This is a genomic window from Halomonas sp. KX33721 (genome assembly GCF_001596805.1).
GTDB classification, from domain to species: domain Bacteria; phylum Pseudomonadota; class Gammaproteobacteria; order Pseudomonadales; family Halomonadaceae; genus Vreelandella; species Vreelandella aquamarina.
Genome location: NZ_LVIA01000015.1, coordinates 1 through 114,132, shown reverse-complemented (window position 1 = coordinate 114,132; position 114,132 = coordinate 1). Strand labels below are relative to the sequence as shown.

The window sequence follows — 114,132 nt, the reverse complement described above, 5'->3', positions numbered from 1 at the left end:
GGACCTGCAGGCAGCAATGCTGCCAGATGCTGTGTCCCCCGTGCTTGCGAATCCGATTTCGTCGGACCTCTCGGTAATGCGCGCCAGCCTTTTCCCGGGTTTAGTGCGTGCCCTAGAGTATAATCTCAATCGCCAGCAAACCCGTGTGCGCATTTTCGAGACAGGGCTGGTATTTAACGGCCACCTCGATAACTTAACCCAAGAGCCGATGATGGGCGCCTTAGTGTGCGGTGGCCGTGAAGGGGAGGGGTGGAACAGCACTAAGGCTCAGGTAGATTTTTATGACCTGAAAGGAGATCTAGAGAGTCTTTTGGCAATGGGTGGGGCCCGGGAGGCTTGGCGCTTTGAGCCGGGCGAGCACCCCTCTCTGCATCCTGGGCAAACCGCCCAGCTCTTTTACAATGGCGAACCCGCCGGCTGGATTGGCACACTGCACCCGCAAGTGCGTGCCAAGCTGGGGCTTAAGGTTGATGCGGTGCTGTTTGAAGTTCGCCTAGATGTATTGAGTCAGGGGGAAATTCCCGCCTTTGAGCCGCTTTCACGCTACCCAGAAGTGCGACGCGATTTGGCGTTTATGCTCAAAGAAGCAACGCCTGTGCAAGCGCTACTTGATTGTGCAAAAGCTCAGGCAGGCGATTACTTGAAAGACATTAAGCTATTTGATGTCTATGCTGGTAAAGGCGTAGCCGAGGGCTATAAGAGTATTGCATTGGGCTTGACCTGGCAGCACGCTTCGCGCACGCTAAATGATGAAGAAATCAACCAGTTGGTCGACTCGATCATCACTAACGTGCGAGCCGAATTAGATGCCGAACTTCGCGGCTAACTAAGCTATGCCATGACACGACGCTTATCACGTTCTTGGCAATGCGTATGCTACATGGAGGAGCCCTATGGGTGCGTTGACCAAAGCAGAGCTAGCTGAGCATTTGCATACTGAGCTGGCGCTGTCAAAGCGAGAAGCAAAAGCGATGGTGGAGGCGTTCTTTGAAGAAATCCGCGCCTGTTTGCGTGAAAACGAGCAGGTGAAACTGTCGGGGTTTGGTAACTTTGATCTGCGTGATAAGCGCGAGCGGCCTGGTCGAAACCCTAAAACTGGCGAAGAAATCCCTATCTCTGCCCGGCGTGTGGTGACTTTTCGCCCCGGGCAAAAGCTAAAGCAGCAGGTAGAACGCTACTCAAGTGGTCAGTAGCGAGTACATCAAGCTGCCCAACGAAAAGGAGTGCCTAATGGCACTCCTTTTTTATAGGCTACAAATAGGGCGCTATCTGGCTAAATACCTCCGCCCTCAATCAGCCAAGTGATCACCACTTTAATGACGTAGCCCAACATTCCGGCACCTAGTACCACAAACAACATAATCGTGCCAAATTTGCCGGCGTTCGATTTTTTTGCGAGATCCCAAATAATAAAACACATAAAAATGATCAGGCCGCCAATCATAATGGGCGTGATCCATGTCTCAAAGGTCTGCTGCATAAGCGCTCCTGTTGGACGATTGTCGGTAGCCCATGGTGGGGCGTGCGTCATTTTTGCCAGTCGTGTTAATATTTGAGCAAATTCATCAGGTATTTGTCGACTGAACTTTGCGGACTTAACAAAGCGCAGTACGACAACTTTGCCGAGGAGTAGGTCAATGCCTAAGTTAACCATTCTGGTCGGCACCATGTATGGCGGTGCGTTAGACGTTGCAGAGCAGGTAAAGCCGCTGTTTGAGCAGGCGGGCTATGACGTTGATATTTCAGAGCAGCCCTCTGTAGACGATGTTTCCCAAGCCAGTGATCTAACGCTTTTCTGTGTGTCTACCACGGGGAGCGGTGATTTTCCCGGTAACTTTGTGCCCTTTATTCGCAGTCTAAAAGATCAAAGCCCCTCGCTGGCGGGACTGCGTTATGGGTTGATCGCGCTTGGCGATAGTTCCTACGGTGATACGTTCTGTGGCGCGGGGAGAGCCTTAGATGAGTTGCTGCAGGATCATGGTGCCCACCGTTTAGGTGAGCGCCTTGAAATCGACGCGATGGAAACCTTCATGGCGGATGATGCAGCGGTGCCGTGGGTAGAGGAGTGGATTGATGCTCAGAAGCTAAAGGTAGCATAGCCATGCAGCAAACGGTTTACTCTCCCAAGCGAGTGAGCGTAGCGGTTGGCTTATGCATCGTGATGCTCGCTGCGCTCCCGCGCTATATGGTGGGAGGGCATGAGACGCGCCAAACCCTTCTGCTGATGGCCTTGGTGCTAGTGGCTGGCGCAGCCGCGTTCCAGTGGAGGATGCTGTCTCAAGAGGCTCGTCAGGCGCTACCAGCACTAATAAAGCGTCTAGCGATCATGCTAGTGCTCGGGGCGCTGGTGATGGGGGCTTGGCACGCCATGTTTACTGATTGGATTAGCTGGCAGGTCTTTATCTCTCACGCGGCGACGTGTGGTCTGCTGCTGCATGCGGTTTCCCTGTGGTGGTCTGCGCGGGAGTAACGATTTTTGTACCTTTAAACCCTTGTAATTGGTGCTTGCGCCCCCATCTTGCGAGCATGGCGCTTGCCACCATGCGTCAGGGTTCTTAAAATTGCCCCCTTGAACATATTTTACGCAATCAACACAACGCCCAGCCGCTAGAGGACAATTCATGCAAGTTTCCGTCGAGACGACCTCCCAGATCGAACGCCGTATCACGATTCAAGTGCCGGCAGCAGAAATCGACGAGGCCGTCAGCGCTCGCTTGAAAGACACCGCGAAAAACGTTCGCCTGAACGGTTTCCGCCAAGGCCGGGTGCCAATGGCCGTCGTGCGTCAGCGCTATGGCGACAGCGTGCGCAGTGAAGTGGTAGGCGAAGTGATGCGTGAACGCTACGTTCGCGCGATCACAGAAAAAGAACTCAACCCTGCCGGTTTCCCGCAGATTGAGCCAAAAGTTAATGAAGAGGGTAAAGACCTTGAGTTCGTTGCGGTAATGGAAGTTTACCCGCAGGTTGAGCTGACCTCTATCGAAGGTACAGACGTTGAGCGCCCAGTTGTGTCTGTCAGCGAAGCAGATGTCGATGAAATGATCGATACCTTGCGTAAGCAAAACGCCGCATGGGAAGAAGTTGACGCTGCCGCTGCTGACGGTGACCAAGTCACCATCGATTTCCAAGGCTTCCTGAGCGACGAGCCGTTTGAAGGTGGCAGTGCAGAAGGCCACGCGTTGGTCATCGGTTCTAACAGCTTCATTCCAGGTTTTGAAGAGCAACTGATCGGTGTTAAAGCAGGCGAAGAAAAAACCATCTCCGTCACTTTTCCAGCGGATTACCAAGCCGAGCATCTGGCCGGTCAAGACGCCACCTTCAAGGTGACCGTTCACAAAGTAAGCAGCCAGAAACTGCCGGAAGTTGATGCTGAGTTCATCGAGCGTTTCGGTGTAGAAGACGGCGATGAAGCCAAATTCCGTGCTGAAATTAAAAAGAACATGACCCGCGAAGCGGCTCAGGCTGTTGACAACCGTGTTAAGCAGCAGGTGCTGGATGCGCTGAAAAAAGCGAACGACATTCCCGTGCCCACCGCGCTGGTTCAGCAAGAAACGGACGGCATGAAGCGTCAAGCCGCTCAGCAGTTTGGCCTGGGTGAAGATTTTGACGTTAGCCAGCTGCCGAATGAGCTGTTTGAAGAGCAGGCGAAGAGCCGTGTTCAGGTTGGTCTATTGCTAGCTGAAGTGATCAAAGCCAATGAACTGGACGCAGACGACGCGGCCATCAAAGCCAAAGTAGAAGAGCTGGCTGAGCAGTATCAAGATCCATCCGAAGTGGTTGAGTACTACATGGGTAATGAGCAGCTGAAAACCCAGGTAAAATCTGCCATTCTCGAAGAGAAAGCCGTTGAGAAGCTGCTTGAGCAAGCGAACGTCAAAGACGTCGAAATGTCTTACCAGCAAGCGTTGGCTGCTGCTCAGCAGCAGGCTGAGCAAGATGAGAAGGCCGAAGAGGGCGAACAGGCAGGCGCCTGATCTCATCGCGTGGCGCACCCTATCTGGGTGCGCTTTTCCCTTACCGGACGCAAGGAATCACCCGAATGAGTGAGTTTGATATTCAAAACGCCGGCGGTTTAGTGCCCATGGTGGTTGAGCAGAGCGCCAAAGGGGAAAGAGCCTACGACATCTACTCGCGCCTTTTAAAAGAGCGTGTGATTTTCCTGGTAGGGCCGGTAGAAGATTACATGGCTAACCTTGTCGTGGCGCAGCTGTTGTTTCTTGAGTCTGAAAACCCCGATAAGGATATCCATCTTTACATCAATTCACCCGGTGGTTCGGTAACGGCGGGTATGTCAATTTATGACACCATGCAGTTTATCAAGCCGGATGTTTCCACCGTATGTATTGGTCAGGCTGCCAGCATGGGCGCGCTCCTGCTAACAGCAGGCGCTGCGGGCAAGCGTTACTGCTTACCTAACTCCCGCGTGATGATTCACCAGCCGCTAGGTGGCTACCAAGGTCAAGCGTCGGATATTGAGATTCACACCCGTGAAATTCTCGGTATTCGTGAGAAACTGAATCAAATTCTGGCTCACCACACTGGCCAGGATGTTGAGAAAGTGGCTCAGGATACTGACCGCGACAATTTTATGAGCGCCAATAAAGCAAAAGAGTATGGCTTGATTGACGCAGTGCTGGATAAGCGACCTACATCCTGATAGCGTGATAGGATTCTGCTTTTCTAACGAGCTTTTCAGGCGGCGTCAGCCGCCGCAGTGACAGAGGTACGCGAATGGCCGACGGCAAAGGCAAGGACGAAGGTGGCAAACTGCTTTACTGCTCGTTTTGTGGTAAAAACCAAAACGAAGTTCGTAAGCTGATTGCCGGCCCGTCCGTGTATATCTGCGATGAGTGTGTCGACTTATGTAATGACATCATTCGCGAAGAAGTTCTCGAAGCCGATGCCGAGAGCGATGAGGAGCGTTTACCTACGCCCCGCGAAATACGTCATACATTGGACGACTACGTCATCGGACAAGACCGCGCCAAGATGGTGCTGTCTGTAGCGGTTTATAACCACTACAAGCGTCTGAAGTCAGAAGTACGTGAAGGCGATGTGGAGCTAGGTAAGTCCAACATCCTGCTAATTGGCCCGACGGGTAGCGGTAAAACGCTCCTCGCCGAGACCATGGCGCGGCTATTGAATGTACCTTTTACTATTGCTGATGCAACGACGCTGACCGAAGCAGGCTATGTGGGTGAAGATGTTGAAAATATCATCCAAAAGCTGCTGCAAAAGTGCGACTACGACGTTGAGAAAGCCGAGCGCGGCATCGTCTATATCGATGAAATCGACAAAATCTCGCGTAAATCGGATAACCCGTCGATTACCCGTGATGTTTCTGGCGAAGGCGTACAGCAGGCGCTGCTGAAGCTAATTGAAGGCACAACGGCGTCCGTTCCTCCCCAAGGTGGCCGTAAGCATCCCCAGCAGGAGTTTGTTCAGGTCAATACGGCCAATATCCTGTTTATTGTGGGTGGTGCTTTTGCTGGCTTGGATAAAGTCATTCGCGACCGTGCTGAGAAAGGCGGTATTGGTTTCAATGCCAGCGTGAAAAGCAAAGAGTCTTCGCGAGGCGTTGGCGAGCTACTCGCGGATGTCGAGCCAGAGGATCTGGTCAAGTTTGGCTTGATTCCTGAGTTTGTGGGTCGCCTGCCAGTGATTGCAACGCTGACTGAGCTGACAGAAGACGCACTGGTTCAGATTTTGACTGAGCCGAAAAACTCGCTGATCAAGCAGTATGCCAAGCTCTTCGAGATGGAAGGCGTCACGCTTGAGTTTAGAGACGACGCCTTACGGGCTGTGGCTGTGAAAGCCATGGAACGTAAAACCGGTGCTCGTGGGCTGCGTTCTATCCTAGAGTCTGTGCTGCTGGATACCATGTATGAAATTCCTTCCTTGGAAGGGGTGAGCAAGGTCGTCATCGATGGTTCCGTCATTGCTGGCGAAAGCGAGCCACTGTTGATCTACTCGCAGCAGGAAGAAGCGCGGGTCGACGGTACTGACGGTTAACCCTTCGGTACGTACCACGGCCTAGCTTTCACCGCTTGTGCCAAACCAAGGGGTCGCCTAGGCGGCCCCTTGTTGTTCTACGTTATTGTTGAAACGGCTGGCCAGCACACGGTGATGTGTCGTGCCATGCCCTTTCATACTGTGAGGTACTTGGCTAAGTACCCTTCAAGTACTCATCCGAATTTGAGGAACGTCTGCGATGCAGCAGAACGCCGATCAGACACAATGTCTACCCCTGTTGCCTTTGCGGGATGTGGTTGTGTATCCGCAAATGGTTATTCCGCTTTTTGTTGGCCGTGAGAAGTCCATTCAAGCCTTAGAGGCAGCGATGGAAGCCGACAAGCGTGTACTGCTGGTGGCTCAGCGCGAGGCCTCACAGGATGATCCTGATAATGCGGACCTCTACGCGATGGGGACCGTCGCTGACATCATGCAGCTGCTTAAGCTGCCTGATGGCACTGTAAAGGTGTTGATTGAAGGCAGCTTCCGCGCTGATGTTATCGATATCGAAGAAAATGAAGTGGGCTACACTCAGGCGCACTTAATCCCACGTGAAAGCGAGCCGCTTACCAGTCGTGAGCAAGAAGCGCTAGTGCGTGTCCTGCTCAATCAGTTCGAGCAGTACGTCAAGCTGTCTAAGAAAGTGCCCAACGAAGTGCTTAACTCGCTGTCGGGCATCGAAGACCCTAGCCGTTTGGTCGACACCATCTGCGCCCACCTGTCGCTGAAAATTGGTGACAAGCAAGAGCTGCTCGAAATGGATCGCGTACGCGACCGTATTGAACACCTGATGGCGCTGATTGAGTCTGAGATTGATCTGCTCCAGGTCGAGAAGCGCATCCGCTCGCGTGTTAAAGAGCAGATGGAAAAAACGCAGCGTGAGTACTATCTCAATGAGCAGATGAAGGCCATCCAGAAAGAGATGGGTGAGCTGGATAATGTACCCAACGAAGCCGAAAAGTACGAACAGGCGATCAAAGAGTCTGGGATGCCCAAAGAGGCGTCTGATAAAGCGACTCAAGAGCTTAATAAGCTCAAAATGATGGCTGCCAATTCTGCTGAGGCGACCGTAGTGCGCTCATATCTGGACTGGCTAATTGCCGTTCCATGGAAAAAGCGCACGCGCGTTAAGCACGATCTGGTAAAAGCCCAGCAGGTGCTGGATGAAGATCATTACGGCCTGGAAGAAGTGAAGGCGCGCATTCTTGAGTACCTAGCCGTACAAAAGCGCGTAAGGAAAATGAAAGGGCCGGTGCTCTGCTTGGTAGGACCGCCTGGGGTAGGTAAAACGTCCCTTGGTCAATCCATCGCCCGAGCGACAAATCGTAAGTACGTCCGCCTGGCGCTGGGTGGTGTGCGCGATGAGTCGGAAATCCGTGGCCATCGCCGCACCTATATTGGTTCGCTGCCAGGCAAGCTGATACAGCGTATGAGCCGTGCCGGGGTGAAAAATCCGCTTTTCCTGTTGGATGAGGTGGATAAACTAGGCATGGACCACCGTGGTGATCCGGCGTCAGCGCTTCTAGAGGTATTGGACCCCGAGCAGAACGACAGCTTTAGTGATCACTACCTTGAGCTGGATTACGACCTCTCTGAAACGCTGTTTATTTGTACCGCGAACTCAATGAATATCCCAGGCCCGCTGCTGGACCGTATGGAGATTATTCGTCTACCGGGCTACACCGAAGACGAGAAGCTCGCCATCGCTAGGCGCTACCTGCTACCCAAGCAGCTAGAAGCTAATGGGCTTAAGGAAGAAGAGCTAGCGCTGAATGACGACGCGTTGCTTGAGTTGGTGCGCTACTACACTCGTGAAGCGGGTGTGCGCGAGCTTGAGCGTCAGATCGCTAAAGTGTGCCGTAAAGTGCTGCGTGAGCGCTTAGAAGCTGAGCGCACCTCGAAAGATAAGGCAGGCAACAAGCTGCAGGCGCAGCAAGTGCTCTCCGCTGATCAGATTGAGACTTATGCCGGTGTACGCCGCTATAGCTATGGCTTGGCGGAGCAGGAGGACCAAGTCGGTCGTGTAACCGGCTTGGCTTGGACGTCCGTAGGTGGGGAGCTGCTCAACATTGAGTCGGTAGTGACGCCAGGTAAAGGTCGTATTAACAAGACCGGTTCGCTTGGTGATGTCATGAAAGAGTCGGTAAGTGCAGCACAAACCGTCGTGAAGGCGCGTGCTCAGGCCTATGGAATTGACCCCCAGCGCTTCGAAAACGAAGACCTGCACATCCATGTGCCCGAAGGTGCCACACCTAAAGACGGGCCCAGTGCTGGTATTGCCATGGTAACGGCGATTGTCTCCGCCTATACTCAGCGGCCAGTAAGGTGCGATGTGGCCATGACAGGGGAGGTAAACCTGCGTGGTGAAGTATTACCGATTGGGGGTCTAAAGGAGAAATTGCTGGCGGCTAGGCGGGGTGGTATAAAGACCGTCTTAATCCCTGAGGAAAATCGTCGAGATCTCAAGGAAGTACCGGAGAATATCAAAGGAGCGCTTGATATTCGCCCCGTACGCTGGATAGATGACGTGCTGTCCGTGGCGCTGGCAGAGAATGTTGCCGAAGGCGCTTCATTAAAGGGCGCAGATAAGTCTTTCAATGCAAATGCTGTTGCAAGTACCCATTAAGCGTTAAAGCAGTTTTGCTTTAATTTTACTTAATAAGTTTGCCCAATGCCTTGAGCAGCGGGCATTTCACGGTCCGGTCGCTTGACAGGTGTTTCAAGGCATTGCTATAAAACGCAGCTATGCTTTGAGGTTGATGCACTTGGTGGCCGTGCCGTTCAGAGCCATTTTTTGAAACAGTTAAGGGGTGAAGTGTGAATAAGTCCGAGCTGATTGAAGCTATTGCCGCATCTGCAGATATTCCTAAAGCAGCGGCAAGCCGCGCATTGGATGCCATGGTGGAGTCTGTCACCGATAGCCTCAAAAAAGGCGAGAGTGTTTCTCTGGTAGGTTTTGGTACCTTCGCTATTAAAGAGCGTGCTGCGCGTACTGGTCGCAACCCCCAAACGGGTCAGCCAATCGAAATCAGCGCAGCAAAAGTGCCCAGCTTTAAAGCCGGTAAAGCGCTGAAAGACGCCGTCAACTAATTGGCTCGCGTTTGCTGTAACCTAATGGGCGCATCGCATCCGCGATGCGCCCATGTTCTTTTCTGGCCCGATGGTTTGGGCAATAGATGGCTTTGATGATCTGAGGCTAGCATGCTGCAAAGTATACGAGATGGCTCCAGAAGCTGGGGTGCCAAGATAATCATTGGTGTCATGGTCGCGGCCATGGCGCTTTTTGGTGTGGAGTCGCTGTTCAGTGTCTTTGGTAGCGACCCCAATGAAGTGGCGAGCGTTAATGGCGAACCCCATTATGCGTCAGCAAGTTGAGCTAGAAGTGCAGCGCGCGCTGCGTTCTGGGCAAGTGCCTCCTGAGCAGGAGCGGGCACTGCGCAACGATATGCTCGACCAGCTCATCACTCAGTCTTTACTGCGTCAGTATGCTGAGGACGGCGGTTTTTACGTCTCCGACGCTCAGCTTGACCAGATGATCGTGACACTGCCTGAGTTTCATGATCAGGATGGGCGCTTTTCTGCAGAAATTTTCCGGAATCGTCTGGCAGGAGCGGGTTACACGCCGCTCTCGTTCCGTGAAGAGCTGCGGATGGATATCAAGCGTCAGCAACTGCAGCAGGGCTTGGCATTCAGTGACTTCAGCTTGGCCAATGAAGAGCAGCGTCTGGCAGACCTGCAAGGCCAGCAGCGAGATTTCCGCTACGTGATGCTGGATGCCAATGATGCTGCTTATGAAGTAGAGGTCACCGAGGAGCAGATGCAGGCCTACTATGACGCCAACCAGGAACGCTTCGAGCGCCCGGAACAGGTGCGCGTCGAGTACGTGGTGATCGACCGCCAGGCCATGGCTGAAGATATTGCTGTGGACGAGAGCGAACTCCGCGCTGCCTGGCGTGAGCAGAATCGCGATGCCAACCGTCGTGTTTCCCATATCATGGTGACCTTTGGTTCCGAGCGTGGCCGTGAAGAGGCCCAGCAGCTAGCCAATGAAGCGCTGGCTGACCTGAGCCGTGGTGAGAGTTTCGCCGATACCGCCGTGCGTTTTTCGGATGACACCGCTAGTGCCGAGCAGGGTGGTGATCTGGGCGTGATCAGTCGCGGCTTCTTTGGTGATGCCTTCGATGACGCAGCGTTTGCCCTTGGGGTCGGTGAGACGTCCCAGGTCGTCGAAATGGACGGTGCTTTCCATATTCTGCAGGTTACCGAGCTGGATGCGCCTTCTTTCGAAGAGCAGCGTGACCGTTTGGCTCAGGAAGTGGCGCTGCGTGAGGTCAATGATGACTTCAATCGTCAGGTGCAGCGTCTGATCGATGAGAGCTTCGCGGCAGACGATCTGCAGTCCGTTGCGGATGACCTCGGCCTGACGCTCAACGAGAGCGACTGGTTGGCGCGTGGGGAAGGTGAAGGAGCGCTTTCCGAGCCGGGCGTGCTGGATGAGGCGTTCAGCGCTGACGTGCTGGAAGAGGGCTACAACAGCGAAGTGATTGAGCTCGACAACGACCGCCGCTTAGTGCTTCGTGTCGCCGAGCATCGTGATGCAACTGTTCTGCCCCTAGATGAAGTGCGCGATGAAGTAGAGCAGGCTGTTGCTGCTCAGCAGCGCCAAGAAGCACTTCAGGAGCAGGCAGCAGAATTGATCGCCTTGCTCCGTGCGGGCGATGCCGTTGAGCTGGAGTGGCTGGAAGCCAATAACGTCTCTCGCCAGTCTGACAGTACGCTGCCTCAGGTGCTGATCCGTGAAGTGTTCCGCATGCCACACCCTGAAGAGGGCGACAGCGTTTACCGTGCCGTGACCTTGCCTCAGGGCGTTGCTGTCGTTGCATTGGACAGTGTCAACGAAGGGCAGGCCGACGAGCAGATGAATGCTTTCGTGTCACAAATGGCAGAACAACTGCGGGCTCAGGCGATCATTCAAGGATTGATCGATGACCTGCGCAGTGATGCCAGGATAGAGCGCTAAAACTAAAAAGCCGATCCATGTGATCGGCTTTTTCATGACGGGGCCTGTGCTCAATGGCTCAATGCGATTCGCTGTCGCTACCAGGCGGCTGGATCAGCGAGAACTGGCGCAGTACGGGCTCTGGGTGGCGCTCGCTCGAGTGCTCCACGACAATATCCCAGCCGTGTTCGCTATCCCAATCGCCTAACACAAAGCGTTTGGCAGGCACGTCTTCGACGGTGAGGTCATGGACCTTGGGGCGATGGGTGTGGCCATGGATCATGATGTTCACCCCATGGCGCTGCATCGTGGTCACGACTTCTGCGTGGGTCACATCCATGATGGCTTCGGCCTTGTTGGCGTTGGCATCCCCAGACTGCATACGCAGGCTCTTGGCCAACTCTAGCCGCTGCTCCAGCGGCATGGCCAGGATCTGCGCCTGCCACTCAGGGTGGCGAGACTGGGCGCGAAACGCCATGTAGGCCTCATCTTTGGTGCACAGGCTGTCACCGTGCAGAATGACGGCGGCTACGCCCTGCAATTCCACTTGCTCACTGTCGGGCAGCAGGGTGGCCTGACAGGCGTTGATGAAGCGTTCGCCGATCAGAAAGTCCCGGTTGCCGTGAATGAAAAAGATGGACGTGCCCGCATCGCTCAGTGCCCGCAGGCGCTTGATCACCTCATGGGCCACCCCGCTGAGGGGGTGAGGCGTATCCAGCAAGTCGTCTCCGATCCAGGCGTCGAACAGGTCGCCCAGAATGTAAAGATCCTCGGCCCCTTTGGCGGTATGCTCCAGGTAACGATAAAACCCCTGATTGAGCTCAGGGGTGTCGTTACTCAAATGCATGTCAGCGATCAGCAGCGTACGCATAAGACTCCCGACGGTTATTCCGCATCCTTCAGGTAGGCGCGCTCGATGACCACGTCTTCGGCGGGCACGTCTGCGTGCATGCCACGGCGCGTGGTGCTCACGGCCTTGATGGCGTTGACCACGTCCATGCCGTCCACTACTTCACCAAATACCGCGTAACCCCAGCCTTGCAGGCTTTTGCCGCTGTGGTTCAGGAAGCTGTTGTTACCGACGTTGATGAAAAACTGGGCGGTGGCAGAGTGGGGATCCTGGGTACGGGCCATGGCCAGCGTGCCGATGGTGTTCTGCAGACCGTTGTCGGCTTCGTTTTCGATGGGGTCGCGTGTCGGCTTCTGGTTGAACTCCTGGTCGAAGCCGCCCCCTTGAATCATGAAACCATCGATGACCCGGTGGAACAGCGTGCCGTCGTAAAAACCGTCGCGCACGTACTGCTCGAAATTGGCTGCCGTAACCGGGGCTTTTTCATGATTGAGCGCGATGGTGATGTCACCGTAGTTCGTCTGTAATACGATCATGGATAAATTCCTGTTCAATAAAAGCGTTCGCCTTGGCGCTGTGCATCAGCGTCACGTTATAATAGCGGTTTTGCTCGGCACCGCGAAGCGCTAACCCTGATTGCCTTTGCATCGTTTGCCCAGCACGCCATCTACCATGAGGTTATCAACACCACCATGACCAACGAGACCACCCCAGCGCCGAACTTCATTCGCAACCAAGTACGCGACGAGATAGCGGGCGGCCAGGTCACCAAAATTGTGACGCGCTTTCCTCCGGAGCCCAACGGCTTTTTGCACATCGGCCACGCCAAGTCGATTTGTCTGAACTTCGGGTTGGCAGAGCAGTTTGGTGGTGAGTGTCATCTGCGCTTTGACGACACCAACCCAGCAAAAGAAGAGCAGGCGTACATTGACGCCATCAAAGAAGACGTTAGCTGGTTGGGCTTTGAGTGGGCAGGCCCGGTACGTTTTGCCTCCGACTACTTCGACCAGCTCTACGCCTGGGCGCAGCATCTGATTCGTGAAGGCAAAGCCTATGTGGATGACCTGTCACCGGATGAGATTCGCGAGTATCGGGGTACGCTGACCGAGCCCGGCAAGCCTAGCCCCTACCGCGAGCGCAGCGCCGAAGAGAGCTTGGACCTTCTAGAACGGATGCGTAACGGTGAGTTTGGTGAAGGGGAAAAAGTGCTGCGCGCCAAAATCGATATGGCGTCGCCCAACATCAATTTGCGCGATCCGATCTTGTACCGCATTCGTCATGCGCATCACCACCAAACAGGTGACAAGTGGAAAATCTACCCCTCGTACGATTTTACCCACGGTCAGTCGGATGCCATCGAGGGTATTACTCACTCCATCTGTACGCTGGAGTTCGAAGACCACCGCCCGCTATACGAGTGGTTCTTGAACAATCTGCCGGTGCCCGCCAAGCCGCGCCAGATTGAATTTGCCAGACTGAACCTCGACTACACGCTGACCTCCAAACGTAAGCTGAAGCTGTTGGTGGATGAGCAGATCGTCGATGGTTGGGATGACCCGCGAATGCCGACCATTTCCGGTATGCGTCGCCGGGGCTATACGCCCGCTTCGATTCGTAAATTCTGTGAAATGATCGGCGTGACCCGTTCCGACGGTGGTTTGGTGGATATCGCCATGCTGACCCACGCCATTCGTTCGGACCTGGAAGATAACGCACCCCGGGCGATGTGCGTGCTCAAGCCGCTAAAAGTGGTGCTGACCAACATGCCGGAAGATCACGAGGAAGTGTACCAGGTGCCAGGCCACCCGGCGCGTGAAGACATGCCGATGCGTAAAGTTCCTTTTGGTCGTGAGCTCTACATCGATCAAGACGACTTTATGGAAGACGCGCCGAAGAAATTCTTCCGCCTAGCACCGGGCAAAGAAGTGCGCCTGCGCAACAGCTACGTAATTCGCTGTGATGACGTGATTAAAGACGATGCAGGTGAGATTATTGAGCTGCACTGCTCCGTCGATTTCGACACCCTGGGTAAAAACCCGGAAGGCCGCAAGGTGAAAGGCGTGATTCACTGGGTCAGCGCGGCCCACGGCGTGCCGATGGAAGTGCGCCTCTACGACAACCTGTTCATGGTCGAGCAGCCCGATCGTGATAAGGACGTCGACTTCCTCGAGCATTTGAATCCCGAGTCGCTGGTGGTGTGCCATGCCATTGGCGAGCCAAGCCTGGCCAGTGCCGCGCCGGAAGATCGTTTCCAATTCGAGCGAGTCGGTTACTTCTGCGCCGATCGTCACGCCTCCACTGCCGACCACCTGGTGTTCAACCGCACCGTGGGCTTGAAAGATAGCTGGGCGAAAATCAAACAGAAGGGATAAGGAAACGTCATATGCATATTTACAATACGCTGACACGCCGCAAAGAGCCTTTTAAGCCCCTTGTCGATGGCAAGGTCAGCATGTACGTTTGCGGTATGACGGTGTATGACTACTGTCACCTTGGCCACGCCCGGGTGATGGTGGCCTTTGATGTGATTACCCGCTACCTGCGCCATCGCGGCTATGACGTGACCTACGTGCGCAACATCACCGATATCGACGATAAAATCCTCAAGCGGGCCGAGGAGAACGGCGAGCCCATCGACGCGCTCACCGAGCGCATGATTGCCGCGATGCATGAGGACGAAGCTCGCCTCAACGTGCTGCCACCCAGTCAGGAGCCCCGTGCCACGGAACATATTGGCGACATCATCCGCATGATCGAAACGCTGGTAGAAAAAGGCTTTGCCTACGCCGCGGACAACGGCGACGTCTACTATCGGGTGCGCAAGTTTGCCGATTACGGCAAGCTCAACAATCGCCAGCTGGATGACATGCGCTCTGGCGCGCGCGTGGAAGTGGACGTGCACAAGGAAGACCCGCTGGACTTCGTGCTCTGGAAAGCGGCCAAACCGGGAGAGGCCCATTGGCACTCCCCCTGGGGAGACGGCCGCCCAGGCTGGCATATCGAATGTTCGGCCATGTCCACCTGCTGCCTGGGGGACACCTTCGATATTCATGGCGGTGGGCCGGATCTGACCTTCCCCCATCACGAAAACGAGATTGCTCAATCGGAAGCGGCGACAGGTAAAACCTACGTCAACACCTGGATGCATGCTGGAGCCGTTCGCGTCAACCAAGAGAAGATGTCCAAGTCGCTGGGCAACTTCTTCACCATCCGCGACGTGCTAGCCGAGCACGATCCAGAAGTGGTGCGCTACCTGTTGGTGGCAAGCCACTATCGTAGCGCTATTAACTACTCAGTGGATTCGCTGGTCGAGGCGCGCAAATCGCTAACTCGGCTGTATACGGCGTTAGACGGAGTGAACGCCGACGAACAGGCAGCCGCCAGCGATGCTGCGGAGCGCTTTACCGCGGCAATGGACGACGACTTCAATACGCCCATCGCTTTGGCCGCGCTTTTCGATTTGGCCCGCGATCTCAACCGAGCGAAAAGTGATCAGCCAGCAGAGGCACCACGCTTGGCTGGTGAATTAAAGCGTTTGGCCGGTGTGCTGGGACTACTGCAGCAAACGCCACAAACGTTTCTAAAAGGCGCCCAGCAGCAGGTAGCGCTGAGCGAAGAAGAGATCGAAGCAAAAATCGCCGAGCGACAAGCGGCGAAAGGAAGTAAGGATTTTGCCCGCGCTGATGCTATTCGTGATGAGCTGGCAGCGCTTGGCATTATTCTCAAAGATTCTCGGGAAGGAACCACCTGGGTGATCGAAGCGCCTTAATCGTTGTAAACAGTCAGGCGTCGTTACTGCGGCGTCTGACTTCAACGCAGCAGGCTCTTATACTGAAACGATACGCCCCAGAAGTTCATTGAAAAGGACGACTCCATGCGCTCATTGTTCACACCTGCCATGGCTGCCTGTTTATCAACGGTGCTCTCCACGGCCAGTGCCAACGACCCCATCGTGGTCTCTTCTAAAATCGATACCGAAGGCTCGGTACTAGGCGAGTTAATTATTCAGACGCTGGAGCGCAACGGTATTCCAACGGAAGATCGGCTTCAGCTTGGGGGTAGCTGCGTGGTACGCAGCGCGTTGCAGGCGGGTGAGGTTGATCTGTATCCCGAATACACCGGCAACGGTGCTTTCTTCTTTGACATGACCGATAGCCCGGTATGGAACAGTGCTGAAAATGTCGTTAATCGACGCCTTGCCCTCGCCATCGTTTAAACGACGCCCATGGCACCCGAATGTTGTGCTGTTGTGCCTAAGCGGTGCCATGCTGGCTGCCGCTTGGTTGTTAAGCTTTGTCAGTGTTGCTCCTAATCGCATTGTTTCCGGCACGGCTTTTGGCATTGTAGACGCCATTAGCTGGCCGGGCGCGGCACTGGTATCACTGCTCTTTATCGCCATGGCGGCGTTGTCGTCTGTGCCTACCTCAAGGCACTACCGGGCGATGCTGGGCATCATCATACTCACCTTGCTGTTGATGCCGTTTGGCTTAATGGTGGCAGGCCACTGGTTGGTCGACCCCTCGTTACCCCAGGCACGACTCGGCATTGGCGCAGCCTACTGGACCGTGCTGTTCGTGCTGTTGCTGTGTTTGGTGGAGCTACGCCTACGCTTAGGGTTATCCCGTTGGTGGCCCACGCTGCTGCTGGCAGGCGTGGGCATTGCTTGGTGGGGATGTGCCGCGCTGTGGCTAGATCGTCTTGCCCTCGTGCAAGAGTTCCAGGCCCGAGAAGGGCAGTTTTATCAGGCCGTTGGTCAACATATTGCCTTGGTGGGCACAGCGCTGGGCGTTAGCGTGGTGCTGGGAATGCTGTTAGCGATGCTGATGCGCCGCTATCAGCGCCTTCAAAAAATCGCGTTTACACTGCTGAATTTTTTACAAACCATCCCAAGTTTGGCGCTGTTTGGACTACTGCTAGCGCCGCTCGCTTGGCTGGCGGCTAACGTACCCCCGCTGGCAGCGTTGGGTGTCAGCGGTATCGGCAATGCTCCAGCGCTGATTGCGTTAATTGCTTATAGCCTGCTGCCCATGGTGCGTAATACCTACATTGCTCTGGAAGAGGTCAGCGCTGAGACGCTCCAGGCCGCTAAAGCCATGGGTATGCGTACCGGGCAGCGTTTTTGGCAGGTGCGTTTTCCATTGGCGCTTCCCGTACTGTTAGAAGGCGTACGCATTACGGCTGTACAGGCGATTGGGCTAACGGTAGTGGCGGCACTGATAGGTGCTGGCGGTCTAGGGACGTTTATTTTTCAAGGGCTGGGGCAAGCCGCCATGGATATGGTGCTACTGGGCGCACTGCCCATTCTGATCTTGGCACTGATAGTGGACGCAGGATTAGGAGCGTTGGCAGACGCGCTGCGTCCCGGAGGACAGGAATGATAGAGCTTTCCCACGTTTCAAAACAGTTTGGTGACGATACCGCGGTGGAAGACATCACGCTGCGGGTCGCTAAAGGAAAGTTCTGTGCGTTGGTAGGGACCTCTGGATGCGGTAAATCCACCACCCTACGCATGATCAATCGGCTGATTGAGCATAGCAGCGGCGATATTATCCTGGATGGCCAGGCGATTGAGCAGTACGACCCAGTAAAACTACGTCGGCGAATCGGCTATGTGATCCAGAGTACCGGGCTGTTTCCCCACTGGAACGTCGCGCGCAATATTGGCTTAGTGCCTCGGTTGCTGAAATGGCCCGCTACAGAAATTACCGCTCGTGTAGAGGAACTGATGGGCGTACTGGGCCTGCCGGTGGGCGAGTTTGCGCATAAATATCCGCATCAGCTCTCAGGTGGTCAAGCGCAGCGGGTCGGGGTGGCCCGTGCCTTAGCCGCAGACCCCGATATACTACTGATGGATGAGCCGTTTGGTGCTCTGGACCCCATTACCCGGGAAAAGCTTCAGGATGAGCTGGCCAAGCTACAGGCACGGTTACACAAAACCATTGTGTTCGTGACCCACGATATGGATGAAGCGCTGAAGTTAGCCGACCATTTGGTCGTCATGCGTGATGGCCGTATTGTCCAGCAGGGCACGCCGCTGGCACTGCTTCAACGGCCCGCTGATCCGTTTGTGGAATCCCTGCTCGGTGGGCTTGAGCGGGGGTTGAAGCAGGCAGCGTTAACGCGCGTAAAAGATCATATGACATCGCTTGGGCCTACTTTGCCGGCACAATCTCGAATTCCCGCCGATTTCTCGCTGCGCCAAGCGCTTTCCATGATGCTGCGCGGGACCACTGCGACCGCTTAACCGTGGTGGATCAAGGCGATGTGCCAGTAGGGGAGCTTTCGCTGCGCCGCATCGTTAAAGAGGCGCAGTTGGATAAGGTGAGCCAACGTGACGCGTAATTCTGCCACCGTCAGCCTGCCGAACGCACCGAGCATTCAATGGTTTCTGCCGCTTATTTGGGTCGCGCTACTGGCGATGTGCATCGTCGGTATGCCGCTCCTAGAGGGCCTGTTTCGCTGGGTAGAGCCTGACGCCCGGCAAGTCGTCTATGATCGCGCGGCGTTTTACGAGCTGCTGGGCCGCCATGTGTTAGTCGTTGGCGTGGCGGCAGTGGTCACCATTGCGGTTGGTGTGGCGGCAGGTATTGCCGTTACCCGCGAGCGAGGGCGGGATTTCTTGCCTCTGGTGGGCCAGTTGGCCTCTTTAGGGCAAACGTTCCCCCCGGTGGCGGTGCTGGCGCTAGCGGTACCCGTTCTGGGGTTTGGTACGCTGCCTATTATCGTTGCGCTAATGCTTTACGGGCTGCTGCCAATCGTACGCAATACGCTGGCGGGCATTAACGATGTTGACGCGACCATCAAAGAGGCGGCGCAGGCCATGGGCATGACCCCTTGGCAGGTGCTGCGTCACGTGGAGTTGCCCCAGGCCGCCCCGGTAATTCTGGCAGGGGTGCGTACTTCGGTGACTATTAATATTGCCACTGCGGCACTCGGTGCCACTGTCGGGGCCAGTAATCTGGGAGACCCCATTATCGCGGGTATCGTTAATGGCAATATGGCCTACGTGCTGCAAGGCGCGCTGCTGATTGCACTGCTGGCGCTGAGCGCGGATAGCGCCTTTAACGTCTACCAGCAGCGGCTGCGCCAACGCCTCTCTGCTTCTTAAATGCTCTCTACTTCTTAAATGCTCTCTGCGTCTTAAGTTGAATCCCTAAACGGCTTGCACTGAGTTACTGTCCCAGTGTTGCGTTGACATGTGTCAGATAAATCCACTGGCACAAACGGTCATCACCAACAACACTGCCCTCAAAAGGGGTAAAAACAAGGACAATAATGATGACTCAGTTCGTACATCAGCCGACCTTCATGACCGGCGACGAATTCTCCATAGACACCTTCAGGGTGCTCAGCCCCGAGGGCGAGCTCCATGAAGGTGCCGACGAGCCCGCCTTGAGCCGCGACCACGCCCGCAGGCTCTACCAAGCCATGCTGGCCACGCGTATTCTCGATGAGCGCATGATGGCCGCGCAGCGCCAGGGCAGGCTCAGCTTCTACATGCAGTGTACCGGTGAAGAGGCCGCGGTGGTGGGAGCCACCGCAGCCCTGGACGATGCCGACATGATCATGGCGCAGTACCGCGAACAGGGCGCACTTATGTATCGCGGATTCTCCATCGACGAGTTTATGAATCAGCTATTTGGCAACGAGCTTGATTACGGCAAAGGCCGCCAAATGCCGATTCACTACGGCTCCCGTAAACTGCACTACATGACCATCTCATCGCCGCTGGCGACGCAGATTCCTCAAGCCACCGGGTATGCCTATGGCCAAAAGCTGGCCGGTGAAGGCCACTGTACGCTGACCTTTTTTGGCGAAGGCGCAGCCTCAGAAGGGGACTTTCACGCCGCGCTTAATATGGCCGCGGTGCATCAGGTGCCGGTGATCTTTTTCTGCCGCAACAACGGCTACGCTATTTCTACTCCCTCCACAGAACAGTTTGCCGCTGACGGCATTGCTCCCCGTGCCTTTGGCTACCACATGCACGTGATTCGCGTGGATGGTAACGACGCCCTAGCGGTATATGAAGCGACCCGCCAAGCGCGAAAAATCGCCGTTGAGCAGAACCAGCCGGTGCTGATTGAAGCCATGTCCTACCGGTTGGCTGCCCACTCCTCTTCGGATGACCCCTCGGGCTATCGCGCTAAGAGCGAAGAGGAAGCGTGGCGCGCCAAAGATCCCTTGCTACGCATGCAGCGCTGGCTGGCGAAGAAAGGGTGGTGGAGCGATGAAGAGGAAGCTGCCCAGCAGGAGAGCCTGCGCCGTGAAGTGCTGGAAACCATGAAGCGCGCCGAAAAACGCCCGCCGCCGCCGCTGGAGTCGTTAATCAGCGATGTTTACGCCGATGTGACACCTGCGCTACAGCACCAGCTGGATCAGTTGAAGCGCCATATTCGCCGCTACCCAGATGCCTACCCGCGCGGCGCAAAATCGCTAGATCTGACGCTTTCGTCAGCCACTGATACTCAGGGAGAGGCGTAATATGGCGACGATGAACATGCTCCAGGCGATTAATAACGCGCTGGATATCGCCATGGCGGAAGATGAGAAAGTCATCTGCTTTGGTGAAGACGTGGGTATTTTTGGCGGTGTTTTCCGAGCCACCAGCCATTTACAAGAGAAGTACGGCAAAGCGCGCTGCTTTAATACGCCGCTGGTGGAGCAAGGCATTATTGGCTTTGCTAACGGACTGGCCGCACAAGGCTCTGTTCCCGTCGCTGAAATTCAGTTTGCAGATTACATCTTCCCCGCATTTGATCAAATCGTTAACGAGACCGCCAAATTCCGCTACCGCTCTGGGGATCTCTTCAACGTAGGCGGGCTCACCATTCGCACACCCTATGGCGGCGGCATTTCCGGGGGCTTATACCACTCGCAATCACCTGAGGCGTACTTTACCCACACGCCGGGCTTAAAAGTGGTGGTGCCGCGCAACCCCTATCAAGCCAAAGGGCTGCTGCTAGCGGCGATTCGTGACCCCGACCCCGTGCTGTTTTTAGAGCCAAAACGGCTCTACCGCGCCGCAGTAGGTGAAGTGCCTGATGAGGATTACCAACTGCCAATTGGTGAAGCAGAAGTGATCAAAGAGGGTACCGACATTACCCTGGTGGGCTGGGGCGCGCAGATGGAAGTGATTAGCAAAGCCGCCGAGCTTGCTGAAGAGCAGGGTATCTCTTGCGAGGTCATCGACCTGCGCTCGCTGTTGCCCTGGGATGTGGATACCGTGGCAGAGTCGGTATTCAAAACCGGCCGTATGATTGTTAGCCATGAAGCGCCGCTCACCGGCGGCTTTGCCGGTGAAATTGCTGCAACGATACAAGAGCGCTGTTTTCTCTATCTGGAATCGCCGATTACTCGGGTTACCGGGCTGGATACGCCTTTCCCACTTGTGCTGGAGAAAGAGTACTTGCCCGACCACCTGAAAATTTTTGAAGCGATTCGCGAAAGCGTGAACTTTTAGCGCCAGGGAGAACAGCCATGAGTGATTTTTTACTGCCAGATATCGGTGAAGGCATTGTTGAGTGTGAAGTGGTGGAGTGGCGCGTGGCCGAAGGCGACACCATCGAAGAGGATCAGCCGATAGTCGAAGTGATGACCGACAAGGCGCTGGTGGAAATCACCGCGCCAGAAGCCGGGACGGTCACCAAGCTGTATGTGGCCCAGGGGAAGATTGCCAAGGTTCACGCGCCGCTTTATGCATACCAAGCCGCCGGTCAGATGAACAGCGATACTGCTGCTACCGAGCAGGCACCTTCAGCGCCGCCCAGTAGCCACGGGGTGGCCGCTGATGAAAATAGCCCGCCGCCTAAAAGCCAAGCCGTTACCCCGGCGGCTGCAGGCAAAGTGCCCGCTAGCCCTGCGGTGCGCCGCTTAGTACGCGAGCACAGCCTAGCCCTGTCGGAGATCTCAGGCAGTGGTAAAGATGGCCGAGTGTTGAAAGAAGACGTGCTAGCGCACCTCAACGCGCCAGCGGTATCTCACCAAACGGCCAGTGTTTCGATGCCTTCAAGCACAGGCTTAGCACCCTCAAAAGTAGAGCCGCTGCGCGGCGTGCGCGCGGTGATGGCCAAGCGTATGGTAGAGGCCGCTAGCTCCATTCCTCATTTTCACTACGGTGAAGAGATTGATGTCACTGAGCTGTTGGCGCTGCGCGAGCGGCTCAAGCCGCAGGTAGAGGCGCAGGGCGAACGGCTCACGCTGATGCCGTTCTTTATGAAAGCGATGGCGCTGGCCGTGGCGGAGACGCCGATCATCAATGCACAGTTAGACAGCGAAGCCAACGAGCTAAGCTACTACGACCAGTGCAATATCGGCATGGCGGTGGATAGCAAAGCGGGGCTTTTGGTACCTAACGTGAAAGGTGTCGAGGGCTTAACGCTGTTTGAGATTGCCAAAGAGGTCGGCAGGCTAACCAATGCCGCTCGGGAAGGGCGCGTGGAGCAGGCGGATCTAAAGGGCGGCACCATTAGTATCTCCAACATTGGTGCTCTTGGGGGAACCTACGCGGCGCCGATTATTAATGCGCCGGAAGCCGCCATTGTGGCCATTGGCAAAACCCAGTGGCTGCCGCGCTTTGATGAGCACGGGGCTGTGCAGCGCCGGGCTATCTTGACGGTCACCTGGGCAGGCGATCATCGCTTTATTGATGGCGGTACCATTGCTCGCTTCTGCAACGCCTGGAAAGGCTTTCTCGAGGCGCCGGAAAGCATGCTGCTTCATCTGGCCTAACCGTGTAGGCACCTTGCTATGAGCCAGGCACCGCTGCAGCAGTTTTACATACCCGAAGAGCAGTCGGTCTACCTGCTAAGCCATCACGATGCGCGAAAGCTAAAAGACTGGGTAGCGCTGTGCCAGGCACAGCTTGCCCAGTTGGGCTATTCAAATATCGAGCTGATTGGTAAGGGGGCTTACGGGTTTGTGTTTGCGGGTAGCGCTTGGCAGCAAGGCGTCAAGGCGCACTACGTGTTCAAGTTTTCACGCATTACGCTGCCCACTCATTTACAAGAACGCCTCGAAGAGGAGGCGTTCATGCTCGATCAGGTATCGCACCCTCGAATTCCCAAGCTCATTACCTACCAGCGCGCACGCGGCCAGTCGATTTTGGTCATGGAGCGTGCCCCTGGCTGGAATCTGGAGCAAGTGTCGCTCAAGCAGGGAAGGCTCTCACCTCGGTTAATTATGCGCATCGCTGCACAGTTAACAGACATCTTACAAGCACTGCGTCGTGAAACAGGCCCGAACGCGCGGCCGGTGGTGCATGGCGACATTAAACCCTCTAATCTGGTCTTTGACGCCACCTGCGAGGCCATCGCGCTGATCGACTGGGGCTCATCGGTGTTCGCACAGTTGGATGAATCGCTTCAGTTCGTGGGCGCCAACGTAATGGAGTTGATGTCGGACAATCTGCAGCAAACCAATGCACGGCTGGGGGATGTCTATTTTATCGGTGAAGAGCAGTTGAACGGAGCGCTCTCGTCGCCACGGTTCGATGAGCAGGGGGCGGCAGGTACGCTCTATGCGCTGGCCTCGGCGCAGTCCTGCCGTTTTGGCCATCGAGCAATTCCGGCCAGCTCATTGGGGTTGCCCATTGAGTTTGCACGCACGCTGGATGGCATGCTCGACCCCGACCCACAGGTGCGGCGTAAAGCGGGGGATTACTTTATTCGTGAAATGCCGCGCATGGCGAAGCTGGTTATGGTTGACCTGCCAATCGCCCCCCAAACGCCGCTAGTGCCCGTATGGGGAAAAGGCCTGCGTCGCCCGGCTAGCCAAGAGATCGATACCGTGGTGTACAGCTCACGAAAGGCGTTTTTACGCGAGGCAAGCGCTGAAGAGACGTTAAACGACGTTAACGATGTGCAACTAGATCGCTACTACAAACAGTTTATGCAGGGGATGGGAGAAACCGAAAAAGCCTTTTTGGCTTCGGTGAGCCGGTTGGGCAAATACCCAGTCGTCGGTGGTTTAGCGGTGCGCTGGGAGCGGGAGGGGGTCTATATCGATTCGTCGCTCAACCTGCATGACCCAGCGCTAAAGCCCGCGTTTATCGAAGCGGTGAATAACATGGTGCACTTAGCACGGGCCATTCATCGCCAGGGAGTATTTAAAAGCTGCCTGTTCAATGCCCGCCAAACGCTGCACTTAGAGCGTGCTAGCCCTGAGGAGGCGTTTCACTGCCAGCCAGAGATGGCGATTAATTACGAAGTGAGCGCGGTGCCGGAAATGGAGGATCGCACCCGGCAGCACAGCTACTTTGAAGATGGCCCTGACCCAGAAGAGCTATTGGTGCTGCCGGATACCATTATGCAACTGCTTCAGCGGCTCAATGAGATTCACCATACCGGTATGATCATCTTTGAAGCGCTGCCCAAACATCTCAAAATCCATAGCTACTACCGGCTGCTCGACCCTCAACGTGAGCAGGAGTTTCGCAGCCTACTGAGCCGAATGCTGGCCGCTGTCAGTCAAATCGAGGGGCTGGGCGTGTCAGGGTTTATGAAGATGCCCTACAAAGACACGCGCTTTTTTACCCACTTAGAACGACAGCCAGAGCACTTCTACCCCAAAGATCCAAAAGAGTATGTGAGAAAAAGCGCCTTGCCCGCGCCGCCGCGTTAGGCGGCACTGTTAATTCGGCGCGTTTGTGATTAGCCAGCTCGCCAACTGTTCGGTTAAACGGTCGGTGGCGCTACCAAAGGCGTTCACCACATCGGGTATCCCAGTGCTTGTGGCGCGCTCCCGGATCGCAAAGCTGGTGGAGGCCACGGGCTGTTGGTCCGCGCCGAGTAATTGAACGTCCAACTGCAGGTTAACGCTTGGCGGAGAAGTGTCATACTCGCTCTGAAAGTGGCGCAGCTCGCTTAATAGCAGCAAGTCGTGAGGGAGCCGATCGCTGCTCACGTTGGCGAACAGCTCTTGCTGCTGAAGGCCTGCAATGAGCTGGGCCTGCAGCATGTCCGGTGCATCTTCATGCCAGCGAGCACCCTCATACACATTGACCACATTGCCTTCGGGAAACACCACGATACGATTGCTGCTGAGCAGGTGGCCGGCTTCTGGTGTAGCGATAGCCAGCCGCTCTGGCTGCGTGATGGTGGCAGGGTCGCTCTGCATCGTGGTCGCAGGCAAGCGATACAGCGTCGATGGCGCTTTCTCCGGTAAAATAGAGCAGCCCGAAAGGGTGAATAGGGCGCTTAAAAGAAAGCCGTTACGTAAAGCGTGCATGTTCATGGGCGGAACTCCTCTACTTGATCGCGGCCTAGGAAAAAGTCCGTCGGGCTCTCTTCAAGTTCTCGCGTAATGCGGTCAAGGGTAGCGAGTGTCGAGCGTAACGCCGCTAGGGCCGGGGCAATGTCGCGGGTGCTTTGTAGAGTGCCTTCGACAGCACCCGCGTTATCGTTCACCAACTGTTCTATCCGCTGGGCAGCGCTGGCAACATCGCGGCTGGCGCTCTCTGCGCTGCGCATCACCTGCTGACCCTCCTGGCTCAGCAAGCGGTTCGCCTCTAGGCTAAGCGATTCGATGCTTTCAAGCGTGGTGGAGGCTTGGCGTGACACATCGCCAAAGAGCGCCATGTTTTCATCCAGGGCAGACTGCTGAGAGGCAATCATCTCGGTGATCTGGGCAATATTGGTCAGGATATTGCCTGCTTGCTCACGATTATTGTCATCGAAGAGCTCGTTCACACTCTGCAAAATCGCGTTGAGGTTTTCGACCATCTCTTCGCCTTCGTCAAACAGCGTAGCAATAGGCGACGGGTCGGCTTGAATGAAAGGCGTATCGTCGCTGCTTTGCGCTAGCAAGCGTTGGCTTTCTGGGGTGCCGCCATAGAGCTGCACGGACATACTGCCGGTAATGCTGGCAAAGGCTAGCTTTGCGCGGGTATCCACTTTGATCGGAGTGTCTTCATACACGCGAATAAGTGTGATCACTTGGCGTGGGTCGTCAGGATTGAGGGAGAGCTCGGTAACATCGCCCACTTCAATGCCGTTGTACTGCACTTTGCTGCCCACCGAGAGGCCGCTGACGCTGCGCTCGAACAAAATGCGGTAGGGTTGATAGTCGCGTTGGTCAGCCGCATAGCTCATCCAGAGCGCAAACAGCAGGGCGGCAGCGGCCGTCAGCACGGTAAACAGGCCAATCAAAATATGGTGCGCGCGGGTTTCCATGTGCGTCACTCCTGAGAAGAGGTTGGGCCAGCAGAGCGCTGTGCAGCGCGTCCACGTGGTCCATTAAAGTAATCCTGTACCCACTCGTCGTCCGTTTTCGCGACGTTTTCCAGAGTATCCACCACCAGAACGCGTTTTTGCGACAGCACAGCGACCCGGTCGCAGGCTGCATAGAGGGTATCGAGGTCGTGGGTGACCAAAAAAAACGCTAAAGCCCATTGCATCGCGCAGCGTGACCAGCAGTTGGTCAAACGCGGCGGCGCCAATGGGGTCGAGTCCTGCGGTAGGCTCATCGAGAAACAAAATATCCGGGTCCAGGGCGAGTGCCCTGGCAAGCGCGGCACGTTTCACCATGCCCCCAGAGAGCGATTCTGGAAATTGTCGGGCGGCATGAGGGGGCAGGCCTACCAGCGAGAGCTTGATACGCGCCAGATACTCGGCCTCTTCCCTAGAGAGTTTGGCGTGCTCGATAAGCGGCAGCGCAACGTTTTCTTGCAGGTTGAGCGAACTAAACAGCGCCCCACGTTGAAAGAGCACCCCAAAGCGCCGCTCGACCTGGCTGCGTTGGGACTCACTTAACTCATTTAACCGCTGGTTCAGCACTTCTACTGTGCCGTCATTTGGCCGCTTTAAGCCCACAATACTGCGCAGTAGAACTGATTTACCGGTACCTGAGCCGCCGACAACGCCGAGAATTTCGCCTCGGTAGAGGGTCAAGTCTAGCCCTTCGTGAACGACGTTGTCGCCAAATCGATTCACCAGCCCCTGCACGCGGATAACCGCTTCATCGCGCTCGGGCTGTTGCGGCATCTCTGAATATCGCTCGGTCACCAGCCCATCTCCATGAAAAATAGCGCCGCTAACGCATCTATCAGAATCACCATAAAGATGGACTGCACCACGCTTGAGGTGGTGTGGGCGCCTACCGATTGGGCACTGCCGCTAACTTTAAACCCTTCTAGGCAGCCAATGACGGCAATCACAAAGGCAAATACCGGCGCTTTGCTCAAGCCGACCAGAAAATGAGTGACCGACACGTCTTTTTGCAGTGTGGTGATGAACTGACTCACAGAAATATCCAGCGATAGGGTGGCCACCACCGCGCCGCCGACGAGGCCGCTCAGCATGCCCACAAACGCCAGCAGCGGTAGGCTGATCAACATCGCCATCACCCGGGGAAGCACTAGCAGCTCAATCGGGTCGAGTCCCAATGTTTTAAGGGCATCAATCTCTTCGTTGGATTTCATCGCGCCAAGCTGGGCGGTAAAGGCGCTGGCAGTGCGGCCTGCCAAAAGTATCGCGGCCAAGAGCACGCCAAATTCCCGTAAAAATGAAAATGCTACGAGATCAATGGTGTAAACCGTTGCACCGAAGTCTTGGAGCACCGTGGCCCCCAAAAACGCCACCACTGCGCCCACCATAAAGGTTAAGAGCGCAACGATAGGCACCGCATTCAAGCCACTTTGCTGAATATGCGCGACGGTGGCGGTAATACGCCAGTGGCGGGGTCGAAACAGAAGTGAGGTAAATGTGGCCAGCACCAAGCCAATGAAAGCCAGTAGCTGGCGCTGCTGAGACCCCAGCGCCACCATTTGCTGGCCCACTGTCGCTAAGGCTTCGCTAATCCGGTTGGGGCGGGGTGTGGGGCTCTCAAGCGGAGCGTCCATAGCCTCGGCAATGCGTATTAGCAAGGCCTGCTGCACCTGGGGAAGATCGCTTGCCCACTCGCCAATTTGTTTGGTTTTTTCAACACCAATTAGCTCAACGATCAGCGCCGCGCCGGCGGTATCCAGCCCCTCAAAGCCGGGTAGCGACAGCGCTGCCGAGCTTAGCCGACCCTGCTGCTGTAGGGCGCGCTTCAGCTCAGCGTAGTGGCGTAGTGTCCATTCGCCGTGCAGCGAGACATGCTCGCCCTGTTGAGTGATCCACTCGTTTGGCATCCCTGCTCCTCAGTGCCTTCACATGCAGTGAAGGCCTATGATGCAATAAAACGAGCGTTAGTGAAAGGTAAGCCGTCGTTTCTTAACGTGACGCACGATACTTGGGGGCCAGCTCCTGCATAATTTTTGCTGCTACTTCCTTGAGTCTGGGGCCAAGGTTGTTGACCAATCGATCATGATCTAAACGCAGGCTAGAGCCACCGCAGTTAATCGCCATCACTTCGGCACCATCTTCTAAAATGAGCGGCATGGCCACGGCGCTGATATCCCGCTGCCAATCCTGTTCGGATAGGCAAAAGCCATACTCGGCATAGTCGCGCAGGCTCTGTTCAATACCGGCATGAAGGCGCGGCCAATCGCTGCCGTGAAACGCGGCTAGCTCTTGCATCACCTGTTGGCGGCGCTCGTCAGATAATCCGCACAGCCAGGCACGACCAATCGCCGAGGTGGCAATCGGTAGACGAGAGCCAACATCTAAGCGAATAATCAGCGGGCCGTGGCCGTGGCAGGTTTCCAGATACACCATGTCGCTGCGGTCGGCACCGCCCAGGCTCACGTTGCAGTCGGTGGCGTCGGCAAAGTGCTGTAAATGGGGGCGAGCAATTTCGCGAATGCCCATATTGGCCAGAAAGCGGTAACCCAGCGCCAGCACACCTGGCCCGAGGCGGTACTTCTCCAGGTGACGGTTGTGTTGCAGGTAGCCTAACTGGGTCAGCGTATAGGTTAACCGGGACACCGTGGGGCGCGGGATGTGGGTGCGATTAGAGAGCTCTGCATTGCCCAGGTACTCTTCCCCTGTTCCAAAAGCGCGGAGCAGTTCTAACCCCCGCGCAAGCGCGGTGACAAAGTTGCGATCTTTTTCGGGTGATTGCGGCTCATCAGCAGCGGCGTCGGTTGGTTCCATCAAGCGTCTCGGCTAATCAATCATTGAATGGCAAGTATCGCATACCTGCGCTGGGGCGTTGCAAAGCGCGATAAGAGAGCTTAGTCAACGCTTGGCCTGCGGCGCCTGCCTTAGATACTGTGCTAGCGCCGCAGGAGGGCGGTTAGCTGTCCAGGCGTTCAATGATGGTCGCGATGCCCTGGCCAACGCCAATACACATGGTGACCAGCGCATAGCGCCCGCCGGTGGCTTCTAGCTGGCGCAGCGCAGTGAGTGCCAAACGTGCGCCCGAGGCACCCAGCGGGTGGCCAATGGCAATGGCGCCACCGTTGGCGTTAAGGCGCGGGTCGTCGGCGGAAAGACCCAACTGCTGAACGCAGCCCAACACCTGCACCGCAAAAGCTTCGTTGATTTCAATCACGTCCATCTGCTCAAGCGAGAGGCCAGCCCGGGCCAGCGCTTTTTGCGAGGCGGGTACCGGCCCCAAGCCCATGACGCGGGGAGCAACGCCCGCCACGGCGCTGGCAACGATACGCGCTCGCGGAGCAAGCCCAGCTCGCTCGCCTGCTGCACGCGTGCCGACAATCAGCGCGGCAGCCCCGTCATTTAATCCAGACGCGTTGCCTGCGGTCACGACACCACCTTCAAACAGCGCGCCGAGTTTGGCTAGTTTTTCCTCGGTGCTTTCAGCGCGGGGGTGCTCGTCTTTATCTACCAACAGCGGCGGCTGTTTGCGTCCTTGAGGCACGTCTACCCCAAACATTTCGCCTTCATAAAAGCCGTTTGCCAGCGCCTTGGCATAGCGCGCTTGGGAGCGGGCGGCAAAGGCGTCGCTGGCCTCGCGGCCAATGTTCAGGTCGTGGGCAATGTTATCGGCAGTTTCCGGCATGCTGTGGCTGCCGTACTCTTTGGCAATCCACGGGTTGGGAAAGCGCGAGCCAATCACGGTATCAAACATCGGCTGATTGCGAGCGTAGGGGGAGTCGGCTTTGCCCAGCACGTAAGGCGCGCGGGACATGGACTCCACGCCGCCAGCCAAAAATAGCTCACCTTCGCCTAAGCGAGCGGCACGGGCGGCATCCATCATCGCGGCTAGGCCACTACCGCACAGGCGGTTGACGGTTTGGCCTGCCACCTCAATCGGCAGGCCCGCTAGCAGCGCACCGTGACGGGCCACGTTGCGAGAATCTTCCCCCGCTTGGTTAGTGCAACCCGCCAACACCTCTTCGTAGCTTTCTGGGGCAAACGGATTACGCGCCACCAGTGCTTTGAGCGTTAAGCCCAGCAGCTCATCCGGACGAATGGCCGCTAGGCTGCCGCCATGGCGGCCGAAAGGGGTGCGTAATCCGTCGTAAATATAGGCGTCTTGCATGGTTATTTTCCTTGTTTGTGTAAGCCTTACTTAAGCCGTAATTGAAACTGAGGGGGTTCAGCCCGTTGGCCCGTCAGTGAGGGGCATGCCCAGCGCGGCGCGGCGGCGCAGCCACGGGCTAGGGCGATAGCGGGGGTCACCGGTGGCGTCTAATAGGTTGTTCAAAATGGTCAGGATGCGCGAAGCGCCGTAATGGTCGCCCATGCGCAGCGGGCCAAATGGGTAGCCCAGGCCAAGTTCCACCGCACGATCAATAGTGGCGGGTGCAGCGACGCCTTGCTGTGCGATATCTGCCCCAACGTTGACGATGCAGGCCACCACGCGCTGCAGCACAAAGCCGGTGCTGTCTTGTAGGGTGCTGACCGGCGTGCCGTCAGCATTCAACAGGCTGGCGGCGGCATTGACTAGTTCGGGTCGGGTAATGGGGGAGGCCATCAGGCTGCGGCGCTTATCCAGCCCCGCCAGCATATCCACCGCGACGCACTGCTCGGCATTCAAGCCTTGGCGCAGAGCGCACTGTGTGGTGTCTTCGCCCAGCGGTGTCAGCAGGCACAGCGCCTCTGAGGAGGGCTGATCCGCACTTTCTAGTGGCCAGCCCGCCGTGGCGACCAGTTCGGCAAGCTGGGCGGCGCTGCCAGGGTCGTCTTGGCTGATCCACACGGGGCAAGGCGAGGCTGTCGCAATGGCGGGCTCTTCCGGCATCTGCTGCTGGCCATCCACGTAGCGATAAAAGCCTTCACCGGTTTTGCGCCCCAGCAAGCCTGCTGAGAGCCGCTGGCGGGTGAGCGGTGAAGGGCGAAAGCGCGGCTCTTCATAATACTGGTGGTACACCGACTCCATCACCGCATGGGAAACGTCCAGGCCCGTCAGGTCCAGCAGCGTGAAGGGTCCCATTCGAAAACCGCCTTGATCCACCATGATGCGGTCAATGGTGGCAGGGTCTGTCACGCTCTCACTCAGAACGCGCAGTGCTTCGGTGCCAAAAGCGCGCCCGGCGTGATTGACCAGAAAGCCAGGGGTATCGGTGGCCTGGGCGGTAAAGTGGCCCATGGCGGTGCCCAGGGCATCAACCCGCTGGGTGACGGTGTCAGCGGTACGTAGCCCTGGAATCACTTCCACAATTTTCATCAGCGGAACGGGGTTGAAAAAGTGAAAGCCAATCACGCGCTCTGGGTGTTGGCAGGCGGCAGCAATCTCGGTAACAGACAGTGAAGAGGTGTTGGTAGCGAGCACGGCATCCTGGCGAACAATGCCCTCTAAATCGCTAAACAGCCCCTGTTTGGCTTCCAGCTTCTCGATAATCGCTTCAACGACAATATCGCAAGGGACGAGAGCGGCGAGGTCGCGGGCCTCAATCAATCGCTCGCCGTACTGCTCGGCTTGGGCTTGGGTAATCCGCTGCTTGTCGGCGCTGCGCTGCCATAATCCATTAATAAAGGCAGTCGCTTCCGCCACCGCGCCTTCTTTAACATCAAATAGCATGACGTTCAGGCCTGCCTGCGCGGCGAGCTGAGCAATCCCTCTACCCATGGCCCCGGTGCCGACAATGCCAAGAGTGTTGAACGAATGGGCGACTGCGTCGTTGGACATAGGTCAAAATCCTCGCTGCAAGTGTTTGTTGTTCTGCATTGCAAAATAGCATTTCGTTTATTGACTGCCATCCTAGGCTATGCAAAAGTGCCTGACAAGAGAGTGAACGCTAGTTTCGCCATGCAGAATTATTGCAGGCCTCACTGCCCGCGCGAACGCCAACCATAAAAATATCGTTGCTACCAGGAGCCGTTATGATCCGTGATCCCGAACTGCTGAATCAGTTGGTTGATACCATTGCCCGCTTTGTACGGGAGCGTTTGATTCCCAATGAGGCACGGCTTGCCGAAGAGGATGCAGTGCCCGCCGAGATCCTGGCGGAAATGAAGGAGATGGGGCTGTTCGGGCTATCCATTCCTGAAGAGTACGGCGGCTTAGGGCTCACCATGGAAGAAGAAGCTCTGGTAGCCATGGAAATCGGCAAAACGTCTCCCGCGTTCCGCTCGGTATTCGGTACGAATAATGGCATCGGTGCCCAGGGCATTCTGATTGACGGCACTGAAGAGCAGAAAGCCAAATACGTGCCGCGCTTGGCCACCGGGGAAATTCTCAGCTCTTTCTGCCTGACCGAACCGGATTCCGGCTCCGATGCCGCCAGCCTGCGCACCACCGCCGTGCGCGATGGCGACCACTACGTGTTAAACGGCACCAAGCGCTATATCACCAACGGCCCGGAGGCGGACCTGTTCACCGTGATGGCGCGTACCGACCCAGACAACAAAGGCGCTGGCGGTATCTCCGCCTTTATTGTTGAAGGCAATACGCCCGGTCTGATTCGCGGCCCGGCGGATAATAAGATGGGCCAGAAGGGCGCGCATACCTGCGATATCATTTTTGATAACTGCCGTGTACCGGCTGAAAACATCATTGGCGGTAAAGAGGGACAAGGCTTTAAAACCGCCATGAAAGTGCTCGACCGTGGGCGGCTGCATATTTCCGCCGTGTGTGTGGGCGTGGCCGAGCGCTTAGTAGACGAGTCGCTGCGCTACACCATGGAGCGTAAGCAGTTTGGTGCTCCGCTGGCGGAGCACCAACTGGTGCAGGCCATGCTGGCAGATAGCAAAACCGAGGCCTACGCAGGCAAAACCATGGTCATGGACGCCGCACGCCGCAAGGATGATGGCGAAAACGTCTCAACCCTAGCCTCCTGCTGCAAGCTGTTCTGTGCCGAGATGGTGGGGCGCGTCGCGGATCGCGCCGTGCAGGTGCACGGCGGTGCGGGCTATATGTCGGAATACGCCGTTGAGCGTTTCTACCGCGATGTGCGCTTGTTCCGCATTTACGAAGGGACGACGCAAATTCAGCAGCTGGTGATTGCCCGGAACATGGTGCGGGAGGCGTCCTAATGGCTCTGTCGATCCCTTACCAAGCGCCAGATGAGAAAATCTTTGGCCGTCTGGCAAGCGAGCTGTTAGCAGAACTTCCCGAGCGCTTGAGCACCCGCGTGCTGGAAAATGCGAAACGCCTAGCGGATCACCCCGCGCTTGTGGATGGCAACGTCCGCTGGAGCTACGCCGAGCTGGGGCAAGAGATTTATGCCGCCTGCGAGTGGTTAGCTAATTTAGGCATACGGCCCGGCGACCGTATTATGACGGTCAGTGAAAACTGCCGTGCCCTGGTAGTACTGCTGTTGGCCGCCAGTGAAATGGATGTTTGGGTCGCGATTGTCAATTCGCGCCTCTCCGCTCAGGAAGTGGATTTAATTCAGGGCAACTGCCTGCCTCGCCGAGTGTTTTACACTTGCGAAGCCTCCCAAGAGGCGAGCCAGCACGCCGAGCGCCACGCGGCTGACCGCTATCAGCATCCGCAGCTCGGCGGCCTAGCGATTTCACCGCTATTTGATAGCGAGCCAGAGCCTGTTCACGCCAGCGGTGCCGAGCAGGTAGCCGCGATGATCTACACCTCAGGCACCACCGGCACGCCGAAAGGCGTCATGCTGACCCATCGCGGTATTCTGTATATCGCCTCTATTTCCGGCGGCATGCGTCATCTGAGTGAAGGGCAGCGGGTGTACGGCGTGCTGCCGATGTCTCATGTGTTTGGCCTCTCATCAGTGTGTATGGGCTCGCTGTATAACGGCGCGTGCCTTTATACCGTGCCCCGGTTTGACGCGGTACAGCTGCTGGCAACGCTCAAAGAGGAGCGCATTACCGTGCTTCAGGGCGTGCCTGCTATGTACGCTCGCGCCCTGGAGTACTTGAAGCGTGAGCAGCGCGCGTTAGAAGCACCTGCGCTTATCTATATCTCCGCAGGCGGCTCGCCGCTGGATAGCGATACCAAAAAAACGCGTGGAAGCTGCGTTTGGCCTAACGCTGCACAATGGCTACGGTCTCACCGAAGCCAGCCCCACGATTAGTCAAACCCGCATTGAAGACCGCCACCAGAGCAGCACCGTGGGCCGCGTGCTGCCGCTGTTGGAGTATCGGTTAGAGCCCTTAGGCAGCAGCGGCACGTCAGAAAAGGCAGGCGATGAGATCGGCGAGCTGTGGGTGCGTGGCCCTAATATCATGAAGGGCTACTTCCGCCAGCCGGACGCCACCCGCGCCACTTTAACGGAAGATGGTTGGCTCAATACCGGTGATATCGCCAAGCTGGATCACGATGATCAGCTCTATATCGTGGGCCGCAGTAAAGAGCTGATTATTCGCTCGGGCTTCAACATCTACCCGCCAGATGTGGAAGCGGTCATCAATGAGCATCCTGCGGTGACCTTAACCGCAGTGGTTGGGCGGCAGGTGGCAGGCAATGAAGAGGTCGTGGCATTTGTGCAGTGTGAGCCGGGTATTGAGGTTGATATGGCAGAACTCAAAGCCTTTATTGCCGAACGGCTTGCGCCTTATAAGCGTCCGACCCAAATTGTGCTGATGGATGCGCTGCCTTCCACTGCCAGCGGTAAGATTTTAAAAGGACGGCTACGCGACTTGGCCCAGCAGGAGAGCGCTTTATGAGCGAAACAGACGGCGCTGACGCCTCCATCACACCGCAGGCGCTGATGGGTTATCACGAACTGCTGGGCATGCACGTGGTGGAGTGGGAAGAGGGGCGCGCGGTAGTGGAACTCACCATTGAACCCAAGCACCTTAACCGCAGCGGCAATGTGCATGGCGGTGTACTGGCTTCCATGCTGGACAGTGCCTTAAGCCTAGCGGGCCTGCACTGCGATGTGCCGGGGAATATTCGTCGTGGGATGACGCTGTCACTCACTACCACCTTTGTGGGGCCTGCTCGGCAAGGCGTGTTAAGGGCCACGGGCACGCTGCGTGGCGGCGGGCAAAAAACCTTCATGACCAGCGGTGAGATCGTGGATGAGCAGGGCAATCTTGTCGCTATGGGCGAAGGCGCGTTTCGTCGCCGCAGCGGCAGCGAATCGTCACAAGGCGTTCCCGACCCGCAGTTGAGGGAGCCTAGCGAGTGAGCCCAGCCCGCCTGCGGGTTTCCTGTTTGCTACTGGTGACGCTTGCCACGCTGATTCATTTGGTGGGTGGCAGCGTGGCGTGGCAAGCCGCAGGCATTGTTGCGCTGCTGCTCTATTTGATGACCCTGAAAGGTCAACTCACCCGCATGGCCAAGGGGCTGCTGTGTGCCGCTGGCGTACTCACACTGCTCGCGCTGTGGCGCTCGCCTACGCCTGGGCAACTGCTGTTTGAGGCGAGTGGGCGTTTCGCGTTTTTTGCTACCTTTGTGGTGGCGCTGAGTATGCTGCGCCTACCTGCCTATCGCTCTCGTTTAGTGCGCCGCTGCGGGCAAAGCATGCTGCTTCAGCCGCCTAGCCGTCGCTACCCGATCTTATCCCTGGGTTCGGCGCTGTTTGGCATCATTTTGAACATTGGCGTGCTGAATCTGTTCGCCGCGATGATCGAGAAGAGCAATACCCTCAGTGCCGCCCAAGGGCGCGCCTGGGTGCGTGAGGCCCGCCAGCGGCGCATGATGCTAGCGCTGCTGCGCGGGTTTTCGCTGGCCCCGCTGATTTCGCCCATGGGTATCGGGGTGGCCGTGGTCCTCTCAAGCCTTCCCCAGGTCACCTGGCCACAGCTGGCACCCTATATTCTCGGGGCCGCCGCGCTGATTTTTATGGCGGGCTGGGCGGTGGACTACTTCACCGGCCCGCACCCACCCGCCAATAAAACCTATGTCACCCCGTCGCTGCGCCCGTTGGCGCAGTTTAGCGTTTTGCTAATCGGCATTGTGGCGCTGGTGTTTTCCATTGCGTGGCTGCTGGAGTTACGACTACCCATTGCCGCGCTGCTGGGCGCGCCTACCGGGGCGCTTTTATGGCTGGCTTGGCAGCGTCGCAGGCTGGGCTTTGGCGGGTTGCCTGCCGCCATAACGGCGGTGCATCGTCAGCTACCTTGGTTGCTGTCTCCCAGCGCTAATGAAATCGTGGTGCTGGGGGCGGCAGGCTATTTGGGGCATGTATGCGTGGGCTTGGTGGATACTCAGCAGCTAGCACCGCTATTGGCGGTGCTAGACCCGCTGGGCACTTTGAATGCGGTGTTGGCCATGCTGATGGTGGTGGGGCTAGCGCAAATAGGCGTCAACCCGATTGTTACGGTGACGCTGTTGGTGGGCTTGCTCCCCACGCTGGGCATTGAAGGGTTAACGCCTGAGCTGATTGGGGCATCGTTAATGGTAGGCTGGGCGCTGGCGCTGATGTCATCACCAATGACCGCTTCCATGCTGATTCTCTCGCGCTTTACCGGCGTACCCGCCACCCGCATCGGTTACCGCTGGAACGGACGCTTTCTGGTCGCTGCCATCCCGCTGCTGGCGTTATGGTTTGGTTGGTCGCCTTTCTGAGGTGGGCTGTTCAAGGAAACGCTTGACCTTTGGCAGGCGTTTTTTTTATTGTTATTTTTATAAAGTGAAATATTATTTTGCTATGCGGAATAAAAAGCCGATGGTTCAATCGCTGGAGCATGCCTTATGAAAATCCTCGTCGCGGTGAAACGCGTCATCGACTACAACGTCAAAATCCGCGTCAAAGCGGACCACTCTGATGTGGACCTTACCAACGTCAAAATGGCCATGAACCCCTTCTGCGAAATTGCCGTGGAAGAGGCAGTGCGCCTGAAAGAGAAGGGCGTAGCCACCGAAGTCGTGGCCGTGACCGTGGGCCCCAAGGCCGCCCAAGAGCAGCTGCGCACCGCGCTGGCGCTGGGGGCCGACCGCGCCATTCATATTGAAACCGACGAGCGCGCCGAATCGCTGGCGGTGGCCAAACTGCTGGCTAAAGTGGTGGACGAAGAGCAGCCGGGCTTGGTGATCCTCGGCAAACAGGCCATCGACACCGACAACAACCAGACCGGCCAGATGCTCGCCGCGCTGACCAATCTGCCGCAAGGTACCTTCGCCTCAGAAGTCGCGGTAGATGGCGACAAAGTTAATGTCACGCGTGAAATCGACGGCGGTCTGCAAACCGTTGCCCTCACACTCCCGGCGATCGTCACCACCGACCTGCGCCTTAACGAGCCGCGCTACGCCAAGCTGCCGGACATCATGAAGGCCAAGAAGAAGCCGTTGGATGTCAAAACCCCTACTGACTACGGCGTGAAAGTGGCCTCCAAGGTTACGCTGCTCAAAGTGCAATCCCCCGCCGAGCGCAAAGGCGGTATCAAAGTCGCCTCGGTGGATGAGCTGATCGACAAACTGAAAAACGAAGCCAAAGTGCTTTAAAAGGAGCTGATCTCATGAGCATTCTGGTACTTGCCGACCTGCATGAAGGTCAGTTAGCGGGCGCGACCGCTCACGTCGTCGCAGCGGCCCAGGCCATCGGTGGCGATATTGATGTGCTGGTCGCCGGTGAAGGCGTCCAGGCCGCCGCTGACGCGGCAGCCAAACTCGATGGCGTGCGTAAAGTACGCGTGGCAGATAACGCCGTCTACGCCCATCAGCTGGCCGAGCCCATGGGTGCGCTGCTGGTAGAGCTGGCAGGTGATTACACCCACGTACTGGCCAGCGCCTCCACCACCGGTAAAAACGTCCTGCCACGCTTGGCGGCCCTGAAAGATGTCAGCCAGCTGTCGGATGTGATTGGCGTCGAAAGCGCCGATACTTTCCTGCGCCCGATCTATGCCGGTAACGCCATCGCCACGGTCAAAAGCGACGATACGCTAAAAGTCATCACCATTCGTACCACCGGTTTTGATACGGTCGGCACCAGCGGTAGCGCCACAACGGAAGCGGTGGATTTCGTCGCCGACAACGCCCAGTCCAGCTTCGTCAAACAAGAGCTGGCGCAAAGCGACCGCCCGGAACTCGGTGGCGCCAAGGTCGTCATCTCCGGTGGCCGTGGCATGGGCAACGGCGAGAACTTCAAACTGCTGGACGGCATTGCCGACAAGCTGGGCGCGGCCATTGGCGCTTCGCGTGCGGCGGTCGATGCGGGCTTTGTTCCTAACGACATGCAGGTGGGCCAGACCGGTAAGATCGTCGCGCCTGAGCTTTATATTGCGGTGGGTATTTCAGGTGCGATTCAGCACTTGGCGGGCATGAAAGACTCCAAGGTGATCGTCGCCATCAACAAAGACGACGAAGCGCCGATCTTCCAGGTGGCCGACTACGGCCTGGTAGGGGATCTGTTTGAGATTCTTCCTGAGCTGGAAAGCAAGCTGTAAGTTTAGGAGGCTGTCCGGAATAGCCCTAGGCGGGGGCGCTGTAAACCCGTCCATGGGCGCTACTTTCGCCATCCCTGGCGAAAGACCCCCGCTACGGGCTGTTCCGGCCATGCCAGCTATTTTGGCCATGCTTTAAAATCCCTTTTTTTGGGGTTTTACGCTGATGGGCTTACAAACAATGATAATGAGCCACGTATGCTAACCCAACTGACTGCCTCCATGACGCTGCCGGTTATCGGCTCTCCCATGTTTATCGTTTCTGGCCCTGAGCTGGTGATTGCCCAGTGTAAGGCGGGGATTATTGGCGCGTTTCCGGCGCTGAACGCCAGGCCTGCGGAAGTGCTTCGGGAGTGGCTGCAGCAGATTACCGATACCTTAGATGACTATAACGCTCAGAATCCGCAGCAGCCCGCCGCGCCGTTTGCGGTGAATCAGATCGTGCACCCCACCAATGACCGTCTGGATCACGATGTGGCGCTATGCGCTGAGTTCAAGGTGCCGCTGATCATTACCAGCCTGCATGCGCCCAATCGGGTGGTCGAGCAAGTGCACGCTTATGGCGGCATGGTATTTCATGACGTGACCACGTTGAGGCACGCTAAAAAAGCCATCGATGCCGGGGTGGATGGGCTGATTTTGGTCTGCCATGGGGCAGGCGGCCATGCGGGGCGGCTTAACCCCTTCGCCTTTGTGGCGGAGGTCAGGCAGTTTTACGATGGCCCGCTGGTGCTGGCAGGGGCGATTACCAAAGGCGAGCAGATCGCCGCCGCTCAGGCGCTGGGCGTGGACATGGTGTATATGGGGACGCGCTTTATTGCCACCCAGGAGGCCAATGCTCAGCCCGCGTACAAGCAGATGGTACTGGAAGCCGCCGCGGGAGATATCGTCTATACCAATCTATTTACTGGTGTGCACGGTAACTACCTGCGCCAAAGTATTGAACTGGCAGGGCTAGACCCAGAGGCATTGCCAGAGGGCGACAAAAATGCCATGCGCTATGGGTCAGGCGGCAGCAGTAAGGCAAAAGCGTGGCGGGATATTTGGGGTGCCGGGCAAGGGGTAGGGGGTATTACCACACTGAGCAGCGTGGCCGATGAAGTAGCCACGCTGCGTGCTGATTATCAGCAAGCACTGGATCAGTTACGACGGCGTTGACGAAAAGCAGCCACGCGGGCGTGAAAATCCTCGGTGGCTTTACACTCATCCTGCAGTGCGCCTTCAAGCGTTAGGGTGTCGTCAAGGGACAGGTTCGCCGCCTGCCGCATGGCCCGTTTCGTAGCTCCCAGCGCTTGAGGTGATTGAGCCACCAGGGCCTGTGCCAGCGCTCGTGCTTCCGCTAACACCTGATCATCTTCCACCGCCCGGTTGGCCAGACCCAGCGCCACGCAGCGCTCTGCATCCATTGGGGTAGCCAGCGCTGCCATCTCAAAAGCCTGGGCGTGGCCAAGCTTGCGTACCAAATGCCAGCAAGCGCCGCCGTCGGGAATCAAGCCAATATTGATAGAGGCCAGTTTTAGGTAAGCCGAGCGGCCCATCACCACCATATCGCTGGCCAGCACGTAGGACACACCAATGCCCGCAGCAGCGCCGCTCACCGCGGCGATTACGGGCTTTTCCATCGTCATCATGCTGCGCAGCGCAGGCAGAAAAAGCGTTGCCAGACGTTGGCTTGCGGGCTGGGTGGAGGCCTTTTCGAATTCTGCTAAATCGGCACCGGCGCAGAAGGCGCTACCTTCACCGCTGAGAATCACGCAGCGCACCTGCGGGTCGGTCGCCACGGTCGCTAATGCGTCATTGAGCGCCAGGGCCGTGGGCTCGTTGAGGGCATTGCGCACCGCAGGGCGCGCAATAGTCACTTCGGCGATACCGCCCTCGGTAGTCACAAGGCGTACTAACGGATTTTCTTCACTGGGCATGAGCTGCTCCTTAGGCGGCGTCGAGCTGTTCGCTCACCGTCTCAAGGTGATAGTCGCTGTCGCCCAGGTAGTGGTCAAACATCACTAGATGTTTGGCGTAGTGGGCCACGTAGCACTCTTCGGTCATACCCATGCCGCCATGAAGCTGAATGGCTTGTTCCGCAATAAAGCGCGCAGACTCGCCGCAGTAGGCCTTGGCAGCGGCGATTTTATAGTCCCGCTCGTCAGCAGGCAGCGAGAGGCTGGTGGCGGCGAGAATTGCCATGGAGCGCGACTGCTCCAGGTGAAGATGCATATCCACCATGCGGTGCTGCAGTGACTGGAACGTGGCCAGCGGCAGGCCAAACTGCTTGCGCTCTTTTAAATAGGCGAGGGTTTGGTCGCAGGCGGTTTCCATTGCGCCGATGGCTTCGGCGCAAAGTGCGGCGCGACCCAGGGCCAGCACCTCTGCCAATGCGTCACCTGCGTCTTCGCTTAGGCAGTTCTCTAGCGGCAGAGTCACGCTGTTCAACGTTAGGTCACCGGCGGGCTGGTCATCCATCGTGCGATAGGTCTGTAAGGTGACGCCTTGAGTATTGGCAGGGACGATAAACACGCCTAGCTTGCCGGTAGGCAGTTGGGCGGTCACCAGCGTGGCGGCGGCATTGCTGAGGTTCATCACGACATCTTTGCGGCCGTTAAGCTGCCACTGGCCATTGTGTTGGCTCGCTTGAGTCGAAATATCGAAAGCGTCATAGCGGGCGGTGTGTTCTTGCCAAGCCAAGGCGAGCTGGTGTTCACCTTCCAACAATGGTGCCAGCCAGCGCTCCTGCTGTGCTGAGTTGGCGCATAGCGCCAGCAGCTGCCCGGGCATGATTAACCCAAACAGGTACGCTTCCGGCACCAAGCCGCGCCCCAACGCTTGCATAATAATCATTACATCGGTGCCGTCGCCGCCTAGCCCGCCTACGTCTTCGCTAAACGGCATATGCAGCAGGCCCAGCTCGGCAAACGTGCGCCATAGCGGGCTGGCCCCTTGGGCTGGCGCTTCCAGCATAGCGCGGCGCTGCTCGGGCGTTACCTGATCGGCCACCAAGCGTGTCAGTGTCTCTTCGAGCATGCGCTGCTCGTCGGTGAGTGCAAAATCCATGGTGACTCCCTTACATACCTAAAATGGTTTTAGCGACGATGCTTTTTTGAATCTCGTTGGCACCGCCATAAATCGACAGCTTGCGACGATTAAAATACTGGGCGCTGGCGGCAGCGCCTTGGGCGTATTCGTCATCTAGCGACGCATCACCATGGAGAAACTCGGGGAAGAATGGCAGGGCAGCAGGGCCAAGCGCACGGCGGGTGAGCTCGCTGATCTCTTGGCGCAGCTCAGAGCCACGCACTTTTAGCAGCGAGCTTTCTGCACCCGGCACGCCGCCATCCCGCGCTGCGGCAATCACGCGCAGGTTGGTCACTTCCAGCGCCATCAGCTCAAGCTCTGCTTTGACCACTCGTTGGCGAAAGCTGGGGAGCGATAAAAGCGGCTTGCCGCGATGCTGCATACGGGAGGCGAGGGACTTCAAATGGCGCAGTGCCTGCTTAGCGTGGCCAAGCCCGGCAATGCCGGTGCGCTCGTGGGTAAGCAAGAATTTGGCGCAGGTCCAGCCTTGGCCCTCTTCACCCACGCGGTTTTCTACTGGCACGCGCACATTATCGAGAAACACTTCGTTGACTTCATGAGCACCGTCGAGGGTAATAATCGGCCGTACGGTAATGCCGGGGGTCTGCATATCGATCAGCAAGAAGCTGATACCCGCCTGTTTTTTCGCGTGGGGGTCGGTGCGCACCAAACAGAACATCATATTGGCGTGCTGGCCCAGGGTCGTCCAGGTTTTCTGCCCGTTGACGATGTAGTGGTCGCCATCGAGCACGGCGCGGGTGGATAAGCCCGCCAAATCCGAGCCAGCGCCCGGCTCAGAATAACCTTGGCACCACCAGTCCTGGTTATTAAGAATCCGCGGCAGGTAGTGTTGTTGCTGTTCCACACTGCCGAATTTCATAATCACTGGCGCGACCATATTGACGCCAAAGGGCACCACCGTAGGGGCGTGGGCGGCGGCGCACTCTTCATCGAAGATATGTCGCTGCACCGGGCCCCAGCCTGGACCGCCGTGTTCAACAGGCCAGTTGGCGGCAAGCCACCCTTGATCGCTGAGAATATTCTGCCAGCGGATGTGGTCATCGGCGGGTAGATGGCGGCCTAGGCGCACGCGCTCACGGATGTCGCTCGGCAGTGCATCGGCTAAAAATCGGCGGACTTCCTCGCGGAATGCCTGCTCTTCGGGGCTAAACGTCAGGTTCATGAGTGTGCATCCTCGGAAGGCGTCTTTTTGTGAGTCGATAAATGGGATGGCAGAGAGGCATGGCGGTGCGGCCCGCCTAAATGGCGGGGGTAGCCCAACGCTTCCACTGCCAGCAGATCAATATCGCTCTCGCGGTAGCAGGCACCTTGCTGCGCTAGCGTCAGGCTCGCCTGCTCCATGGCTGACTGAGCGTCGTTGTCGGGCGCTTGCTTTGCGGCGTTATACAGCGTGCTCAATACGCTAGGCGACTTGCTAACCACCACGTTGGCCCGCAGCGCTTTGAGCGTTAAGGCAGCCCGCTGCTGGTCGGTCGCGCTGGCGTGGTGATTCACCAATTCATGGAACGGGCCGCGCTCGGCAAGTACTAGGCTTAGGAGTGTGGCTGAGGCACTGTCGGTGAGTGGCTGCAGCGCTACGGTGACGGCTTGAGAAGGGCAGGTGCTGACATCTTCGCCAGGGGCGAGCAGGCACAGCTCGGTGCTATCGTTTGGGGTATCGGTAAGCGTTATGTTGGCGCGCTGGGCGGCGGTATGAAACGTCTCAAACAGCGTGTGCTCACCGATGAGGGCGATCTGCGCAAAGGGCTCAGCATTGTCTACGCCAGGGACGACATGGGGATTTCTAGCGGCAAAAAAGAGGTGAATCAGCCCTGCGCGCTGCGGGGAGTCCATACAGGCAAGAAATAGCTCACGCTCGCGGCGCAAACCCTCTTCCAGAGATGTGGCTTTGGTGCAGGCGTCAACGGCGTCCACAATGCGAAACGGAGAGAACAGAGCTGGTACGCTGGTTTCAAGCTGCTCTCGCATGGCAGCAATGGCCAGGGGGTTGGCCTCTGGAGCGGGTAACTGACCGGTGATGCGCGCCTGCTGTTGTCCCGCTAATACCTCTTTTGCCGCTGCCAAACCCGCTTCCAGCGGTGTTTGGGCATCGCTGATGGCATCGATAATGCCGATATCCTGCGCTTCAGCGGCGTCTACAAAGCGCCCGCTGGTGATGATTTCTAGGGATCTTTCAACACCTACCAAACGGGGCAGCCGCTGGGTACCGCCTGCGCCGGGCAGTAAGCCAAGCTTCACTTCCGGTAAACCAACGCGGGTGCCTGCCAGCGCAACACGATAGTGGCAACCCAGCGCAACTTCCAAGCCGCCGCCTAGCGCAGTGCCGTGTAGCGATGCGATGAGCGGTTTCGAGCAGGCTTCTAGCTGGGTAATGACATCCGGTAGCAGAGGTGCTTGGGGCGGCTTACCAAATTCACGTATATCGGCCCCGGCGATAAAGGTGCGCCCCTCTGCCATCACCACCAGTGCTTGGGCCTGCTGGTCGGCCAATCCCTCTTCAAGGGCGCTGAGCAAACCGCTACGCACCGCTTGGCTCAATGCGTTGACGGGCGGGTTAGCGATACTAATGACGCCGACCTCGCCATGTCGCTGGTAGTGAACACTCATAGTGGCTCCCGTATTTCGCTATATGAAATTTAAAGTTGTTATTCGGAATGAGGTGATCATGGCGAAAGATGCCGTTAGAGTCAATAATGCAAAACAACGTTCTGCATTGCGGAACGTTGTTGGCTAAACAAAAGGCCGCGCAGAGGCGGCCTTAGGTAATGATTTCCGTCGTGATTGAAGCAACATCAAAAAACGGGGTTTAACCCAGCTTCTTGTAAGGCAGCCCGCCGGGTTTCCATCCAGCCGTCGATAAACGCCGCTTCGTCTTCGGGCGCATCGGCTTGATAGGCTTCCCAGGTGTCCATTAGCAGCTGTTGCCGCTCCACCAAAGCGTTCTGGTGGGCGTCCATTTCATCGGTCCATACACCGCTTTCTTGGTAGTACGCCACCACGGCATCGTGGAAAGGCACCACCCAGGTCATGTTTTGATTCTCAAGGGCATAGCCGCTAGCCCCTGGGGCGTTATCTTTATAGTCGTCGAAGGACTCCACTAGCGTGGTGATCAAGCCGGTGACGGTTTCTGGCGCTAAATCGGCGTTGCTCACCATGATCGGATAGGGGTAGCTGGCGCTGGCAAGCGGGTGGTCAGCGTTAATACCTGCGCCTGAAGTGACGTCGTGGGGTTGGAAGTAGGGGGCCACCTCCAGCATCTGTGCCCAACCTGCGGCGTCTTCAGTGGGTAGCTCCGGCCACTGCAATCCACGCGGGCTCGCCGCTAAGCGTTGGGCGGCAGGGGTAACCGTCGTGGTAATAGCGGCATCGGCGCGGCCGCTGATAATGCCGTCGAAGGCGGCGTTGTAGCCGGGGAAGTCAACGCGCTCGACGTCATCCCAGGTCAAACCCGCGAAAGCTAGGTAGGCTTCAGCGGCTTTGTTCAGCGCGTCGTCGCCGCGCAGGTAGGCTAGACGTTTACCTTCCAGATCGGCGATGGAATCCATCTCTACGTCGCCTGCCACGGCCATACCTAACCCAAAGCTGGCCATGGAGGTAGAAATCACCCGAATGGGCTGCGGGCCCCAGTCCGGCCCGGCGAACATCATCACGCCTTCAGAGCCGTAGTAGCTGGCAATGCCGCAGGCGCAGAGATCCACGCGGCCAGTTTTCAGCGGTGTCATGCGCATGGTGTCGTTTTCACCCGGGATGACGCGGGACTGAGTGCCGTGCTCCTCCTGTAGCAGCTGGCTGATGGCCATAATCTGCGCATGGCCACTGGTGCCGGTGCCATACGCGGTCCAGTTCAGCGTGCTAGGCATGGCGCTGGCGCTGCCAGCCGCCAGCAGGCCTGCCGTTAAACTACCGAGTACGAGGGTGAGATTTGTTTTTGTGCTCATAAGAATCCTCGAGGGTGGCATTAAGCGTTGGCAGTGAGCGAACGCTGGTGATGGCGCTGGCTAAGGCGGGCAAGCACCACGGCGGGTAGCAGCGCCACAGCGGCTAAACCAATCAACTCCCACTGGCTTAGCGGTACCATGCCGCCGCCCGGTAGGGCGAGCAGTAGCCCCGCGATCAGTACCAGCGCACGAATCACGATTTCCTGCAGCGCGCCGTAACCCAAACGACCCACGCCCATCAGGTAGCCTTGCATCGCGGAGGCAAACAGGATGATGCCGATGACCGCTTGGATAAACACGGCAATGACCATCCATGGTTCGCCCTGCATGATCAGCGCGGGATTCAGTACGAACAGGAAGGGTATAAAGTAAATCACGCTGCCTAGACGCATGGCCTGCAGGCCGGTTTCCATAGGACGGGCACCGGCCACGGTAGCGGCGGCAAAAGCACCGAGTGCCACGGGTGGCGTGATAAAGCTGAGCATGCCCCAGTAGAGAATGAACATGTGCACCGCCATGGGGTCCAGACCGCCGCCTTGAATCAGCGCAGGGGCGAGCGCCACCGCCAGGAAGATATAGGCCGCGGTAACGGTCATGCCAATGCCCAACACAAAGCTGGTGACCGCGCCCATAATTAGCAGCAATGGCACGCTGCCGCCGGCGATATTGATAAAGTCGTTGGCAATGGTGCCCGACAGGCCGGTCATGGAGAGCGCGCCTACCAACATACCCACGCCCGCCAGAATGGCGATAAGCTCAGCAAACAGCTTGGCCGCCGACGAGAGCGTCTCGGTGACATCCTTCCAACCCCAGCGATTCTGCTTAGAGAGCTGGTTGAGCACTAACAGCAGGGCGGTCGCATAGAATGGGGCAACCGCTTCGCGTTGCATGATCAGCAGCATCCACACCAGCAGGCCGAAGACGAAGATAAAGTACCAGCCCTCTTTCAGCGTTTGCTTAATCGACGGCAGCTCGATGGCGGGCAGGCCTTTGATGTCATTGCGCGCGGCATAGGCATCAATTTGAATGAACAGACCAAGGAAATAGAGAATCGAGGGGATGACCGCTGCCAGCGCCACTGCTGAGTAGGGAATATCCAGGAACATGGCCATCACGAAGGCGGTGGCGCCCATCACTGGGGGCATCAATACGCCACCGGTTGAGGCGCAGGCTTCCACACCGCCCGCAAACGAGCGGCTCATGCCAATGCGGCGCATGGCCGGAATCGAGAGTACCCCGGTGGTCAGCACGTTACTGATCACGCTGCCGCTCATGGAACCCATCAGGCCGCTGGAAAAAATCGACACCTTAGCCGGGCCGCCGCGTACATGGCCTAAAAGCGCAAAGGCTAAATTAATGAAGAATTTGCCGCCGCCGCTTTTTTGCAGCACCACGCCAAACACCAGAAAGCCAATCACCAGGCCCGCAAAAGCCTGTAGCGGAACCCCCATGATGCTTTCGGTGCTCATGGTGTGGTACATCGCCGTTTCAGGCAGGCTAGAAGGGAATGCCTGGATGGGGCCAGGAACGATATCGGCTACTAAGGGGTAAAGCGAGAACACCCCGGCAATGATGGCAATCGGCAAACCGCCGGCTCGGCGGGCGGCTTCGATAATCAATAACCAGTAGGCATAGCTGAAATAAATGGCGATATCCGGAGCTGCAAACGCCCAGCCGCGCTCCAGAATGGGAACAGCGTTATACACAAAGTAGCCACCCACGATCAGCGTGACAGCGCTAAGCAGGTAGTCATACCAGGGAATGGATTGCTCCTGTTGGCTGCTGCGCATGGGCCATAGCAGAAACACGAGCGGCAGAAGCAGTGCCACCACTGCATAGTAAAACTGAGTTTCCAGCCCGGTCACGAACGTGAGCAAGCCCCAGTTAAACAGGTAGTCCAGCGTCATCATCATCAGTAATACGGTGACGGTGGCAGGCACCCAACGAAGCGCCAGAGGCAGCTCGCGGATTTGGCTGATCTTTTCTTTAACCTGCGGCGTGCTGGCAGGTGCGGTATCGGTGGTCATAGGGCGTTCCATCAATCAGCAGGGGCGGCGAGCGCCGCCCCGTGGCGAGTTACTCGAAGATCGGCTCGAACCCAGCATCGGTGAGCGCCGTGGCGCGGGCGGCCATCCAGTCAGTAGTAAACGTATCGGCATCGCTGGATGCGTCTTGCATAAACTGCTCCCAGGCCTGCATTAATACGTTTTGACGCTCAACGAGTTGGTCTTGGTGGGCCTGCATCTCATCGGTCCACACGTCGATCTCTTTGTAGTACTCCACCACTGCGTCGTGGAATGGGATTACCCACTGTAGATCCTGGTACTCCAGCGCGTAGCCCACTGCACCCGGCGCGTTATCTTTGTAGTCGTCGTAGTTTTCCTGCATCGCTTTGATTAAACCGTAAGCGACATTGTCATCAAGGTCTTGATTCGCCACCACAATGGGGTAGGGATAGCTGGCGCTGGGTACCGGGTTGTCGGCGCTAATGCCGCCTGCACCGGCGGTGACTTCATGGGGGCGGAAGTAGGGTGCCACCGCCGCCATGCGTTCCCAGCCAGCTTCATCGTTAGGGTCAAGCACCGGCCAGCTAACGCCCCGTGGGCTGCTCGCGAGCTGCTGAGCGGGCGGTGTAACGGTGGTAGTGAACGAGGCGTCCACATCACCAGCAATAATGCCGTCGAAAGAGCGGGCATAGCCGGGGTAGTCAACGCGTTCAACGTCATCCCAGGTTAGGCCGCCGAAGGCAAGGTACGCCTGAGTGCCTTTGTTCAGGGCATCATCACCGCGAATATAAGCAATGCGTTTGCCTGCTAAATCGGCGGGGGTTTCAACGTCCAAATCACCCGCCACAGCCAGCGACAGACCAAACGACGCGGTAGAGGTGGTAATCACGCGCAGCGGCTGCGGACCCCAATCGCGGTCGGCAAACATCATGACCCCTTCAGCGCCGTAGTAGCTGGCGATACCGCAAGCGCACAGGTCAACGCGACCCTGTTTAAGGGGCGTCATACGGGAAACATCGTTATCACCAGGCAGAATGCGCACAGAAGAGTCGTACTTATTCTGCAGCATATTGCCAATCGCAACGGCTTGGGCGTAACCGCTAGAGTTGGTGCCGTAGGCCGTCCAGGCCATAGTGCCAGGGAGTTCTACCTCGCTGGCATGGCTGATTGATGCACTCAATAAAGAAAGGGGAAGTGCGGCGATGAGTAGGCGGTGAGCAAACGGACGCATTGAGATGCTCCTTTATTGTGGTTGCTTCTATTGTGATTGTTACTTTTAGGTTCGTTACGTTTAGCTACTTTGTGTTTTGCTATGCGGTATTTGGTTTTGCTAAGTGGTCGAGTGATAGTAGGTAAGGCTAGAGAGGCTGTCAACGCTGTTCTGGTGGGCAGTCAAAAATAGTCCTTAGGCTCACAAAAAAAGCCAGGCGGTTGCCTGGATTTTCAGTGGTTTATGCGTTCCTAAGCTAAGAGAATTGCCGCCATGCCGCGTAGGTGCTTAAAAATACCCGCCCGGTTAACGCATCCAGGAAGTCGCTTTTTTTCAACTGGTCCATCACCGGGCCTTTCACCTCTGATAAGTGCAGTTTGACGTCGGAATCTTTCAAGCGAGCATTGATGGCATCCAGACTCTCCAAGGCCGAGGCGTCAATCAGGTTGACTGCTGAACAGATCAGCACGACATGCTCAAGCTCTGGGCGGCTGGCCACCAAGTTGTAAACGGTGTCTTCGAGATAACGGGCATTGGCGAAGTAGAGGCTCTCATCGATGCGCAGTAGGGCTGCGTTGCTCACCGTCTCCACATCATGCCGCTCTACATTACGAAAGTGCTCGGTATCCGGCACTCGGCCCACTAAAGCGCTGTGAGGGCGGCTGGTGCGGTATAAAAAGAGCGCAATGGAAAGTGTTACCCCACCAATAATGCCCGCTTCAATGCCTTCCACCAGTGTTAATAGAATCGTGACCGCCATGGCGGCAAAGTCGCTACGGGAGTAGCGCCAGGTTTGGCGCAGCATGGGGATATCCACCAGGGTCAAAATAGACACCGTGATGGTGGCCGCCAGCGTTGCAATGGGTAGATGGTAGAGCCAGCCGGTAAATGCCATGGTCACAAGTGCAATGCCGAGCGCGGCAAAGGCCCCAGCAGCAGGCGTTTGTGCGCCCGCATCGTAGTTGATGACGGTGCGGGATAAGCCGCCGGTGACAGGCATGCCACTGGTAAACCCTGCCGCTAAGTTGGCGGCCCCTAAGCCAATCAGCTCCTGGTTGGGGGAGATACGCTGGCGCCGTTTTGCTGCCAGCATTTGCCCCATAGAAACCGACTCGACAAACCCCACTAGGCTAATCAACATGGCGGGTATTAATAGTGCTCGCCATAACGACGCATCCCCCCAGGGAAAGCTAAGTGCGGGCAGACCGCTGGGAATAGTGCCGACCACGGCTACCCCATGCTCGTAAGCCAACTGCCAGTGCCACGCCGCCAACGTAGTGACCACCACGGCAAAGACGGGCCCTGCTTTGGTCATTAAATCAGCGAGTGCTGCGGGAAGGCCTACCTTTATCAAGCTTTGTTTGCCATAGCGGCGCATTAACACCAGAAACAGCAGCGTTCCACCGCCAATGGCAACTGTATAAGGGTTAAACGTAGGCAGGTTAGGCAGTAGCGTCATCAGGCGCTCTACCAGAGTGAAACCGCTGCTTGAAACGCCCAGCAGGCTGCCTAACTGGCTAACGGCAATCAAAATTCCCGAAGCGGTTAAAAAGCCCGAAATAACCGGGTGGCTTAAATAGTTGCTGAAAAAGCCCATCTTTAGCGCGCCCATGGCCACCAAAATGGCACCTGAGAGCAGCGAGAGCACCAGCGCAGCCTGCAGGTACTCGGGGGTACCAGGCGCAGCCACCGAGGATAGCGCGGCCCCAGTCATCAGCGCGATGATGGCGACTGGCCCTACCGCCAGAGTGCGGCTGGTGCCAAGAAAGGTATACAGCAGTTGCGGCAGAATACTCGCATAGAGGCCTACCACGGCTGGCAATCCCGCAAGCAGGGCATAAGCTAGCGATTGAGGTATGACCATAACGGTCACAATTAAGCCTGCCAGAAGGTCGGCTCCAAGCAAACGCTTATGGTAGTGGGGCAGCCAGGTAAAAATAGGCAAATAGCGCTTAAACATAAGCTCCTATGGCTTAGGCCGAGTGTGCATAAGGGCAGCATTGAAAATAAAGGCAATAGTTTAGCGCGTTATAACGATAATTACGGCATTTGCCGTTTCCTTGCCAGCAATACACATCGCTCTTCCCCCAAAGTGCTACTTCTTTCATTAGCATAACCCGTTAAGATTACTGAGAAGAAATACTCTCCCGATTCGCATCGCTCCATGGCGCAAACATGTTAACTACAACAGAGTACCTCACATGCGACTACTTCGTTGGCTGGTGTCATTGCTACTCTTGATCGCTTCTATCTGGTTGGTGTCGCTACCAGCAGGTTGGCAATACCTTGCGGTTCCGTGCGCTGCATTAGGTGGCATGGGGGTTGTAGTTAGCGGGTTGTATAGCGTTTATGGCGCTGACCGGCAGCGCTTGAATCAGTCGGCCTTCGGGCTAAAGCCGCTGCGTGATTATAGAGCCCTGCGGGCAATGGCATACCGGTTGATGAACCGTGCCAGCAGTACCGCGATTGCTTCGGCGGAAGTGTCCCATTACGCTGACTTGATGGCTCAGCGGCTGGGCAAACAGGAGACTATGGCCAGCGAAGCGTCCTCCAGTATGAGCGCTATCAATGCTGCCATTATGCAGGTCAGTGCCAGTGCTACCCAGGTGGCCGCCCTTGCCGATAACGCACGACAGGCCAGCCATCATAATCACGATGAACTGACCGCTATCATCCATGATATGACCGATGTGGCTGAGCGCTCTAACCAAGCGCTGGATATGCTGACTGTACTCAACGATAAAATTGAGCGTGTGCGCAGCGTCACCTCGATGATTGAAGGCATTGCCGAACAGACCCATCTGCTTTCACTGAATGCCTCCATTGAAGCCGCTCGAGCAGGTGAGCATGGCAGGGGCTTTGCTGTGGTCGCAGGAGAAGTGCGTAACCTCGCTTTGAAGACTTCGACGGCGACGCAAAGCGTTGATGAGCTGGTCAAAGACATGCATCAGAGCGGTCAGAGCGTGGTGGCCACCATGGGGGATTTGATGACGCGGGTTCGCGAACGCTCCCAGGGGATGCAACGAGTAGGCAGCAGCTTAGCCACGATGACCGAAGAGTTTGATCAAGTCCAGCAGGAGATCACCAGCGTTGCCGATGCTATGGCCAGTACTAAAGAACATAGCCAAACGGTGGCCGACAGCCTGAGCCAGTTGGAGGACGATGTAGATGAAGGCAACCGCAACATGCACGAGTTGGCCCTTCAGGCGCGTGCGCTCATGGATGCCGCAGAAGGTGTTGACGGCGAACTGGCGCAGCAGCGTCTACAGGGGCGGCATCAAACCGTCTTTCTGGTTGCCCGCCAAACCGCTGACCGCATCGGTAAACTGTTTGAGAAAGCCATTGCCCGAGGGGAGCTATCAGAAAGAGCGCTGTTCCAACCAGATTATGCGGCCATTAACGGCACTCGCCCCCCGCTTTACCATACCGGGTTCGATTCTTTCACGGATCAGCAGTTGCCCAGCCTTCAGGAGCCGTTACTCAACGAATATGGCTTGAGCTACGCCATTGCTTGTGACCGTAACGGCTACGTGCCTACCCACAATGCTGCTGTAAGCCGCGCGCCAACCGGCGATTATGACCACGATCTAAAGTACTGCCGCAGTAAGCGTATTTTTGATGATCCCACCGGTAGCCGTTGCGGTGCACACGAGAAACCGCTGCTACTGCAAACCTACAAGCGTGATACTGGCGAGATCATGCACGACCTCTCAGTGCCGATTTATATTAATGGCAAGCACTGGGGCGGTTTCCGTGTTGGCTACCCGCCGGAAAAAAACACCGCAACCAGTGTGGCTCATAAAGAGCAGCCAGCGTTACCGACTGCTTCGTCAAACCGCCGCTTGACGCGGGCGTGATTGCCATGAGGACCAGGAGTAGAGCGCAAGACCGGTCCAGATCATCAAGAACGTAGCGAGTTGGATCATGCCCAGGGGCTCACCGAAAATCGTCAAGGCAATTAGGAACTGAATGCTGGGGTTGATATACATTAAGAACCCCAGCGTGGCCAAGCGTAAGCGACGCGCCGCGCCTGCAAAGGCCATCAACGGCAGGGCAGTTAAGACTCCGCTCACGACTAACAGCGCGGACATGGGCGCATCGTGGAGGAAATGTGACTCGCCCTGCCAGCTCATCCAGGTAAGCGCCATTAGCGCCAGCGGGAATAGCAGCAGCGTTTCCACGAAGAGACCTGACAGTCCATCCAGTGGCACTTGCTTACGAAACAGCCCATAGCTGCCGAAGCTAAGAGCAAGCAGCAAGCTAAGCCACGGTAATTCACCCAGCATGATAAATTGAATCGCAATGGCAAGGCTGGCGAGGCCCAGCGCCACAAGCTGTAGCTTCGCCATGACTTCCCGAAGTACTAGCATGCCCAGTGCTACATTCACCAACGGGGTGAGAAAGTAGCCTAAACTGGCTTGCAGCACCTGTTTGCTCTCCACCGCATAGATATAGATGCCCCAGTTAAAGGCGATCAGCAGCGCGCAGGCTAACACTCGGCCCAAGCGCTTAGGCTGCACCAATGCAGCCACGACCGGTGACCAGCGGCCCAACACGCTAATCAGCCCCACCAGGAATAGGCACGACCACAAAATGCGGTGAATCAAGATCTCAAAGGCCGGAATCCCGTCAAAGAGGGCAAAAAACAGCGGGAAACACCCCCACATGGTGTAGGCGGTTAAGCCAAACATGACGCCTTTGACCGCTTCAGGGTCCCTAGGAGCGGATGGAAGCATAGCAGCCTCATTAAGTAAAAATGCTAATCTAGCACACAATTGATAAAGACACCGATGCAAAGGAGACGTGGCATGAGTCAATTAAAAACTAGCCTGGTGCAGTGCGACTTACGCTGGGAAGATCCCCAAGCCAACCACACGCATTTAGAAGCACTGCTGGGTGATTTAGATAGTCGCGACACTGACCTGATTGTACTGCCAGAGATGTTTGCCACCGGTTTCACGATGAATTCCCGGGAAATGGCGCAGCCCATGAAAGAGAGCCAAAGCGTTGCCTGGCTGCAAACCCAGGCGAAGGCAAGGGGCTGCGTGGTGACCGGCAGCGTCGCCATTGTTGACGACGGCCAGTACTACAACCGTATGGTGTGGGCAACGCCAACGGGAGAAGTGAGCTACTACGACAAACGCCACCTGTTTCGCATGGCCGGGGAGCATGAGCGCTATGGCATGGGCAAGCAACGCCACATCGTAGAACTCAACGGTTTTAAGCTGCAGCTCAGCGTGTGCTACGACCTGCGTTTCCCCGTATGGATGCGCCAGCAGCCAGCAGAGGGCGAGCATTTCGAGTATGATGCCATCCTGTGCGTGGCTAATTGGCCCGCTCCTCGGCGGCATCCGTGGCGTACCTTGCTACAGGCGCGCGCGGTGGAAAACCTCGCCTACGTGGTGGGTGTTAACCGCGTGGGTGAAGATGCCAAGGGGCTGGCCTATAGTGGCGACTCCATGCTGGTCGATTTTAAAGGCGAACCGCTGATCGACCATCCTGCCCATACTCCGTTTATTGAAACGGGGACGCTAGATAAAACGGACCTAGATGCCTTTCGTGAAAAATTTCCTGCCTGGCAAGATGCCGACCGCTTTTCGTTGCTGCCAGGAGTGGGGCAATAATGCGCCTTGATCGTTTTTTAAGTGAGACCACACCGCTAACCCGCAGCCTAGCAAAACGTGCGCTTAAAAACGGTGAAGTGACGCTCAATGGCGAACCGATCAAGCAGGCGGCCACCCAGGTAGATACTGAAAATGACGAAGTGAAGCTCAACGGCGAACGGCTCGCCCTAGTGGGGCTTCGCTACGTGATGATGCATAAACCGCTGGATGTGGAGTGTACCGCTCGCCGGGGTCTCTACCCGCGGGTAATCGACATTATCGACTTACCTAAAGTGGAGCGGCTGCAGCCAGTAGGGCGGCTAGATGTGGATACCACGGGCCTACTGTTACTGACCGATGATGGCCAATGGTCGCACCGAGTGACCTCGCCACGCCACCGCTGTGCCAAAGTCTATATAGCGGAGTTGGCTGAGCCGATGGAAGGCGAGGCCGCCCAGCAGGCGATAGAACAGGTGGCTGAGGGTATCTTACTGGAAGGTGAGGAAACGCCTACCCAGCCCGCCACGCTGCGTTTTATCACCCCGCAACAAGCGGAACTCACCATTACCGAAGGGCGCTACCATCAGGTGAAGCGCATGTTTGCCGCTTTAGGCAACCACGTTAACACGCTACATCGCCGCTCGATTGGTGATGTATTGTTGCCCGATGACCTTGCTCCTGGCGAATGGCGGGAGCTTACCCCGGAAGAGATCGCCAGCTTTTAAGCGACCTTTTCCGTTGAGATACCGCAATGGACTAGATGTCCATTGCGGTATCTTGTTTCGACTAAAAACAGCAGAACATCCGGAAAATTGCTTAAACAAAAAGTTAAGCAGGCACTTAGTGCAAGTGCGCAGCTTCGATGAGTGCTTTGGTATAGGCGTGTTGAGGGGCAGCAAGTACGTCCAAGCAGTTGCCTTGTTCGACCACTTCGCCATCTTTTAGCACCATGACCCGATGGGCCATCGCCCGTACCACGGCAAGGTCGTGGCTGATAAACAGATAGCTAAGCTGGCGGCGGGCTTGCAGTTCGCGCAGCAGCACAACCAGCTGCTTTTGCACGGTGCGGTCAAGCGCTGACGTGGGTTCATCTAGCACCAGCAGTTCCGGCTCTAAAATAATCGCTCGGGCTACGGCAATGCGTTGGCGCTGTCCGCCGGAAAACTCGTGAGGGTAGCGGGCCGCACAGCTTTCCGGTAAGCCGACTTCCCACAAGGTGCGGTGTACCCGTTCGGCCACTTCCGCATCGGTAAGCTTTGGATAGTGAAAGCGCAAGCCTTCACTGACAATATCGAATACCGGCATCCGCGGTGAAAGGGCACCGTAGGGGTCCTGAAACACCATCTGCAGACGATGGCGCTGGCGGCGCAGCGCGTCACCCGAGAGCTGGCTGAGCGGTGTATCGCCAAGCTGCACCTCGCCCTGGCTGGCGACCAAACGCATAATCGCCGAGGCGAGTGTCGTTTTACCGGACCCCGACTCTCCAACAATGCCCAGGGTTTCACCGGGGGCAATAGTCAGGTTGGTGGCCTTTAACGCCTCAAAGGCGGGAGGCTGGCGCTGAAACAGCCCCGTTTTAGGCCGCTTAAAGCTTACCCGCAGTTGCTGTGTTGTCAGCAGAGGCGTTGTGTTTGCGGGTTCTGCAGGGCGGCCTTCGGGTTCGGCGGCAATCAGTGCTTTGGTGTAATCGCTTTGTGGGTTGCTAAACACCTCGGTAACGCTGCCGGTTTCCTGCACCTTGCCCTGATACATCACGCAGACGCGGTCGGCGTGGCGGCGTACCAGGTTTAAGTCATGACTAATCAGCAGTACGCCCATGCCGTGCTGGTCGCGCAGTTCTTTAAGCAGCGCGAGAATCTCCTGCTGCACGGTGACATCGAGTGCGGTGGTGGGTTCATCGGCAATCAGTAGCGCAGGGTTGTTGGCAATCGCCATGGCAATCATCACCCGCTGGCGCTGCCCGCCAGAGAGCTGATGAGGCCAAGCATCCAGCAACTCGTCAGGGCGAGGCAGTTTGACTTGCTCAAGCAGCGTTTTTGCTTTGCTGCGAGCGGCTGAACCGCTCAGCCCTTGGTGTAGCCGCAGCGTTTCGCTAATCTGTTTGCCAATGCGGTGCAGCGGGTTAAGCGAGGTCATCGGCTCCTGAAAAATGAACCCAACACGATTGCCACGAATGCCGTTCCAGTCGCGCTTGTTTAGCCGCGTCAGGTCGGTCTCTTCCAGCCAGCGCTGACCGCGCACTTCCGCATTGCTTGGCAGTAGGTCGATGGCCCCTAGTGCGGAAACCGACTTACCCGAGCCGGACTCCCCGACAATGGCCAGTGTTTCGCCAGCGTTAACCGTTAGCGAAAGAGCGTCCACGACCACATTGCCATCAAAAGATACCGTTAACTCTTTAAGACGCAGTAACGGTTTGGTAGTGGGTTCAGACATGGGGCGTTTCCTGAGCAGAATTTTCCTGGACAGAGATAGGACGCTGTTTAACATGGCGTGGGTCGAAGGCGTCGCGTAGGCCTTCGCCAATAAATACCAGCAGGGAAAGCATGATCGCCAGGGTCATAAAGGCGGTGATCCCTAACCAAGGGGCGTGCAGGTTATTTTTGCCCTGGGCGGCTAGCTCACCCAGCGATGGAGCGCCCGGTGGCAACCCAAAGCCGAGGAAGTCCAGTGCGGTTAACGTGCCGATGGCACCAGTGAACAGAAAGGGAATAAACGTCAGCGTGGCGACCATGGCATTAGGCAGTACGTGCCGCCACATAATCAGCCGTGAAGGAAGCCCCATGGCTTTGGCGGCGCGAACGTACTCTAGGTTGCGGGCCCGCAAAAACTCGGCACGAACAATATCCACAAGCCCCAGCCAGGAGAAAAGCAGCATGATACCCAGCAGCCACCAGAAGCCAGGCTGTACAAAACTGGCCAAAATAATCAATAAAAACAGTACCGGCAGCCCCGACCAAATTTCAGTAACTCGCTGGCCAATGAGATCCACCTTGCCGCCGAAGTAGCCCTGTACCCCGCCAGCAAAAACGCCAATCACCAATGACCCAGCGGTGAGCACTAGCGCAAATGCTACGGATAGCCTGAACCCATAAATCACCCGCGCCAGTACGTCGCGGCCCTGGTCGTCGGTGCCCAGCCAGTGGCGGCTATCCGGCGGTGCAGGCGAGGGTTGCGTCATCTGCATATCCAGGGTTTGATAGGAGAACGGAATGATCGGCCAGAGCGCCCAGCCGTGGTCGCTGATCTGCTGCTGGATAAACGGGTCCAGGTAATCGGCACGGGTAGGGAGGAAACCTCCGAACTCGGTTTCTGGATAATCCACCAGCAGCGGCACGTACCACTGGCCGTCATACTGCATCACAATAGGTTTGTCGTTGGCGACCAGCTCGGCAAACAGGCTAATGATAAACAGGATGCCAAAGAGCCACAGCGAGATACGTGCACGGCGGTTAGCTTTAAACGCTGCCAGTCGGCGCAAGGTAATAGGCGAGAGGCGTGAGGTAAGAACGTGCATATTAAGACTCCCTCGACGCGAAATCGATACGCGGATCAACCCACACATAGGTTAAGTCCGAGATCAGTTTGAGCAGCAGCCCGATGACGGTATAGAGAAACAGCGTACCGAAGATTACCGGATAGTCACGCTGCATGACCGCTTCAAAGCCCAGCAGGCCCAGCCCATCCAGGGAGAAAATCACCTCGATCAGCAGCGCGCCGGTAAAGAAAATACCGATCATTGCCGAGGGCAGACCCGCGATAATAATTAGCATGGCATTGCGAAAGACGTGCCCATACAGCACGCGCTGCTCATCGGCGCCTTTGGCTCGGGCAGTGAGTACATACTGCTTATGGATTTCATCCAGAAAGCTATTTTTGGTTAGCATGGTGAGGGTGGCGAAGCTACCAATGGCCGCCGCGATAACCGGCAGGGTGATGTGCCAGAAGTAGTCTTTCACTTTGCCCCAAGCGGATAGTTCGGCAAAATCCGGCGAGGTCAGCCCGCGTAGCGGGAACCAGTCCAGGTAGGTGCCGCCAGCAAACAGTACGATTAGTAGAATGGCGAACAGAAAACCAGGAATCGCATACCCGACAATGACCAGCCCCGATGTCCATACGTCGAAGCGTGAACCGTGGCGCAGGGCTTTACGAATGCCTAACGGAATGGAAATCACATAGACCAGCAGGGTGGTCCATAAACCGAGGGAGATCGACACCGGCAGCCGCTCGATCATCAGGTCAATCACCGGCCTGTCTCTAAAAAAGCTGGTGCCGAAATCCAAGGTGAGATAGTCCGCCATCATGCCGATGAAGCGTTCATGGGCAGGCTTATCAAAGCCAAACTGCTGCTCCAACTGTTCGATAAAGCGCGGGTCGATACCGCGCGCCCCGCGGGAGTCATCGTTGACCTGTACATCGGCACCGCCCATATCCAGCCGTGTGCTGGCCATGGCGTTAGCGCCTTCAAAACGCGCCAGCATTTGGTCAATCGGCCCGCCGGGGGCGGCTTGCACAATCATGAAGTTAAGCAGCATGATCCCGAACAGAGTCGGGATCATTAGTAGCAGTCGGCGTAGGGTATAACGTGCCACAGTGCACTCCACGAAATGATGTAAACAGGCTATTGTTGTGAGCGATTGTGATAAACGAAGGTCAGCCGCAACGACAAACGCTAGCGGCGACGATTACGTCGCTGCAGCGCTGCTTCACGTTCGCTATCTACCCACCAGGCATCTAAATCCATGGCGTAGGCGGGAAATGGTTCCGGGTAACCAAACTTATCCCATACTGCAATGCGTGTCTCGCCGGAGTGGTAGTGGGGGATCACATAAAAGCCCCAGCGCAGCACCCTATCAAGGGCGCGGGTAGCGGTATCCAGTGACTCGCGGTCTTCTGCCCGAATGATCTCTTCCACCAGGGCATCAACGGCGGGGTGGGCCAGTGCCATCCGATTGCGGCTTTGCGGCGCTTCGGCGGCGGCGCTGGTCCAGTAGTCCCGCTGTTCGTTACCGGGGTTATTGGATTGCGGGAAGTGGCTGATCACTATGTCGTAGTCATAATCCCGTACGCGGTTAAGGTACTGGTTGATATCGACAATGCGTAGGGAGGTCTGAATACCCAAGCGCGCCATGTTCCGCAGCATGGGCTGCACAACGCGCTCTAAGCCGGAGTCGTAAAGCAGTACCTCCAGCGAGAGTGGGCGGCCTTCAGCATTAACCAGTACGCCATCATCGACGCGGTAACCCGCTTCACGCAGAAGCTCAAGCGCTAGCCTTAAGCGTTCACGAAGCTCCACCGGATGCTCAATGGGGAGTGGATCAGTGAAAAGCCGCTCTGACTGATGAGATGCCAGCAGCTCATCACGAAACGGTTCGAGCAACGCCAGTTCAGCCTCGGAGGGTTCGCCGATGGCTTCCATTTCCGAGTTTTGGAAGAAGCTCTCCGTGCGAGCGTAGGTGTTATAGAAAATATTGGTGTTTAACCAGGGGAAGTCGAACGTCAGGCTCAAGGCTTCACGCACCCGTGGGTCTTGAAATTTCTCTTCGCGGAGATTGAAGACAAACGCCTGCATCATCGACGGGTTTACATCAGGAACGGTGATGCGCTTAATCAGGCCATCTTGGTAGGCGGGAAAGTTGTAGCCAATGGCCCAGGTGGCTGCGCGGGCATCAATACGGAAATCTGTTAACCCGGCTTTAAACGCCTCCCAGGCGATATCCCGGTCTCGATAGTATTCGTATACCACACGGTCGATGTTGTAACGGCCGACGTTGACCGGCAGATCTTTGCCCCAGTAGGTCTCGTTGCGCTGGTACACAATGCGTCGCCCTGGGTCCACTTCGCTAATCCGGTAGGGGCCAGAGCCAGGGTGGGCCGCCAGGGTAGGCGCGCTAAAGTCGCGGGGTTCCCAGTAGTGGCGGGGCAAAATGGGTAGCTGGGCCACAATCAGCGGCAGCTCCCGAGACTCGGTATCGTTGAACTCGAAGCGTACCTGATGTTCGTTTATAGCGATGACTTGCTCAACGCCCGCATAATAGCTGGCATAGAAGGGGTTACCCTCTTCACGTAGCAAGTCAAAGGAGAATACTACGTCGTAGGCAGTGACCGGCTCGCCATCCTGAAAGCGGGCTTCCTCACGTAGGTCGAACTCAATCCAGCGGCGCTCAGGATCCAGGCGCACGCCTTTCGCTAGTAAGCCATAAAGGCTAAACGGCTCATTGGGGTTGCTGGCCATCAGCGTGTCATAAATTTGAGAAATGCCGGTGGCGGGCGTTCCGCGAATAATAAAAGGATTGGTGGAATCGAAGCTACCGCCTACGGCGGTGTGTGTAATGGAGCCGCCTTTAGGAGCTTGCGGATTAACGTGGGGAAAGTAGGCGAAATCTTCCGGCAATTCCGGGCTATCGTAAAGCGATAGCCCATGCACCGTTTCAACAGCAGTAGTGGTGGTGTCAACGGCCTCATCTGAAGCAGATAGCGACACACTCAGCAGCAAGCCGCTTATTAGCAAAAGCGTTTTAGTGAACATCACACCACGTGGCATTGGCAACTTCCTGTAGTAACAAAACCTAGGTGAACACCTTGCAAAGCCTTAATTCTAAACTACTGATCTGATGCGTTAGTAGCCAGAGAGTGTTAACGACCAGAGAGCGACAGCAGCTGTCCTGGCTGCAGTGCTTCCGGGCGATCTATAGCATTCCACCTGATTAAGTCTTGCTGATCAAGATTATACTGCGCGGCGATAGCAGAAAGATTATCGCCTCTTTCAACGCGATGCACGGAAGGCGTGCTGGCCGAGGCAAGCACAGCATCGTCTGACTGCGAAAGCTGAGCTAATACCTGAGTATCAACTTCTTCAGGCACTAGAAGCGTCTGTGCACTGCGTGGGTCGAGGCTGCCATTCAGCAGGCCAGGATTTAGCTCGGCCAGCGCGGACTGGCTGACATCTAATAGCTGGGAGGCTTGGGCTAAGCTCACCGGCTGTTCCAGTTGAACTTTCGCAAACGCGGGGTCTGGATGGATATCCGGCAGGCTGACACCGTACTTCTCTGGGTCGTTAATAATCGTCGCAATTGCCTTGAGCTTAGGTACGTACTGCATGGTTTCGTGGGGGAGGGAAAGATCCCAGTATTTGCCATCCAACCCTTGGCTCTGTGCTTGGCGCTGAGCCCGGTTCACGGTGCCAGCGCCAGCATTGTAAGCCGCCAGTGATAGCATCAGGTCGCCTTCGTACCACTGATCTGCCTGCATCTCTAGATAATCTAGCGCGGCTTCTGTCGAAGTCACAACATCCAAACGGCCATCATAGTTGCCGTTACGCACCAGCCCTAAGGCATCGCCGGTGCCTGGCATAAACTGCCACAGGCCAGCAGCACCTAAGTGACTGCGCGCACTGGGGTCGAACGAGCTTTCAACGAAAGGAATTAGGGCAATTTCGCCGGGCAGGCCGCGGTCGCTGACCTGCTGCGCAATCCAGGCAAGCCAAGGGGTGGCGCGCTCGGTAATAGCCGCGATGTTATGCGGGCTGGAGCGGTAGTACTCAATCCACTCATCGACTCTAGCCTGAGCATCGGCAGGCAATTTTTTTTTCCTGCCATTGGAAGCTTGAGCGTAGCGAGCTCCAGGCATCTTGGGGTTCAAGCACAAGGGCTTCCCAGAAGTGGTGATGCAACGCAGTAGGCTGAAAACGATTGGCATTTTTCTGGTTGCCATCGTCCATCGATGTGTCATTAGCAGTGGTATAGGTGCGGTTTGTGTCAGTGGCAGAGGCTTGAGAGTTTGCCGCAGCGGCCAGAAAAAGGCCCATTATTACGGTACTGCCAGCGCTTAACAGTAAGCGCTGGCGAATCGTTCGATAGGTCATAGTTTGGTTCGTTTCTATTCGATAGCGTTCTTAAAAACGGTTCTTCCACTCCCGTAGAGTGGTGAACGTGGCGAGGTCATCATCGTTTGCCCCCTGAGAGCCTGCCGCTTGGCGCACGCTATCGGTGCCCACGCGCAGGTAGGGGTTGATTTTCAGCTCGCGTCCTATCGTGCTGGGTAAAGTAGGCCGGTCTAACATCCGTGCCTTCTCACACTCCTGCAGTGCATGCGTAACAGCATCATTATCAGGGTCGGCAGCACGTGCAAACGTCAGGTTCGCCTGCGTGTATTCATGTGCTGCAAAGACCAGGGTATCTTCAGGTAGTTCCGCAAAGCGGTTCAATGAAGTAAACATCTGCTCTGGGGTGCCTTCAAACAAGCGTCCGCAACCGGCGCAAAATAGCGTGTCGCCGCAGAAAAGCAGGCCAGGAATACCCGGCGTAAAGTAGCTAATGTGATCAAGCGTATGGCCAGGAGTGGCCATAACTTCAAACAGGCGCCCCATAATGCGTACTTGGTCCCCTTCGCCCACTCGCTCATCAATTCCTTTGATGCTGGGGTTGTCAGGACCAATCACACGGGGTGAATAGCGCTTGGCTAGCGCATCTAGTCCGCCAGTGTGGTCCTGATGATGATGAGTAATCAGAATGGTATCCAGAGTGAGCGATTCACGCTCGAGGAACTCGATGACAGGCGCGGCTTCACCGGGGTCCACCACGCAAACACTTTGACTGGTATCCTGTCTTATTAGCCAAATATAGTTGTCGCTTAGGGCGGGAATCGGTGTCACGCTCATCATGGGCGAGATCCTTTGAAATTCGAAATAAGTAATCGGTGAAATAAAGTAATAGTAGTGACCGTAACTGGATAAGTGGACACTAAAATTCAATATTTAACTGGGCGCGAGTGTACTGGCGCCAACGTCGCTAAAAGTCAGTTACTTTGGAGGGAAGCGCTGTTCATGTCAAATTCGTCGATGGCACCGATGCTCGCTCAGCGGATGGCTCAGAGCCAGGCGTACTGGCAAACAGAGGCGGGCCGAGCTTTGTGGGAAACTCAACGAGCTTGTTTAGGGCCGCTGGTAGAGGGGCGCAAAGGCGGGCATAGCTTAGAGATGAGCATGGGACCTGCGTTAATGACGATGTCAGCCATTCCTCACATGATTCGCTGGGCACCCACTCGCGCCCTTGCTGTATCTTCATCAAGCCTAGTGTGCCCGCCAGGCCAGCTGGCACTGCCAGACCGCTGCATCGACACCATGGTGTTACACCACTGGCTAGAGCATGTCTCTGATGCCCACTATACCCTTCAAGAGGCTGCGCGGGTGACGGCAGATAACGGCGTTTTGGTGCTGTTTGGCTTTAATCCTATCAGCGTTAGTGGGATTACACAGCGCTGGCGTAAGAAACAGGCTCAGTTTCCATGGAACGGGCGATGGCGAAGCGCTAACCGGCTGCGCGACTGGCTGGCGTTTGTCGACTTTGAGGTGGAGCGCGTAGACTATTGCTGTTTTCGTGGCCTAGTGAACGCTAAGTGTGGCGAACCTTGGGAAGCTTGGGGGAGAAGGCACAACCTCCCTCTTGGTGAAGGCTACATGATCCAGGCGCAGCGGCGTCAACGTCACGCCCCCATTCAACGCGTTAAATTTGGCTTACGTGCGCCTGTGTCATCATCAACCCTAGGTGCGACTCGAACCGGCGCTTCGGCGCGCTACCAGTTATCAGAGCAATGTCGTCAAAAAAAGGACAGCGAGCGTGAGTAAGCAAGAAGCCGAGGGGCTGCCTCAGGTTACGGTGTATACCGACGGGGCGTGTCGAGGCAATCCTGGCCCAGGTGGCTGGGGGGTAGTGTTAGAAAGCGGCCCCCATCAAAAAACGTTGAAAGGCTATGAAGCCGAGACAACCAACAATCGCATGGAGTTAATGGCGGCGATCATGGCACTGCGCACCTTGAACAAGCCATGTTGTGTCGCGCTATGGACCGATTCGCAATATGTACGCCAGGGCATTACCCAGTGGATCCATAATTGGATTAAGCGCGGTTGGAAAACGGCGTCCAAGCAGCCCGTGAAAAATGCTGAGCTCTGGAAGACCCTCCACGAAGAAACCCAGCGGCATCAAGTAGAGTGGCACTGGGTAAAAGGGCACAGTGGTCATCCTGGTAATGAGCGTGCAGATGAGTTGGCTAATGAAGCCATCGATGAACACCAGAGGAGAGCGGCATGCGCCAAGTCATCCTAGATACGGAAACCACCGGCATTGACCCCAAAGATGGCCACCGACTGGTAGAGATCGGTGCCGTCGAGATGATTAATCGACGCTTTACCGGGCGCACCTACCACCAATACATCAACCCAGAGCGCCATATTGATGCAGAAGTGGTGGCGGTACACGGTATTGATGACGCTAAAGTCGCCGACGAGCCGGTTTTTGCCGAAATTGCAGATGATTTTTGGGCGTTTATTGAAGGGGCTGAGCTAGTCATTCATAACGCACCCTTCGATGTTGGCTTTATTGATCATGAACTAGGCATGCTTAATAAGCGCCGCCAAGCTCCCGCGTTAGGCCCAGTGCGGGACCACTGTCGGATTCTGGATACGCTCGTCATGGCACGGGAGATGCACCCCGGCCAGCGTAATAGTCTGGATGCGCTGTGTAAGCGGTACGATATTGATAATGGTCACCGGGTACTTCACGGAGCACTGTTAGACGCCGAAATCCTGGCTGATGTCTACCTAGCAATGACGGGGGGACAAACGGCGCTTACGCTAGATGCCGACAGCGGTGGCGAAAAAAATCAGCAAAACCAGGCTAATGAAGGACTGTCGGTGCAGCGACTGTCGTTAACACCTGGCCAGTTACGGGTAGTGCGCCCAAGCGATGAAGAGCGTGCTGCCCATCAAGCTAAGTGCGAAGCGCACCAGTTGCGCTGGTTTCAAGAACCGTTAGACGGTACAACTGCCGATGCTTAAACGTGAAATTCCTCATCATGCTAGAGAAGGGCGGGTGGTCCGCGTTTCTCGTAGCCATATTGCGCCAGCACCATTAACCGGAGAGCTAAGCCCGCTCCAGCCGTTTCAGCCCTGGAACGAACACATGCAGCCGCTGTGCTACTGGCACGATGAGCCCGTGGCGCTGCTGGTGGAGAATAAGCCGGGCGATGACTGGATTGACGGACGCCAGTGGCTAGGGGAACTGCCTGCCTCCTGGTTTGGTCTGCTCTCAACGGCCTTGCAGGTAGGCGCCTGGCTTGAGAACCATCGCTTCTGCGGCCGCTGCGGCGAAAAGGCGACCAAGCTTGAAGCAGAGTTCGCGATGCACTGCTATGCCTGCGGTCATCGTAACTATCCGCGTATTTCGCCCTGTATCATTACTTTGGTGACCAGTGGAGAAGCGATGCTGCTAGCCCGTAGCCCGCGTTTTCCACCTGGGCGTTACTCTACTTTGGCAGGGTTTGTTGAGCCTGGGGAGTCGGCGGAAGAGGCCGTGCATCGAGAGATATTTGAAGAGGTGGGCGTGCATGTGGACCAACTGCGTTACCACCATAGTCAGGCGTGGCCTTTTCCGCATTCGCTGATGTTTGGCTTTTTTGCCGAAGCCACCACGCGGCGCATCAGAATTGATGGCGTGGAAATTAGCGACGCCGCGTGGTTTTCGCCGCGGCAGTTACCGTCGCTGCCGCCGCCTTACTCTATTTCGCGAGACTTGATCGAAACTCACTTGGCCAAGTGGCGCTAATGCTGGGCTTACTGGCTGGGAAACAGGCTAGTAAGCTTGGTTGCCAGCATCACGTTACCGGTGGCTTTCAGCTTGCCGGTCATAAAGGCTGTCATGCCGTTAATGTCACCGTTCATAATCCCTTTTAGTGTGTCGGTGCTCATGCTTAGACTGACCGACGGATCATCGTGTTCGCCTTCGTGTACCCCGAGTGTGCCGTCCTGAATATCCAGATAGTGGCTACCGGCGTCAGAAAAATGAAACTGGAAAACCTCGTTCATACCTTTTGCAGCCTCTGGGTTAAAGCGGGACTGCAACTTTTCAAGCGTAGTGGATGACATAGGTAAGTTCCTAAGCGTTAATGGGAAACATCAGGTAATGCCTAAGACGAGACTATTTCAAACATTTGTTTTAATCAAGCCTCGTGTGCAACGTATGTAGAGTATGCGTGCCAGATAGTAAAAAAAGGTAATTGTTTTAAACGTTTAAACACCGTAATAGGAGAGTGACAATGGCTGAATGGCTCGCAGAAATGGGCACATTCTTACTGCAAACAACCCTGGTAATGTTGGCGGCTGGCCTGCTGGTTTTACTGGTGCTGCGCGGTAAAGAGAGCAACGAGCATGGCCTAAAACTGCATGTTGAATCTCTGAATGATCAGCGCCGAGCGCGTAACCGGCGGTTACGTGTCACCACAACTGCCCAGGGGGCGCGTAAAAAACTGGTTAAAGCGTTTCGCCACGAAGAGAAAGCCCGGCAAAAGGCGGCCAAGAAAGACAAGAGCGAGGCCCAAAACACCCAAAAAGTATGGGTACTGGATTTCCATGGCGATATTAAAGCCTCGCAAGCCGAGCAATTCGCCCAAGAGGTATCGGCGGTGATTGAGGTGGCCAGCACTGATGATGAAGTCATTGTGCGTTTGGAATCAGCAGGTGGTCTGGTACACGCCTATGGCTTAGCCGCTGCTCAATTGGACCGGCTGCGAGAAGCGGGGCTCACCACCACGGTATGCATCGACAAAGTGGCCGCCAGCGGTGGATACATGATGGCCTGTACCGCCAGCCACATTAAAGCCGCGCCGTTTGCGGTGATTGGCTCTATTGGCGTGGTCGCCCAGGTGCCCAATATTCATCGCCTTCTCAAACGCAACGATATCGATGTTGAGCTACTTACTGCCGGTAAATATAAGCGCACGTTGACCGTGCTCGGGGAAAACACCCAAGAAGGGCGTGAGAAATTTATCGATGACCTAGAAAACACTCACCGCCTATTTAAAACTTACGTGGCTAAGCATCGGCCCGATATGGATATTGAAAAACTTGCCACCGGAGAGATTTGGTACGGCAGTGAAGCATTAGAGCAGAAGCTGGTGGATAGCGTGGGAACCAGCGAGGCCTATTTAGTAGAGCGTATCGCCCAAGCCCAGGTGTATCGTGTGAAGCTAGAGCCGCCGAAAACCATCAGCCGCAAGGTCGGGCTAGCGGTATCGGCGGGCGTGGAGCATGCCATGGTGAAGGCTCTGGGCGTGATCGACGCGGCAGGCTGGCAGCGTCGTTAGATTCGCTTGAACAGCGAGTGCTAAGTAGCCAAGACTGAGTGCCCAATACTAGGCAGCATAGTGTTGCGCCAGGGTGTTAATAATTGCCTTGGCGCTTTCGCTGCTGAGTGAATAATAGATGGTTTGAGACTCCCGCCGCGTATTGACCAACTGGTCGCGACGCAAAATCGCCAAGTGCTGAGAAAGCGCCGACTGGCTCAATGAAAGCTGCTGATTAATTTGCGTTACCGACAGCTCTTTTTCTGCCAACAAACACAGGATCTGCAGGCGTTTTTCATTCGCCAACGCTTTGAGCAGGTTAGTGCCTGCTTCAATAGCATGACAGTTATGTTCCAGAAGACGTTCAGCGGCGCTAGTAGAAGCAGACATGAGGATCTCCTTGCCTACACTGTAGTGACAGCGTTGTTATAGATTATGTGGCCATCGTCGCGTCGCGAGGATTGGGTTGTTTAATGATCAGTAATTTAGCGGTTTTTGTCCAAATATGGGTTTAACGCTCTATCAATGGTAGTGAAGGCTTTTTTGTCGACAATGTCTGCGTTTGGCTACGGCTTTGGTCGCGTTTTATCCCATAGTATGAGGGTGAAATTGATGGTTACTTTATAAAGTGTCAACAATTCATCTTTGCTTCGAAGATGCTTATCAACCGACACAATAATCACAAGGTCACCATGAGCCTCTATCAGCATACCTACCAGCACTCTATCGAACAGCCGGACACCTTTTGGGCCGAACAGGCTCAGAGGGTGCCTTGGTACACGCCGCCTAGCGCCATCCTTACCTATGACGACCAGCAGCACGCTCGCTGGTTTGGCGATGGCGAACTGAATATTTGCTATGCCGCCATTGACTGCCACGTTGAGCAAGGGCGCGGTGATCACCCCGCCATTTATTGGGACTCACCGGTTACTCAATCCAAGCAAACCATTAGCTACCTTGAGCTACGCGACCGGGTGGCGCGGTTTGCTGGCGGTCTTGCCAAGCTGGGGGTAACCAAAGGCGACCGTGTCATTATTTATATGCCCATGGTGCCTGAGGCGCTGATTGCCATGTACGCCTGCGCCCGTTTAGGCGCGGTGCACTCGGTAGTGTTTGGCGGCTTTGCGCCCCACGAGCTGGCAGCTCGCATTGAAGATGCCGAACCGAAAGTAGTGATTGCTGCTTCCTGTGGAGTCGAAGTTGATAAAGTGCTGCCCTATAAGCCCATTGTCGAAAAAGCTATCTCGCTGAGCAGCTTCAAGCCAGATGCTTGCGTGGTATTTCAGCGCGCAGCGCATCGTGCAGAGTTACAACCCAGCGATGTGGACTGGCACGAGCTGGTGGCGGATGCTCCCTTTGTGGATTGCGTACCCGTGAAAGCCACCGACCCGCTGTATGTGCTCTATACCTCCGGCACTACTGGCAAGCCCAAAGGCGTGGTGCGAGACACTGGCGGCTATGCGGTCGCTTGGCCTATTCGATGGAAGTGATTTACGACCTTAATCCAGGCGATGTGATGTTTACCGCCTCGGATGTGGGTTGGGTCGTGGGGCACTCGTATATTGTTTACGCACCGCTACTGCGTGGCTGTACCACGGTAGTGTATGAAGGTAAACCGGTGAAAACACCGGATGCGGGAGCGTTTTGGCGTTTGATTGATGAGTACAAAGTGAAGAGTTTTTTCACCGCCCCAACAGCGTTTCGGGCCATCAAAAAAGAGGACCCTGACGCCAAGCAGTTGGAAAAGTACGATATCAGCAGCCTGCAGCACTTATATGTTGCTGGTGAGCGCTTAGATCCACCGACTTTTCATTGGTTGGATGACCTGTTCGATGTGCCGGTCATCGACCACTGGTGGCAAACTGAAACCGGCTGGCCAATTGCCGCCAACCTACCAGGCATCGAAGTAACGGCCACTAAAGCAGGCTCTGCTACTTACCCTGTGCCTGGTTTCAACGTGCAGATTTTGGACCGCGACGGCGAACAGGCGCCCGCCATGCAACAGGGCAGCGTCGTCATCAAGCAGCCGCTGCCGCCGGGGTGTTTGGTGGGTGTATGGCGTGATCCGCAGCGCTTTCACAGTGCCTACATGGCCGCTTACCCTGGCTATTACCTAACCGGCGACGGCGGCTACTTTGATGAGGAGGGCTACCTGTTCATCATGGGGCGCACCGATGATGTGATTAACGTAGCGGGTCATCGCCTTTCTACCGGTGAGATGGAAGAAGTAGTGGGCGCGCATCCGGCAGTGGCGGAATGTGCGGTAATCGGTATTCATGATGAACTAAAAGGGCAGCTACCAGTGGGGCTAGTGATTCCCAAAGATGGCTTTAATGGCGACGAAGCAACCTTGGAAGCAGAACTGATTGAGCGCATGCGTGAACATATCGGCCCCATCGCCTGTTTTAAGCAGGTGCTGATAGTGAACCGGTTGCCCAAAACCCGCTCGGGCAAGATACTGCGCAAACTGCTGCGCAATATCGCCGATGGAAAATCCTTCGGCATTCCCTCTACCATTGATGACCCCACCAGTTTGGAAGATGTGCATGCAGCGATGCGTGAACGCAACGTGGGTGCTGCCGATCAAGCAACCTCCACCGATAGCTAATAAGCATCTTCTCTGCCACGCTCAAACCACGCACAAAGCCGCCCAACCCCATGAGCGGCTTTGTGCGTTTGCCGTGAGGAACGCGTATAATGCGCGCCCCAGTGGCGCTCAACGCGCTTTTTCGAGGGTTCCCTAACCCCTCTATCAACCAAAAAAAGGCCAATCTGTATGTTTGCTTTAACCGACGCTCAGCATCGCCGTTGCCTCATGGTAATGGTCGCCTTCCATATCGCCATCATTGCTGCCAGTAACTATCTGGTGCAGCTACCGTTTACGCTGTTTGGGTTTCATACCACCTGGGGTGCGTTCAGCTTTCCGTTTATCTTTCTAGCCACCGACTTAACGGTGCGCCTATTTGGTAAAGGGCCAGCCCGCACGATTATCCTACGCGTGATGTTTCCGGCGCTGTTGGTGTCTTACGTGGTGTCAGTGATCTTCCCACGCGGCAGCTTTGCCGGCATTGAGGCACTCGGCGAGTGGAACCTGTTTGTTGCCCGCATTGCAGTTGCCAGCTTCCTTGCTTACGTATTGGGGCAACTGCTCGATGTGCAGGTGTTTGACCGCCTGCGCCAGTGGGCGTGGTGGGTCGCACCTGTGTGCTCGACCATTCTGGGCAATCTTGCCGATACGTTTGCCTTCTTTGCCACCGCCTTCTATAACAGTCCTGACCCCTTTATGGCTCAGCACTGGGTAGAAATTGCTGCCGTTGACTACGCCATTAAGCTGGGCATTAGCCTGCTGTTCTTCCTGCCCCTCTATGGTCTGCTGCTTGCCTGGCTAACGCGCCGCTTGGTGGTATGGACAGGGCAGGACGATGCTGCGCCGCGAACCGCTTAACCGATAAGGAAATAGCATGACCGACAATGTCCCCGTGGATCTTTACGCGATTGACCTGCCTGCTGACGCCGACGCGGATAGCCAGCCGCTGGTCGTGATTCATGGCTTGCTCGGCAGTGCCGATAATTGGCGCTCGCATTTGAAAGTGTGGCAGCGCAAGCGCCGGGTAGTGGCGGTGGACCTGCGTAATCACGGACGCTCCCCACACGCAGAAGGCATGAGCTATAGCGCCATGAGCCAGGATGTGCTGGCAGCGTTAGATAAGCTGGGTATTGAGCAAGCGCATATTTTAGGCCACTCCATGGGCGGCAAGGTAGCCATTACGCTGGCGCGCCAAGCGCCGCAGCGTTGCCTATCGCTCATGGTGGCTGATATTGCCCCGGTGGCCTATCAGCACGGCCATGACGATGTGTTTGCTGCCCTGGAGCAAGTACGAAAAGGCAAGCCAACCAATCGCCGCGAAGCAGACGCTTTGCTGGCAGAACACGTCGATTCTCGCCCCACACGGCTATTCTTGGCGACTAACTTGGTGCGTGACGAGAATGGCGTGATGGGCGTGCGGGTTGGTCTGGATGAAATTCAACGCGGCTATGAAGCCATTATCGGGCAGCCCGATGGTGATTCCCCATTTGAGGGTGCAACGCTGGTACTGCGAGGTGCTGATTCCCACTACGTGAGCGATGATATGCTGCCAGCGCTGCGTGAAGTGCTGCCTCGGGCGCGGCTGGTCACCCTCAAAAACGCTGGCCACTGGCTGCATGCCGACCAGCCTGATGCGTTTCAGCAAGCGATCGACGCCTTTATAGCGGCGCAATCGTAATTACGGCGTGCGGGTTAGCGCTCCATCAGTAAGTGGGGGTTCACCGCCAGCCGCGTGACGGGAATTGAATTTTCTGTGACGCCCGCACTCTGCAAGTAGCTTTCAAACGCCGCATAGCGCCGCTCGTCTAGTGCCGCAGGGCTTAACGCAACGCGGCGGAGCAGGTCATCCCACGCCTCTTGATTGATGGGGTTATCCAGTACGGGGTGTGTTGTGACCAGCAGCGTCCAGGCTTCTTCGGGGTGCTCAATCATCCAGTTGCTGGCCTCTTCCAGAGCGATTAGCACCCGCGACCAGGTGGTGGCCTGACGAGCAACGGAGTCGCTATTGGCTAATAGAATCAGCCCATCGTGGCGCGGGATATCGATGTCGCTGTAGCGCACGGTATGAGTGACGATGCCATCGGAGGCGAGCTGCTGGGGCAGCGTATGAAAAAAACCATCCGCCACGGCGTCGACTCTGCTCGAACGTAGTGCATCGGCGGCATCAAAATGGACGCTTTCAGGCGCAACGAAGTCATCGACTTGGCGCACTGAACGGGGCAGAAGTTGTTCCACTAACACATCACGCCCCTCGCGGGTGGAATAACCGTAGTGTAAATCGGCTAGGGCGTCGGCAACCGCTGCTGGTGCTGGCGCTTCACCTGCCACGATCACTGCATTTAACGGCGTTTCTATCAGCGTGGCGATGCGTGTGATTGGCGCGCCATCGTGGGCATGTAAATGTAGCAGCGGCTGGCGGGTGAGCGCTAAATCCACTTCTCCGGCCGCCAGCAGCTTAATCGCAATGGAGGGGTCGGCTGGGGTTAATAGCTCGATTTCAAGCCCTTGGGCGGCAAACAGGGCCCGCTCTTTCGCCACGATAAGGGCGGCATGCTGGGGGCTTAAGTACCAGTCTAGCATTAGTGTGAGCTGTTTCAGCGGCGGCGGGTCAAGAGGCGACGGGGGAATCACCGCCATACTGGGCGCTTCTTCAGGCACTTCAGCTGCGCTGTTATCGCCTGCGGGCCACAGCCCTTCAGGAAGCGCTACATCGCTTTCTAAAGAAAGAGGGGCGTCGAGGTTTCCTGAATCACGCTCTTCGTTTGCGTAAGTTGCTGAAAATGAAAATAATAAAAAAAAAGAACAATGACAGTGCTAGAAATGAACGTTCACGCCAAAAAGCGTTCAACATAACCTCAACTCCCGATGGTAGGACGGCGGAGTTTAGCTGTCAGGCAAAGCATCTGGCTAGTCCCTTGCATAAACCTAGCGAACACGCTCAGTAAATTCAGCAACGATATGCAATAATAGAACGGCATTAATGTAGAGATGGAGAGACATGGACGCAATTTATACGTTCTTCCTAGTGGGTGGTTCCCTAATGGCGCTCAGCATCCTCGCGAGTCGTCTCTCTTCCATGGTGGGCGTACCGATACTGCTGATTTTCTTGGGCCTCGGGATGTTGGCCGGAGAGGAAGGCCTGCTAGGCGTCGAGTTCGATGACTATTCCATGGCCTTTACGATCGGCCATCTAGCGCTCGCCATGATTCTGCTCGATGGTGGGTTGCGCACGCGTCTTAAAACGTTCCGAGTCGGGTTTCGTCCTGCGCTCTCTCTGGCGACGTTCGGTGTCTTCATTACCAGTGCCATCGTCGGCGTCATTGCCATGTGGGTATTTGATCTCTCCTTGGTGCAAGGGCTGCTGGTAGGTGCCATCGTCGGGTCTACCGATGCTGCGGCGGTCTTCTCCATGTTAAGCGGACGGGGAGTGAACCTTAACGAACGGGTAGGGGCGACGCTGGAAATCGAATCGGGTACCAACGACCCGATGGCGATCTTTCTAACACTGATGCTGGTAGAGCTGCTGGTCGGTGACATCGGCGCTGTCAGCGAAACGTTGCTGTTCTTTGTTTCTCAGTTTGGTATTGGGTTGGCCGTCGGCATTGGGGGCGGATGGCTTAGCGCTAAACTGCTCCGCTGGCTGGACTTGGCACCTGGTCTTTATGCCATGCTGGCGCTGGCACTTGGCTTTAGCGTGTTCGGGTTGACCAGCGTGCTGGGAGGCAGCGGCTTTTTAGCGATTTATCTAGCGGGCCTGATGATTGGTAATCAGCCAGGCCGCCACCTCAATTTCATCCTGCCCGTACACGATGGTTTGGCCTGGTTGAGCCAAATTGGCTTGTTCTTGGTGCTGGGATTGCTGGTGACGCCCAGCGAGCTTTGGGACGTGGCCCTGCCCGCTGGCTTCGTTGCGTTGGCGTTGATCTTCGTTGCTCGCCCGCTGGCCGTCTTGATTAGCATTAAACCCTTTTTCAAATTCCGTTGGCGCGAAACCCTCTTCATTGCCTGGGTCGGCCTGCGCGGAGCCGTTCCGATCGTGCTCGCCATTTTTCCAGTGATTGGCGGAGTCGAAAACGCGTCGCTCTACTTTAATGTCGCCTTTGCGGTGGTGCTGATGTCGCTGCTGATTCAAGGCGGCTCTCTCACCCTCATGGCCCGCTGGCTGAAAGTAGAAGTACCCGCGGGTACCATGCCCAACCGTCGCGGTCCACTGGGCATCCTGCCGGAAAACGATTTTGAAATGTTCGTCTACACGGTAGAAAACCAGGACCTGGACGATGTGCCTATCCGGCTGCTGCGGTTTCCCTCCGGCGCCTTGATCTCGGCGTTGTTCCGCAACCATGTCATGCTCCACCCCAAAGGCAGCACCCGACTGAAACTGGGGGATGTGGTCTGCGTGATTGGTCGCAGTGAAGACCTGGTGGCCCTGAATCGCTTGTTCAATGGCGATGCCAAGCTCAAGCAAGAGCGCGCTTTCTTCGGTACCTTTACCTTAGATGGCAATGCCCAAATGCAAGACATCGCCCAGGCCTACGGCTTAACTTTAAGCCCTGGCGAGCAGGACATGACGCTAGCGGAGTTTATTTCCCTCCGCGTAGGCGGGCACCCGGTCATAGGTGACGATGTTGATTGGCACGGCATTCATTGGGTCGTCAGTGACATGGAAGGTGGTGAGATAACCCGCGTCGGCTTAAGACTCTACTAATTTATTCAAAAGGCGTTGACTTACAAGGGGAAGCTGTTATTATACGCACCCATAAGCCGGAGGGATGGCAGAGCGGTTGAATGCACCGGTCTTGAAAACCGGCATAGGTTAATAGCCTATCCAGGGTTCGAATCCCTGTCCCTCCGCCATTATCAAAAAAGCCCGTGAGTCAATGACTTACGGGCTTTTTTTGTTCGATTTGTCCCAATCTTTTGTCCCAAAATCTCCCCCGTCTAAAAGCGGTTCTGAGCCGTTTCCTAGACCAACCCTGCCCGCTTCACACACAAAACCGCTCAGGCGAGCTTCTGGAGGCTTCTAGCCGTAGCCCGGCTTGGTCGCTACCACCACGAAACCGAAAGGCTAACGACAGAGAAAGCCAATTCCTGCTTGCTCAATAACCCCAACCGAAGGGCGGGAGGTGAGTGAGCGAAGCGAACGAGAGCCCGCAGGGCGGTAGGGTCGAAAACAAAAAAAATGACCGCGATAGCGGTCTTGGTGTCGTTTTCAATAAAAAAAAATGGCTCATAAAAGACTATAAATATAGGTCGATTGTGAAAAAATCCATTTCTCTAGCAGTTTCGCGGGACATATGAAAATCATGACTTGAAAGACTTTCAAGACTGTCTGAAAGATTTACAAGATTTTCACAGCATAGAAGACTATATAAATAGGTCGTTTTTGAAAAAAATCATTTTCTAGCAGTTTTGCGAGAAATATGAAGAACAAGACTTGAAAGACTTTCAACTTATATTGAAAGTCTTTCAAGGTTTAGTTTTTTGTGATATAATTATAGGGTCCCGGATGATCAAATCGTTTATAGGAGTTATCCTCTGCTAGCCGCCAGGGAGCTTCTTCAGCAATTCATCCGGGAACAGGTTCATGAACATCAAGCTGCATAAGCAAGCGACGACGACACCGAAGATCCGTGCCGAGATCCAGGCAGCGCCTTCCAGCCTCACGGATAGCGAGCTGGCCCGGCAGTATGGTGTCGCTACTGCGACCATCCGGCGATGGCGTTACCGCGACGATGTCTATGACCGACCGCATACCCGTCACAACCTCCTGGCCACGCTCACACCTGAGCAGGAGGAAGTGCTGATCACGGCTCGTGAGTTCCTGCGTCTCGGCTTGGATGATCTCCTCGTCGTGGCGCGTGAGTTCCTGAATCCTCGCTTGTCACGCTCCGCTCTGCATCGCATGCTCAAGCGGCGTGAGGTGCCGACGCTGGCGGAACTGGCGCGGCAGGATGCCGGTGGCGACGAGAAGCCCCGGCACAAGCCCTTCAAGGACTATGAGCCGGGCTACGTGCATATTGACATCAAGCACCTGCCTCAGATGCCCGACGAGGAGCAGAAGCGCTACTTGTACGTTGCCATCGACCGTGCGACACGCTGGGTCTACCTGGAGGTCCGAGGCAGCCAGTCCGCGGAGGATGCTCGGGCGTTTATGAAGCAGGTGGAGAAGAGGGCGCCCTTCAAGATTCAGACGGTGCTGACCGACAACGGCAAGTCGTTCACGGATCGCTTCACGCGGGCAGGTGAGCGCAAGCCCAGCGGGCGCCATCCCTTCGATCAGGAGTGCCTGGCCCACGGCATCGAGCACCGCCTGATCAAACCGGGAAGGCCGCAAACGAATGGGATGGTGGAGCGCTTCAACGGCCGTATCAGCGACGTGCTGGCGGCCCGGCGCTACACTACAGGCGAATACCTCGAGCAGACGCTCAAGCGATACTGCTGGCTGTATAATCACCATATCCCGCAGAAAGCGCTGCATCATCAATCGCCGATCACGGCGATGAAGGAATGGCAGGCCAAGCGGCCTGAGTTATTTACCAAACGGGTGGTTAATCACACGGGACCCGACAATTTCTTCATCATAAATCTTTATCCCAGCGCATTACTCTCTTCAGAAGGTTCCTGTCAGCACCTGCCGAACAAGAGGTTTCTCAACGACTGAATTTAGGCTTCAAAGGCAATCCTGTATGCGCTCTACAATTGATTCCATCTGCGCATATGCCTGCTCTCCGTTGAATGCATTGCCAGCAGGAAGAGGACCGCCAAGCTCCCCCTCATGTATCCTGATATCTTCGAAAAGATACGTTCCTTCTTCTGGTGTTAGCGTGAGACTGTATTGGAAGGGAATGCTTCTCTTCATGCCTTCAGATATATATACTGTTTTAGCCGTCACTGAGTATTCATCCCGGATGTTTGCAGGGGAAGTGCCAGTGATTTTCTGCATGCACGCTTCAGCATGAGTTTCCAGCGTTGATGAACGGGAGAACCTCACTTGCTCAAATGCAGGCCAATTATTTGCTCCGATATTTGAAATGACAACGTTGGGGTTGGATGTAAGGTCTGTTGAAACCTTGGTGGCACACCCGGTTAAAAATGCCGTGGATACAGCAATTACCATTAGCTTTTTCACTACTTCCCTCCAATATGCAAAATGAGGCGGTTCGAAATTACCAAAGATTTTTTCTAAGGAGCCGTTAATCAGTCCATTTTTGAGCGGCTGTAACGCTCGGGCGGGTATATTAACCGATTCAACGATAAAAGTGATCACAGTACCAGGGCAGGGGATTCCTGATCTAGTGATAGCGTTGGCCATGTCAGGTATTGCTCATGCAGATCCGACCATTGATGGCTCAAACCCGCGCTATTTCGACAGGTCACTTCAAGAAATTCGTGCCTCGTTAGATGAAGCAGAGGCAGAGCGCTTTAACGAAGCCATCGAAGCTCTGTTGATGCGTCGATCTCAGCAAGGGATGACGATTGTCGAGATCAGCGAGCTAAGTGATGATGAACTTGAAGCCATGGCCACAGAGGCTCGTCGCAGTTTGCACGGCCTTAGAGGCCCTGAGGTGCTCGAGCTCGCGGGAGAGCTCCCCGAGAAAAGCAAAGAGGCTGACGGTCTTGACATTCCCATTGCGCAAGAAATGCTGGACCGCTTCGTTATCGAAAGCGCCGAGTACCAGTTAATTGAAGATGACTCGTTGAATGCTGCTCCCGTGATAACGTTGCGCGTGACCAACAACACTGGCGAGCCAGTCGCGAGGGCGCACTTCCGAGGTGTATTGCAAAGCCCAGGTCGTTCGGTGCCTTGGGTCGACGAGATGTTCTACTACACCATTTCTGGCGGTATCGAGCCGGGCGAAACGTTGGAATGGAATTTAGCGCCCGATAGCACTGGCCCATGGGGTAACCCATCGATTGGCGATGACGCCAGTCTAAGTATTGAGGTGCTTCGACTGGACGATCCCTCAGGGAGCATGCTTTGGGAAAGACCTTGACGTAAATAGTGCCTAAAAACCCGCTTCGGCGGGTTTTTTTGATGCCAATTAAGCTGTTCACGATTCCTAGCCAAACTTAGCGAATTGCGTTACGTTCACTTCTGGCTCAATCCAGCAGCGATTCCCCCGTGCGTGTTAACAGCGCTTTCAAGCTAGGCGACTCGAACCGGCGTTGAATGGTAATGGCGTAGAATTCTTCCCATACGCCGGGCAGCGCGCCGTAATCTTTTAGCGTGCCGTTGTGCAGCTCGTCACGTACTACCACGGGGGGCATAACGGCAATGTGCTGCGTGTCCCGCGCCAGTAGGCGCATCATTGCCATGTCGTCGACTTCGGCGGCAATCTTGGGCGTTAGTCGGTAGTGGCTGCACAGCTGGTCGAAGGCGTGGCGAGTGGCGTTTTCAACCCCAGGCAGAATAAACGCGTGGCCGTTTAAGCCTTTGGGAAAAGCAGGGGGCGGCGAGAGGTGGGGCGCTGCAATTAAACTTACCGGCTGGCGCGCTAATCGCTGGGAGCGCCAGGGGTGTTCACTATCGCCACGCACCGGCTGGTTCGAGAGCACCACGTCTAGCTTGTGGGCCGAAAGCCGCCTTAGCAGGTCATCCAGACCACCGCTTTGCAGTATCAAATCTAGGTCGTCTCGGCCCAGCAACGGCCGTACAAATCCTTCCTGAAAGTTGCGCGATAGCGTGGCCACTGCCCCGACGCGCACCACTTCGCGATGGGCGTGACCGCCTTCAGCAAACAGCGCGCTCAGCTCTTCGCCTTGGGTGAAGATGGTTTCCGCGTAATCAAACGCCAGCCTGCCTGCTTCGGAAAGGTGCAGCTGCCGCCCTTCGCGAATAAACAGCGCTTGGCCCAGGCGCTCCTCTAACTGGCGAATTTGCTGGGAAAGCGACGACTGTGACACGTGCAGCGCTTCGGCCGTGCGGGTCAGGTGGCCTGATTTCGCCACTTGCCAAAAATAGTAAAGGTGATGGTAGTTGAGCTTCATGGCAGAGGGGCCTCAGGCTGCGTGTTGGCTATTCGTTCTGTTTTAAAGAACGATTATTGAAAAATAAACTATTTTTTATATGGTGGCGAGCTGGGCATAGTTTGTGGCATACGACTGAAGGGGAAAGGCTATGCCACATTTTATCAACATAACGGTGCTATCACTGCTAGCGCTGTGGTTACTGGTCCCGGTTTCGCTGTTAGTGATGGCGGGCGTCAGCGCACGGGCCAGCACGCCCGCATCGCTGCAGCGCGCTTGGCAAATAGGCCGTTGGTTAACGGCAAGCGCGTTGGTCGCGAGCCTAGCGGTGGGCGGGCTGCTGGTGCTGGATGCGTTGGGTGTACCCACCGGCCTGCCCGAAGCCGCTCAGCCGCTGGGCTTGTATCCGGATGGTTTGGCCGTGTGGATGGCGCTACTGATCAGCTTGTTAGGCACGGTGCTGCTGCGTTTTGCAGAGAACTACCTAAAGGGCGACCGTGGCGAGCGTCGGTTTTTGCCCTGGTGTTTGGTGGTGCTGGCAAGCGTGATGCTGCTGGTCTTTACCCATCACTTGGTCGTGATGCTGATTGCCTGGGTGGGAGTGAGTGTGGCGCTGCACCACTTATTAACGCTCTACCCTGAGCGTGTGGAAGCCCAACGGGCGGCATGGCAAAAATTTGTGGTTAGCCGTATAGGCGATGCGGCGCTGGTTGTAGCGGTAGTGCTTTTATATGCACGTTTCGGTACCTTTCAGCTACCTGAGCTGTTTGCGGCCGCTGCGGCGTCCTCTAGCGGCTGGCAGGTGGAGGCCGCCTCAGTGGCGCTGGCCATCGCGGCACTGTGCAAATGCGCCCAGGTGCCGATGCATGGCTGGTTGATCAAAGTCATGGAAGCCCCCACACCGGTTTCCGCGCTGCTGCATGCGGGGGTGATTAACCTGGGGGGCTTTGTGTGGCTGCGTTTGTTCCCGGTGTTTGATGGCCTAACGCTGGGCCACTACCTGCTCATTGCGGTGGGTGGTTTTACCGCACTGGTCGCGGTGATGACGATGCTGACCCAAACCTCCGTCAAGCATGCTCTGGCGTGGTCTACCTGCGCGCAAATGGGCTTTATGCTGTTTGAAATTGGCGTAGGGGCGTACACCTTGGCGCTGGCTCACCTGTTGGCGCACTCGCTTTACAAAGCTCACTCCTTCTTGGCGTCTGGCCGTACCGTGAGGGCCTCGCGCTGTGAGCGCCTGCCGCTTGCACCGCTGCGTCAGCGTCTTTCTCTTGTGCTGCCTGCGGCCGCTGTCGCGGCGATGGTACTGATGCTGTGGCCCTCGCTGGTTAGCCATAATCCGCTGCTGGGTGCACTGCTTAGCTTGGCGGTGGGCAGCACGCTGTTGGGCATGCCGGTGGGCACCGCCAAACCCAAGCGTTTAGCGCTGGTAGGGATGGCGCTTGCCCTGGTGCCGTTGTATGCCTTGCTACACAGCGTGCTGGCACCTGCACTGCCCAGCGCCTACACGCCCTTAACACTCACGGCAGGACTTTTAGGGACACTGATGCTGGCAAGCCTAGTGTTGGCCGCTGGAGCCGTCACGCTGTTCCCTCAGGCTGCCTGGGTAGCCCGCTGGCGCGTTCACTTTAGCCAGGGGCTTTACCTGGCACTGCCGTTTCAGCGTGCGGTGGATGCGGTAGCCCCCATTCGTGCCTGGTCGCGTCCTTCATCGCTTGCCCCTGGTTTAAAAGGAGAGTGGTCATGAGTCAGCCTATTGCCGTAGACACATCCTCACACCATTCGTCAGTGCCGTCGCCAGAGCAGTATCGCGATGCGCTAAAGCGCGCGACCGACGCCATTGCCCCGGTGTGGCCGCTGGACCAGTGGATTGCGGTCAACCCCTGGTGGGGCCTGAAGCATCAGCCCATTGAGCAGGTGAGCCAAGCGCTCAGCCGCCGGGCCGGGCAGCCGATGACCATGCCTGCCGAGTTTTATCGTAATGCTTGGGAATCGGGCCGGATTACCCCGCAAGACCTGCAGCAGGTGCTGCGCCAAGGCGGCTACGCCTATAGCGAGCAGAGCTTAGTGAGCTACTTGGCAACACCGCCAAAGCCGGTAACGCCGCTACGCAGCGCCTGGGATTCCCTGGCAGGGCATGACGGGTTTGAACCGCTGGCGGAGAGCTGTGCGAGCTACTTCGATCACCATCAACAGCGCTGGGCAAGCCGTTTTGTGCCTTCGCTTTATCACTTCTGGAAAACGTCGGCACAACACGATCTGCGCTGGCCTAAAGCGCAGCGCCAGGCGTTACAAGCTCTGCCAGATGACCCCACAGCAGCGGTTGAGCAAATAGCTGAGGATTGGGCGCTCACCCCAGAAGCGTTTGAAGTACTGGCCCACACCCTGTTGTTACGGATTAACGGCTGGGCTTCCTGGTGCCAAGGCATTGGTTGGCATACCGCCCACCAGCAGGCAGAGGCGGGCATTACCCAGCTGGCTGCCATGGTACTGGCATGGGAGTGGATAGGCGTTGACCAGCTCACCAGCATCCAACAGAGCGAGTGGTTTGCCCAGTGGCAAACCGCCGATGCGGGCATTACTTCTGCGCATGAGGCGCTGTGGTGTTGGCAGCATGCCTATGAGCTGGGCTATCAGCGGGCGCTAGCCATAACGTTAGCCGCGCCGAGTGCCGAGTCTTCCTCCGCTCCCAAGGTACAGGCTGCGTTCTGTATCGATGTACGCTCTGAGCGGTTCCGTCGCCATTTAGAGCAGGCCACCCCTACCGTTGCCACATTAGGCGTCGCGGGGTTCTTCGCTATGCCGGTGGCCGATGCGGCTACAGGGCCTGAGCGTGCCCAGCCCCGCGTGCCGGGGTTGTTAAAACCTGCTTATCGGGTGGGCTCTTTGCAGCCGCAGCAGCGGGGCGTTCAGCGCTATCAAAAAGAGAGCCAGCGCCAAAGCGTGCGCCACGCGAAGTACGCGCCGCTTTCAACCTTCACTCTGGTGGAAACAACCGGCATTGCCTGGGGCTGGAAGCTGATCAAAGACAGCCTGCGTAAACAGGCAACCGTGCCCCAGTGCGAAGCGCCCGCCGGGCTTTTTCACACCTACGACGGCGAGCCAATTGCCCGCCATGAAAAAATAGCGCTGGCGAAAAACCTGCTAACGCTGCTGGGAACCCCCACGGCGTCGCTGCTGGTGCTGGTGGGCCACGACTCCCAAAGCGAAAACAACCCGCATCACGCCGGGCTGACCTGCGGGGCCTGCGGCGGGCAGGGCGGCGGCATGAATGCGCGAGTGGCCGCTGCGCTGCTGAACGACCCGGAAGTACAGCAGGCCGTACAACACGCAGGTATGACGTTGCCCAGCCCTTTTCACGTATTGGCCGCCACCCACTGCACGCTCACCGACCGCGTGCACGTCTATCGGGATGAGCAGATGCCCGAAGCGCTAGAAGACGCGCTGGCCGCATTTGAAAGCGGTGTACACGTGGCGGGTGAGGCTACTCGTCTAGAGCGGGCACCTGACCTGGGGGTGGATGACGCCGACCCTATTGAGCGCCTGAAAACCTTCGCTACGCGCGGTGCCGACTGGTCGCAACCACGGCCTGAGTGGGGGTTGGTAAATAACGCCGCGCTTATTTTAGCGCCACGGGCGCGTACCCAAGGGAAAGCGTTGGAAGGGCGCGCGTTCTTGCACGACTACCACCCAGAGCAAGATCCAGAAGGCAAGGTGTTAGAAGGGCTGATGATGGCACCGATGCTGGTGGCCAGTTGGATCAACCTGCAGTACTACGCGTCTACCGTGGTGCCTGGGCTGTACGGCGCTGGCAATAAGCTGCTGCATTCAGTGGTGGGTGGCCATGTGGGCGTTATTGAAGGTAATTCGCCCCAACTGCGCATTGGCCTGCCGGAGCAGTCGCTGCGCGATGGCGAGAAGCTTCATCACGAGCCGTTGCGCTTAACCGTGGTGATCGACGCGCCCAGAGAACGCATCGAAGCGATTATTGAACGCCAGCCGGTGGTGGCCGATTTAATCAACCACCGCTGGCTGTGGCTCACCCGGATGGGGGATAACGGCCTTGAGCGCTATTCGCCAGAAGGCTGGCAGCCGGTTGCCGTTTGAGGGGCGAGCTACTCAGCGCTGAGGCACGATGAGCACGCTGCCTTTAGCGTCTTCTCCAGCGGAGACCAAATAACCTTCAAAACTCTCGCCATTCAGGCCGTAAGTGATGTCTTTGCCGCTAGGGGTATAGCCATAGACCGTTGTGGAAAGTAATAAGGTGGAAAAGGTAAGGGCAGAAAGTGTAGAAATACCCGTTACTGAGAGGGGAGTGGGGATTTTAAAGCGCATTGTAGTGTCCAAGTCGATGTGGGAGTTAAAGCATGCCGAGAGGAGATGCGTAAAAACGTGCGAATTGCGTGGAAGACAAAGACTTGCGTCTGGAACTAGGTAACGGCATGCTTGTCCGTTGATAGTATGACTACTAGGGAGCATAGATACATGGCTTTTAACGATTCGAATATGGCGAGAACGCAAACCCATAGCGCGGTGAGCGGTGCCAGTGCTAACAAGGTTTTGCGCAATACCTACGCACTGTTGGCAATGACGCTGCTGTTCTCCGCAGTTACAGCGGGTGCCTCAGTGGCGATGGGCATCCAGCAGATGAATATCTTTGTATTCTTCATCGGTGCTTATGGCCTGATGTTCCTGGTTCACAAAACAGCTAACTCCGCAGTTGGACTGCTGTCGACCTTTGCGTTTACTGGCTTTATGGGCTTTACCCTGGGCCCAATTATTTCTGCGTACCTAACGTTGCCTAATGGCGGTGCGCTGATTATGAATGCGCTGGCTATGACCGGCCTGACGTTTATTGGCCTCTCTGCGGTTGCGTTGACCACGAAGAAAGATTTCAGCTTCCTCAGCAATTTCCTGATGGCAGGTGCCATCGTGTTGATTCTGGCGATGGTTGCAGGCATCTTCTTCAACATTCCTGCGCTGTCGCTGATGGTTTCTGCAGGCTTCGTGCTATTTGCGTCTGCCGCGATTCTCTATCAAACCAGCGAAATTGTGCACCGCGCTGGCGAGACCAACTACATCCTCGCTACCGTGACGCTGTACGTTTCTATCTACAATCTGTTCGTCAGCCTGCTGTCTATTCTGGGCATCATGAGCAACGATTGATTGGGTAGTAAGAACGCGATCACTTGATCGAAGTGACATCAATGACAGACCCTACTCAGTAGGGTCTGTTTTTTTTTCGTTGAATTGGCACGAGATGATGCAATGGAGTACGGCTTATTAGTCATGGGTGCCCCCTACACAAGTGCGGCACCTCATTCGGCACTGCGCTTTGCTAAAGCAGTGATCAGCCGAGGCCATCAAGTGGCGGGCGTATTCTTCTATCAAGAAGGGATTCATAACGCCTCCAGCTTAATGACACCTCCGCAGGATGAACTCAACATGCGCGACGCTTGGATAGCGCTGCATCATGAGCATGGCGTGATGCTGGACGTGTGCATTGCGGCGGCGCTGCGCCGTGGCGTAATGAGTGAAGCTGAGGCAAAACGCCATGGGCAAACGCACTTTAATCTGGATACGCCATTTGAGTTAACCGGGTTAGGGCAACTGCTGACGCTTCAGCAGCGTTGTGACCGTTTAATCACATTTGCCTAGGAGAGCGCCCAATGAGTCATGAACACGAGCGGCTAGTGATTATTCGCCATGCCCCCTATAGCTCCAATGCCTTGAGAGAAGGGCTAGATGTAGCGCTGGTCGCTGCGGCTTTTGGCCAAACGGTTAGTCTATTGTTTCTTGGCCAGGGAGTGCTGGCGCTTCTCAAAGAGCAGGCAGCCGGTGCGCCAGGACAAAAGGCAACGCTACCGACCATTGATATGCTGGAGATGTATGATATCGACCAGCTGCTAGTGCCTCAAAGCGCGCTGGATGCGTTGAACTTGCAAGCAGCCCAACTAGTGGATGGGGCCACGGTGGTGGCCGACGATACCTTACCCGCATTGGTACAGCGTTACTCCTATGTCATGAATTTTTAAACGGGCAGCGACATGTTACATATTCTGAACAAGCCCCCGCACAGCGAAGCGGCCGCGCAGATGCTCTCTATCGTTGCGGAGGGCGATGGTATTTTGCTGATTGAAGATGCCGTGCAGGCGTTACTGCATGCTGATTGGCAAGGTTGGGATGCGGCGGCTGATGTGAGCGTGTGTGTGCTAAAAGAGGATGCGGCTTCTCGCGGCTTAAGCGGAGCTGCGCTCAATAGCCAAGCAATCCTGGTGGATATGGAAGGCTTTGTCGAACTGACTGAGCAGCATACTAAGATTCTGTCATGGTACTAAATCAATGAGTGATGAAAATTTATACCGTTATCTTGATGCTAATAAACAAATCAAACTCGACCCTGAGGGCTATTTAGTAGAGCAAGGGGACTGGGACGAGGGGGTTGCCGATTTGTTAGCTAAGGATGAAGAGCTAACACTTACAGAGGAGCACTGGGAGCTCATTCGCGTGGTGCGGGATTTTTATGCCCGCTATGAAATGGCACCAGCGATGCGACCGCTAGTCAAAGCCACCAAGCAAGCATTAGGTGAGGAAAAAGGGCGCTCGGTCTATTTAATGAGCCTATTTCCCGGCAGCCCGCCGAAACGTTTGGCTCGTATTGCTGGGTTGCCGAAGCCGACGAACTGCTTGTAGTAAGCAACCTTAGCGCTAAACCAAATCCCCTCGGGTACACACCGATAGCACGACAGCATCGTCTTGGCTGGTAGAGACTAGGGCGTGGCCCATGTCACTATCGAAGTAGATGCTGTCGCCCTCGGCCAGTACCAGCGGCGCATAAAATTCTGTATAAAGCATGATGTCGCCGTGCAGCACCATCAAAAACTCTTCGCCATCGTGACGCACCCACTGGTGATACTCTTCGAAACTACGCGCCCGTACGATGGTTTTAAACGGAATCATGCGCTTTTGCGCAAGCTGATGGCCCAGCAGCTCATGCTCGTAGGTGGGAGTAGGGTGCAACTGCCCTTTTCCTTTCCGCGTGAGATCGCGCCTACCCATGGTGTAGCGTTCGCGTTTGGGTGGCGTAAAGAGTTGGGGCAGGTCGATATTGAGACCACTAATCAGTTTCTGCACCACGCTAAACGTCGGCGACACCTGATCGTTCTCGATTTTGGAGAGCGTGGAGCGAGCAATGCCGGTGCGCTGGCTCACATCTTCCAGCGTCCACTGATTGGCAAGGCGAATTTGCTTGAGGCGCTCGCCCAGGCGTAACGGCTCGACAAAAGGTTTGCGCCCTGACGCGATGCGCAGCGCTGCGTGCTCTTCAGAAGTGGCGGTCATAACGGTCACGTAGAATGGAGGCCAACATAGTGGCTGCATAGTACCACAGCTCCCTAACCGCGGGTGCGGCTAGGGAACATTGTTGAAGGGCAGGCCCAAGAGCGCTTTCAGGTGTGCTTCGGCACCGCTAGCCAATGACGTGGGGTTGTAGCCACCCTCCAACACAGACACGACTCTGTTATCGGCGTAGAGCGCCGCGATTTCCATAGCCAAGTGTGTTACCCAGTAGAAATCTTCATCCTCTAGGCAGATGTCGCCCATAGGGTCATCTTTATGTGCGTCAAAGCCTGCCGATAGCATCACGAGATCGGGTTTGAACGCGTGCAGTGCGGGCAGCCACTGATGCTCTATCACGCGACGGTACTCCTGACTTGCCGTGCCTACTTCTAACGGCGTGTTCACTACGTTCTGCCATTCGCTGCGCAGGTAACGCCACGGGTAGAAGGGGTACTGAAAGCTAGTGCAAATCAGTACTTCGGGGTCATTTTTAAAAATATCGATAGTGCCGTTACATTGATGCACATCAAAATCGAGAATGGCGATGCGCTTAGCGCCGTATTTGGCCTTTGCGTGAGCGGCTCCCACGGCAATGTTGTTGTAAAAGCAGAAGCCCATCGCATCCGCAGCTTCTGCATGGTGCCCAGGCGGACGAACGGCGCAAAATACGTTATCTGCCTGGCGTTTAAACACCTGATCAACACCACGCACGACTGCACCTGCGGCTACTCGTGCGGCTTTTAGGCTATCTGGGTTCATCATAGTGTCGCTGTCCAGCGTGACAATCCCCTCTTTGGGAAGGCACTTTTCCAGCGCATTTAGGTGGCGAAGGGGGTGTACTCTTGCCAAGGCCACATCGCAGGCTTCTTTCGCATCGGCTTGCATGGTTTGCTGCAATAGCCCAGAGAGTGATAGGCGCGCACGAATTGCCTCCAGCCGCAGTGGGCTTTCAGGGTGTTCTGGCCCCATGTGGTGCAATGCGCAGTCGGGGTGGGTAAGGTAGGCAGTGATCATGCAAGCGCTCCGATAACAATAAAGCTACCTTAATCGCCACGGGGACTTGCGCGACAGTGTCAATAAGTCGTACACAGTAGTCATTCACTCCAGGGGAGGCACATTCGTGAGCACACGTTTTTTGCATCATTTTTTCGAACCTCGTTCGGCGGCCGTGTTCGGTGCCTCTGAAAAGCCTGAGTCCTTGGGTGGTTTGGTTTTGGGCAACCTTCAAGAGGGTGGTTTTAGAGGTAAGCTCTGGGCCGTTAACCTCAAGGGCTACGAGACGGTGTTTGGCGTTGACTGTGTGCGTACGGTTGATGAGCTGCCGGAAGTGCCAGACCTTGCAGTAGTGTGTTCGCCTATTGAGGGCGTCCCCAAACTGATTAAAAAGCTCGGAAAGTTTGGCGTAAAAGCCGCTTTGGTGCTCTCTGGTGGGGCCTACCTTGACCGTGAAGAGGGCAGTAAAGGCTCTATTCGTCAACGCATGCTGCAAGCTGCCCGGGAGTCAGGCATTCGTGTGCTTGGTCCGGAGTGTATGGGGCTGATTGTGCCCGGCAAAAAGCTCAATGCCTCCTACGCCAGCCAGCCGGTTAAAGCCGGCAGGGTCGCCTACCTAGGCCAGTCAGGGATGCTGGCCAACGCGATGATCGACTGGGCAGCGGGTCGCGATGTTGGCTTCTCCCATTTGATTACCGTAGGGGACAGCGTTGATGTCCTGCTGCCTGATTTGATCGACTATGTGAACCAGTTTTCCCCTGCTCAGGCCATCTTATTGCACCTGGAGCGGGTAACGGATGCCCAGCACTTTATGACCTCCGTACGGGATGCTTCCCGTAACCGTTTGGTGGTGGCGATCAAAAGCGGCCGCACGCCGCAGTCGGATATTTCCAGCATGCCCCCTACACCGGGAATCGCCAATCGCGACGTGGTGTTCGATGCTGCTTTCGCCCGTGCAGGCGTGGTTCGGGTAAACGATTCGGATGAAATGCTCGATGCGCTGGAGACGCTATCACGCATGAAGCCACTACACGGCGACCGTTTGGCGATTGTTTCCAACGGGCTTGGGCCTGCCATGCTGGCCATCGATAAGCTGATTAGCGCGGGTGGCAAGCTCGCTGAGTTCAGCCCAGACACCCAGGCGGCTCTGCATAAAAGCCAAGTGGATATGAGTAAGCCGGGTGAAAACCCTGTGGACTTAGGCGGTAACGCGACGCCAGAGCGTTTTGTGGAGGCGCTGCAAATCGTCACCGCTGACCCTAATGTGGATGCCGTGCTGGTAGTGCATGCCCCCACGAGGTTAGCGCCTTCCCAGGTCACCGCCCAAGCGCTGATCGATCACCGTAAAACCTTTAAGCGTAATTTACTCACTAGCTGGATGGGCTTGAAAGAAGCGCTAAATGCTCGCCATGTCTGCAACCTGGCAGGGATTCCCACCTATACCTCGCCTGAAAAGGCAGTGAAGGCGTTTATGCACATGGTGGATTACCAGCGTGTGCAGGCGCTGCTGCATGAAATCCCCCCCAGCCTGCCGTTTTCTACCAGCCCGGAAATACGTGCAGAATGCCGAGCACTGATCAAGCAGGCAAAAGAGCAGGGCAGGCAGACACTCACCCACTCTGAAACCGCGCAAGTGTTGGAGGCTTACGGCATTCCTACCGCCACCAGCGCCTATGTGCACTCGCCAGAAGAGGCTTTGGTGGTCGCCGAGCGCTTTCCGGGGCCCAAGGCGCTGAAAGTGGTTCATGAGGGTAACTGCCGGCCTTATCGCTATCGCAAGCACCCGCATAAAATTTCCGCTGGGCTGCTGCAAGACTTGGAAACGCCGGAGCAAGTCGCTGAGGGTGTGCGGCGGTTAGGCGATAAAGTACAAGAGAAATTTCCCGAACACGCCATTCGTGAGTACTGCTTACAGCCCATGCAGCGTGGCAAACACTCTATGCAAATTTGTGCAGGCATCACACGGGACCCCGTGTTTGGGCCGCTGATCGTCTTCGGTATTGGCGGTTACAAGGTTAACGTACTTGCCGACCGCCAAGTGGCGCTGCCGCCGCTCAATATGAGCCTCGCCTCAGATGTAGTGGGCCGCACTCATGCGGCGTCATTGATTCGTGAGCACTCTGCCGACCCCGAGCGAGATATTCAGCACCTTTGCCAACTGCTGGTTAAGCTGTCACAAATGGCCTCTGACCTGACGGATCTGCGTGGTTTGGAGCTCAACCCGCTGCTGCTAAACCGTGACGGCATGCTGGCAGTCGATTTTGCGATGGATTTGGGGCACCCCGCACGCTTTGCGATCATGCCTTACCCGGAAGAGCTCAGGGAGTGGGTCACACTCAATAACGGCTGGCAGGTGGAGGTGCGGCCTATTCGCGCCGAGGATGCTCCGCTCATTACTACCTTCCACCGCCAGCTATCGGAAGAGAGCATTCGTTTTCGCTACTTCCACAACAAGTCGAACCTTACCCAGCGGGACCTCTCCATCCTGTCGCATATCAACTATGACCGGCAAATGGCATTTATTGCCGAGCATCAGCACGATGATGGCAGTAAGGAGATGCTGGGAGTGGTGAGGGTTTGGAATGATCCAGACAATATCCGCACTGAGTTCTCTATTATCATTCGGGATGATCTTCAGGGGCTGGGCATTGGCAGCCTGCTGATGAAGAAGATGATCGACTACTGCACCAGCATCGGCACGCTCGAAATGATCGGCAAGATCATGGTGGATAACCACCCGATGCGGGCACTGATGAAGCACCTTGGCTTCCGCTGTCGGTACAACATGGAAGAGCAGGTGATTGATGCAGTGTTACGGCTAAACGAACCCGACAGCGAGTGGCAACGGCACCGCTTGGAGAGCCAGCCGGATTAAGCCTAAGCCACGCTCAAACAAATGGCCTGCTGGAATACCGGCAGGCCATTTGTTGAATGACATGTCGCGCTAGATGATTAGGGCGCTAAACGGAACCGGCTCCACTCACCGCCATCACGGCGCTCATAGCGCAGGCGGTCGTGCAAACGGCTGGGTTGCCCTTGCCAAAACTCGATCATTTCAGGATTTACTCGGTAGCCGCCCCAATGGATAGGGCGCGGAATATCCTGGCCTTCGTAAGCCTGTTCAAAGCGCTTTTGACGCTCCTCAATCCAGTTGCGATCTGGAATGACCACGCTTTGGGTCGCGATCCAAGCCCCTAACTGGCTGCCGCGCGGGCGGCTGGCAAAATACTCGTCTGACTCTTCTGCAGACACTTGCTCCACTGGGCCTTCGATGCGTACTTGGCGTGATAAGGAGGGCCACCAGAACGTCAAGGCAGCATAAGGCACGTTGTTTAACTCGCTGCCTTTATAGCTATGGTAGTTGGTGAAAAACACCATGCCCTGCTCATCGAATCCCTTAAGCAGCACAACGCGTGCATGAGGACGACCCTGGCTGTCCACCGTGGCGAGGGTCATGGCATTGCCATCCTTGCCTTCGCTTTCCAGCGCTAAGCTGAACCACTCATCAAACATGACAAACGGGTTATCTGGGGTTTGCGCTTCTTCTAAACGTCCACCCTCATAGTCACGCCTGACGTCGGCAATCTTTCGTGTCATCGGTGAAGCTCCCTTGCAGTGATAAGTTGCATTATTGTCATATTCGCTGGTCTACCGATAAAGCTCAAGTGTTGTTCGGTTTGTGGTTGCAAACGATAAGAGCAGTAGCAAAGCGTTAGCAGGCGCGCTGAATCGTTCTATGAGAACACAGCAATAAATGAGAAACTCTACCAGTATGACGTTAGAGGATAGCTTGATGCAGAGTCGCACGACACGCATAGCCGTATGGGATAAGTTAATTCGTTTGTTTCACTGGTCCCTGTTGGCGGCGGTGGTGATTTCGTTTTACACCACCAAAACCACGGGGCAACCGTTTTTATTTCCTATCGAAGTGCATGCTCAGTCAGGCTACATCATTATTGGCCTGTTGGTATTTCGTTTTATTTGGGGGTTGGTAGGCTCGCCCTACGCTCGGTTTAGCACTTTTTTTATACGGCCCGAAGAAGACGGCCGGGTACGCCAAAGCGCTGATGACACGGCGTGCACCGCACTATGCAAGCCATAACCCGGTAGGCGGGTGGATGGTGGTGCTACTACTAGTGTCACTGGGTTTTCAAGCGCTCAGCGGACTATTTCTGAGCGACGATATTTTCTTTCAGGCACCGCTGTATGGGCTTTTGGGCCCATCAGTAGGTGACGTGCTGGCCCGGCTGCATTCGTTGAATAGCGACCTGTTGCTGATATTGATTGGTTTGCATCTGGTGGGTTTGGTTTGGCATACCCTGCAGGGCGAGCGCTTAGTACCCGCTATGCTGACGGGTATGAAGCGCTTTTCAAACGCGCCAGCGGATGAAAAGCCTGCCGCTTACCGTGCACAAAGGCGCTATGCGATTGGCGCGTTGCTGGTAGCAGCAGGCGTGAGTGGCTGGCTCTGGTTTTATTAGCAGTGGCTAGCCGTTAAGGCGCTGCTGGCGGCTACGAAAGCGCGCATAGCCCATGCAGCCGGTAAATAGCGCCAGAGCTACTAAGGCCTCCAGAACGCCGCGCATGCCTTGCCCCGGTAACGTGGCTAACATAACGCCTTGGGTGAAGTAGAGCAGGCTGACGAACGCAAGCCAAGCGTGCCCACGAGCTCTCTGGCCAATAATAGACGGCAAGAACAGCACCAGTGGAAGCACAAACGCCACGACTGGCCGCCAGTTAAACGTATCGCCCTGTACAAAGAATCCACGATAAATCACCAGTAGCAGTAGCAGCACAAAGCTGATGATTACTAACTGTCGTGCTTGTCGAGTTAATTTATCGAGCCCGTGTTTCTCCTCAAGCCCCTCTAACCACTGCCTCATGGTGTTTCCTCCAGGCGCATCTTGTGCATTGCCAGCGCTAGTTTCGCGAGCCGTTTACCTTGTGCCTTGCACAGAGCCCGTTCGTGCTCGTCTACCGGGCGATCACTGCGCGCCCCTGACACATGGCTAGCCCCGTAAGGCGTGCCGCCGTGCTGAGTGTTCAGCAGCTCGGTTTCACTGTAGGGAATGCCCGCATACACCATGCCGTGATGGAGTAGCGGTACCAGCATCGTCAATAGCGTGCTTTCTTGGCCGCCATGCAAGCTGGACGTGGAGGTGAAGGCGCTGGCGGGTTTATCAATTAACGCACCGTTCATCCAGAGGCTACTGGTGGTGTCGAGAAAATACTTTAACGGTGCTGCCATATTGCCAAACCGCGTCGGACTACCTAACGCTAGCGCGCTGCAGTGGCGCAAGTCATCCAGGTCTGCATAAACAGCCCCCTCCTCTGGGATCTCTGGATCCACCGCTTCACAGGTTGGCGACACTGCTGGCACGGTGCGCAAGCGCGCCTCAATACCAGGGATGCTTTCAACGCCCGCAGCTAGTTGGCGTGCCATGTCTGCAGTGGCTCCTGAACGGGAGTAATACAGAATTAATACGTACGGCGTGGCTTCACTCATGGCGTGTCCTAAACAGTAGGGGTGGCGACCGTCGGTGGGACTCTACGGCCACAAAAAACTAGTCGTATGTTACCAGAGCTATCCGGTGGGCAGGAGGGTGGATGTCGAGCTCACTTACCATGGGGAGTCGCACGTATACCCAGGCAGTACTACCATCCGCGAGTGTCTGTTCAACGCGTTCATAGCGAATGCCCAGCCGCTCGTAGCGGTCCAGCCGCTGCAAGGCCTCGGGCGAAACGGTCAGCAGTAGGCCATCGACATGACTGTCTGCGTTGCGGGAAAGATCCAGCCCTTGGCGTTCAAATCCGTCTAGGCGGGCAGGCTTAGGCGAGCCTGAGGTGCCCATCACCACCCATCGAATGGGCAAGTAACGTAGCGTGCCATAAACAAAGACCTGGTGCGTGCGCTGTTCGATGTCCGGCAGCTCTTCCGGGCGTTCGTAGAACCATGGGCTAAGCATGGTCAACCATAGCCAAGTGGCCACTCCCATTAGGCAGAGTAGCGAGACTACCACTGACCGCTTTAACCAAATCATGCTGATGTCCTAGGCAACGAATGGCTATCTAGGGTGAAGAACTGACCGCCGTAAGACAAGTCTTAAGCAGTGTCGGTGATTTTGCTACGATAAGCATCGTCGCTTAGGCATCAGACTAAGCATCGGACCCTATCGGAGGAGCCTGTTATGAGCCAGTCACTTCGTGATGAGATGGATTTCCGCGCACTCGTTGGCGATGTGAAGCCACTTCCCCAGCGTAACCGTGCAGACACAGGCCCCCAACGTCAACGGCCCTCAGAAGCCCAGCTGGCCAGACGTGAAAGCGCTGCAGAGCGCTTAGATGAGCGTAATTTTTTATCCGACGACTTTGTTGATCTGCTGCCCCCGTTTGATCCTATTGAGTTTCGCCGAGAGGGCATTCAACAAGGGGTCGTCGATAAATTAAAGCACGGTGGCTACAGTGTGCAGGCGCAACTGCACATGCTACGGCGCCCGCTGGCAGAGTGCCGGCGAATGCTGTTTCCCTTCATCCAAGAGGCCTATGCGCACGACCTGCGCTCGGTATTAATCGTTCACGGCCGTGGGCGGGAGCTGGATAGCCCGGCCAACGTACTGCGCTCTTATATTGCCAAGTGGCTCACTCAGTTTGATGAGGTGCAAGCCTATGTATCGGCTCAGCCCTCCGAAGGGGGATTAGGCGCAACCTGGGTGATGCTGCGTAAAAGTGATCGCGCCAAAGCCAATAATCGCGAGCGCCAGCAGAAACGGCGTGGTTAAACCAAAAACGCCGACAAGGGCTGGCCCCTGTCGGCGTTTGTAGTGCAGTAGAGCGGTTTAATGGCTAGCCGTTAAACGCTTTTCAAATAGCGCTTGGCGCTCTTCAACGTCGGTTTGGTAACGTACGCTAAAGGCGTTCAGAGCGCGAAGGGCATCCTCTGGATGCTGGTCATCACGCAGTGCCATGGCGGAGAAACCACAGCGGCGCATGTAATCCAACTGATCCACCAGCACATCGCCAACCGCACGAATTTCGCCTGTATAGCCATAACGCTCGCGCAGCAGGCGAGCGATGGTGTAGCCGCGACCATCGGTGAATGCCGGAAAGTCTACGGCAATGGCAGAAGCGCCTTTCAACGTGCTGCCAAGCTCGGTAGTGAGTTCAGTGTCACTCGTGAGCAGGGGGGCGAGTTCGTTGTCGTCCTGGTTCGCCTGCCATAGCGCCAGTGGAACAAACGCAGGGCGCTGCTCGGGTAGCGCCTCGGCATCGTATGAGACACACCAGGCATTTTCAGCGGCCAGCTCACCGTTTTCAATTAAATGATCTACATGAACCGGGGTTTGTTCAACCACTTCGGTTTGGGTGTCATTGCTGGGCATAAACACGCTCCTTAAAGGGTTTTAGGCCAATGCGGCGATAAGTATCCAAGAAACGCTCATCTTCGTGACGCTCGGCCACGTAGACTTCCAGCACTTTCTCAACCACGCCCGGCACGTCTTCACGGAAGAAAGAGGGGCCCAAGATTTTACCCAGTGAGGCATCATCGGTGGAGTTACCGCCAATCGAGATTTGGTAGTACTCTTCGCCTTTCTTGTCGACCCCCAAAATACCAATGTGGCCGACGTGGTGGTGACCACAGGCGTTCATGCAGCCTGAAATGTTCAGGTCCAGCGGGCCAAGGTCGTAAAGGAAGTCTAAGTCTTCAAACCGCTCTTGAAGCGCCTGGGCAATTGGAATAGAGACCGCATTGGCAAGGGCGCAGTAGTCGCCACCGGGGCAGCAGATAATGTCGTTCAGCGTGCCAACCGTGGGGTTGGCCATGCCGAGCGCGTCCAGCTCTTTCCACAGCGCTTCTAGCTCGTCAACCGGCACATCTGATAGCACCAAGTTCTGCTCGTGAGTAACACGCACTTCACCAAAGCTGTAGCGGTCAGCCAAATCAGCAACGGCTTCCATCTGGTCAGCGGTGACATCCCCCGGTGCGTGCTCACGGCGCTTCAGCGACAGCGTGACGGCTTTGTAGCCCGGCACTTTGTGGTCGGTCACGTTATTGGTCACAAAGCGCGCAAAGCTGCGGTTTTCACTGCGTAGCTTGTCGAAATCTTCCGTGGCGCTCGCTGCTACCGGGCGACGCTCGGGTTCAGGGAAGTGCACCTTGGCTGCCTCGACCGCTGCTTGGTTAAGGGTCTGCGGGCCATCTTTCAGGTAGGCCCACTCTTCATCAACCCGGCGGCGGAATTCTTCAATGCCTAGCGCTTTCACCAATATCTTAATGCGCGCCTTGAACTTGTTGTCCCGGCGGCCGAACTGGTTGTAAACCCGTACGCAGGCTTCAAGATACGTCAGCAGGTGCTGCCAGGGCAGGTCTTCGCGCACCACATCGCCAATCATGGGCGTGCGGCCCAGACCACCACCGGCCAGCACTTTAATGCGCAGCTCGCCGTCATCGTTGCGCCACAGGCGCAGGCCAATATCGTGCACTTGAATAGCCGCGCGATCTTGGGCAGCACCGCTCACGGCAATTTTGAATTTGCGTGGCAGATAGGCGAATTCCGGATGCAGGGTAGACCACTGACGAATAAGCTCGCACCAGGGGCGTGGGTCTTCCACTTCATCGTTGGCAATACCAGCAAACTGGTCGCTAGTGGTGTTACGAATGCAGTTGCCGCTGGTTTGAATAGCGTGCATCTGTACTTTGGCCAGCTCAGCTAAGATATCTGGCACGTCTTCCAGCGCAGGCCAGTTGAGCTGCAGGTTTTGGCGCGTCGTAAAATGACCGTAGCCGCGGTCGTAGCGGCGGGTGATATCGGCCAGTGCACGCAGTTGGGCGCCTGCTAGCATCCCGTAAGGGATGGCAATGCGCAGCATGGGCGCGTGCTTTTGAATATACAGGCCGTTTTGCAGCCGTAGCGGGCGAAACTCTTCTTCTCCCAAACGTCCAGCTTGGTAGCGTTCCATCTGATCGCGGAACTGAGCTACGCGCTCCTCAACCAGCGTTTGGTCGTGAATATCATAACGGTACATGGGGCACGATCCTGCTAAAAGCGAAATGGTCACGTCGAGACGGACGGTAATGTGCCGTCACCTTAACGCGGGCGTCATATTCTACAAAAGAATATATAATTATCTTTTTATCGTTAAATGCTATTTAGAAGCATCAATCTTAAAGCCGTGGGCTAGCCAGCGGCGTCGCTGCCATACCCACAAAAAGCTGCTGGAGTTGAGAAGCCGGTAAAAGAGCTGCGACAACCATACACCGACAAGGCCATAGCCAAGCCAAATGCCCACCCACCAGGCCAGCGGCAAAAAGAGTAGCCACTGCATGCCCAGCGTCAGCAGCATGACGGTACGCTGCGCACCTGCGCCCATCAATGCCTGCGCCAGCACCAGCGCGGCAGCATCAAGCACAATCATCAAGCCGGTGATTTGCAGCGGCAGTCTCCCCAACTGCACCAGCGACTCATCGGTAAAGAAGATGCTTAAAATGGGCTCGGGCATAACAAGCATGGGTAACGCTAAAACAGTCAGCAGCATACCGGCAACACTTAACGCGTCAATGCCCCAGCGGTGGGCGGCCTGTTGATCGTCGCGGCCTAGGGCCTCGCCTACAAGGCTCATGGCGGCCACGCCAACGCCGACTCCCGGCAAAATCAGTAAGAGAGATAAATTCACCAGCACATGGCCCACGGCCACGCTGGATGTACCTAACTGGCCCAGCAGCCAAAACAGCACCACGTAGCCTGCGGCAAACCATAGCTGCTGTAGCGAGTGGGGAAGCGCGAGCTTCAGAGCAACCTTCACGCCATGCCATGGAGGCAAGAGGCGAGTTAGCGGAGGGCATTGTCGCCACGTAATGACAGCCCAGATGAATAACCCGAGCAGAAGCGACAGAGTGGTGCCGATAGCGGCGCCGTTCACGCCTAATGCTGGTAACCATCCAACACCGTAAATCAGCGCCGCGCTGAGGGCGACGTTCACAACATGCACGAACACGATAATACGCAGATAAAGGTGCGTCTGCTGCAATCCATTCCAGTAGCCGCGCAGGCAAAGAGTCAGCGCAATCACCGTGAGCGCTACAACGCGCCAGCGGAAGTACTCAAGGGCAATCTGCGTTACCTCCTTCGAGGGCGCGATCAGTTGGATGAGGGCTGGTGCTTGCCACCAAGCAAGGCATGAGAGCGGCAGGCCAATGGCTAAGCTAATCATTAATCCAGCTCGAAGCGGCTGGGTAGTGAATGGCTGGTCAGTGCAAGCTTTTTCAACACCTGAAGCATGGGCGGTTTGCGACTGCACGCTGGAGGAGAGCCCAAAGACCAGTGCCGTCATCATAAACATGGCATAACCGCCGATGCCTACGCCCGCCAGAGCCTCTTGGCCTAGATGGCCGATCAGCGCAGCATCAATCAGGTTGAGCACGCTCTGGGAGAGCATGCCCAACATAATAGGGAAGGCCAAACGCATGACCTTTCCCTGGCGATGAACCACTGGCGACATTCGTTAGAACGGTTTAGCTGGGGTCGTAAGAGAGTACCGGCGACAGCCAGCGTTCCATCTCTTCCAGCGGCATCTGCTTACGCTCGGCAAGCACTTCAACTTGGTCGCGGGTGATTTTGCCGGTAGAGAAGTACTTGGATTGCGGATGCGAAAAGTACCAGCCCGACACGGCCGCTGCCGGCCACATGGCGAAGTTTTCAGTCAGCGTAAGACCTGTATTTTCCGAAGCGTTAAGCAGGCGGAATAGCGTTGCCTTTTCGGTATGGTCAGGGCAGGCCGGGTAGCCAGGCGCTGGCCGAATGCCTTGGTACTTCTCCGCAATCAGCGCGTCGTTATCCAGCGTTTCTTCGGGCGCATAGCCCCAGAACTCTTTACGCACCCGCTCGTGCATCCGCTCGGCAAAGGCTTCTGCCAAGCGGTCGGTAAGCGCCTGCACCATAATGGCGTTGTAGTCATCGCCGGCCGCTTCATAGGCTTTGGATAGCTCATCGACACCGTGGCCAGTGGTGACCGCGAAGCCGCCAATCCAGTCCGCTTTACCGCTCTCTTTAGGAGCAATAAAGTCGGCTAGGCTGTAGCAGATGCCATCTCGACCTTTAGTGGTTTGCTGGCGAATATGGTGTAAGCGCTCGACTACCTCGGTGCGGCTTTCGTCAGCGTAAACTTCGATGACATCGTCATCCACGCTGTTAGCGGGCCATAAACCAATCACGCCGCGCGCTTGCACGCGCTTTTCGTCAATCAGTTTGCGTAGCATCACTTGGGCGTCGGCAAATAGGTTCTGTGCGGCTTCACCTACTACTTCGTCATTGAGGATTTTTGGATACTTCCCGGTGAGCTGCCAGCTCATAAAGAAAGGCGTCCAGTCAATGCGTTCTACCAGCTCTTCAAGGTCATAATCGTCAAACGTCATCAGGCCAAGTGTGTTCGGCTTCGTCGGCGTGTGGCTATTCCAGTCGGTGCGAAAGCGCCGTTTACGTGCCTGGGTGTAATCCAGGTCGGCGGCTTTCGGGCGGCGCTTGGCGTTACGCTCGCGTACTTTTTCGTACTCTTCGCGAATCTCGGCCACGTAAGCAGATTTCAAATTGGGGGCCAGCAACTTACCGGCCACGCCTACCGCACGGGAAGCATCCGTCACGTAAATAACGGGGTGCTCGTACTGCGGTTCGATTTTAACTGCCGTGTGCGCTTTTGAGGTGGTGGCACCGCCAATCAGCAGCGGCAGGTTCATACCGCGGCGCTGCATCTCTTTGGCCACGTGCACCATCTCATCCAGCGACGGGGTGATCAGCCCGGAAAGGCCGATGATATCGGCTTTGTGTTCAATGGCTGCCTGGAGGATTTTTTCGGTGGGCACCATCACGCCAAGGTCAATCACTTCGTAGTTATTACACTGCAGCACGACACCGACGATATTTTTACCGATGTCGTGTACATCACCCTTGACGGTAGCCATGACAATTTTGCCTTTGGCCTGGGTGTCTTCGCTCTTTTCCGCTTCGATATAGGGAATCAGGTAGGCCACGGCCTGTTTCATAACGCGAGCCGACTTGACCACCTGGGGCAGAAACATTTTGCCAGCGCCAAACAGGTCGCCCACCACGTTCATGCCGTCCATCAGCGGGCCTTCGATCACCTCGATGGGGCGGGCTGCCTGGGCACGTGCTTCTTCCGTATCCTCTTCGATGTAGGCGGTGATGCCTTTGACCAGTGCGTGCTCAATCCGCTTGTTAACCGGCCAGTTGCGCCACTCCAGATCCTCCTTCTTGGCAGCACCGCTGCCATCGCCTTTATACTTGTCGGCAATATCGAGAAGGCGTTCGGTGCCATCGCTGCGGCGGTTGAGCACGACGTCTTCGACGGCTTCACGCAGCTCGGCGGGCAGGTCGTCGTAGACCGCGAGCTGGCCCGCATTGACGATACCCATGGTGAGTCCGGCACGAATGGCGTGGTAGAGAAAGACCGAGTGAATCGCCTCCCGCACGGGGTTGTTGCCTCGAAACGAGAAAGACACGTTGGACACGCCGCCAGAGACCATAGCGTGGGGCAGGTGCTCACGAATCCACTGGGTGGCTTCGATAAAATCGACGGCGTAGTTGTTGTGCTCTTCGATACCCGTGGCGATGGCGAAAATATTCGGGTCGAAGATGATGTCTTCCGGCGGGAAGCCAATTTCGTCCACTAACAGCCGGTAAGCGCGCTCGCAGATTTCAGTTTTGCGGGCAAAGGTATCGGCCTGGCCCTCTTCGTCAAAGGCCATAACAACAATGGCGGCACCGAAGCGGCGACATTTCGTGGCCTGCTCGCGGAAGGCGGCTTCACCCTCTTTCAGAGAGATAGAGTTAACAACGGCCTTGCCCTGAACACACTTTAATCCTGCTTCAATGATGTCCCACTTCGAGGAGTCGATCATGATCGGCACTCGGGCAATGTCCGGCTCGCCCGCAATCAAGTTCAGGAAGCGTACCATGGCTTCCTTCGACTCCAACATGCCCTCATCCATGTTGATGTCGATAATTTGCGCGCCGTTCTCAACCTGCTCTAGGGCCACTTCCAGCGCCGTGGTGAAATCTTCTTCAACGATCAAGCGCTTAAAACGTGCCGACCCGGTCACGTTGGTACGTTCACCAACGTTAACAAACAGGGAGTCGGCTTCGATATTAAACGGCTCAAGACCCGACAGGCGGCACGCTTTGCTGCGCTCGGGTATTTTGCGGGGCGCCATAGAGCGCACGGCATCGGCAATGGCACGGATATGTTCAGGCGTTGACCCGCAGCAGCCACCAATAATGTTGACTAAACCACTCTGGGCAAACTCGCTGACGATGGCGGCCATCTCTTCAGGCGTTTGGTCGTACTCACCAAACTCATTGGGCAAGCCCGCATTGGGATGAGCAGACACAAACGTATCGGCTTTGGTGGAGAGCTCTTCTAAATAGGGGCGGAGTTCTTCAGCACCCAACGCACAGTTCAAACCCACGGAGAGCGGGTTGGCATGACGCACGGAGTTCCAGAAGGCTTCTGTGGTTTGCCCGGAAAGCGTGCGCCCGGAGGCATCGGTAATCGTGCCGGAGATCATCACTGGCAGGCGGCGGCCAAGATCCTCAAACAGCTCTTCAAGCGCATAAATCGCGGCTTTAGCATTGAGTGTGTCAAAGATAGTTTCGATCATGATGAGATCGGCACCACCTTCGATCAGCGCATTAGCGGCTTCGTAGTAGTTTTCGCGCAGCGCATCAAACGTCACGTTACGTTTTGCGGGGTCGTTAACGTCTGGAGAGAGTGATGCCGTGCGTGACGTTGGGCCTAGCACCCCGGCCACGTAACGTGGAATATCGGTCTCGGCGGCAACCGCATCGCACACTTCGCGTGCCAAGCGTGCCGATTCGCGGTTAAGCTCGGGCACCAGGTCTTCCATGCCGTAATCGGCCTGGGATAACCGGGTGCTGTTAAACGTGTTGGTTTCCAGGATATCCGCGCCAGCTTCCAGATAATCGCGGTGAATACGAGCGACGACATCCGGGCAGGTCAGCGCTAGTAGGTCATTGTTACCTTTTAAATCCGACGGCCAATCGCGGAAGCGTTCACCGCGGAAATCATCCTCGCTGAGCTGAGCATTCTGTAGCATGGTGCCCATGCCGCCATCCAGAATCAGGATGCGTTGGGCAAGGCGTTGGGTGAGGGAAGCAGTCAAATCACTAGCAGCCATGGCAGGGGGAAATCTCCAGCGTCTCAGTCAGAAAGGATATTTTTATCGTCGTCGTCATTAGTTGAGCGGCGGCTATCATACCAAAGGGCACACCATAGGGCAGCAAGCGTGGGCGTGAAGTTATTGCAGCATCCTTATTAGCCGCACTCATAGGCGAGAGCAATAGCCGACTAAAACACTCGGGATTGTGTCGGCACGCGGTTTTGCTTACCATAGGGACAAATGACATGTGATGTGGCCTTGCCACTACCACGGGAGGATAACATCCCTTATGACCACGACTATCGAAGCGCCCGGCATTAACATTACCGACAGTGCGCAAGACTACTTAGCGGAACTGCTGGAAAAGCAGAACGTTGAAGGCATCGCTGTACGCATCTTCATCACTCAGCCCGGCACGCCCTATGCAGAAACCTGCTTAGCCTATTGCCGTCCTGGAGAAGAAGAGCCCACCGACGTTAAGCTTGAGCTTGAGAAAATTGGTGTATTTCTCGACAAAAACAGCTTGGCGTTTTTAGAGGAAGCGGTTGTCGACTTTAATGCCGACCGTATGGGTGGACAGCTGACGATTAAAGCACCCAACGCTAAAATGCCCAAGGTGAATGCCGACAGCCCGCTGGAAGACCGTATCAACTATACGCTCTACAGTGAAATCAATCCTGGATTGGCGGCTCACGGTGGCGAGATTAAGCTCGTCGAGCTGACAGAAGACCGCGTGGCGATTCTAGCGTTCGGCGGCGGTTGTCAGGGGTGCGCAGCGGTGGATCTCACGCTTAAAGATGGCGTAGAGAAGACGCTAATGGATCGCATCCCCGAACTGGCAGGCATCCGTGACGTGACTGACCATACCGACACGACAAACGCTTATTACCGCTAAAGCATCATTCAGATACTTTAAGCTAGCGTCGCAAAAGCCCTGCAGATAACTCTGCTGGGCTTTTTTGTGTTGCGCTTTTATATGCAAAAACGATCGACGATAGAAGCCGCTTCTGGCAGTCAACGTTTATTCCATGTAACACTATTGTAAAGCTATTCTCTAAGCCGTTATGGCGAGAGAATTCCCAACAAAGTGCCATGGAGAGACGGCCATTAAACGCTCATCTGTGTTTTCTAATATCCATAAACCTATCTTTTTTGGGTCTTTGGGCCTGCTACTTGCAGTGACGCTTCCGCTCATACTGTTTCCAGAGATGGGGCGCGTCTGGGTGATGGCAGCGCAAAGCTTCGTGACCACTAACTTTGGCGTGCTCTATCTCGCCATGGGCGTCGCTTCGCTGGGCTTTATGTTCTACATCGTGTTTAGCGATATAGGACAAATCAAACTGGGCGATGTAGACGCCGAGCCGGAGTTTTCGCTGCTCTCCTGGGGCGCGATGTTGTTCGCAGCAGGCATCGGCGGGGCGGTTGTGTTCTGGGGTATGGTCGAGTGGATGTACTACCTGCAGAATCCTCCCTTTCATATTGAGCCTTTCTCTGAAGAGGCAACCGCATGGGCAGCGACTTACGGTATGTTCCACTGGGGCCCTATTGCTTGGTCGATCTACCTTGTACCCGCACTGCCCATGGCTTACTTCCTGCACGTGCGTAAACATAAAGTGCTACGCATCAGTGAAGCCATTCGCCCCGTGCTAGGAGAGAAACTGGCTAGAAGCTGGCTGGGCAACATTATTGATATTCTATTTGTTTTTGGCATGCTGGGCGGCGGCGCAACGTCGCTAGGTATTCTGGTACCGCTGATCAATGAAGGGCTGGGTGGTCTGTTCTCCTTCACCCCTAATGCCACCAGCCAAATTGCGGTACTGGTAGGCACCACGGCGATCTTTGCGGTAAGTGCATGGCGCGGTTTGAAGGGCGGCATCGAGATGCTGTCTGACATCAATATGTGGCTTGGTTTAGCCGTGCTGCTGTTTGTCTTGGTGATGGGGCCTACCGTCTTTATTTTGGATGCTGGCCTAAACTCCATCGGCTTAATGCTCAGCAACCTGGTTCAAATGGCGACGTGGACAGAGCCTTTCGGTGATCTGAATGGCTTCGAAGACACCGGTTTCCATCAATCCTGGACGATTTTTTTATTGGGCTTGGTGGTTGGTATTTGCGCCAACCGTGGGTCTGTTTATTGCGCGCATTTCGAAAGGGCGCCGCATCAAAACCATGGTGGCCGGATCAATTTTCTTTGGCTCACTGGGCTGCGCGCTGTTTTTCATCATCCTGGGCAACTATGGCCTTTACCTACAGCTTTCAGGCACGCTGGACGTTATCCAGGTGATGAACGATCAGTCAGCTAATGCGGCCTTTTATGCGGTGCTGAGCCAACTGCCGCTCTCTTGGCTGGTGACGTTAGCAGTGGTGATTCTGCTGTCTATTTTCACTGCCACTACCTTTGATTCGATTGCCTACATTCTCTCTTCTGCCGCAGAAAAGAAGCTCGATAAAGAGCCAGCGCGGTGGCACCGCCTGTTTTGGGCCTTCACGCTGTCCCTGCTGCCAATGTCTCTGCTGTTCTTAGGAGGGCTGCAAACACTACAGACCGCTAGCATTGTGAGCGGTGTGCCGCTGCTGTTGATTTCCATGTTGCTGATGGTTTCTATGGTTAGGGCGGCGCACTACGATTTGCGCTTCCAGCCCGACTACGATGAGCCAGAAATCAATATCGAAGAGTTTCCGGAAAACGATCCATGGACCGAAAAGGGCACTTGGGAGTTACCCGATGAGCAGAGCGGTGAGCCCAGCAAGTCTTAACCGACTGGACAGCTACTCCTAATCTTTTAATGCCCTAACCGCTATTGGCCATCCCGTTATCGGGATGGCTTTTTTGTCTCTGGTGTGTCGTCACTGCTACTTGCGAGCGTGCTGGGCAGGTCTGCCAGCTGCGCTTGCAAGGAAGCCATGCGCTGCCATAGCTGCTCTTGCCAGTGCTCACTGTCTCGCGTTTGCTGCTGCTGAGTTTCCAGTGCTTTGTGCGCTTTCTCTAGCGACTCTTCGAGCGTGCTGCGATGGGTATGCAGCTCACCGTTTTGGCGCTCAAGCTCGGTGATGCGCTGCTTGAGCAAGCTACACTCTTGCTGATAACCCTGAAGAGCGTCATTTTTTTTGCTTCAGCTCATGGCTCAGCGCATCTGCTCGTTGCTCCCACTGCTGTAGGCGCTTCTGCAGCGCTCTCTCTTCCTGGGCGCGTTCTTGTCGTAACGTATCCAATAGCGCCATCAACTTTCCTTCTGATGCCTCGTTGCGCTGCTCTTCTTGGGCTAAGCGCTGCTCCCAACTTTTCTGCTGCTCTTCGAGCTTTTCACTGTAATGCGTTTGCGCTTCTTTTAACGCTTGCTGGGTTTGGTCTAGCTGATGGTGGTGTTGGGCAGCTTCCTGGCGGAGATTTTCTGCTTGTTGCTGCCAGTGGCGCTCATTGGCTTGGCTCTCTGCCAGCTCTCGATTAAGCGTTTCAAGGCGCTCTTCAGTCTGGCGACAGTGAGCAGCCAGTGCGCTTTCACGCTGCTCGGCGTTTGCCGCCTGCTGTAGAGCCTCGGCAGCTGCCTGTTGAGCACTTTCTACTTGGCGATTGGCATCTTCACGGTAGTGAACCAGCGCTTGGTTAGCGACGTCTTGGGCCTCGCGCCATAGCTCGCTGGCGACATTAACGACTACTTCAGGCACGCCTTTGGGGGGCGGTACATCCCGGTTCTGCTCACGCTCGGTACGCCATAAGCGGAAATGCTCACTGATGGTCGTAAAACTACCGGTGCCGAGCACTTCTCGGATGCGCTGCACGCTGGGTGTGTCCCCGCGGGTCAGCAGTGTATCAATCGCGTGCTGGACGTCACTGTACTGAATTCCGCTGCGTGCCATGGGTCGTCATCCTTTGTCAGTCAAAGAGCGCTATTGTCGTGGTTGTGTCTGAAAAATACAATAATTACGTAATACATAAAACGTAATATTATTTATTTTATAGCATATAAACTCAAGATTACGCCCATTATCTTGAATTTTATGAGGCGTAGCGCCACACTTAACCCATTGAATAACGAAGAAGAGAGCGCTGAAATGCCAAGCCTGATAGAGGAGGAGCACTGGCCAACAAGCCAATCTGTCCTCGCGTCTACTCAGTACCCGCGAATCGAGGCGGAAAATGACTACCAAGCCGTGTGGCTATGGCTGGCGGAGTACCGTGACAGCCCGCAAACGCTAAAAAGCTACCGCCGAGAAGCGGAGAGACTGCTGCTTTGGCTGGTCAGCCAAGGGAAAGGCTTACGCGATATGAACCGTGAGGCGCTGCGCCAGTTTGAAGCTTTTCTAGAAGACCCTCAGCCACGGGCGGCGTGGGTGGGGCCTTCAAAGCCAAGAGAGCATCCTGAGTGGCGGCCATTTAGAAATGGACTGTCGCCCACTAGTCGCCGGCAAAGCTTGATTATTCTTCAGGGCTTATTTAGCTGGCTGGTAGAAGCAGGGTGGGTTGGGCATAACCCCTTTGTGCTGATGCGCGATAAAGCGCGACGGATGAATAATCAGTCGCAGGCCGTAGAGCGCTATCTGGAGCAACCGCTGTGGGCCTGGTTTTGGCAGTGGTTAAACCAGCCTTTGAGTAGTAATGATGCTCGCCTCATTTACGAGGATGCGCGTCGACGTTTCATCTTTAGCTTTGCCTATTTATTGGCTCCACGTATTAGTGAGATGGCCAGCGCCCAAATGGATGACTTTCATGAGGTGGAGGGGCGCTGGTGGTGGAGTGTGATAGGCAAGGGTAGTAAACAGGCTCGTATACCGGTGCCTGATGACATGCTGGAGAGTTTGAAAACATGGCGGGCAGCGCTAGGGCTAAAGGCACTGCCAAGCTACTACGAGCCAGCGCCAATCATTCGTGCGCTGGATAAACGCCGAGGCATTAGCGATAACCAGCTTTACCGATTGATTAAGGAAACCTTTGCCAAGGCCGCTGATGTGCTAGAAGAGGAGGGCGGTAAGCCTGCGTATGTGAATGCGCTTCGCCGAGCAACGCCTCACTGGCTGAGGCATACGGCGATCACTCATCAAGCCCAATCCGGCGTTAGCCTGCGTTACTTAGCGGAAAGCGCTCGCCATGCCAAGCTAGATACCACCAGCCGTTATTTGCACACCGAAGCCGATGAGTGGCATCAAGAGCAGCAGCGCCACCGCTTGAAAACGCCCCCAAAAGCAGGGGCTGAAACGTTATAATAGCCGCGACTGTGATTCATCAACGCAAAGGATACGCCATGGCAACTTCAGGCGCAGAGCTAGCCCAACAGGAGCTGGTCGAAGAGTTTGAGATGTTTGATAACTGGATGGACCGTTATCAGTACATTATTGATATGGGAAAGCAGCTGCCTGACTTTCCGGAGGAGCGTCGCACGGAAGAATATAAAATCCAAGGCTGCCAATCCAACGTGTGGATGTGCCATGAACAGGCAGGCGACAAACTGGTGTTCAAGGCTACATCGGATGCTGCCATCGTATCAGGGCTAATTGCCGTGTTGCTGCGTATCTACAGTGAGCGCACAGCCGAAGAGATCAATCAGACCGAGCCGCATTTCTTGAAAGATCTCGGGCTTGATAAGCACCTTTCACCCACGCGCAGTAACGGCCTGCACGCTATGTTAGAGCGTATCTATCAGGTGGCTAAGCAAGGATAAACGTTAGTGGCGGCAGGAGGTTGAGCGGCAACACTCAGCAGGGCGGTCGTCATCTTCACGGCAGAGCGCTTCGCTGCGCCCACCGGGCACCGGATCCATGCCGCCTGGGCTGCCTGGGTGGCATTTCACAATGCGTTTGACGGCCATCCAGCCGCCTTTGAAAGGGCCGTGCACCTGGATGGCCTCGATGGTATAGGAAGAGCAGCTTGGCCAGAAACGGCAGCGAGGGCCAAGCAGTGGGCTGATGGTGTATTGGTAAACGCGAATACAGCCTACCATCACTGCTGTTAGCAGCTTAAGAAAAACCTGTTTAATGGCGAACAGCCAATTTTTCACGGCGCTTTTTTGCCGTATAGCGTGGCCGGATCAATCAGCGGCTCGCTGGTAATCTTGGCGCTGTCTGCACCGAGCGACACATAAAAGCAGCTGCGACGGCCGGTATGGCACGCGGGACCAGTTTGCTCCACCTGAACCAGCAGCGTATCCCCATCGCAATCTAGCGCTGCGCTTTTAAGGCGCTGTTGCTGGCCAGATGTCTCACCTTTGCGCCATAGCTTTTGGCGCGAGCGTGAGAAGTAGCAAACTCGCTGCGTTGTCAGCGTCTCTTCCAGGGCTTCTCGGTTCATCCACGCCATCATCAGTACTTCGCCCGTATCATGTTGCTGGGCAATGGCGGGAATCAGGCCGTCTTCATTAAAGCGAACGGCATCTAGTAGCGTTGCAAGCTTGGGCAGGGAGGTTGTTGTGGTCGCTGACTCTAACGCCTTAAAAAGCTGTTGAGGGGCGAGTTCATCAAATTGGGACATTAGGCATTACTCACGGATCGGCATGCTTGACATAAGCCCTGAAGCTCAATCGTTTGGCGCTCAACGTTGAAGCTTGGCGCTGGGCCAGGGCGGCAAGCTGATCGCTAATTTCATCAAGGTGCAGCTCTTCGACGTAGCCGCACTGGCGGCAGATAAGTAGCTGGAAGCCATGGGCGTGCTCTGGGCATGCGCAAGCCACATAGGCATTTTGCGATTCAATGCGATGCACCAGCCCCTGTTCGATCAGAAATTCCAGCGCGCGATAGACAGTAGGCGGGCGGGCAGCAGCATGCTCAGTGGAGAGCTGATCCAGCAGATCATATGCTTTGAGGCCGCCACCGTTTTCTGCGATAAGCTCAAGTACCCGGCGGCGTATCGGGGTAAACCGAACGCCGCGCGTGTGACACTGAGATTCTGCTTGCTGCAATAGCGTATTCGCTTCAGTCATTAGATAACTCGTTGAACGTCTCGCGTGTAGTCTACGCCGTTGCCGAGGGTGTGTCAGGGTTATCGACCAGCTCGCTTTTACGCGCAAAATGGTGCTGGGCGAACGCTACGCGCTTAGCCACCGGCACGTTATCAGGCTGACGCTCAATCAAGTCCAGCCGGCGACGTAGTCCCTCACCGTTGGTCATTTGAATTGCCAAGCCGGGGCGGGCGTTGAGCTCCAGTAGCATTGGCCCGTGTTTACGGTCCAACACCATATCGGTCCCCAGGTAGCCAAGGCCGGTCATCTCGTAGCAGCCTGCCGCCAGGTGAAGGAGAGTTTCCCACTGGGGCACGACAAGGCTTGCCAGGTCATGCCCCGTATCGGGGTGGCTATAGCAAGGGCGGTCAAACTGCACACCCCGTAGCGCTGCTCCAGTGGCGATATTCAAGCCAACCCCGACAGCCCCTTGGTGAAGGTTAGCTTTGCCATCGGATGCCGCCGTGGAGAGGCGCATCATGGCCATCACCGGATAGCCTTTAAAGACAATCACGCGAATGTCAGGAACACCCTCGTAGGTGTACTCAAGTAGGCTTTCATCAAAGTTAATCAGCGTTTCAATGACCGCTACATCGGGCGAGCCGCCTAATGAATAAAGGCCCGAGAGAAGGTTTGAGACGTGTCGCTCAATGTCTTCCATCGTCAGGCTGGCACCACTGGGTTTGTAGAAAAGGCCATTTTCTACCTTTTCAATAACAAGAATACCCTTACCACCACTCCCTTTGGCCGGTTTGACAACAAAGCCCTGATGGCCGTCAAGCATGTCACTCATATGCTTAACGCCAAACTGTGTCGTCACCGTACCGATGAGTTCGGGCGTGGTAATGCCATACTGCTGAGCCAGTAGCTTTGTTTTGAGCTTGTCATCCACTAGAGGATATAACCGGCGCGCATTGTACCGGCCAATATAACGAATATTACGCCGGTTCATGCCCACAATGCCTTTATCCCGAAGGCGGGTCGGCCACGTCCAGTTTTTTAGCCAGCTCATGAAGGCTTCTCATCTTCGGTAATGGGTTTGAAACGACGAAGTTCCAGCAGGCGATAGCCCGTGTAATTACCCAATAGCAGAATAAAGGCCATCAAGATGAGCTGCACACCCAGGAAGTTGAAGGTGATGTGGCGTACCCACGGGTTATTCATTGCAAGGAATGCCAGCACCGCTGTTAGCAGGCTGCCACCGCCCTGTACCAATACCTGTTTGGGACCTTCTTCTTCCCAAAGGATCGACATCCGCTCAATGGTCCACGCCAAGATGATCATCGGGAAGAACGTCACCGTTAACCCGGCGCTCAAGCCCATGCGGTACGCCAGCACGGTAAAGATCGAGATGATGGCAATGACCGTAATAATGACCGCCGAGACCCTCGCGACTAAGAGCAAATTGAGGTACGAGAGATAGTTACGGATAATTAAGCCAACCGCCACGATGAGCAGGAAACCAATCAAACCGGTCAGTAGGCTGGTTTGAATAAACGCCAGAGCAATCAGTACAGGCATAAAGGTCCCTGACGTTTTCACACCCACAAGTACGCGCAGGAATACAACCACTAGCGCACCGATCGGGATCAACAGGATCGTCTGGAATAGCGCCTGCTCTTCCAGCGGCAGGCTGTGAATCGAGAAGTTTAGCAGCGTGTCGTCGGAGTAGTGGTTACGCACCGCCGCCGAAGCAGGCTGGTAGTGGGTTAGCATTGAGAAGGAAACACGGGAATTCGTACCACCTTGAACCTCAAGCACCGCACGACCGCCAGTTTCCCATAATAGCAAGTTCTCGGGTTGCCCCTGTTCGCCGGTCGCTGGGTTAAACAGCGTCCACTCTTCGGCAGTTTGGTCAAACACCTGAATCCAACTACTGAGGGTTTGACGGCGACGACCATCTTCCAGCAGTAAGCCGCTTACTTCTCTGGCCTGCACGCCTGCTTGATTCAGCAAGCGCACAATCAGAGCTGACGGTTGCATTTGGGTTAGCAGCAGGCGCGCATTTTCTCCCTGACGCTCTCCATTAATATCGAGAATTAACTCGCGGGCAAACGTAGCGTTATTGGCGCTACGATCCCAAGCACGATCAATTAGCTGGCTAGCGGCCGTATCGTAGGGGCTTTCCCAGGGAGTAACAGCAGGGATGCCGGGCGGCGTTTGTATGGGAGCGCGAGAGTCAGGTGATACCAGCATCTGAACGGAGTAATAGAGCTGCTGGCTGCCCACCGCTTCACGGATGGTCCACTGCGCCCGCCGACCCAGCTCATCTGCCAGGTAAGCCAGCCCATAGCCAGAAGATGCCGTGTTTTCAGTCAATACACGGAATCCTGCCTGGTGGGATGGCAGCGCTAGATCGACCTGTACCGGGCCATTTTGAGCGTTGAAGTTAATAACCGCTTCAACCTCCCATACTTGACGCTGCTCGCCTGGAAACCAGGGAATCTCAAACTGCAAATGGCGATGCACGCTGGCGACGATACCAACCAGCAGCAGCAATCCAACGATAAAATAAAATGGCAACCGTGACATGGTGATTCCTTTCAGCGTAAAGCGGCAGGGGAGTGTGATTACTCTTCAGTATCGTCTTGATCGGCCGCTTCATCATCAGCCGCTTCTTCAGAGGGTTCGCCACCCGGGAATTCGGGGCGGTCATGCAGATAGGTTTCAGCAACGTCGATCGTTGCTATATCCATCATGAAACGACGCCCAAGCAGTACCGGATAATCCAGATGCGAGCGGTCGTTCAGAGTGAACTCGACGTTTTCACGAATTGGCCCTAAAGTCATCAACAGTGAAATTACCGGGCGGGACTCTTCGCCAGATGCTTGGATGATTTTAACGCGGCGTTCAATAGGCGCCTCAATCCACTCGTCGCGAATCTGCTCTACAACCACGTCATCTTCATTCAGTGCCAGCTTAAAGCGCACCCAGTCTTCACCATCACGCTCAAAGCGAGTGATTTCGGAAGCAGATAAGGATGACGTATTGGCTCCTGAATCGACCCGCGCCTTTAAATAGGTGCCAATGCTAGGCAGGCCCACCCATTCGCTGCGGCCAAGCAGTGTTTTATTATCTTCGGGCTCTTCAACACGGCACTCTTCGCGAATAATGACGGGATCTTCGCTACGCGCTTCCAAACTGGCAACTTCTTGACGTAAATGGCGCAGCAGGCTGCCCACCTCACGAACATCTGCCGTCAGTACCTGCTGCTGGCTGAGCTGCTGCTCAATGAACGCGGTAGAGGCGTCGCACTGCTGGGCCAGTGATGTCTCAAGCTCAAGGATGCGGGTATTAAAAGACGCCTCGCTTAACGGCGGTGGCTCATTTGACTCTGGCTGTGTCACTGCGCAGCCTGCAAACGACATCGACAAACCGGCCATTAGCCATAAAACACCTGAGCGCATAACGAGGGATATCCTTGGACAATAAGAGCACGAATGATAAGGAGAAGGGTGACCGCTTGTCCAACATGGCTGCGGTTTTTCATTCGTCTAGTTTAGCTGATTTAACATAATATATATTATGCGAACGCAGCTGATCAGTTGCTTGAGCAAATAAAGCCTATTACCTGGCAAACCATATGCGCTACCCGCTCGATATTGATGTAGCTGGGCGTCTATTAAGTTTCACCATGGATGACTGGATGTACCTGCAGCCGGATGGTCGGCTGATCAATACTTAGCAAAAAAGCAGCCTAGCATTTTGCTAGGCTGCTTTCATACGGACTATACAGTAGTGCTTAGTCGTCTGCCGCTGCGTAGGAGCCGTCTTCACGATGGACTTCGTTACCAGTGATTGGCGGAGTAAAGACACAAGCTACGGTCATGCCCTTTTCCTTGCCGCGCAGCAGGTGCTCATCGTGCTGGTCCAGCAGGTAGATGTCGCCGGCCTTGATCGGCCAGATTTTGCCGTCGGCCAGGGTCTCTACCTCGCCTTCACCCTCATAACAAAATACCGCTTCATAGTGGTTTTTGTAATGAATGTGTGTCTCAGTGCCAGGAAAAATGCGGGTGATATGGAAAGAGAAACCTGCATTATCGTTGGCCAGAACAAGGCGCGTGCTGTCCCAATTACCGTTTTCAGCAGTGACCAGGCGATCTGTTTTACGTGCTTCTTCGAGATTACGAACGATCATAAACGTGCTCCGTTGCGTGGCAGCCAGCTGTTGGCTGCCTATTCCTGTAAGGGACGTAATGGCGTGTGACGATTTAGCGTAACGCTACACTATGCCTTAATAACAGACTTAACTGACGCTTCAAGGATATCTAAGGCTTTCAGCAGATCTTCATCCGGAATAGTTAGCGGACAAAGGCACTTAACCACTTCACCATCCTGACCACTGGTTTCGATGATGAGACCGTGCTCAAACGCATGGCTGGTGATCTTATCGGCTATATCGCCAGATACCACGTCAATACCGCGCATCAGACCACGGCCACGCTCGGTCGCCGGCATGCCATTTTCTGTCAGCATAGCGGCCAGTTTTTGGAAGCGCTCTTCGACGATACTCGCTTTACGCTGAACATCACGCGCAAAGGTGTCGTTAGACCAATACTTTTTCATCGCTGCGGTCGCCGTCACCATCGCTAAGTTAAAGCCACGGAACGTACCGTTGTACTGGCCAGGCTTCCACTTATCGAGTTCAGGACGCATCAACACATGTGCAAACGGTAAACCGAAGCCTGAGAGCGATTTCGAATTAGTGACAATGTCTGGCGTAATGCCTGCATGTTCGAAACTGAAGAATTTACCCGTGCGACCACAGCCTGCCTGGATATCATCCACAATGAGAAGGATGTCATGCGCATGACAGATACTTTCTAGGCGCTTGAGCCAATCCAGGCCTGCGACGTTGATACCGCCCTCGCCTTGCACAGTTTCAACAATCACGCCCGCTGGGATATCTAAGCCGCCTGACTTATCGTTTAAGAGCTTTTCAAAGTAGTCCAGCGTGTCGGCATGCTCACCCATGTAGCCATCAAATGGCAGGAAGCTTGCGCCTTGCGTGGGGATGCCCCCCGTCGCCTCGCGGAACTTACGGTTACCGGTGGTTGCCAGGGCGCCCATGGTCACACCGTGGAAGCCGTTGGTGAAGGTCACAATGTTATGGCGACCTTTAGCAACACGGGCCAGACGGATGGCCGCTTCCACTGCGTTAGTACCGGTTGGTCCCGGCAGGTGGACTTTATAATCGAGTCCACGAGGTTTCAGAATGACGTTCTCAAGGGTTTCCAGGTAGTCACGCTTAGCGCTTGTCCACATATCTAAGCCATGAACCACTCCATCACTGGAGAGATAATCAATCATGGCTTGTTTAAGGTGGGGATTATTGTGACCGTAATTCAGCGTGCCAGCGCCGGCGAGAAAATCAATGTATTCACGGCCATTCTCATCGGTCAGCCGCGCATTCTGTGCCTTGGTAAAGACAACAGGAAACGAACGTGAATAGGTACGAACATTGGATTCCATGCGTTCGAGTGTTTGGGTCTGCATTAGCGACCTCCTTATCAAGTATGTGAGCTAAGCGAGTTAAAACAGCTAGGGCAACACGAGCGGGAAAACGATCTATCGAGACGGCCTTTAGATGTGGTCCGTCTGGAATGGCCCGATACGTACTAGGTTTTCCGGGTCGTGCTCTCCCCCAAGCTGTTCGGTAGAAAAGTATTCACGGCTGTTCAAAGGTGCCTGCCAGCGTGCAGCTAGGCGACGGAACAACCCCCCACGATGCTTGGTKGTTSATCA

At 55.8% G+C, this 114,132-nt stretch carries 102 protein-coding genes, 1 tRNA gene and 9 pseudogenes (1 of these 112 only partly in view); 60 read left to right on the top strand and 52 right to left on the bottom strand.

The window, feature by feature from the left end; genetic code table 11:
- Positions 1 to 826: the 3' portion of a phenylalanine--tRNA ligase subunit beta gene (gene pheT / locus A3220_RS06520; protein ID WP_062373886.1), read on the top strand. The gene continues 1,556 nt to the left of window position 1, outside the view; only the last 826 of its 2,382 coding nucleotides appear in the window; its start codon lies beyond the left edge, outside the window; its stop codon occupies positions 824 to 826.
- Between the two features lie 67 nt (positions 827 to 893).
- Complete coding sequence (locus A3220_RS06515) at positions 894 to 1,193, top strand: integration host factor subunit alpha (RefSeq protein ID WP_044629429.1); 300 nt, start codon at positions 894 to 896, stop codon at positions 1,191 to 1,193.
- Between the two features lie 80 nt (positions 1,194 to 1,273).
- On the opposite strand, the gene A3220_RS06510 is transcribed toward A3220_RS06515, so the two are convergent.
- A complete protein-coding gene (locus tag A3220_RS06510) occupies positions 1,274 to 1,480 on the bottom strand; it encodes a DUF2788 domain-containing protein (protein WP_058576340.1) in 207 nt (68 codons plus the stop codon).
- A 157-nt stretch (positions 1,481 to 1,637) separates the two neighbouring features.
- Between A3220_RS06510 and A3220_RS06505 the strand changes: the two genes are divergently transcribed.
- The 8 genes and pseudogenes from A3220_RS06505 (at position 1,638) to A3220_RS06470 (ending at position 11,032) form a co-directional block, all read left to right on the top strand.
- A complete protein-coding gene (locus tag A3220_RS06505) occupies positions 1,638 to 2,099 on the top strand; it encodes a flavodoxin (protein ID WP_044629427.1) in 462 nt (153 codons plus the stop codon).
- Positions 2,100 to 2,101: 2 nt separating this feature from the next.
- The gene (locus tag A3220_RS06500) at positions 2,102 to 2,470 is read left to right on the top strand and encodes a hypothetical protein (protein WP_044629426.1); all 369 of its coding nucleotides are present in this window, start codon (positions 2,102 to 2,104) and stop codon (positions 2,468 to 2,470) included.
- A 151-nt stretch (positions 2,471 to 2,621) separates the two neighbouring features.
- Complete coding sequence (gene tig / locus A3220_RS06495) at positions 2,622 to 3,974, top strand: trigger factor (RefSeq protein WP_062373883.1); 1,353 nt, start codon at positions 2,622 to 2,624, stop codon at positions 3,972 to 3,974.
- 65 nt (positions 3,975 to 4,039) lie between these two features.
- The gene (gene clpP, locus A3220_RS06490) at positions 4,040 to 4,657 is read left to right on the top strand and encodes an ATP-dependent Clp endopeptidase proteolytic subunit ClpP (protein WP_044629424.1); all 618 of its coding nucleotides are present in this window, start codon (positions 4,040 to 4,042) and stop codon (positions 4,655 to 4,657) included.
- Between the two features lie 74 nt (positions 4,658 to 4,731).
- Complete coding sequence (gene clpX / locus A3220_RS06485) at positions 4,732 to 6,012, top strand: ATP-dependent Clp protease ATP-binding subunit ClpX (protein ID WP_062373880.1); 1,281 nt, start codon at positions 4,732 to 4,734, stop codon at positions 6,010 to 6,012.
- 199 nt (positions 6,013 to 6,211) lie between these two features.
- Positions 6,212 to 8,638 (top strand): endopeptidase La, encoded by a 2,427-nt coding sequence (gene lon / locus A3220_RS06480; protein ID WP_062373878.1) that lies wholly within the window; start codon positions 6,212 to 6,214, stop codon positions 8,636 to 8,638.
- A gap of 191 nt (positions 8,639 to 8,829) precedes the next feature.
- Positions 8,830 to 9,102 carry an HU family DNA-binding protein gene (locus tag A3220_RS06475; protein WP_044629421.1) on the top strand — a complete coding sequence of 91 codons (273 nt, stop codon included), beginning with the start codon at positions 8,830 to 8,832 and terminating at the stop codon, positions 9,100 to 9,102.
- A 111-nt stretch (positions 9,103 to 9,213) separates the two neighbouring features.
- Positions 9,214 to 11,032, top strand: a pseudogene (locus A3220_RS06470) (SurA N-terminal domain-containing protein).
- Positions 11,033 to 11,090: 58 nt separating this feature from the next.
- Here A3220_RS06470 and A3220_RS06465 read toward each other — a convergent pair.
- Together A3220_RS06465 and A3220_RS06460 are read right to left on the bottom strand one after the other, a co-directional pair.
- On the bottom strand, positions 11,091 to 11,882 hold the full coding sequence (locus A3220_RS06465; RefSeq protein WP_054645075.1) for a UDP-2,3-diacylglucosamine diphosphatase: 792 nt from the start codon (positions 11,880 to 11,882) through the stop codon (positions 11,091 to 11,093).
- Between the two features lie 14 nt (positions 11,883 to 11,896).
- Positions 11,897 to 12,397 carry a peptidylprolyl isomerase gene (locus tag A3220_RS06460; protein WP_044629418.1) on the bottom strand — a complete coding sequence of 167 codons (501 nt, stop codon included), beginning with the start codon at positions 12,395 to 12,397 and terminating at the stop codon, positions 11,897 to 11,899.
- 156 nt (positions 12,398 to 12,553) lie between these two features.
- Between A3220_RS06460 and A3220_RS06455 the strand changes: the two genes are divergently transcribed.
- The 10 genes and pseudogenes from A3220_RS06455 to A3220_RS06410 all read left to right on the top strand — a co-directional run bounded on the left by A3220_RS06455 (position 12,554) and on the right by A3220_RS06410 (position 24,479).
- The gene (locus tag A3220_RS06455) at positions 12,554 to 14,233 is read left to right on the top strand and encodes a glutamine--tRNA ligase/YqeY domain fusion protein (RefSeq protein ID WP_062361283.1); all 1,680 of its coding nucleotides are present in this window, start codon (positions 12,554 to 12,556) and stop codon (positions 14,231 to 14,233) included.
- 11 nt (positions 14,234 to 14,244) lie between these two features.
- Positions 14,245 to 15,630 (top strand): cysteine--tRNA ligase, encoded by a 1,386-nt coding sequence (gene cysS / locus A3220_RS06450; RefSeq protein WP_062373876.1) that lies wholly within the window; start codon positions 14,245 to 14,247, stop codon positions 15,628 to 15,630.
- Between the two features lie 105 nt (positions 15,631 to 15,735).
- Positions 15,736 to 16,035 (top strand): annotated as a pseudogene (locus A3220_RS06445) (glycine betaine ABC transporter substrate-binding protein); the annotation flags it as partial.
- 4 nt (positions 16,036 to 16,039) lie between these two features.
- The gene (locus A3220_RS06440) at positions 16,040 to 17,239 is read left to right on the top strand and encodes an ABC transporter permease (RefSeq protein ID WP_062373874.1); all 1,200 of its coding nucleotides are present in this window, start codon (positions 16,040 to 16,042) and stop codon (positions 17,237 to 17,239) included.
- Positions 17,236 to 18,203: pseudogene (locus tag A3220_RS06435) on the top strand (ABC transporter ATP-binding protein). The gene A3220_RS06440 and the pseudogene A3220_RS06435 overlap by 4 nt, the downstream one beginning before the upstream one ends.
- Complete coding sequence (locus tag A3220_RS06430) at positions 18,193 to 18,969, top strand: ABC transporter permease (protein ID WP_062373872.1); 777 nt, start codon at positions 18,193 to 18,195, stop codon at positions 18,967 to 18,969. Before A3220_RS06435 ends, A3220_RS06430 begins: the two are co-directional and overlap by 11 nt.
- A gap of 170 nt (positions 18,970 to 19,139) precedes the next feature.
- Positions 19,140 to 20,342 carry a thiamine pyrophosphate-dependent dehydrogenase E1 component subunit alpha gene (locus A3220_RS06425; protein ID WP_062373870.1) on the top strand — a complete coding sequence of 401 codons (1,203 nt, stop codon included), beginning with the start codon at positions 19,140 to 19,142 and terminating at the stop codon, positions 20,340 to 20,342.
- 1 nt (position 20,343) lies between these two features.
- Positions 20,344 to 21,321: a transketolase C-terminal domain-containing protein gene (locus A3220_RS06420; RefSeq protein WP_044629412.1), complete on the top strand. Its 978-nt coding sequence runs from the start codon at positions 20,344 to 20,346 to the stop codon at positions 21,319 to 21,321.
- Between the two features lie 17 nt (positions 21,322 to 21,338).
- Positions 21,339 to 22,589: a 2-oxo acid dehydrogenase subunit E2 gene (locus A3220_RS06415; protein ID WP_054641106.1), complete on the top strand. Its 1,251-nt coding sequence runs from the start codon at positions 21,339 to 21,341 to the stop codon at positions 22,587 to 22,589.
- A gap of 18 nt (positions 22,590 to 22,607) precedes the next feature.
- A complete protein-coding gene (locus A3220_RS06410) occupies positions 22,608 to 24,479 on the top strand; it encodes a protein kinase (protein WP_062373867.1) in 1,872 nt (623 codons plus the stop codon).
- Positions 24,480 to 24,488: 9 nt separating this feature from the next.
- On the opposite strand, the gene A3220_RS06405 is transcribed toward A3220_RS06410, so the two are convergent.
- From A3220_RS06405 to A3220_RS06375, 7 genes and pseudogenes are all read right to left on the bottom strand, one after another.
- Entirely contained in the window at positions 24,489 to 25,091 is a 603-nt protein-coding gene (locus tag A3220_RS06405; protein ID WP_062373864.1) for an ABC-type transport auxiliary lipoprotein family protein, read from the bottom strand.
- A complete protein-coding gene (locus A3220_RS06400) occupies positions 25,088 to 26,029 on the bottom strand; it encodes an MlaD family protein (protein WP_062373861.1) in 942 nt (313 codons plus the stop codon). Before A3220_RS06400 ends, A3220_RS06405 begins: the two co-directional genes overlap by 4 nt.
- Positions 26,030 to 26,034: 5 nt before the next feature.
- Positions 26,035 to 26,839 (bottom strand): annotated as a pseudogene (locus tag A3220_RS06395) (ATP-binding cassette domain-containing protein).
- 17 nt (positions 26,840 to 26,856) lie between these two features.
- Positions 26,857 to 27,969 carry an ABC transporter permease gene (locus A3220_RS06390; protein WP_062361265.1) on the bottom strand — a complete coding sequence of 371 codons (1,113 nt, stop codon included), beginning with the start codon at positions 27,967 to 27,969 and terminating at the stop codon, positions 26,857 to 26,859.
- An 82-nt stretch (positions 27,970 to 28,051) separates the two neighbouring features.
- Positions 28,052 to 28,873, bottom strand: a complete 822-nt coding sequence (locus tag A3220_RS06385; RefSeq protein WP_044629405.1) for an IclR family transcriptional regulator — start codon at positions 28,871 to 28,873, stop codon at positions 28,052 to 28,054.
- A gap of 142 nt (positions 28,874 to 29,015) precedes the next feature.
- Entirely contained in the window at positions 29,016 to 30,224 is a 1,209-nt protein-coding gene (locus A3220_RS06380; RefSeq protein WP_044629404.1) for a 3-oxoadipyl-CoA thiolase, read from the bottom strand.
- A 57-nt stretch (positions 30,225 to 30,281) separates the two neighbouring features.
- On the bottom strand, positions 30,282 to 31,814 hold the full coding sequence (locus tag A3220_RS06375) for a 3-hydroxyacyl-CoA dehydrogenase (RefSeq protein ID WP_062373858.1): 1,533 nt from the start codon (positions 31,812 to 31,814) through the stop codon (positions 30,282 to 30,284).
- A 194-nt stretch (positions 31,815 to 32,008) separates the two neighbouring features.
- On the opposite strand from A3220_RS06375, the gene A3220_RS06370 reads away from it, so the two are divergent.
- From A3220_RS06370 to A3220_RS06340, 8 genes are all read left to right on the top strand, one after another.
- Positions 32,009 to 33,160, top strand: coding sequence for an acyl-CoA dehydrogenase family protein (locus A3220_RS06370; RefSeq protein ID WP_044629402.1), 1,152 nt, complete (start codon positions 32,009 to 32,011; stop codon positions 33,158 to 33,160).
- Positions 33,160 to 34,170 (top strand): AMP-binding protein, encoded by a 1,011-nt coding sequence (locus tag A3220_RS17835; RefSeq protein ID WP_252860427.1) that lies wholly within the window; start codon positions 33,160 to 33,162, stop codon positions 34,168 to 34,170. The genes A3220_RS06370 and A3220_RS17835 overlap by 1 nt, the downstream gene beginning before the upstream one ends.
- Positions 34,103 to 34,762: a fatty acid--CoA ligase family protein gene (locus A3220_RS17830; RefSeq protein ID WP_252860426.1), complete on the top strand. Its 660-nt coding sequence runs from the start codon at positions 34,103 to 34,105 to the stop codon at positions 34,760 to 34,762. Before A3220_RS17835 ends, A3220_RS17830 begins: the two co-directional genes overlap by 68 nt.
- Positions 34,759 to 35,229 carry a PaaI family thioesterase gene (locus A3220_RS06360; RefSeq protein WP_058576359.1) on the top strand — a complete coding sequence of 157 codons (471 nt, stop codon included), beginning with the start codon at positions 34,759 to 34,761 and terminating at the stop codon, positions 35,227 to 35,229. The genes A3220_RS17830 and A3220_RS06360 overlap by 4 nt, the downstream gene beginning before the upstream one ends.
- Positions 35,226 to 36,611, top strand: a complete 1,386-nt coding sequence (locus A3220_RS06355; protein WP_062373855.1) for a hypothetical protein — start codon at positions 35,226 to 35,228, stop codon at positions 36,609 to 36,611. The genes A3220_RS06360 and A3220_RS06355 overlap by 4 nt, the downstream gene beginning before the upstream one ends.
- Before the next feature lie 126 nt (positions 36,612 to 36,737).
- Positions 36,738 to 37,487 (top strand): electron transfer flavoprotein subunit beta/FixA family protein, encoded by a 750-nt coding sequence (locus A3220_RS06350; RefSeq protein WP_058576361.1) that lies wholly within the window; start codon positions 36,738 to 36,740, stop codon positions 37,485 to 37,487.
- 14 nt (positions 37,488 to 37,501) lie between these two features.
- On the top strand, positions 37,502 to 38,428 hold the full coding sequence (locus A3220_RS06345; RefSeq protein WP_062373851.1) for an FAD-binding protein: 927 nt from the start codon (positions 37,502 to 37,504) through the stop codon (positions 38,426 to 38,428).
- A gap of 195 nt (positions 38,429 to 38,623) precedes the next feature.
- Entirely contained in the window at positions 38,624 to 39,583 is a 960-nt protein-coding gene (locus tag A3220_RS06340) for a nitronate monooxygenase family protein (RefSeq protein WP_058577902.1), read from the top strand.
- Here the strand turns inward: A3220_RS06340 and A3220_RS06335 are convergent.
- The 8 genes from A3220_RS06335 to sulP all read right to left on the bottom strand — a co-directional run bounded on the left by A3220_RS06335 (position 39,565) and on the right by sulP (position 50,629).
- Complete coding sequence (locus A3220_RS06335; RefSeq protein WP_062373848.1) at positions 39,565 to 40,344, bottom strand: enoyl-CoA hydratase/isomerase family protein; 780 nt, start codon at positions 40,342 to 40,344, stop codon at positions 39,565 to 39,567. The two genes, A3220_RS06340 and A3220_RS06335, sit on opposite strands and share 19 nt — an antisense overlap.
- Positions 40,345 to 40,354: 10 nt before the next feature.
- Complete coding sequence (locus A3220_RS06330; RefSeq protein ID WP_058577903.1) at positions 40,355 to 41,473, bottom strand: acyl-CoA dehydrogenase; 1,119 nt, start codon at positions 41,471 to 41,473, stop codon at positions 40,355 to 40,357.
- A gap of 10 nt (positions 41,474 to 41,483) precedes the next feature.
- Positions 41,484 to 42,677, bottom strand: coding sequence for an acyl-CoA dehydrogenase family protein (locus A3220_RS06325; protein WP_044629165.1), 1,194 nt, complete (start codon positions 42,675 to 42,677; stop codon positions 41,484 to 41,486).
- Entirely contained in the window at positions 42,674 to 44,122 is a 1,449-nt protein-coding gene (locus A3220_RS06320) for an enoyl-CoA hydratase/isomerase family protein (protein WP_062373845.1), read from the bottom strand. Before A3220_RS06320 ends, A3220_RS06325 begins: the two co-directional genes overlap by 4 nt.
- Before the next feature lie 185 nt (positions 44,123 to 44,307).
- A complete protein-coding gene (locus tag A3220_RS06315) occupies positions 44,308 to 45,453 on the bottom strand; it encodes a TAXI family TRAP transporter solute-binding subunit (RefSeq protein ID WP_252860425.1) in 1,146 nt (381 codons plus the stop codon).
- 20 nt (positions 45,454 to 45,473) lie between these two features.
- Positions 45,474 to 47,480 carry a TRAP transporter fused permease subunit gene (locus tag A3220_RS06310; protein WP_062373842.1) on the bottom strand — a complete coding sequence of 669 codons (2,007 nt, stop codon included), beginning with the start codon at positions 47,478 to 47,480 and terminating at the stop codon, positions 45,474 to 45,476.
- 49 nt (positions 47,481 to 47,529) lie between these two features.
- The gene (locus A3220_RS06305; protein WP_062373841.1) at positions 47,530 to 48,690 is read right to left on the bottom strand and encodes a TAXI family TRAP transporter solute-binding subunit; all 1,161 of its coding nucleotides are present in this window, start codon (positions 48,688 to 48,690) and stop codon (positions 47,530 to 47,532) included.
- Positions 48,691 to 48,925: 235 nt separating this feature from the next.
- Entirely contained in the window at positions 48,926 to 50,629 is a 1,704-nt protein-coding gene (sulP, locus tag A3220_RS06300; protein ID WP_062373838.1) for a sulfate permease, read from the bottom strand.
- A gap of 241 nt (positions 50,630 to 50,870) precedes the next feature.
- Here sulP and A3220_RS06295 point away from each other — a divergent pair, with 241 nt between their 5' ends.
- Positions 50,871 to 52,526 (top strand): methyl-accepting chemotaxis protein, encoded by a 1,656-nt coding sequence (locus tag A3220_RS06295; protein WP_062373835.1) that lies wholly within the window; start codon positions 50,871 to 50,873, stop codon positions 52,524 to 52,526.
- Here A3220_RS06295 and rarD read toward each other — a convergent pair.
- Positions 52,500 to 53,405 carry an EamA family transporter RarD gene (gene rarD, locus A3220_RS06290; RefSeq protein ID WP_062373832.1) on the bottom strand — a complete coding sequence of 302 codons (906 nt, stop codon included), beginning with the start codon at positions 53,403 to 53,405 and terminating at the stop codon, positions 52,500 to 52,502. The two genes, A3220_RS06295 and rarD, sit on opposite strands and share 27 nt — an antisense overlap.
- Before the next feature lie 72 nt (positions 53,406 to 53,477).
- On the opposite strand from rarD, the gene A3220_RS06285 reads away from it, so the two are divergent.
- Both A3220_RS06285 and A3220_RS06280 read left to right on the top strand, forming a co-directional pair.
- Complete coding sequence (locus tag A3220_RS06285; protein ID WP_044629157.1) at positions 53,478 to 54,293, top strand: amidohydrolase; 816 nt, start codon at positions 53,478 to 53,480, stop codon at positions 54,291 to 54,293.
- Positions 54,293 to 54,997 (top strand): pseudouridine synthase, encoded by a 705-nt coding sequence (locus A3220_RS06280; RefSeq protein ID WP_062373829.1) that lies wholly within the window; start codon positions 54,293 to 54,295, stop codon positions 54,995 to 54,997. The genes A3220_RS06285 and A3220_RS06280 overlap by 1 nt, the downstream gene beginning before the upstream one ends.
- 115 nt (positions 54,998 to 55,112) lie before the next feature.
- On the opposite strand, the gene A3220_RS06275 is transcribed toward A3220_RS06280, so the two are convergent.
- The 6 genes and pseudogenes from A3220_RS06275 to gloB form a co-directional block, all read right to left on the bottom strand.
- Complete coding sequence (locus A3220_RS06275; RefSeq protein WP_062373826.1) at positions 55,113 to 56,705, bottom strand: dipeptide ABC transporter ATP-binding protein; 1,593 nt, start codon at positions 56,703 to 56,705, stop codon at positions 55,113 to 55,115.
- A complete protein-coding gene (locus tag A3220_RS06270) occupies positions 56,698 to 57,786 on the bottom strand; it encodes an ABC transporter permease (RefSeq protein ID WP_044629154.1) in 1,089 nt (362 codons plus the stop codon). Before A3220_RS06270 ends, A3220_RS06275 begins: the two co-directional genes overlap by 8 nt.
- A gap of 1 nt (position 57,787) precedes the next feature.
- A complete protein-coding gene (locus tag A3220_RS06265) occupies positions 57,788 to 58,861 on the bottom strand; it encodes a microcin C ABC transporter permease YejB (protein ID WP_062373823.1) in 1,074 nt (357 codons plus the stop codon).
- 80 nt (positions 58,862 to 58,941) lie between these two features.
- Positions 58,942 to 60,813, bottom strand: coding sequence for an extracellular solute-binding protein (locus A3220_RS06260; RefSeq protein WP_062373820.1), 1,872 nt, complete (start codon positions 60,811 to 60,813; stop codon positions 58,942 to 58,944).
- 92 nt (positions 60,814 to 60,905) lie between these two features.
- Positions 60,906 to 62,133 (bottom strand): annotated as a pseudogene (locus tag A3220_RS06255) (transglycosylase SLT domain-containing protein).
- A gap of 30 nt (positions 62,134 to 62,163) precedes the next feature.
- Positions 62,164 to 62,931, bottom strand: a complete 768-nt coding sequence (gene gloB / locus A3220_RS06250) for a hydroxyacylglutathione hydrolase (RefSeq protein ID WP_054641122.1) — start codon at positions 62,929 to 62,931, stop codon at positions 62,164 to 62,166.
- A gap of 162 nt (positions 62,932 to 63,093) precedes the next feature.
- On the opposite strand from gloB, the gene A3220_RS06245 reads away from it, so the two are divergent.
- Genes A3220_RS06245 through nudC form a run of 4 tightly spaced genes read left to right on the top strand, consistent with a single transcriptional unit; the run spans position 63,094 to position 65,869 of the window.
- Complete coding sequence (locus A3220_RS06245) at positions 63,094 to 63,894, top strand: methyltransferase domain-containing protein (protein WP_054645080.1); 801 nt, start codon at positions 63,094 to 63,096, stop codon at positions 63,892 to 63,894.
- Positions 63,887 to 64,372, top strand: coding sequence for a ribonuclease HI (gene rnhA, locus A3220_RS06240; RefSeq protein ID WP_062361160.1), 486 nt, complete (start codon positions 63,887 to 63,889; stop codon positions 64,370 to 64,372). The genes A3220_RS06245 and rnhA overlap by 8 nt, the downstream gene beginning before the upstream one ends.
- Entirely contained in the window at positions 64,354 to 65,103 is a 750-nt protein-coding gene (gene dnaQ, locus A3220_RS06235; RefSeq protein WP_062373817.1) for a DNA polymerase III subunit epsilon, read from the top strand. The genes rnhA and dnaQ overlap by 19 nt, the downstream gene beginning before the upstream one ends.
- A complete protein-coding gene (nudC, locus tag A3220_RS06230) occupies positions 65,096 to 65,869 on the top strand; it encodes an NAD(+) diphosphatase (RefSeq protein WP_062373814.1) in 774 nt (257 codons plus the stop codon). The genes dnaQ and nudC overlap by 8 nt, the downstream gene beginning before the upstream one ends.
- Before the next feature lie 8 nt (positions 65,870 to 65,877).
- Here the strand turns inward: nudC and A3220_RS06225 are convergent, their stop codons facing one another.
- A complete protein-coding gene (locus A3220_RS06225; RefSeq protein WP_054641124.1) occupies positions 65,878 to 66,189 on the bottom strand; it encodes an SCP2 sterol-binding domain-containing protein in 312 nt (103 codons plus the stop codon).
- Between the two features lie 170 nt (positions 66,190 to 66,359).
- Between A3220_RS06225 and sohB the strand changes: the two genes are divergently transcribed.
- On the top strand, positions 66,360 to 67,406 hold the full coding sequence (gene sohB / locus A3220_RS06220) for a protease SohB (protein WP_058577916.1): 1,047 nt from the start codon (positions 66,360 to 66,362) through the stop codon (positions 67,404 to 67,406).
- Positions 67,407 to 67,454: 48 nt separating this feature from the next.
- Here the strand turns inward: sohB and A3220_RS06215 are convergent, their stop codons facing one another.
- Positions 67,455 to 67,775, bottom strand: coding sequence for a metalloregulator ArsR/SmtB family transcription factor (locus A3220_RS06215; protein ID WP_044629143.1), 321 nt, complete (start codon positions 67,773 to 67,775; stop codon positions 67,455 to 67,457).
- A 302-nt stretch (positions 67,776 to 68,077) separates the two neighbouring features.
- On the opposite strand from A3220_RS06215, the pseudogene A3220_RS06210 reads away from it, so the two are divergent.
- From A3220_RS06210 to A3220_RS06200, 3 genes and pseudogenes are all read left to right on the top strand, one after another.
- Positions 68,078 to 69,993 (top strand): annotated as a pseudogene (locus A3220_RS06210) (propionyl-CoA synthetase).
- A gap of 168 nt (positions 69,994 to 70,161) precedes the next feature.
- Entirely contained in the window at positions 70,162 to 70,830 is a 669-nt protein-coding gene (locus tag A3220_RS06205) for a 7-cyano-7-deazaguanine/7-aminomethyl-7-deazaguanine transporter (protein WP_044629142.1), read from the top strand.
- 16 nt (positions 70,831 to 70,846) lie between these two features.
- A complete protein-coding gene (locus A3220_RS06200; protein WP_062373812.1) occupies positions 70,847 to 71,650 on the top strand; it encodes an alpha/beta fold hydrolase in 804 nt (267 codons plus the stop codon).
- Positions 71,651 to 71,664: 14 nt separating this feature from the next.
- Here the strand turns inward: A3220_RS06200 and A3220_RS06195 are convergent, their stop codons facing one another.
- The gene (locus tag A3220_RS06195; protein WP_252860424.1) at positions 71,665 to 72,609 is read right to left on the bottom strand and encodes an ABC transporter substrate-binding protein; all 945 of its coding nucleotides are present in this window, start codon (positions 72,607 to 72,609) and stop codon (positions 71,665 to 71,667) included.
- A 361-nt stretch (positions 72,610 to 72,970) separates the two neighbouring features.
- Here A3220_RS06195 and A3220_RS06190 point away from each other — a divergent pair, with 361 nt between their 5' ends.
- The 3 genes from A3220_RS06190 to A3220_RS06180 all read left to right on the top strand — a co-directional run bounded on the left by A3220_RS06190 (position 72,971) and on the right by A3220_RS06180 (position 76,633).
- On the top strand, positions 72,971 to 74,677 hold the full coding sequence (locus A3220_RS06190) for a potassium/proton antiporter (protein WP_062373809.1): 1,707 nt from the start codon (positions 72,971 to 72,973) through the stop codon (positions 74,675 to 74,677).
- 58 nt (positions 74,678 to 74,735) lie between these two features.
- Positions 74,736 to 74,826 (top strand) — tRNA-Ser (locus A3220_RS06185).
- Between the two features lie 730 nt (positions 74,827 to 75,556).
- A complete protein-coding gene (locus tag A3220_RS06180; protein WP_062373805.1) occupies positions 75,557 to 76,633 on the top strand; it encodes an IS481 family transposase in 1,077 nt (358 codons plus the stop codon).
- Positions 76,634 to 76,642: 9 nt separating this feature from the next.
- Here A3220_RS06180 and A3220_RS06175 read toward each other — a convergent pair whose 3' ends face one another.
- A complete protein-coding gene (locus A3220_RS06175) occupies positions 76,643 to 77,284 on the bottom strand; it encodes a hypothetical protein (protein ID WP_062373802.1) in 642 nt (213 codons plus the stop codon).
- On the opposite strand from A3220_RS06175, the gene A3220_RS06170 reads away from it, so the two are divergent.
- A complete protein-coding gene (locus tag A3220_RS06170) occupies positions 77,283 to 77,966 on the top strand; it encodes a DUF6694 family lipoprotein (RefSeq protein ID WP_062373799.1) in 684 nt (227 codons plus the stop codon). The two genes, A3220_RS06175 and A3220_RS06170, sit on opposite strands and share 2 nt — an antisense overlap.
- Positions 77,967 to 78,072: 106 nt before the next feature.
- On the opposite strand, the gene A3220_RS06165 is transcribed toward A3220_RS06170, so the two are convergent.
- Complete coding sequence (locus A3220_RS06165; protein ID WP_062373796.1) at positions 78,073 to 78,960, bottom strand: LysR substrate-binding domain-containing protein; 888 nt, start codon at positions 78,958 to 78,960, stop codon at positions 78,073 to 78,075.
- A gap of 130 nt (positions 78,961 to 79,090) precedes the next feature.
- Between A3220_RS06165 and A3220_RS06160 the strand changes: the two genes are divergently transcribed.
- Both A3220_RS06160 and A3220_RS06155 read left to right on the top strand, forming a co-directional pair.
- Entirely contained in the window at positions 79,091 to 80,686 is a 1,596-nt protein-coding gene (locus tag A3220_RS06160; protein ID WP_084812752.1) for an NADH-quinone oxidoreductase subunit L, read from the top strand.
- Positions 80,683 to 83,046, top strand: a complete 2,364-nt coding sequence (locus A3220_RS06155) for a putative inorganic carbon transporter subunit DabA (protein WP_062373793.1) — start codon at positions 80,683 to 80,685, stop codon at positions 83,044 to 83,046. The genes A3220_RS06160 and A3220_RS06155 overlap by 4 nt, the downstream gene beginning before the upstream one ends.
- Positions 83,047 to 83,058: 12 nt before the next feature.
- Here A3220_RS06155 and A3220_RS06150 read toward each other — a convergent pair whose 3' ends face one another.
- Entirely contained in the window at positions 83,059 to 83,274 is a 216-nt protein-coding gene (locus A3220_RS06150) for a hypothetical protein (protein WP_044629133.1), read from the bottom strand.
- Between the two features lie 150 nt (positions 83,275 to 83,424).
- Here A3220_RS06150 and A3220_RS06145 point away from each other — a divergent pair, with 150 nt between their 5' ends.
- The 5 genes from A3220_RS06145 (at position 83,425) to A3220_RS06125 (ending at position 85,632) form a co-directional block, all read left to right on the top strand.
- Complete coding sequence (locus A3220_RS06145; protein WP_062373791.1) at positions 83,425 to 84,105, top strand: Bax inhibitor-1/YccA family protein; 681 nt, start codon at positions 83,425 to 83,427, stop codon at positions 84,103 to 84,105.
- Positions 84,106 to 84,207: 102 nt separating this feature from the next.
- Positions 84,208 to 84,597, top strand: coding sequence for a sulfurtransferase complex subunit TusD (tusD, locus tag A3220_RS06140; protein ID WP_062373788.1), 390 nt, complete (start codon positions 84,208 to 84,210; stop codon positions 84,595 to 84,597).
- Positions 84,598 to 84,608: 11 nt separating this feature from the next.
- Positions 84,609 to 84,974, top strand: a complete 366-nt coding sequence (gene tusC, locus A3220_RS06135; RefSeq protein ID WP_062373786.1) for a sulfurtransferase complex subunit TusC — start codon at positions 84,609 to 84,611, stop codon at positions 84,972 to 84,974.
- A 12-nt stretch (positions 84,975 to 84,986) separates the two neighbouring features.
- Positions 84,987 to 85,277 (top strand): sulfurtransferase complex subunit TusB, encoded by a 291-nt coding sequence (tusB, locus tag A3220_RS06130; RefSeq protein WP_044629129.1) that lies wholly within the window; start codon positions 84,987 to 84,989, stop codon positions 85,275 to 85,277.
- A gap of 4 nt (positions 85,278 to 85,281) precedes the next feature.
- Positions 85,282 to 85,632 carry a TusE/DsrC/DsvC family sulfur relay protein gene (locus tag A3220_RS06125; protein WP_062373784.1) on the top strand — a complete coding sequence of 117 codons (351 nt, stop codon included), beginning with the start codon at positions 85,282 to 85,284 and terminating at the stop codon, positions 85,630 to 85,632.
- 15 nt (positions 85,633 to 85,647) lie between these two features.
- On the opposite strand, the gene A3220_RS06120 is transcribed toward A3220_RS06125, so the two are convergent.
- Both A3220_RS06120 and A3220_RS06115 read right to left on the bottom strand, forming a co-directional pair.
- Positions 85,648 to 86,280, bottom strand: a complete 633-nt coding sequence (locus A3220_RS06120; protein ID WP_044629172.1) for an XRE family transcriptional regulator — start codon at positions 86,278 to 86,280, stop codon at positions 85,648 to 85,650.
- 69 nt (positions 86,281 to 86,349) lie between these two features.
- A complete protein-coding gene (locus tag A3220_RS06115; RefSeq protein ID WP_062361180.1) occupies positions 86,350 to 87,291 on the bottom strand; it encodes a histone deacetylase family protein in 942 nt (313 codons plus the stop codon).
- A 106-nt stretch (positions 87,292 to 87,397) separates the two neighbouring features.
- On the opposite strand from A3220_RS06115, the gene A3220_RS06110 reads away from it, so the two are divergent.
- Entirely contained in the window at positions 87,398 to 90,145 is a 2,748-nt protein-coding gene (locus tag A3220_RS06110) for a bifunctional acetate--CoA ligase family protein/GNAT family N-acetyltransferase (protein WP_058577926.1), read from the top strand.
- A gap of 77 nt (positions 90,146 to 90,222) precedes the next feature.
- Here A3220_RS06110 and pdxH read toward each other — a convergent pair whose 3' ends face one another.
- Entirely contained in the window at positions 90,223 to 90,867 is a 645-nt protein-coding gene (gene pdxH, locus A3220_RS06105) for a pyridoxamine 5'-phosphate oxidase (RefSeq protein ID WP_044629125.1), read from the bottom strand.
- Between the two features lie 196 nt (positions 90,868 to 91,063).
- On the opposite strand from pdxH, the gene A3220_RS18280 reads away from it, so the two are divergent.
- Complete coding sequence (locus A3220_RS18280) at positions 91,064 to 91,372, top strand: cytochrome b/b6 domain-containing protein (RefSeq protein WP_354702728.1); 309 nt, start codon at positions 91,064 to 91,066, stop codon at positions 91,370 to 91,372.
- Complete coding sequence (locus tag A3220_RS18275; protein WP_354702727.1) at positions 91,338 to 91,751, top strand: cytochrome b/b6 domain-containing protein; 414 nt, start codon at positions 91,338 to 91,340, stop codon at positions 91,749 to 91,751. Before A3220_RS18280 ends, A3220_RS18275 begins: the two co-directional genes overlap by 35 nt.
- 6 nt (positions 91,752 to 91,757) lie before the next feature.
- Here the strand turns inward: A3220_RS18275 and A3220_RS06095 are convergent, their stop codons facing one another.
- From A3220_RS06095 to A3220_RS06085, 3 genes are read right to left on the bottom strand one after another with little or no spacing between them, the layout of a single operon-like run.
- Positions 91,758 to 92,153, bottom strand: a complete 396-nt coding sequence (locus A3220_RS06095; RefSeq protein ID WP_062373782.1) for a DUF2069 domain-containing protein — start codon at positions 92,151 to 92,153, stop codon at positions 91,758 to 91,760.
- Complete coding sequence (gene wrbA, locus A3220_RS06090) at positions 92,150 to 92,776, bottom strand: NAD(P)H:quinone oxidoreductase (RefSeq protein WP_062373779.1); 627 nt, start codon at positions 92,774 to 92,776, stop codon at positions 92,150 to 92,152. The genes A3220_RS06095 and wrbA overlap by 4 nt, the downstream gene beginning before the upstream one ends.
- A gap of 58 nt (positions 92,777 to 92,834) precedes the next feature.
- On the bottom strand, positions 92,835 to 93,311 hold the full coding sequence (locus tag A3220_RS06085; RefSeq protein WP_062373776.1) for a gamma-glutamylcyclotransferase family protein: 477 nt from the start codon (positions 93,309 to 93,311) through the stop codon (positions 92,835 to 92,837).
- A gap of 147 nt (positions 93,312 to 93,458) precedes the next feature.
- Here A3220_RS06085 and smrA point away from each other — a divergent pair, with 147 nt between their 5' ends.
- Positions 93,459 to 94,049, top strand: coding sequence for a DNA endonuclease SmrA (gene smrA / locus A3220_RS06080; protein ID WP_044629121.1), 591 nt, complete (start codon positions 93,459 to 93,461; stop codon positions 94,047 to 94,049).
- Between the two features lie 57 nt (positions 94,050 to 94,106).
- On the opposite strand, the gene A3220_RS06075 is transcribed toward smrA, so the two are convergent.
- The 4 genes from A3220_RS06075 to metH all read right to left on the bottom strand — a co-directional run bounded on the left by A3220_RS06075 (position 94,107) and on the right by metH (position 101,476).
- Positions 94,107 to 94,649, bottom strand: a complete 543-nt coding sequence (locus A3220_RS06075) for a DUF934 domain-containing protein (RefSeq protein WP_044629120.1) — start codon at positions 94,647 to 94,649, stop codon at positions 94,107 to 94,109.
- Positions 94,636 to 96,294, bottom strand: coding sequence for a nitrite/sulfite reductase (locus A3220_RS06070; RefSeq protein ID WP_062373774.1), 1,659 nt, complete (start codon positions 96,292 to 96,294; stop codon positions 94,636 to 94,638). The genes A3220_RS06075 and A3220_RS06070 overlap by 14 nt, the downstream gene beginning before the upstream one ends.
- Positions 96,295 to 96,414: 120 nt before the next feature.
- Entirely contained in the window at positions 96,415 to 97,734 is a 1,320-nt protein-coding gene (locus A3220_RS06065) for an MATE family efflux transporter (protein WP_244154867.1), read from the bottom strand.
- A gap of 46 nt (positions 97,735 to 97,780) precedes the next feature.
- Positions 97,781 to 101,476 (bottom strand): methionine synthase, encoded by a 3,696-nt coding sequence (gene metH / locus A3220_RS06060; protein WP_062373768.1) that lies wholly within the window; start codon positions 101,474 to 101,476, stop codon positions 97,781 to 97,783.
- A 271-nt stretch (positions 101,477 to 101,747) separates the two neighbouring features.
- Here metH and nfuA point away from each other — a divergent pair, with 271 nt between their 5' ends.
- The 3 genes and pseudogenes from nfuA (at position 101,748) to A3220_RS17820 (ending at position 104,215) form a co-directional block, all read left to right on the top strand.
- The gene (gene nfuA / locus A3220_RS06055; RefSeq protein WP_054645091.1) at positions 101,748 to 102,353 is read left to right on the top strand and encodes a Fe-S biogenesis protein NfuA; all 606 of its coding nucleotides are present in this window, start codon (positions 101,748 to 101,750) and stop codon (positions 102,351 to 102,353) included.
- Positions 102,354 to 102,522: 169 nt separating this feature from the next.
- Positions 102,523 to 103,500 (top strand): annotated as a pseudogene (locus tag A3220_RS17825) (BCCT family transporter); the annotation flags it as partial.
- Between the two features lies 1 nt (position 103,501).
- On the top strand, positions 103,502 to 104,215 hold the full coding sequence (locus A3220_RS17820) for a BCCT family transporter (protein ID WP_252860423.1): 714 nt from the start codon (positions 103,502 to 103,504) through the stop codon (positions 104,213 to 104,215).
- 56 nt (positions 104,216 to 104,271) lie between these two features.
- Here the strand turns inward: A3220_RS17820 and A3220_RS17815 are convergent, their stop codons facing one another.
- Entirely contained in the window at positions 104,272 to 104,526 is a 255-nt protein-coding gene (locus A3220_RS17815) for a hypothetical protein (RefSeq protein ID WP_252860422.1), read from the bottom strand.
- A 31-nt stretch (positions 104,527 to 104,557) separates the two neighbouring features.
- Positions 104,558 to 105,316: a DNA-binding protein gene (locus A3220_RS06045; RefSeq protein ID WP_252860421.1), complete on the bottom strand. Its 759-nt coding sequence runs from the start codon at positions 105,314 to 105,316 to the stop codon at positions 104,558 to 104,560.
- 141 nt (positions 105,317 to 105,457) lie between these two features.
- Here A3220_RS06045 and A3220_RS06040 point away from each other — a divergent pair, with 141 nt between their 5' ends.
- Entirely contained in the window at positions 105,458 to 106,660 is a 1,203-nt protein-coding gene (locus tag A3220_RS06040; protein ID WP_252860420.1) for a site-specific integrase, read from the top strand.
- A 38-nt stretch (positions 106,661 to 106,698) separates the two neighbouring features.
- A complete protein-coding gene (locus A3220_RS06035; protein ID WP_044629113.1) occupies positions 106,699 to 107,115 on the top strand; it encodes a SufE family protein in 417 nt (138 codons plus the stop codon).
- A gap of 3 nt (positions 107,116 to 107,118) precedes the next feature.
- Here A3220_RS06035 and yidD read toward each other — a convergent pair whose 3' ends face one another.
- The 6 genes and pseudogenes from yidD to A3220_RS06005 form a co-directional block, all read right to left on the bottom strand.
- Positions 107,119 to 107,394, bottom strand: a complete 276-nt coding sequence (gene yidD, locus A3220_RS06030) for a membrane protein insertion efficiency factor YidD (RefSeq protein ID WP_062373917.1) — start codon at positions 107,392 to 107,394, stop codon at positions 107,119 to 107,121.
- 53 nt (positions 107,395 to 107,447) lie between these two features.
- Positions 107,448 to 107,921, bottom strand: coding sequence for a phosphoribosyl-AMP cyclohydrolase (gene hisI, locus A3220_RS06025; protein ID WP_054645021.1), 474 nt, complete (start codon positions 107,919 to 107,921; stop codon positions 107,448 to 107,450).
- Positions 107,921 to 108,369 (bottom strand): annotated as a pseudogene (locus tag A3220_RS06020) (transcriptional repressor). The gene hisI and the pseudogene A3220_RS06020 overlap by 1 nt, the downstream one beginning before the upstream one ends.
- Before the next feature lie 31 nt (positions 108,370 to 108,400).
- A complete protein-coding gene (locus A3220_RS06015; RefSeq protein ID WP_058577943.1) occupies positions 108,401 to 109,399 on the bottom strand; it encodes an alpha-L-glutamate ligase-like protein in 999 nt (332 codons plus the stop codon).
- Positions 109,396 to 110,919 (bottom strand): inactive transglutaminase family protein, encoded by a 1,524-nt coding sequence (locus A3220_RS06010; RefSeq protein WP_058577944.1) that lies wholly within the window; start codon positions 110,917 to 110,919, stop codon positions 109,396 to 109,398. Before A3220_RS06010 ends, A3220_RS06015 begins: the two co-directional genes overlap by 4 nt.
- 38 nt (positions 110,920 to 110,957) lie before the next feature.
- Positions 110,958 to 111,794, bottom strand: coding sequence for an ATP-dependent zinc protease (locus tag A3220_RS06005; protein WP_044629108.1), 837 nt, complete (start codon positions 111,792 to 111,794; stop codon positions 110,958 to 110,960).
- A gap of 176 nt (positions 111,795 to 111,970) precedes the next feature.
- Between A3220_RS06005 and A3220_RS17210 the strand changes: the two genes are divergently transcribed.
- A complete protein-coding gene (locus tag A3220_RS17210) occupies positions 111,971 to 112,072 on the top strand; it encodes a DUF3833 family protein (RefSeq protein ID WP_228219121.1) in 102 nt (33 codons plus the stop codon).
- A 57-nt stretch (positions 112,073 to 112,129) separates the two neighbouring features.
- On the opposite strand, the gene A3220_RS06000 is transcribed toward A3220_RS17210, so the two are convergent.
- From A3220_RS06000 to A3220_RS17810, 3 genes and pseudogenes are all read right to left on the bottom strand, one after another.
- Entirely contained in the window at positions 112,130 to 112,525 is a 396-nt protein-coding gene (locus A3220_RS06000) for an ectoine synthase (RefSeq protein ID WP_044629107.1), read from the bottom strand.
- A gap of 89 nt (positions 112,526 to 112,614) precedes the next feature.
- Complete coding sequence (gene ectB / locus A3220_RS05995) at positions 112,615 to 113,883, bottom strand: diaminobutyrate--2-oxoglutarate transaminase (RefSeq protein ID WP_062373764.1); 1,269 nt, start codon at positions 113,881 to 113,883, stop codon at positions 112,615 to 112,617.
- Between the two features lie 87 nt (positions 113,884 to 113,970).
- A pseudogene (locus tag A3220_RS17810) lies at positions 113,971 to 114,132 on the bottom strand (diaminobutyrate acetyltransferase); the annotation flags it as partial.

Coding starts and splice junctions, on each gene's coding strand:
- A3220_RS06340 (WP_058577902.1), top strand. CDS start 38,624: ATGCTAACCCAACTGACTGCCTCCATGACGCTGCCGGTTATCGGCTCT.
- tusB (WP_044629129.1), top strand. CDS start 84,987: ATGTTACATATTCTGAACAAGCCCCCGCACAGCGAAGCGGCCGCGCAG.
- A3220_RS06440 (WP_062373874.1), top strand. CDS start 16,040: ATGTCGTTAATCGACGCCTTGCCCTCGCCATCGTTTAAACGACGCCCA.
- A3220_RS06380 (WP_044629404.1), bottom strand. CDS start 30,224: ATGCAAGACGCCTATATTTACGACGGATTACGCACCCCTTTCGGCCGC.
- A3220_RS06215 (WP_044629143.1), bottom strand. CDS start 67,775: ATGTCTGCTTCTACTAGCGCCGCTGAACGTCTTCTGGAACATAACTGT.
- A3220_RS06330 (WP_058577903.1), bottom strand. CDS start 41,473: ATGGATTTTGCACTCACCGACGAGCAGCGCATGCTCGAAGAGACACTG.
- A3220_RS06390 (WP_062361265.1), bottom strand. CDS start 27,969: ATGCCAAACGAGTGGATCACTCAACAGGGCGAGCATGTCTCGCTGCAC.
- wrbA (WP_062373779.1), bottom strand. CDS start 92,776: ATGAGTGAAGCCACGCCGTACGTATTAATTCTGTATTACTCCCGTTCA.
- clpX (WP_062373880.1), top strand. CDS start 4,732: ATGGCCGACGGCAAAGGCAAGGACGAAGGTGGCAAACTGCTTTACTGC.
- A3220_RS06420 (WP_044629412.1), top strand. CDS start 20,344: ATGGCGACGATGAACATGCTCCAGGCGATTAATAACGCGCTGGATATC.
- A3220_RS06000 (WP_044629107.1), bottom strand. CDS start 112,525: ATGATCGTTCGTAATCTCGAAGAAGCACGTAAAACAGATCGCCTGGTC.
- A3220_RS06190 (WP_062373809.1), top strand. CDS start 72,971: ATGGACGCAATTTATACGTTCTTCCTAGTGGGTGGTTCCCTAATGGCG.
- A3220_RS06260 (WP_062373820.1), bottom strand. CDS start 60,813: ATGCCACGTGGTGTGATGTTCACTAAAACGCTTTTGCTAATAAGCGGC.
- A3220_RS06155 (WP_062373793.1), top strand. CDS start 80,683: ATGAGTCAGCCTATTGCCGTAGACACATCCTCACACCATTCGTCAGTG.
- A3220_RS06455 (WP_062361283.1), top strand. CDS start 12,554: ATGACCAACGAGACCACCCCAGCGCCGAACTTCATTCGCAACCAAGTA.
- A3220_RS06075 (WP_044629120.1), bottom strand. CDS start 94,649: ATGCCCAGCAATGACACCCAAACCGAAGTGGTTGAACAAACCCCGGTT.
- A3220_RS06150 (WP_044629133.1), bottom strand. CDS start 83,274: ATGCGCTTTAAAATCCCCACTCCCCTCTCAGTAACGGGTATTTCTACA.
- yidD (WP_062373917.1), bottom strand. CDS start 107,394: ATGGTAGGCTGTATTCGCGTTTACCAATACACCATCAGCCCACTGCTT.
- A3220_RS06165 (WP_062373796.1), bottom strand. CDS start 78,960: ATGAAGCTCAACTACCATCACCTTTACTATTTTTGGCAAGTGGCGAAA.
- A3220_RS06195 (WP_252860424.1), bottom strand. CDS start 72,609: ATGGCGGTGATTCCCCCGTCGCCTCTTGACCCGCCGCCGCTGAAACAG.
- A3220_RS06065 (WP_244154867.1), bottom strand. CDS start 97,734: ATGCGTTTGGCCTTCCCTATTATGTTGGGCATGCTCTCCCAGAGCGTG.
- A3220_RS17835 (WP_252860427.1), top strand. CDS start 33,160: ATGGCTCTGTCGATCCCTTACCAAGCGCCAGATGAGAAAATCTTTGGC.
- A3220_RS06370 (WP_044629402.1), top strand. CDS start 32,009: ATGATCCGTGATCCCGAACTGCTGAATCAGTTGGTTGATACCATTGCC.
- pdxH (WP_044629125.1), bottom strand. CDS start 90,867: ATGACACGAAAGATTGCCGACGTCAGGCGTGACTATGAGGGTGGACGT.
- A3220_RS06245 (WP_054645080.1), top strand. CDS start 63,094: ATGTCAAATTCGTCGATGGCACCGATGCTCGCTCAGCGGATGGCTCAG.
- A3220_RS06045 (WP_252860421.1), bottom strand. CDS start 105,316: ATGGCACGCAGCGGAATTCAGTACAGTGACGTCCAGCACGCGATTGAT.
- A3220_RS06070 (WP_062373774.1), bottom strand. CDS start 96,294: ATGTACCGTTATGATATTCACGACCAAACGCTGGTTGAGGAGCGCGTA.
- ectB (WP_062373764.1), bottom strand. CDS start 113,883: ATGCAGACCCAAACACTCGAACGCATGGAATCCAATGTTCGTACCTAT.
- A3220_RS18280 (WP_354702728.1), top strand. CDS start 91,064: ATGCAGAGTCGCACGACACGCATAGCCGTATGGGATAAGTTAATTCGT.
- A3220_RS06115 (WP_062361180.1), bottom strand. CDS start 87,291: ATGATCACTGCCTACCTTACCCACCCCGACTGCGCATTGCACCACATG.
- A3220_RS06275 (WP_062373826.1), bottom strand. CDS start 56,705: ATGTCTGAACCCACTACCAAACCGTTACTGCGTCTTAAAGAGTTAACG.
- metH (WP_062373768.1), bottom strand. CDS start 101,476: ATGGCTGCTAGTGATTTGACTGCTTCCCTCACCCAACGCCTTGCCCAA.
- A3220_RS06460 (WP_044629418.1), bottom strand. CDS start 12,397: ATGATCGTATTACAGACGAACTACGGTGACATCACCATCGCGCTCAAT.
- A3220_RS06500 (WP_044629426.1), top strand. CDS start 2,102: ATGCAGCAAACGGTTTACTCTCCCAAGCGAGTGAGCGTAGCGGTTGGC.
- A3220_RS06375 (WP_062373858.1), bottom strand. CDS start 31,814: ATGTCCAACGACGCAGTCGCCCATTCGTTCAACACTCTTGGCATTGTC.
- A3220_RS06315 (WP_252860425.1), bottom strand. CDS start 45,453: ATGAGCACAAAAACAAATCTCACCCTCGTACTCGGTAGTTTAACGGCA.
- A3220_RS06360 (WP_058576359.1), top strand. CDS start 34,759: ATGAGCGAAACAGACGGCGCTGACGCCTCCATCACACCGCAGGCGCTG.
- A3220_RS06170 (WP_062373799.1), top strand. CDS start 77,283: ATGTCAGGTATTGCTCATGCAGATCCGACCATTGATGGCTCAAACCCG.
- A3220_RS06385 (WP_044629405.1), bottom strand. CDS start 28,873: ATGGAACCAACCGACGCCGCTGCTGATGAGCCGCAATCACCCGAAAAA.
- A3220_RS06015 (WP_058577943.1), bottom strand. CDS start 109,399: ATGAGCTGGCTAAAAAACTGGACGTGGCCGACCCGCCTTCGGGATAAA.
- A3220_RS06510 (WP_058576340.1), bottom strand. CDS start 1,480: ATGCAGCAGACCTTTGAGACATGGATCACGCCCATTATGATTGGCGGC.
- gloB (WP_054641122.1), bottom strand. CDS start 62,931: ATGATGAGCGTGACACCGATTCCCGCCCTAAGCGACAACTATATTTGG.
- tig (WP_062373883.1), top strand. CDS start 2,622: ATGCAAGTTTCCGTCGAGACGACCTCCCAGATCGAACGCCGTATCACG.
- A3220_RS06180 (WP_062373805.1), top strand. CDS start 75,557: ATGAACATCAAGCTGCATAAGCAAGCGACGACGACACCGAAGATCCGT.
- A3220_RS06515 (WP_044629429.1), top strand. CDS start 894: ATGGGTGCGTTGACCAAAGCAGAGCTAGCTGAGCATTTGCATACTGAG.
- cysS (WP_062373876.1), top strand. CDS start 14,245: ATGCATATTTACAATACGCTGACACGCCGCAAAGAGCCTTTTAAGCCC.
- A3220_RS06040 (WP_252860420.1), top strand. CDS start 105,458: ATGAGGCGTAGCGCCACACTTAACCCATTGAATAACGAAGAAGAGAGC.
- A3220_RS06205 (WP_044629142.1), top strand. CDS start 70,162: ATGTTTGCTTTAACCGACGCTCAGCATCGCCGTTGCCTCATGGTAATG.
- A3220_RS06285 (WP_044629157.1), top strand. CDS start 53,478: ATGAGTCAATTAAAAACTAGCCTGGTGCAGTGCGACTTACGCTGGGAA.
- A3220_RS06310 (WP_062373842.1), bottom strand. CDS start 47,480: ATGACCACCGATACCGCACCTGCCAGCACGCCGCAGGTTAAAGAAAAG.
- A3220_RS06225 (WP_054641124.1), bottom strand. CDS start 66,189: ATGTCATCCACTACGCTTGAAAAGTTGCAGTCCCGCTTTAACCCAGAG.
- tusD (WP_062373788.1), top strand. CDS start 84,208: ATGGAGTACGGCTTATTAGTCATGGGTGCCCCCTACACAAGTGCGGCA.
- A3220_RS06005 (WP_044629108.1), bottom strand. CDS start 111,794: ATGCGCTCAGGTGTTTTATGGCTAATGGCCGGTTTGTCGATGTCGTTT.
- A3220_RS06085 (WP_062373776.1), bottom strand. CDS start 93,311: ATGATTTGGTTAAAGCGGTCAGTGGTAGTCTCGCTACTCTGCCTAATG.
- A3220_RS06350 (WP_058576361.1), top strand. CDS start 36,738: ATGAAAATCCTCGTCGCGGTGAAACGCGTCATCGACTACAACGTCAAA.
- A3220_RS06035 (WP_044629113.1), top strand. CDS start 106,699: ATGGCAACTTCAGGCGCAGAGCTAGCCCAACAGGAGCTGGTCGAAGAG.
- A3220_RS06410 (WP_062373867.1), top strand. CDS start 22,608: ATGAGCCAGGCACCGCTGCAGCAGTTTTACATACCCGAAGAGCAGTCG.
- A3220_RS06400 (WP_062373861.1), bottom strand. CDS start 26,029: ATGGAAACCCGCGCGCACCATATTTTGATTGGCCTGTTTACCGTGCTG.
- A3220_RS06120 (WP_044629172.1), bottom strand. CDS start 86,280: ATGACCGCCACTTCTGAAGAGCACGCAGCGCTGCGCATCGCGTCAGGG.
- A3220_RS06305 (WP_062373841.1), bottom strand. CDS start 48,690: ATGCGTCCGTTTGCTCACCGCCTACTCATCGCCGCACTTCCCCTTTCT.
- dnaQ (WP_062373817.1), top strand. CDS start 64,354: ATGCGCCAAGTCATCCTAGATACGGAAACCACCGGCATTGACCCCAAA.
- A3220_RS17820 (WP_252860423.1), top strand. CDS start 103,502: ATGGCTTCGAAGACACCGGTTTCCATCAATCCTGGACGATTTTTTTAT.
- sohB (WP_058577916.1), top strand. CDS start 66,360: ATGGCTGAATGGCTCGCAGAAATGGGCACATTCTTACTGCAAACAACC.
- A3220_RS18275 (WP_354702727.1), top strand. CDS start 91,338: ATGACACGGCGTGCACCGCACTATGCAAGCCATAACCCGGTAGGCGGG.
- A3220_RS06295 (WP_062373835.1), top strand. CDS start 50,871: ATGCGACTACTTCGTTGGCTGGTGTCATTGCTACTCTTGATCGCTTCT.
- A3220_RS06505 (WP_044629427.1), top strand. CDS start 1,638: ATGCCTAAGTTAACCATTCTGGTCGGCACCATGTATGGCGGTGCGTTA.
- A3220_RS06335 (WP_062373848.1), bottom strand. CDS start 40,344: ATGCCCAGTGAAGAAAATCCGTTAGTACGCCTTGTGACTACCGAGGGC.
- A3220_RS06405 (WP_062373864.1), bottom strand. CDS start 25,091: ATGAACATGCACGCTTTACGTAACGGCTTTCTTTTAAGCGCCCTATTC.
- A3220_RS06320 (WP_062373845.1), bottom strand. CDS start 44,122: ATGAGTGTTCACTACCAGCGACATGGCGAGGTCGGCGTCATTAGTATC.
- A3220_RS06425 (WP_062373870.1), top strand. CDS start 19,140: ATGACTCAGTTCGTACATCAGCCGACCTTCATGACCGGCGACGAATTC.
- A3220_RS06280 (WP_062373829.1), top strand. CDS start 54,293: ATGCGCCTTGATCGTTTTTTAAGTGAGACCACACCGCTAACCCGCAGC.
- tusC (WP_062373786.1), top strand. CDS start 84,609: ATGAGTCATGAACACGAGCGGCTAGTGATTATTCGCCATGCCCCCTAT.
- A3220_RS06200 (WP_062373812.1), top strand. CDS start 70,847: ATGACCGACAATGTCCCCGTGGATCTTTACGCGATTGACCTGCCTGCT.
- A3220_RS17210 (WP_228219121.1), top strand. CDS start 111,971: ATGCGCTACCCGCTCGATATTGATGTAGCTGGGCGTCTATTAAGTTTC.
- lon (WP_062373878.1), top strand. CDS start 6,212: ATGCAGCAGAACGCCGATCAGACACAATGTCTACCCCTGTTGCCTTTG.
- A3220_RS06160 (WP_084812752.1), top strand. CDS start 79,091: ATGCCACATTTTATCAACATAACGGTGCTATCACTGCTAGCGCTGTGG.
- A3220_RS06270 (WP_044629154.1), bottom strand. CDS start 57,786: ATGCACGTTCTTACCTCACGCCTCTCGCCTATTACCTTGCGCCGACTG.
- nfuA (WP_054645091.1), top strand. CDS start 101,748: ATGACCACGACTATCGAAGCGCCCGGCATTAACATTACCGACAGTGCG.
- A3220_RS06125 (WP_062373784.1), top strand. CDS start 85,282: ATGAGTGATGAAAATTTATACCGTTATCTTGATGCTAATAAACAAATC.
- A3220_RS06415 (WP_054641106.1), top strand. CDS start 21,339: ATGAGTGATTTTTTACTGCCAGATATCGGTGAAGGCATTGTTGAGTGT.
- A3220_RS06175 (WP_062373802.1), bottom strand. CDS start 77,284: ATGGCCAACGCTATCACTAGATCAGGAATCCCCTGCCCTGGTACTGTG.
- A3220_RS06345 (WP_062373851.1), top strand. CDS start 37,502: ATGAGCATTCTGGTACTTGCCGACCTGCATGAAGGTCAGTTAGCGGGC.
- smrA (WP_044629121.1), top strand. CDS start 93,459: ATGAGCCAGTCACTTCGTGATGAGATGGATTTCCGCGCACTCGTTGGC.
- rarD (WP_062373832.1), bottom strand. CDS start 53,405: ATGCTTCCATCCGCTCCTAGGGACCCTGAAGCGGTCAAAGGCGTCATG.
- sulP (WP_062373838.1), bottom strand. CDS start 50,629: ATGTTTAAGCGCTATTTGCCTATTTTTACCTGGCTGCCCCACTACCAT.
- nudC (WP_062373814.1), top strand. CDS start 65,096: ATGCTTAAACGTGAAATTCCTCATCATGCTAGAGAAGGGCGGGTGGTC.
- A3220_RS06325 (WP_044629165.1), bottom strand. CDS start 42,677: ATGAACCTGACGTTTAGCCCCGAAGAGCAGGCATTCCGCGAGGAAGTC.
- A3220_RS06465 (WP_054645075.1), bottom strand. CDS start 11,882: ATGCGTACGCTGCTGATCGCTGACATGCATTTGAGTAACGACACCCCT.
- clpP (WP_044629424.1), top strand. CDS start 4,040: ATGAGTGAGTTTGATATTCAAAACGCCGGCGGTTTAGTGCCCATGGTG.
- A3220_RS06010 (WP_058577944.1), bottom strand. CDS start 110,919: ATGTCACGGTTGCCATTTTATTTTATCGTTGGATTGCTGCTGCTGGTT.
- A3220_RS06145 (WP_062373791.1), top strand. CDS start 83,425: ATGGCTTTTAACGATTCGAATATGGCGAGAACGCAAACCCATAGCGCG.
- hisI (WP_054645021.1), bottom strand. CDS start 107,921: ATGTCCCAATTTGATGAACTCGCCCCTCAACAGCTTTTTAAGGCGTTA.
- A3220_RS06095 (WP_062373782.1), bottom strand. CDS start 92,153: ATGAGGCAGTGGTTAGAGGGGCTTGAGGAGAAACACGGGCTCGATAAA.